General features: G+C 39.2%; 107 protein-coding genes, 1 tRNA gene and 1 riboswitch (2 of these 109 cut by a window edge). Of the genes, 64 read left to right on the forward strand and 44 right to left on the reverse strand.

Annotated elements, in window-relative coordinates:
- On the forward strand, positions 1-299 hold the 3' end of the coding sequence (parE, locus tag ASF86_RS11095) for a DNA topoisomerase IV subunit B (protein ID WP_056482091.1). It extends 1585 nt beyond the left edge of the window; 299 of the gene's 1884 nt are visible here — the last part of the coding sequence; its start codon lies off the left edge, out of view; the stop codon is at positions 297-299.
- Positions 300-412: 113 nt separating this feature from the next.
- On the opposite strand, the gene ASF86_RS11100 is transcribed toward parE, so the two are convergent.
- Both ASF86_RS11100 and alc read right to left on the reverse strand, forming a co-directional pair.
- Positions 413-916, reverse strand: a complete 504-nt coding sequence (locus tag ASF86_RS11100; RefSeq protein WP_017391061.1) for an ureidoglycolate lyase — start codon at positions 914-916, stop codon at positions 413-415.
- Entirely contained in the window at positions 913-1923 is a 1011-nt protein-coding gene (alc, locus tag ASF86_RS11105) for an allantoicase (protein ID WP_056482094.1), read from the reverse strand. Before alc ends, ASF86_RS11100 begins: the two co-directional genes overlap by 4 nt.
- 199 nt (positions 1924-2122) lie before the next feature.
- Between alc and hpxO the strand changes: the two genes are divergently transcribed.
- Positions 2123-3280 carry an FAD-dependent urate hydroxylase HpxO gene (hpxO, locus tag ASF86_RS11110; RefSeq protein WP_056482097.1) on the forward strand — a complete coding sequence of 386 codons (1158 nt, stop codon included), beginning with the start codon at positions 2123-2125 and terminating at the stop codon, positions 3278-3280.
- A 53-nt stretch (positions 3281-3333) separates the two neighbouring features.
- On the opposite strand, the gene ASF86_RS11115 is transcribed toward hpxO, so the two are convergent.
- The 5 genes from ASF86_RS11115 to puuE all read right to left on the reverse strand — a co-directional run bounded on the left by ASF86_RS11115 (position 3334) and on the right by puuE (position 7461).
- Positions 3334-4059 (reverse strand): outer membrane protein OmpK, encoded by a 726-nt coding sequence (locus ASF86_RS11115; RefSeq protein WP_056482100.1) that lies wholly within the window; start codon positions 4057-4059, stop codon positions 3334-3336.
- A 121-nt stretch (positions 4060-4180) separates the two neighbouring features.
- Positions 4181-5548, reverse strand: coding sequence for a nucleobase:cation symporter-2 family protein (locus tag ASF86_RS11120; RefSeq protein WP_056482103.1), 1368 nt, complete (start codon positions 5546-5548; stop codon positions 4181-4183).
- A 24-nt stretch (positions 5549-5572) separates the two neighbouring features.
- Entirely contained in the window at positions 5573-5896 is a 324-nt protein-coding gene (gene uraH / locus ASF86_RS11125; protein ID WP_005037985.1) for a hydroxyisourate hydrolase, read from the reverse strand.
- Positions 5893-6396 carry a 2-oxo-4-hydroxy-4-carboxy-5-ureidoimidazoline decarboxylase gene (gene uraD, locus ASF86_RS11130; RefSeq protein WP_056482106.1) on the reverse strand — a complete coding sequence of 168 codons (504 nt, stop codon included), beginning with the start codon at positions 6394-6396 and terminating at the stop codon, positions 5893-5895. The genes uraH and uraD overlap by 4 nt, the downstream gene beginning before the upstream one ends.
- A 99-nt stretch (positions 6397-6495) precedes the next feature.
- Positions 6496-7461, reverse strand: coding sequence for an allantoinase PuuE (gene puuE / locus ASF86_RS11135; RefSeq protein WP_056482109.1), 966 nt, complete (start codon positions 7459-7461; stop codon positions 6496-6498).
- Positions 7462-7713: 252 nt separating this feature from the next.
- On the opposite strand from puuE, the gene ASF86_RS11140 reads away from it, so the two are divergent.
- From ASF86_RS11140 to dsbD, 4 genes are all read left to right on the forward strand, one after another.
- Positions 7714-8064 carry an HPF/RaiA family ribosome-associated protein gene (locus tag ASF86_RS11140; protein ID WP_004640014.1) on the forward strand — a complete coding sequence of 117 codons (351 nt, stop codon included), beginning with the start codon at positions 7714-7716 and terminating at the stop codon, positions 8062-8064.
- Between the two features lie 153 nt (positions 8065-8217).
- Positions 8218-8763 carry an ankyrin repeat domain-containing protein gene (locus ASF86_RS11145; protein ID WP_056482112.1) on the forward strand — a complete coding sequence of 182 codons (546 nt, stop codon included), beginning with the start codon at positions 8218-8220 and terminating at the stop codon, positions 8761-8763.
- A 12-nt stretch (positions 8764-8775) separates the two neighbouring features.
- On the forward strand, positions 8776-9543 hold the full coding sequence (locus ASF86_RS11150) for a transporter (protein WP_056482115.1): 768 nt from the start codon (positions 8776-8778) through the stop codon (positions 9541-9543).
- Positions 9544-9561: 18 nt separating this feature from the next.
- Entirely contained in the window at positions 9562-11388 is a 1827-nt protein-coding gene (gene dsbD / locus ASF86_RS11155) for a protein-disulfide reductase DsbD (protein WP_056482118.1), read from the forward strand.
- Here the strand turns inward: dsbD and ASF86_RS11160 are convergent.
- Positions 11383-12576: a GGDEF domain-containing protein gene (locus tag ASF86_RS11160; protein ID WP_056482121.1), complete on the reverse strand. Its 1194-nt coding sequence runs from the start codon at positions 12574-12576 to the stop codon at positions 11383-11385. The two genes, dsbD and ASF86_RS11160, sit on opposite strands and share 6 nt — an antisense overlap.
- A 174-nt stretch (positions 12577-12750) precedes the next feature.
- Positions 12751-13662 carry an alpha/beta hydrolase gene (locus tag ASF86_RS11165; RefSeq protein WP_056482124.1) on the reverse strand — a complete coding sequence of 304 codons (912 nt, stop codon included), beginning with the start codon at positions 13660-13662 and terminating at the stop codon, positions 12751-12753.
- 151 nt (positions 13663-13813) lie between these two features.
- Here ASF86_RS11165 and ASF86_RS11170 point away from each other — a divergent pair, with 151 nt between their 5' ends.
- Positions 13814-14251, forward strand: a complete 438-nt coding sequence (locus tag ASF86_RS11170; RefSeq protein WP_003654111.1) for a DUF2147 domain-containing protein — start codon at positions 13814-13816, stop codon at positions 14249-14251.
- A gap of 38 nt (positions 14252-14289) precedes the next feature.
- Here the strand turns inward: ASF86_RS11170 and ASF86_RS11175 are convergent, their stop codons facing one another.
- Together ASF86_RS11175 and ASF86_RS11180 are read right to left on the reverse strand one after the other, a co-directional pair.
- A complete protein-coding gene (locus tag ASF86_RS11175; RefSeq protein WP_056482127.1) occupies positions 14290-14640 on the reverse strand; it encodes an arsenate reductase in 351 nt (116 codons plus the stop codon).
- A gap of 454 nt (positions 14641-15094) precedes the next feature.
- Positions 15095-15919, reverse strand: coding sequence for an exodeoxyribonuclease III (locus tag ASF86_RS11180; protein ID WP_056482130.1), 825 nt, complete (start codon positions 15917-15919; stop codon positions 15095-15097).
- Between the two features lie 38 nt (positions 15920-15957).
- Here ASF86_RS11180 and pyrE point away from each other — a divergent pair, with 38 nt between their 5' ends.
- Positions 15958-16608, forward strand: a complete 651-nt coding sequence (gene pyrE, locus ASF86_RS11185) for an orotate phosphoribosyltransferase (protein WP_056482133.1) — start codon at positions 15958-15960, stop codon at positions 16606-16608.
- Between the two features lie 232 nt (positions 16609-16840).
- Here pyrE and ASF86_RS11190 read toward each other — a convergent pair whose 3' ends face one another.
- The 5 genes from ASF86_RS11190 to ASF86_RS11210 form a co-directional block, all read right to left on the reverse strand.
- Positions 16841-17170: a hypothetical protein gene (locus ASF86_RS11190; RefSeq protein ID WP_056482136.1), complete on the reverse strand. Its 330-nt coding sequence runs from the start codon at positions 17168-17170 to the stop codon at positions 16841-16843.
- Positions 17157-17546, reverse strand: coding sequence for a hypothetical protein (locus ASF86_RS11195; protein ID WP_056482139.1), 390 nt, complete (start codon positions 17544-17546; stop codon positions 17157-17159). Before ASF86_RS11195 ends, ASF86_RS11190 begins: the two co-directional genes overlap by 14 nt.
- Positions 17547-17548: 2 nt before the next feature.
- Entirely contained in the window at positions 17549-18244 is a 696-nt protein-coding gene (locus tag ASF86_RS11200) for an HNH endonuclease (protein WP_201784117.1), read from the reverse strand.
- Positions 18245-18593: 349 nt separating this feature from the next.
- Complete coding sequence (locus ASF86_RS11205; RefSeq protein WP_056482142.1) at positions 18594-20783, reverse strand: TonB-dependent receptor; 2190 nt, start codon at positions 20781-20783, stop codon at positions 18594-18596.
- A 228-nt stretch (positions 20784-21011) separates the two neighbouring features.
- Positions 21012-21224 (reverse strand): DUF1737 domain-containing protein, encoded by a 213-nt coding sequence (locus ASF86_RS11210; protein ID WP_056482145.1) that lies wholly within the window; start codon positions 21222-21224, stop codon positions 21012-21014.
- An 814-nt stretch (positions 21225-22038) separates the two neighbouring features.
- Here ASF86_RS11210 and hemG point away from each other — a divergent pair.
- Positions 22039-22593, forward strand: a complete 555-nt coding sequence (gene hemG, locus ASF86_RS11215; protein WP_056482148.1) for a menaquinone-dependent protoporphyrinogen IX dehydrogenase — start codon at positions 22039-22041, stop codon at positions 22591-22593.
- A 22-nt stretch (positions 22594-22615) separates the two neighbouring features.
- On the opposite strand, the gene ASF86_RS11220 is transcribed toward hemG, so the two are convergent.
- Both ASF86_RS11220 and ASF86_RS11225 read right to left on the reverse strand, forming a co-directional pair.
- Positions 22616-23485, reverse strand: a complete 870-nt coding sequence (locus ASF86_RS11220) for a hypothetical protein (RefSeq protein ID WP_056482151.1) — start codon at positions 23483-23485, stop codon at positions 22616-22618.
- A gap of 1 nt (position 23486) precedes the next feature.
- Positions 23487-24302: a hypothetical protein gene (locus ASF86_RS11225; RefSeq protein ID WP_056482154.1), complete on the reverse strand. Its 816-nt coding sequence runs from the start codon at positions 24300-24302 to the stop codon at positions 23487-23489.
- Between the two features lie 1078 nt (positions 24303-25380).
- Here ASF86_RS11225 and gshB point away from each other — a divergent pair.
- The 8 genes from gshB to lpxC all read left to right on the forward strand — a co-directional run bounded on the left by gshB (position 25381) and on the right by lpxC (position 34616).
- Complete coding sequence (gene gshB / locus ASF86_RS11230; RefSeq protein ID WP_003654100.1) at positions 25381-26325, forward strand: glutathione synthase; 945 nt, start codon at positions 25381-25383, stop codon at positions 26323-26325.
- Positions 26326-26562: 237 nt separating this feature from the next.
- On the forward strand, positions 26563-27660 hold the full coding sequence (gene murG, locus ASF86_RS11235; RefSeq protein ID WP_056482157.1) for an undecaprenyldiphospho-muramoylpentapeptide beta-N-acetylglucosaminyltransferase: 1098 nt from the start codon (positions 26563-26565) through the stop codon (positions 27658-27660).
- Between the two features lie 11 nt (positions 27661-27671).
- Positions 27672-29120 carry a UDP-N-acetylmuramate--L-alanine ligase gene (murC, locus tag ASF86_RS11240; protein ID WP_003654096.1) on the forward strand — a complete coding sequence of 483 codons (1449 nt, stop codon included), beginning with the start codon at positions 27672-27674 and terminating at the stop codon, positions 29118-29120.
- Between the two features lie 36 nt (positions 29121-29156).
- A complete protein-coding gene (locus ASF86_RS11245) occupies positions 29157-30083 on the forward strand; it encodes a D-alanine--D-alanine ligase (protein WP_056482160.1) in 927 nt (308 codons plus the stop codon).
- Between the two features lie 2 nt (positions 30084-30085).
- On the forward strand, positions 30086-30940 hold the full coding sequence (locus ASF86_RS11250; protein WP_003654093.1) for a cell division protein FtsQ/DivIB: 855 nt from the start codon (positions 30086-30088) through the stop codon (positions 30938-30940).
- 60 nt (positions 30941-31000) lie between these two features.
- The gene (ftsA, locus tag ASF86_RS11255; protein WP_045433761.1) at positions 31001-32263 is read left to right on the forward strand and encodes a cell division protein FtsA; all 1263 of its coding nucleotides are present in this window, start codon (positions 31001-31003) and stop codon (positions 32261-32263) included.
- Positions 32264-32427: 164 nt separating this feature from the next.
- On the forward strand, positions 32428-33603 hold the full coding sequence (gene ftsZ / locus ASF86_RS11260) for a cell division protein FtsZ (protein ID WP_003654090.1): 1176 nt from the start codon (positions 32428-32430) through the stop codon (positions 33601-33603).
- Between the two features lie 110 nt (positions 33604-33713).
- The gene (gene lpxC / locus ASF86_RS11265) at positions 33714-34616 is read left to right on the forward strand and encodes a UDP-3-O-acyl-N-acetylglucosamine deacetylase (protein WP_005038014.1); all 903 of its coding nucleotides are present in this window, start codon (positions 33714-33716) and stop codon (positions 34614-34616) included.
- 97 nt (positions 34617-34713) lie between these two features.
- Here lpxC and ASF86_RS11270 read toward each other — a convergent pair whose 3' ends face one another.
- A complete protein-coding gene (locus ASF86_RS11270) occupies positions 34714-35154 on the reverse strand; it encodes a DciA family protein (RefSeq protein ID WP_056482163.1) in 441 nt (146 codons plus the stop codon).
- A gap of 107 nt (positions 35155-35261) precedes the next feature.
- Here ASF86_RS11270 and ASF86_RS11275 point away from each other — a divergent pair, with 107 nt between their 5' ends.
- The 5 genes from ASF86_RS11275 (at position 35262) to ASF86_RS11295 (ending at position 42137) form a co-directional block, all read left to right on the forward strand.
- Entirely contained in the window at positions 35262-35954 is a 693-nt protein-coding gene (locus tag ASF86_RS11275; protein WP_005038016.1) for a M23 family metallopeptidase, read from the forward strand.
- Positions 35955-36210: 256 nt separating this feature from the next.
- Positions 36211-38928, forward strand: a complete 2718-nt coding sequence (gene aceE / locus ASF86_RS11280; protein WP_056482166.1) for a pyruvate dehydrogenase (acetyl-transferring), homodimeric type — start codon at positions 36211-36213, stop codon at positions 38926-38928.
- Positions 38929-38930: 2 nt separating this feature from the next.
- Positions 38931-40904, forward strand: a complete 1974-nt coding sequence (locus ASF86_RS11285) for a 2-oxo acid dehydrogenase subunit E2 (protein ID WP_056482169.1) — start codon at positions 38931-38933, stop codon at positions 40902-40904.
- Between the two features lie 149 nt (positions 40905-41053).
- The gene (locus ASF86_RS11290) at positions 41054-41332 is read left to right on the forward strand and encodes a hypothetical protein (RefSeq protein WP_056482172.1); all 279 of its coding nucleotides are present in this window, start codon (positions 41054-41056) and stop codon (positions 41330-41332) included.
- A 28-nt stretch (positions 41333-41360) separates the two neighbouring features.
- A riboswitch (yybP-ykoY riboswitch) is annotated at positions 41361-41546 on the forward strand.
- Positions 41547-41561: 15 nt separating this feature from the next.
- Entirely contained in the window at positions 41562-42137 is a 576-nt protein-coding gene (locus tag ASF86_RS11295) for a TMEM165/GDT1 family protein (RefSeq protein WP_003654075.1), read from the forward strand.
- 59 nt (positions 42138-42196) lie between these two features.
- On the opposite strand, the gene ASF86_RS11300 is transcribed toward ASF86_RS11295, so the two are convergent.
- The gene (locus tag ASF86_RS11300; RefSeq protein ID WP_056482175.1) at positions 42197-44353 is read right to left on the reverse strand and encodes a TonB-dependent siderophore receptor; all 2157 of its coding nucleotides are present in this window, start codon (positions 44351-44353) and stop codon (positions 42197-42199) included.
- Positions 44354-44580: 227 nt separating this feature from the next.
- On the opposite strand from ASF86_RS11300, the gene ASF86_RS11305 reads away from it, so the two are divergent.
- The 5 genes from ASF86_RS11305 to recJ all read left to right on the forward strand — a co-directional run bounded on the left by ASF86_RS11305 (position 44581) and on the right by recJ (position 50903).
- Positions 44581-45378: an MBL fold metallo-hydrolase gene (locus tag ASF86_RS11305; RefSeq protein ID WP_035358290.1), complete on the forward strand. Its 798-nt coding sequence runs from the start codon at positions 44581-44583 to the stop codon at positions 45376-45378.
- Between the two features lie 203 nt (positions 45379-45581).
- The gene (gene guaB / locus ASF86_RS11310) at positions 45582-47048 is read left to right on the forward strand and encodes an IMP dehydrogenase (protein ID WP_003654069.1); all 1467 of its coding nucleotides are present in this window, start codon (positions 45582-45584) and stop codon (positions 47046-47048) included.
- Positions 47049-47197: 149 nt separating this feature from the next.
- Positions 47198-48535, forward strand: coding sequence for a phosphoglucosamine mutase (glmM, locus tag ASF86_RS11315; RefSeq protein WP_003654068.1), 1338 nt, complete (start codon positions 47198-47200; stop codon positions 48533-48535).
- A 10-nt stretch (positions 48536-48545) separates the two neighbouring features.
- Positions 48546-49202, forward strand: a complete 657-nt coding sequence (gene pdxH / locus ASF86_RS11320) for a pyridoxamine 5'-phosphate oxidase (protein ID WP_056482178.1) — start codon at positions 48546-48548, stop codon at positions 49200-49202.
- Positions 49203-50903 carry a single-stranded-DNA-specific exonuclease RecJ gene (gene recJ, locus ASF86_RS11325; protein ID WP_045433732.1) on the forward strand — a complete coding sequence of 567 codons (1701 nt, stop codon included), beginning with the start codon at positions 49203-49205 and terminating at the stop codon, positions 50901-50903.
- 48 nt (positions 50904-50951) lie between these two features.
- Here the strand turns inward: recJ and ASF86_RS11330 are convergent, their stop codons facing one another.
- Positions 50952-51719: a putative porin gene (locus ASF86_RS11330; RefSeq protein WP_005038035.1), complete on the reverse strand. Its 768-nt coding sequence runs from the start codon at positions 51717-51719 to the stop codon at positions 50952-50954.
- A gap of 392 nt (positions 51720-52111) precedes the next feature.
- On the opposite strand from ASF86_RS11330, the gene prfB reads away from it, so the two are divergent.
- The 5 genes from prfB to ASF86_RS11355 all read left to right on the forward strand — a co-directional run bounded on the left by prfB (position 52112) and on the right by ASF86_RS11355 (position 56978).
- Positions 52112-53207, forward strand: a protein-coding gene (prfB, locus tag ASF86_RS11335) for a peptide chain release factor 2 (protein WP_155860173.1) whose coding sequence is annotated in 2 segments (ribosomal slippage) — positions 52112-52183 and positions 52185-53207 — 1095 coding nt in all. Because the reading frame shifts where the segments join, the coding sequence is not laid out codon by codon here.
- A 221-nt stretch (positions 53208-53428) separates the two neighbouring features.
- Positions 53429-53731, forward strand: a complete 303-nt coding sequence (locus ASF86_RS11340) for an ArsR/SmtB family transcription factor (protein WP_002121891.1) — start codon at positions 53429-53431, stop codon at positions 53729-53731.
- A gap of 30 nt (positions 53732-53761) precedes the next feature.
- The gene (locus tag ASF86_RS11345; RefSeq protein ID WP_005038037.1) at positions 53762-54820 is read left to right on the forward strand and encodes an alkene reductase; all 1059 of its coding nucleotides are present in this window, start codon (positions 53762-53764) and stop codon (positions 54818-54820) included.
- A gap of 158 nt (positions 54821-54978) precedes the next feature.
- Entirely contained in the window at positions 54979-56271 is a 1293-nt protein-coding gene (locus ASF86_RS11350) for a 3-deoxy-D-manno-octulosonic acid transferase (protein ID WP_056482184.1), read from the forward strand.
- A complete protein-coding gene (locus ASF86_RS11355) occupies positions 56268-56978 on the forward strand; it encodes a 16S rRNA (uracil(1498)-N(3))-methyltransferase (RefSeq protein ID WP_056482187.1) in 711 nt (236 codons plus the stop codon). Before ASF86_RS11350 ends, ASF86_RS11355 begins: the two co-directional genes overlap by 4 nt.
- Here the strand turns inward: ASF86_RS11355 and ASF86_RS11360 are convergent.
- Entirely contained in the window at positions 56975-57949 is a 975-nt protein-coding gene (locus tag ASF86_RS11360) for a mechanosensitive ion channel family protein (RefSeq protein ID WP_056482190.1), read from the reverse strand. The two genes, ASF86_RS11355 and ASF86_RS11360, sit on opposite strands and share 4 nt — an antisense overlap.
- Before the next feature lie 113 nt (positions 57950-58062).
- Entirely contained in the window at positions 58063-58638 is a 576-nt protein-coding gene (locus ASF86_RS11365) for a DUF805 domain-containing protein (RefSeq protein ID WP_017391034.1), read from the reverse strand.
- Positions 58639-58932: 294 nt separating this feature from the next.
- On the opposite strand from ASF86_RS11365, the gene acs reads away from it, so the two are divergent.
- On the forward strand, positions 58933-60882 hold the full coding sequence (acs, locus tag ASF86_RS11370) for an acetate--CoA ligase (protein ID WP_056482193.1): 1950 nt from the start codon (positions 58933-58935) through the stop codon (positions 60880-60882).
- A 43-nt stretch (positions 60883-60925) separates the two neighbouring features.
- Here the strand turns inward: acs and ASF86_RS11375 are convergent, their stop codons facing one another.
- A complete protein-coding gene (locus tag ASF86_RS11375; RefSeq protein ID WP_056482196.1) occupies positions 60926-61468 on the reverse strand; it encodes a cysteine hydrolase family protein in 543 nt (180 codons plus the stop codon).
- 105 nt (positions 61469-61573) lie between these two features.
- Here ASF86_RS11375 and ASF86_RS11380 point away from each other — a divergent pair, with 105 nt between their 5' ends.
- Entirely contained in the window at positions 61574-61987 is a 414-nt protein-coding gene (locus ASF86_RS11380; RefSeq protein WP_005038054.1) for an Lrp/AsnC family transcriptional regulator, read from the forward strand.
- Positions 61988-62080: 93 nt separating this feature from the next.
- Here the strand turns inward: ASF86_RS11380 and sfnG are convergent, their stop codons facing one another.
- The gene (gene sfnG / locus ASF86_RS11385) at positions 62081-63193 is read right to left on the reverse strand and encodes a dimethylsulfone monooxygenase SfnG (RefSeq protein WP_005038056.1); all 1113 of its coding nucleotides are present in this window, start codon (positions 63191-63193) and stop codon (positions 62081-62083) included.
- A gap of 45 nt (positions 63194-63238) precedes the next feature.
- Entirely contained in the window at positions 63239-63976 is a 738-nt protein-coding gene (gene msuE, locus ASF86_RS11390) for an FMN reductase (protein ID WP_056482198.1), read from the reverse strand.
- A 376-nt stretch (positions 63977-64352) separates the two neighbouring features.
- On the opposite strand from msuE, the gene ASF86_RS11395 reads away from it, so the two are divergent.
- Positions 64353-65003, forward strand: coding sequence for a response regulator (locus ASF86_RS11395; RefSeq protein ID WP_003654038.1), 651 nt, complete (start codon positions 64353-64355; stop codon positions 65001-65003).
- A gap of 45 nt (positions 65004-65048) precedes the next feature.
- On the opposite strand, the gene ASF86_RS11400 is transcribed toward ASF86_RS11395, so the two are convergent.
- Entirely contained in the window at positions 65049-65816 is a 768-nt protein-coding gene (locus tag ASF86_RS11400) for a hypothetical protein (protein ID WP_056482201.1), read from the reverse strand.
- A gap of 387 nt (positions 65817-66203) precedes the next feature.
- Positions 66204-69701: a PAS domain-containing hybrid sensor histidine kinase/response regulator gene (locus tag ASF86_RS11405; RefSeq protein ID WP_056482204.1), complete on the reverse strand. Its 3498-nt coding sequence runs from the start codon at positions 69699-69701 to the stop codon at positions 66204-66206.
- 182 nt (positions 69702-69883) lie between these two features.
- On the opposite strand from ASF86_RS11405, the gene ASF86_RS11410 reads away from it, so the two are divergent.
- The 4 genes from ASF86_RS11410 (at position 69884) to ASF86_RS11425 (ending at position 74932) form a co-directional block, all read left to right on the forward strand.
- Positions 69884-70216 (forward strand): DUF485 domain-containing protein, encoded by a 333-nt coding sequence (locus ASF86_RS11410; protein ID WP_003654032.1) that lies wholly within the window; start codon positions 69884-69886, stop codon positions 70214-70216.
- A 1-nt stretch (position 70217) separates the two neighbouring features.
- Complete coding sequence (locus tag ASF86_RS11415) at positions 70218-71933, forward strand: cation acetate symporter (RefSeq protein ID WP_056482207.1); 1716 nt, start codon at positions 70218-70220, stop codon at positions 71931-71933.
- 171 nt (positions 71934-72104) lie between these two features.
- On the forward strand, positions 72105-72797 hold the full coding sequence (locus tag ASF86_RS11420; RefSeq protein WP_003654029.1) for an ion channel: 693 nt from the start codon (positions 72105-72107) through the stop codon (positions 72795-72797).
- 167 nt (positions 72798-72964) lie between these two features.
- Positions 72965-74932, forward strand: a complete 1968-nt coding sequence (locus ASF86_RS11425) for a BCCT family transporter (RefSeq protein ID WP_005038064.1) — start codon at positions 72965-72967, stop codon at positions 74930-74932.
- Between the two features lie 60 nt (positions 74933-74992).
- Here the strand turns inward: ASF86_RS11425 and omp33-36 are convergent, their stop codons facing one another.
- Positions 74993-75901 carry a porin Omp33-36 gene (gene omp33-36 / locus ASF86_RS11430; protein ID WP_056482210.1) on the reverse strand — a complete coding sequence of 303 codons (909 nt, stop codon included), beginning with the start codon at positions 75899-75901 and terminating at the stop codon, positions 74993-74995.
- A 1009-nt stretch (positions 75902-76910) separates the two neighbouring features.
- Here omp33-36 and ASF86_RS11435 point away from each other — a divergent pair.
- Positions 76911-78620: a GGDEF domain-containing protein gene (locus tag ASF86_RS11435; RefSeq protein WP_056482213.1), complete on the forward strand. Its 1710-nt coding sequence runs from the start codon at positions 76911-76913 to the stop codon at positions 78618-78620.
- Positions 78621-78660: 40 nt separating this feature from the next.
- Here the strand turns inward: ASF86_RS11435 and uvrA are convergent, their stop codons facing one another.
- Positions 78661-81492, reverse strand: coding sequence for an excinuclease ABC subunit UvrA (uvrA, locus tag ASF86_RS11440; protein WP_056482216.1), 2832 nt, complete (start codon positions 81490-81492; stop codon positions 78661-78663).
- 295 nt (positions 81493-81787) lie between these two features.
- Between uvrA and ASF86_RS11445 the strand changes: the two genes are divergently transcribed.
- From ASF86_RS11445 to ASF86_RS11460, 4 genes are all read left to right on the forward strand, one after another.
- Positions 81788-82390 (forward strand): TetR/AcrR family transcriptional regulator, encoded by a 603-nt coding sequence (locus ASF86_RS11445; RefSeq protein ID WP_003654020.1) that lies wholly within the window; start codon positions 81788-81790, stop codon positions 82388-82390.
- Positions 82391-82393: 3 nt separating this feature from the next.
- The gene (locus tag ASF86_RS11450; RefSeq protein ID WP_056482219.1) at positions 82394-83371 is read left to right on the forward strand and encodes a zinc-binding dehydrogenase; all 978 of its coding nucleotides are present in this window, start codon (positions 82394-82396) and stop codon (positions 83369-83371) included.
- Positions 83372-83436: 65 nt separating this feature from the next.
- A complete protein-coding gene (locus ASF86_RS11455) occupies positions 83437-83790 on the forward strand; it encodes a DUF1304 domain-containing protein (RefSeq protein WP_004639914.1) in 354 nt (117 codons plus the stop codon).
- 52 nt (positions 83791-83842) lie between these two features.
- A complete protein-coding gene (locus ASF86_RS11460; protein WP_003654014.1) occupies positions 83843-84184 on the forward strand; it encodes a GlpM family protein in 342 nt (113 codons plus the stop codon).
- A 42-nt stretch (positions 84185-84226) separates the two neighbouring features.
- On the opposite strand, the gene ASF86_RS11465 is transcribed toward ASF86_RS11460, so the two are convergent.
- From ASF86_RS11465 to tenA, 3 genes are all read right to left on the reverse strand, one after another.
- A complete protein-coding gene (locus ASF86_RS11465) occupies positions 84227-85033 on the reverse strand; it encodes an SDR family NAD(P)-dependent oxidoreductase (RefSeq protein ID WP_056482222.1) in 807 nt (268 codons plus the stop codon).
- 102 nt (positions 85034-85135) lie between these two features.
- The gene (locus ASF86_RS11470; RefSeq protein WP_056482224.1) at positions 85136-85507 is read right to left on the reverse strand and encodes a MerR family transcriptional regulator; all 372 of its coding nucleotides are present in this window, start codon (positions 85505-85507) and stop codon (positions 85136-85138) included.
- 66 nt (positions 85508-85573) lie between these two features.
- The gene (gene tenA / locus ASF86_RS11475; RefSeq protein WP_004639906.1) at positions 85574-86248 is read right to left on the reverse strand and encodes a thiaminase II; all 675 of its coding nucleotides are present in this window, start codon (positions 86246-86248) and stop codon (positions 85574-85576) included.
- Positions 86249-86512: 264 nt separating this feature from the next.
- On the opposite strand from tenA, the gene ASF86_RS11480 reads away from it, so the two are divergent.
- The 3 genes from ASF86_RS11480 (at position 86513) to ssb (ending at position 89752) form a co-directional block, all read left to right on the forward strand.
- Positions 86513-87595 carry a DUF475 domain-containing protein gene (locus ASF86_RS11480; protein WP_003654009.1) on the forward strand — a complete coding sequence of 361 codons (1083 nt, stop codon included), beginning with the start codon at positions 86513-86515 and terminating at the stop codon, positions 87593-87595.
- 147 nt (positions 87596-87742) lie between these two features.
- The gene (locus ASF86_RS11485; protein ID WP_003654007.1) at positions 87743-89107 is read left to right on the forward strand and encodes an MFS transporter; all 1365 of its coding nucleotides are present in this window, start codon (positions 87743-87745) and stop codon (positions 89105-89107) included.
- 51 nt (positions 89108-89158) lie between these two features.
- Positions 89159-89752: a single-stranded DNA-binding protein gene (gene ssb, locus ASF86_RS11490; RefSeq protein WP_004639902.1), complete on the forward strand. Its 594-nt coding sequence runs from the start codon at positions 89159-89161 to the stop codon at positions 89750-89752.
- A gap of 40 nt (positions 89753-89792) precedes the next feature.
- Here ssb and ASF86_RS11495 read toward each other — a convergent pair whose 3' ends face one another.
- Together ASF86_RS11495 and ASF86_RS11500 are read right to left on the reverse strand one after the other, a co-directional pair.
- Positions 89793-90116: an AzlD domain-containing protein gene (locus ASF86_RS11495; protein ID WP_056482227.1), complete on the reverse strand. Its 324-nt coding sequence runs from the start codon at positions 90114-90116 to the stop codon at positions 89793-89795.
- The gene (locus ASF86_RS11500) at positions 90113-90808 is read right to left on the reverse strand and encodes an AzlC family ABC transporter permease (RefSeq protein WP_056482230.1); all 696 of its coding nucleotides are present in this window, start codon (positions 90806-90808) and stop codon (positions 90113-90115) included. The genes ASF86_RS11495 and ASF86_RS11500 overlap by 4 nt, the downstream gene beginning before the upstream one ends.
- 68 nt (positions 90809-90876) lie before the next feature.
- On the opposite strand from ASF86_RS11500, the gene ASF86_RS11505 reads away from it, so the two are divergent.
- Both ASF86_RS11505 and ASF86_RS11510 read left to right on the forward strand, forming a co-directional pair.
- Positions 90877-91425, forward strand: coding sequence for a helix-turn-helix domain-containing protein (locus tag ASF86_RS11505; RefSeq protein WP_005044199.1), 549 nt, complete (start codon positions 90877-90879; stop codon positions 91423-91425).
- Positions 91426-91751: 326 nt separating this feature from the next.
- Positions 91752-93194 carry an amino acid permease gene (locus ASF86_RS11510; protein ID WP_056482233.1) on the forward strand — a complete coding sequence of 481 codons (1443 nt, stop codon included), beginning with the start codon at positions 91752-91754 and terminating at the stop codon, positions 93192-93194.
- Positions 93195-93260: 66 nt separating this feature from the next.
- Here the strand turns inward: ASF86_RS11510 and ASF86_RS11515 are convergent, their stop codons facing one another.
- Entirely contained in the window at positions 93261-94760 is a 1500-nt protein-coding gene (locus ASF86_RS11515) for a PLP-dependent aminotransferase family protein (protein ID WP_005038096.1), read from the reverse strand.
- 155 nt (positions 94761-94915) lie between these two features.
- Here ASF86_RS11515 and gabT point away from each other — a divergent pair, with 155 nt between their 5' ends.
- Positions 94916-96208: a 4-aminobutyrate--2-oxoglutarate transaminase gene (gene gabT, locus ASF86_RS11520; protein WP_056482236.1), complete on the forward strand. Its 1293-nt coding sequence runs from the start codon at positions 94916-94918 to the stop codon at positions 96206-96208.
- On the forward strand, positions 96205-97653 hold the full coding sequence (locus ASF86_RS11525; RefSeq protein ID WP_004639889.1) for an NAD-dependent succinate-semialdehyde dehydrogenase: 1449 nt from the start codon (positions 96205-96207) through the stop codon (positions 97651-97653). The genes gabT and ASF86_RS11525 overlap by 4 nt, the downstream gene beginning before the upstream one ends.
- Positions 97654-97756: 103 nt before the next feature.
- Here the strand turns inward: ASF86_RS11525 and ASF86_RS11530 are convergent, their stop codons facing one another.
- Both ASF86_RS11530 and ycaC read right to left on the reverse strand, forming a co-directional pair.
- Positions 97757-98731: a LysR substrate-binding domain-containing protein gene (locus tag ASF86_RS11530; protein ID WP_056482239.1), complete on the reverse strand. Its 975-nt coding sequence runs from the start codon at positions 98729-98731 to the stop codon at positions 97757-97759.
- Positions 98732-98750: 19 nt separating this feature from the next.
- Complete coding sequence (ycaC, locus tag ASF86_RS11535; RefSeq protein WP_003653981.1) at positions 98751-99377, reverse strand: isochorismate family cysteine hydrolase YcaC; 627 nt, start codon at positions 99375-99377, stop codon at positions 98751-98753.
- A 277-nt stretch (positions 99378-99654) separates the two neighbouring features.
- Here ycaC and ASF86_RS11540 point away from each other — a divergent pair, with 277 nt between their 5' ends.
- The 4 genes from ASF86_RS11540 to ASF86_RS11555 all read left to right on the forward strand — a co-directional run bounded on the left by ASF86_RS11540 (position 99655) and on the right by ASF86_RS11555 (position 103518).
- Complete coding sequence (locus ASF86_RS11540) at positions 99655-100527, forward strand: pirin family protein (RefSeq protein ID WP_005038109.1); 873 nt, start codon at positions 99655-99657, stop codon at positions 100525-100527.
- Positions 100528-100956: 429 nt separating this feature from the next.
- Positions 100957-102255: an FAD-dependent oxidoreductase gene (locus ASF86_RS11545; protein WP_044425777.1), complete on the forward strand. Its 1299-nt coding sequence runs from the start codon at positions 100957-100959 to the stop codon at positions 102253-102255.
- Between the two features lie 4 nt (positions 102256-102259).
- On the forward strand, positions 102260-103087 hold the full coding sequence (locus tag ASF86_RS11550) for an SAM-dependent methyltransferase (RefSeq protein WP_056482242.1): 828 nt from the start codon (positions 102260-102262) through the stop codon (positions 103085-103087).
- Between the two features lie 8 nt (positions 103088-103095).
- Positions 103096-103518 (forward strand): GFA family protein, encoded by a 423-nt coding sequence (locus tag ASF86_RS11555; RefSeq protein WP_056482245.1) that lies wholly within the window; start codon positions 103096-103098, stop codon positions 103516-103518.
- Positions 103519-104063: 545 nt separating this feature from the next.
- Here ASF86_RS11555 and ASF86_RS11560 read toward each other — a convergent pair.
- The 4 genes from ASF86_RS11560 to sxtP all read right to left on the reverse strand — a co-directional run bounded on the left by ASF86_RS11560 (position 104064) and on the right by sxtP (position 106698).
- Entirely contained in the window at positions 104064-104441 is a 378-nt protein-coding gene (locus ASF86_RS11560) for a hypothetical protein (RefSeq protein WP_003653970.1), read from the reverse strand.
- 476 nt (positions 104442-104917) lie between these two features.
- A tRNA-Thr gene (locus ASF86_RS11565) sits at positions 104918-104993 on the reverse strand.
- A 110-nt stretch (positions 104994-105103) separates the two neighbouring features.
- Complete coding sequence (locus tag ASF86_RS11570) at positions 105104-105430, reverse strand: gamma-glutamylcyclotransferase (protein WP_056482247.1); 327 nt, start codon at positions 105428-105430, stop codon at positions 105104-105106.
- A 23-nt stretch (positions 105431-105453) separates the two neighbouring features.
- The gene (gene sxtP, locus ASF86_RS11575; protein WP_056482250.1) at positions 105454-106698 is read right to left on the reverse strand and encodes a multidrug efflux MFS transporter SxtP; all 1245 of its coding nucleotides are present in this window, start codon (positions 106696-106698) and stop codon (positions 105454-105456) included.
- A gap of 140 nt (positions 106699-106838) precedes the next feature.
- Here sxtP and sxtR point away from each other — a divergent pair, with 140 nt between their 5' ends.
- Positions 106839-107750, forward strand: coding sequence for a multidrug efflux pump transcriptional activator SxtR (sxtR, locus tag ASF86_RS11580; RefSeq protein WP_056482253.1), 912 nt, complete (start codon positions 106839-106841; stop codon positions 107748-107750).
- 11 nt (positions 107751-107761) lie between these two features.
- On the opposite strand, the gene ASF86_RS11585 is transcribed toward sxtR, so the two are convergent.
- Positions 107762-108646 carry a DMT family transporter gene (locus tag ASF86_RS11585; RefSeq protein WP_056482256.1) on the reverse strand — a complete coding sequence of 295 codons (885 nt, stop codon included), beginning with the start codon at positions 108644-108646 and terminating at the stop codon, positions 107762-107764.
- Between the two features lie 374 nt (positions 108647-109020).
- Here ASF86_RS11585 and ASF86_RS11590 point away from each other — a divergent pair, with 374 nt between their 5' ends.
- The 8 genes from ASF86_RS11590 (at position 109021) to ASF86_RS11625 (ending at position 115146) form a co-directional block, all read left to right on the forward strand.
- Positions 109021-109701: a hypothetical protein gene (locus ASF86_RS11590; RefSeq protein ID WP_005038137.1), complete on the forward strand. Its 681-nt coding sequence runs from the start codon at positions 109021-109023 to the stop codon at positions 109699-109701.
- Positions 109702-109716: 15 nt separating this feature from the next.
- Entirely contained in the window at positions 109717-110607 is an 891-nt protein-coding gene (locus ASF86_RS11595) for an FAD-binding oxidoreductase (protein WP_003653954.1), read from the forward strand.
- 14 nt (positions 110608-110621) lie between these two features.
- A complete protein-coding gene (locus ASF86_RS11600) occupies positions 110622-111833 on the forward strand; it encodes an ATP-grasp domain-containing protein (protein ID WP_056482259.1) in 1212 nt (403 codons plus the stop codon).
- The gene (locus ASF86_RS11605; protein ID WP_056482262.1) at positions 111830-113026 is read left to right on the forward strand and encodes an ATP-grasp domain-containing protein; all 1197 of its coding nucleotides are present in this window, start codon (positions 111830-111832) and stop codon (positions 113024-113026) included. Before ASF86_RS11600 ends, ASF86_RS11605 begins: the two co-directional genes overlap by 4 nt.
- Before the next feature lie 181 nt (positions 113027-113207).
- A complete protein-coding gene (locus ASF86_RS11610) occupies positions 113208-113951 on the forward strand; it encodes a hypothetical protein (protein ID WP_056482265.1) in 744 nt (247 codons plus the stop codon).
- 46 nt (positions 113952-113997) lie between these two features.
- Complete coding sequence (locus tag ASF86_RS11615) at positions 113998-114195, forward strand: hypothetical protein (RefSeq protein WP_056482268.1); 198 nt, start codon at positions 113998-114000, stop codon at positions 114193-114195.
- A gap of 41 nt (positions 114196-114236) precedes the next feature.
- On the forward strand, positions 114237-114656 hold the full coding sequence (locus ASF86_RS11620) for a hypothetical protein (protein ID WP_056482271.1): 420 nt from the start codon (positions 114237-114239) through the stop codon (positions 114654-114656).
- A 97-nt stretch (positions 114657-114753) separates the two neighbouring features.
- Positions 114754-115146: a hypothetical protein gene (locus ASF86_RS11625; RefSeq protein ID WP_056482275.1), complete on the forward strand. Its 393-nt coding sequence runs from the start codon at positions 114754-114756 to the stop codon at positions 115144-115146.
- A 45-nt stretch (positions 115147-115191) separates the two neighbouring features.
- Here the strand turns inward: ASF86_RS11625 and ASF86_RS11630 are convergent, their stop codons facing one another.
- Positions 115192-115343: the 3' portion of an aldo/keto reductase gene (locus tag ASF86_RS11630; protein WP_056482278.1), read on the reverse strand. 850 nt of this gene lie beyond the right edge of the window; only the last 152 of its 1002 coding nucleotides appear in the window; its start codon lies off the right edge, out of view — the gene reads right to left on this strand; the stop codon is at positions 115192-115194.

The raw sequence follows: 115343 nt of genomic DNA on the forward strand, positions 1-115343 counted from the left end.
TCGACATTGGTAAAGATGTCTTCTACGCCTTAGATGATGATGAACTCGAAGTCATCTTGAAAAATGTGAAAGGCAATCGTAATCCGCAAATTACCCGATTCAAAGGATTGGGTGAGATGAACGCGATTCAGCTACGTGAAACGACTATGGATCCAAATACTCGTCGTTTAGTGCAGCTCGACCTTGATGATGCTCATTTTACGGCAGGTTTACTCGATAAATTACTTGCCAAAAAACGTTCAGCGGACCGCAAGCAGTGGCTTGAGCAGAAAGGTAACTTAGCCGATATCACCGTTTAAAAGAGAATTAAAAAATCCCCGCTTAATAGGCGGGGTTTTTATGTAAACCTAGATTATTGGAAATCACCACAACGATTGCTGCCATTAAACTAAAATAGACAGATCTGTCTATTTTAGACAGTAATTTTTATAGCGTGGGGAAATTGAAAAACATCACAATTCGCTCCGCTTCCAATTCGATCCACTACTGCAAAATCACTCGGTGCTTCAAAGGTAAGCAAAGGATGATGCCATGTACCTGCCCGATAATTGATGCTTTGCTTTCCATTTGAAACAAATGCACATAATTTTGAAATATCGGGAGTATTCTCATCCAAAGCAGGTGCCACAATAATTAAGAACTTTTGCTGTTGTAAGGGAATAAATGCCTGAGAGCCTTTCGGATGACGCTCTAGCATCGAAATTTCCAGAGGTAAAACGCTGGTCTTAATATTACGGAAAATACTGATTCCTGCTTTTGCTTCACCTTCAATTTCTGTTTCAACGAGCGCGTGGTAGCGCTCGGTGTGTGCATCATTAATATGAAAAAAGTCATGCCCGTCACAACAAATGACTTCTCCGAATGGCTGAAAGCTCTCAATGGTTAAGGGCTGAATTTGGACATTATTCATGATCATGACTGGGCAATTTTCCCCCATAAACGTACACGGCTAATGCCGCCATCTGGAATCATGTTGATACGAATATGCGAGATTTTTTCATGCTGTAAAATCTCATTCACATATTCATGAATATGGTCCATTTGCATAGGTTGAGCTTCAAGCAAGTAAGACCAAAACATACTCTGTGGAATCAGTTGTGCATCGGTTGCATTTTCAAGATAAACCGCCTGAATGGATACTTGGGCAGGGAAATTACCTTTAAAGTGAGCTGTATCAATTTCAAGCTTATCAATTTTCCCACCTTTACCCAGAGCAAGAATACACCAGTCATAACCCGGCGCTCGGCGGCGTTTGGTTTCCCATCCATCACCCATGTTGACGCCACGCCCGGGATTAATCAAATTGCGCGGATGTCCAAAATGGGCATCGCTATAGGCAACTACGCGGCCACCATTTTCGAGGGCTAATAAATCGAGTGTTTGCTCGCTATCAGTCACCTGAATATGAACATCACCATAGACACGTAAACGAGCAATACCACCATCTGGGAAAATATTGAGGCGTATATGAGTGAAAAGTGCATCATTATTGACCATAAAAATATGATGCTGACTTGGGCCGAGTTCAGTATTTTCTAAAACACTCTCCCATTTTGCTCCTGTAAGGTCACCATTTGGTGCATAACAAGCTTCTAATGATGTAGATGCAGGATAATTTCCTGTAAAAAAGCTGGTATCAATATCAAGTGCAGTGATTTTTCCACTTACACCTAACTTCACGATACACCAATCATAGCCTGCGTGACGTTTACGGCGCGTTTCCCATCCGTCCATCCATTTGCCGTTGTCATCGAATTTATCTTCAACAAAAACAGGTGCTTCAAATTGCAGCATACGCTTTGCTTCTGCAAAGAAATCATCTGAACACTCAATGACTTGTGCACCAATTCGGGCATCTGCCAAATCGGTTTTCGTATTCAAAATTTCAGGAAGTTCAAAAGCTGGAGCGTGCAGTGTTGCCATAATGGAGTATCCGTATTTCTTGTTAAAAACATGATTTTTCATTTAAAACTGCCCTAACACTGAGCATGTTAAGACGAGTTTTATACTTAAATATATAAGCATGGTGCATGCCAGTTTTGTGGAAAAGCTAAATAAATTTTGAACGATGGCATGTTTTTAGCATAAGCACCCTATAGGTGAATATCTATAGGAGAGTGTTATGAATGTGGTGATTATTGGTGCGGGAATGGGAGGTCTAACCACTGGCATTGCATTAAAGAAATTTGGTCATCAAGTTCGTATTTATGAGCAAACAGAGAAGATTCTTCCTGTGGGTGCTGCCATTTCGCTGTGGTCGAATGGTGTGAAATGTCTAAACTATCTGGGATTAACCGAGAAAATCGCCCAACTTGGCGGACAAATGGACGACTTGGCCTACGTGGATGGTTTAACTGGAGACGTGATGACACAATTCAGTTTATCGCCATTAATTGAAGAAGTAGGGCAAAGACCTTATCCAGTTGCACGTGCAGATTTACAAAACATGCTGATGGATGAGTTTGGCCGAGATCAAATTTATTTAGGCAAAAAAATGGTCAGCCTCGAAGACAACGCTGATTATGTTGAGGTTCATTTTGCTGATGGTAGCTCAACGCAGGCCGATTTAGTGATTGGGGCAGATGGCACTCACTCTCTTACACGGGCCTATGTGTTGGGCCAGCAAGTACAGCGCCGTTATGCGGGTTATGTGAACTGGAATGGTCTGGTTGAAATATCTGAAGATTTAGCTCCAGCACAGCAATGGACAACTTATGTGGGCGAAGGTAAGCGTGCTTCTCTGATGCCGGTTGCAGATGGGAAATTCTATTTCTTTTTAGATGTGCCTTTACCAGCAGGTTTAGAAAATAATCGAGATGAATATAAAAAACTTTTAAGACAATATTTTGCTGATTGGTGTTTACCAGTACAGCAGCTCATTGAACGTTTAGACCCGCAAAAGACCAATCGGGTAGAAATACATGATATTGAGCCGTTCACTCAGTTCTATAAAGGTCGCGTGGTGATTTTAGGTGATGCTGCGCACAGCACCACACCTGATATTGGGCAAGGTGGCTGCCAAGCCATGGAAGATGCGATTTATTTAGCGCGTTCTTTGCAAATTAATACTTTAGGTGTCGAAGACGCTTTACGTCGTTATCAAAACAAACGTAATGAACGTGCCAATGAATTGGTACTTCGTGCGCGTAAACGTTGTGATGTGACCCATATGAAAGATGAAAGCGTTACTCACGCTTGGTATGCAGAATTACGCCGTGAACAAGGTGGGCATATTATGCAGGGGATTATTAGCAATATTGTGGGTAATCCACTCGATTAAAACAAAAACAGCAAGGACTTCTCCTTGCTGTTTCAAGCTTCTAAATCATAATTTTAGAAGTGGTATTTAACCAGTGCACTAACGTTATTTTCGTCGGCACCTTTAATACCAAATTTATTATTCCACACTGAATGCTCGATACCTAGGTATAGACGTGTATCAGGAGAAATGTGTTTACCCACATTCCATTTCCACTGAGTTGTCCAGTTCAACTCGCTGGCATGGTCGCCTTCAGCAGTTGACCAGTCAAGGAAACCATCTACCAAGAAATCTTCAGATGCGAGTTTAAATGGAATACCATAAACGAACGTCATTTGATAATCGTCGTCAGTGTTCTCATTATTTGCACGGTAGAAGTTTAAATTCGCATATTGGAAATATGGGATATTTAAGTCGACAGCAAAACCATAAAGGAAGTTATCGAAGTTTTGGCCGCTTTGAGTATTACTTTCCCAAGTGGTACTGATCAACACATCTTTTACTGGGCCGTATGCAAGTTTTTTACCTGATATTTCACCTAAGCTTAAACGTGGTGATAATTCAAAATATGTACTTTTATGATCGTCTTCGCCACGCATGTGGTCCATGAAGAAAAACACATCAGCATATTTAACTTTCGCTGCATACTCCAAAGTAATAGTCGTTTCTTTGTCATCTACAACTTCATAGTTTTCACCATAAAGTCCAGTCACGCTAAAATCTTGCCAGATTGGTTTTGCCTGAACCATGGCAGTTGCAGATAACAAGGCACAAGTCGCCGCAAGTTGCTTTAATTGCATTTAAATGATCTCCCCCCAAATAAAGCACGCTAAGGATACAGTGTCTTAAGCAAAAATGAAGCCAAATTTGATCAACGGTTAAAAAAAGGCCCACCGAAGTGGGGCGCTAAAAACTAAATCTTTAATGTGTATTTCTGGTATTTATTGTTTGGCTTAAATGAGGGGTACGCGAGCTGCGAAATGTAGGAAAATGATTAAATAATAAATTCAATAAGATAGCAAAGATACAGGTTGAACTAATGCCCGAATGGAACAAAGTTTGTACCCAAATTGGGAAATGAGCATAAAATTCATGGTTAATAATTGGAATCATACCTGCCGATAAAGCGGTCGCGACAATAATTAAATTTTTCTGATCGTTATAATCTATTTTTGCCAAAGTGCGAATTCCACTTGCTGCAACCGATCCAAATAAGACCAAACCTGCACCACCAAGTACGGGCATTGGAATCGCTGCAATCAAACGACCCATAATAGGGAGTAGACCCAAAATAATCAGAATGACACCGCCTGCTGCTACTACGAAGCGGCTTTTTATGCCTGTAATCGCAACGAGTCCAACATTTTGGGCAAAAGCACTTTGCATAAACGAACCAAAGATAGGCGCAAAAGCACTTGAAAACATATCCGCACGTACACCATTGGCGATACGTTTAGCATCTACTTCAGTTCCTACAATGTCTCCGACAGCAATAATATCGGCTGTGGTTTCCGTCATAATGACTAAAGTCACAATCAACATCGACAAGATTGCGTTTAACTCGAAAGTAGGTAAGCCAAATGCAAATAAGTGTGGAAATTGCAGCCATGCGCCTGGGCTCACCTGACTAAAATCACCAAAACCCATGAAGTAGGCGAGGGCAGTACCAGCAACAATAGCCAATAAAATCGATAAGCGACGAATACTGGCTTGCGGCAACATATTTAAAACAATCACAATGCCTAAGGTCAGTAAGGCCAAAGAGATATTTTCTACGCTACCCCAGTCGGGTGCTTTATTGTTACCACCCATCATCCAGCGAACTGCGACGGGTAACAGAGATAAACCAATAATTGTGATGACGCATCCCGTTACAACAGGCGGGAAAAAACGAATAATTTTAGAAAAATAAGGCGCAAGGCATAGACCAATCAGAGATGCGGCAATGACCGCACCGTATACAGCAGGTAAGCCACCGCCCGTGGTGATAATTGCGACCATGGTTGCAACACCTGCAAAAGACACGCCCTGAACTAAAGGTAATTTTGCACCTAGATATTTGGTTCCGATTGTTTGTATGAGTGTTGCCAATCCACCGACAAATAGAGCAGCAGCGATTAACATTCCGACTTGTGCTGAGCTTAATCCAGCCGCTGTTCCAATAATAAGGGGCGGTGCAACAATGCCACCATACATGGTAAGCACGTGCTGTAACCCGTAAGCAAAACTTTTGGATATTCCTAAATATTCATGCTCTGGAGAAATCGCATTCTTTTGCCGATGATTCATATTTTTCTCCTCGTTATATTTGAGTTAACTACCGCGATAAGTGGAGTAAGCAAACGGGCTAATCAGTAAGGGAATGTGGTAATGCTGATTAATGTCTTCTATAAAAAATTGAATGCAAACACGCGGGAAAAAAGTTTTGACTTTTAGTGATGAAAAATAAGAGGCGATTTCGAACTCAAGCTGATAAGCACCCTCTGCAAACTCTTTTATTCCAAAATCACTCACACGCCCATCTTGGTTCGTGGTTGCGGTCGCAATCAGCTCATGGGTTTCTGCATGAAACAACTTCACTTCTACGTGTGCAGCTGGTTTGCCTAAATTCGTATCTAAAATATGAGTGCTGATCATGCTTGTATTTCCTGAGATAGACGTAATAGAGCAATCGCAGCGAGTTGCTCATGTACAATTATTTTTTCTATAGCCAAGTCATGTTGTAAACGTTCATATAGCTTTTTTAAAATCTCATCGCTACTGAGTCCTGCTGCTTTAATTAAAAAAATAAAGCCAAACTTTTGTTCATAATCGAGATTGCCTTGTAGCAGAGCTTGCTGCGTTTTCTCATCTAGAGAAATGCCGGCTTGTTCTTGATTCGAAAAATGTTGCTCTTTTGCATTGAGTTGCTTTTTTGCCTGCCGTTCACCAATTTTTGGGTGAGTTGCTAATGCTGCTTGAATCTCTTGCCATGACCACATGTGACTTAAATTTTCTGCATATTCCAAAAGAGATGCTTTTGTTGAATAGGGGCGTTCTGAGATGATTTTTTCGGCCCATGTTGGAATGTGGACACAGTTTTTTAACAAAGTCTTGAGTTGTTCGGGTGGGGCTTGATTAAACTCGGCTAAAAACACTGTTATTCCTAAACTCATTGTCGTGATATAGAGTTTTAGCAATAACAGTGCCAATAGCTGTTAATCAACAGTTTAAGAATTTAAAAATTTAAAAATCAATTATTCAGTTATGTGATTTTTATACCAATGTTCAGCAATATCCTGTCGACGACATACCCAGACACGATCGTGCATTTGAATGTAGTCGAGAAATTTTTGTAAGGCTTTAAAACGACCCGGATGCCCTAAAATACGGCAATGCATTCCAATCGACATCATTTTTGGTGCAGTTTCACCTTCTGCGTACAGCACATCAAAACTATCTTTTAAATATTGAAAAAACTGTTCTGAATTATTAAATCCACCTGGTGAACAGAACTTCATATCGTTACATTCTAAAGTATAAGGAATAATTAAATGGGGTCGGGATGCACCCACAGCATCGGTAAGTGTGGTCCAAAAAGGTAGGTCATCACCATAATAATCAGAGTCATATTGTATTTGTGGGAACTCTGCAAGTAACTGACGAGTATTGGGGCTGTCACGTCCGGTGTACCAACCTATCACTTTATTTTCAAACAAGTTTTCTAAAACAGATAGGGCCTGTTCCATGTGCTGTTTTTCTACTTCAACATCGGTATCTTGATAGTGAAGCCAGCGGTAGCCATGAGACACTACATCATAATCAGCTTGCTTAATGGCTTCTACAATATAAGGGTTGCGGGCAAGCGCCATTGCAACTCCAAAAATGGTCATTGGAAGCTTGCGCTTTTGGAATTCACTATGAATGCGCCAAAATCCAGCACGTGAACCATATTCGTACATAGAGTCCATCGACATGTGTTTAGCTGGGTAGCTTGCAGCGCCAATAATCTCTGATAAAAACTGTTCCGAACCCTCATCGCCGTGTTCAATATGTTTTTCGCCACCTTCTTCATAATTAAGCACAAATTGCACAGCAACCTTGGCATTATTAGGCCATTTAACCTGTGGAGGCTGTCCGTGATAACCGATTAAATCACGTGAATAAGGAGACTTTTGAATTTGCTCAATGAGCTCGGCGCCAGATAGATAAGATTCGGTCACGATTGCTCTCCTTTTGTTCAATTTTTCATAAATATTTAAAAAATCAGCTTGCATATTTTTATAGATGGACTGATATTGAAGATATGAAGATCTTCAAAATAAATTAAAAGCAGTACGTTTAAGTCAGGAGATAACAAACCATTACACCATCAAAATGTACAATTGAAGTCAGTTCATGCATGCTTAAAACATGCCAACATAAAAAAGTTTTGCATAGAAAAGATCCACAGTAAGAAAGAGAGGATGGTATTTATGAATATAGAAATCCGCACAGATAAAAACATCCATAATAGCGAACGTTTAATTACTTATGTACGTGCAGAACTTACTCAAGAATTCCAACGTCATAGCGAACGTATTACGCATTTCTCGGTTCATTTTAGTGATGAAAATGGGGACAAAAGTGGTGACAAAGATATCCACTGTATGATTGAAGCACGTCCTTCAGGTTTGAAACCAGTTGCAGTGCACCATAAAGCAGGAAATATTGATGCTTCAATTCATGGTGCAATTGAAAAATTAAAACGTAGCCTCGAACATACTTTTGAGAAAAAAGAACACCCGAGAGGTGGGCAACCAGAATTCATTGATGATGAAGTTTAATTGAAAACGGTAAAAAGCCCTTCGGGGCTTTTTTTATATCTGATGAAAATAAAACTATTCACAACATTAGGTTTGCAATGCAATGCAATCAACCTCTAAAATCTGGAGAAGAGATTAGGCATAATAGCCCTAATATATTTTTGAGAGATGGTCATGTTAACCACCCAGCAGCAAGCTTTAATTAAAGCCATAGAAGAATTAGAACTCGCGCAAGTGCAAAAATTACTTGCTGAAGGACTTGATCCGAACTTTATTGATCCGGAACAGGGGCCACCTGTATCAATTATCTGTGACGGAATTTTTAAATGGTGGGAAAATGTATCGGAAGCTTATGAAGCAGGTACACCATTATCAAAAGAAGAAAAGCAACAAGCGTTACAGGTTTACCTTGAGATTCTCGAAGCTTTGATTCAGGCTAAAGCCAATGTACATCTCTGGGATGCAGAAGAGTTTTACGGTCCGTTATGGGATGCTGCAAGCTCGGCATGTGCTCCAGCTGTTCAACGTTTACTCGATGAAAAAGTTGATCCAAACTCACGTGATGAAGAAGGACTCACTATTTTATCTTCAATCAGTCAGTTGTTCTTTGATTGTGAATTTGATGAAATAGATTGGTCAGAATCGCTTGAAGAAGAGCGTGAAACATTAGAATTATTGCGCCGTCATGGGGCTAAAATGACAAAAGAATTAACTGCTTGATTGGATATTAAAATGAAAATAGTACAAATTTTAACTTTTGCTCTCACCACTGTTGCTGCAGGAAGTACTTTTGCCGCAGAGTTCTCGTTTGACCGCCCAGGGGCAGGAATGGGGACGGGTATTACCCCTGTAGGGAATTTGGCTTGGGAGCAAGGTTTACCTAGCGCAACTTATACAGAGTCGACTGTTGATGGTGTTAAAGAAAAGACTGTAACTGTAAATGAGGATATGTTGTTCCGTACAGGTTTGGGTCGTGACTTAGAATTACAGTTAGGATGGCAGGGTCCAGCATGGACTCAAACCAAACGTGCGGGTAAAAAAACTGACAATTCAGGTTTTGGTGACGTAAGCATCGGTTTAAAAAAAGCGATTGATTTAAAAGATGACAGATTGTCTATGGCAGTGTTGGCTGAGGCGATCATTGCAACCGGAAATGATGAATTTACGGCACATGACGACATTTATAGCCTTACCTCTGCGGTAGCTTACCAATATAGTGATTTAGTAGGTACTTCAATTACCATGCGCTATGAAGTGCAAAATAGTGATTGGGCAGTGACAGCAGTACCAACCATTGACTATAAAATCGCAGGTAAACTCTCAGGTTATTCAGAGTTCATTTACCGTAAAGCTGAAAGCCAAGACTATGAATATGGTCTAGGTACAGGTCTAGTTTATGCGGTAAATAATCGTACCCAGCTTGATGCAAGCATAGGCGTCGATTTAAATGGTCAAGACAAGAGCTACAACGGTGGCTTAGGCGTGTCATTCTTGTTCTAATCGAAGCAATTTAAATTTATGTTAATGAAAAAGCTTATTCATCAGGGAATTCTTTATTTTCTAGCTGTTGCTGTATGTGTGTTTAGCCAGTTGGTTTCTGCACAAGATAAGCTACTGTCACCCGAACAAGCTTTTTCATTTTCGGTTGAATCTTCTGAACCGCATACTGCAAGTTTATCTTGGCAGATTCAGCCAAATTACTATCTATATCAGCATAAATTTACCGTACAACAAGGTACTCAACCTTTAGCTTTAAAGTTACCTAAAGCTGTTGCTCAATATGATGAAAATTATGGACAAAGTCAGGTTTACTACAATCAAGTTAATTTTCAAATTAAGACAAAGCCCTCAGAACACTACAGTGTGACTTGGCAGGGCTGCGCCAAAGACCGTATTTGTTACCCGCCGCAAACCATTGAGTTTCAAACCGATGCAGATGGCTTAGTTGGTGTGCAGAACCAAGCAGGAACAGCGCCAAAACGATTACTAGATTTAGCAAATATGCAACCAGATGCCTCGTCAGATTCAGAATCTTTAAAAAAAGAGCAGAGTACACAAACGGCTGTTGATACAACTACACCACAAATTGCACAAGATCAGATTTGGTCAGCTAAACTGATCGAACACTCTCTTTGGTATGGGATTTTATTATTTTTAGGTTTAGGCATGCTGCTCGCATTTACGCCATGCTCTTTACCAATGCTTCCTATTTTAACTTCGTTGATTATTCGAGAGCATAAAGGCTTAAAAGCTTGGGTGATTGCACTTACCTTTGTGTGTAGTATGGCATTGGTTTATGCAGGTTTAGGTTTAATTGCTTCTTCAGCAGGCTTAAATTTCCAACGCTGGCTACAACAGCCTGCTACTTTAATTGCTTTTAGTTTGCTGTTTATTGTATTTGCGCTGAATCTATTTGGCTTGTTTGAGCTTCGTTTGCCGCAAACATGGTTAAACCGACTTGATCGCATTCAGTCCATGCAACAAGGTGGAACTTTAGTAGGTGCTGGCGTCATGGGGGTAGTTTCTGCGCTCTTGGTGGGTCCTTGTATGACTGCACCTCTGGCTGGAACTTTATTATTTATTTCTCAAACACAAAATCAATGGCAAGGGGCTTTGCTTTTATTCTGCCTAGGTTTTGGAATGGGAATTCCCTTATTGCTCGCGAGCATATTAGGTGCAAAATTTTTACCTAAAGCTGGCGACTGGATGCATCAGATTAAAGTGATTTTTGCTTTCCTGATGTTGGGTTTAAGCCTTTACTTTATTCGTCCTTTATTGCCTGATTGGGGTATGCAAGTACTTAGTCTAGTATTAGGACTCGCTTTTATAGCTTATGCTGTTTATCAGTTTTTCTGGAAAAAAGGGCAGCTACAATGGCTCTATGCGATTTTATTGCTAATCGTTACACCCTTTGTAGCCTATAACCAGTATCAACATATTCATAATCGAAATTTGCAAAGTTCCGAGCATATGGCCGAGTGGCATATTGCAACTACAGCAGCAGATTTTCAGAAAATTTTAGCGGCTGCTCCAGCTGATCGGGCTATTGTAGTTGATGTTTATGCAGACTGGTGTGTTGCCTGCCAACCGATTGAACACCGTATTTTAAAAGCACCCGAGGTTCAATCTGCTCTTGCGCCATATTATTTAATTAAGCTTGATTTGAGCCATTATGATCAGTCACATGAGGCTCTACTAAAACAATGGAACATTTTAGGACCACCTACCTATTTATTCTTAAGCCCAGAGCAAAAAGAAATTCGTGCATTGCGTTTAACGGGTGCCTTTAGCCAGCAAGAACTTTTACAGCAACTCGCAAGTTTGGCAAAACTAAAAGAATCATAGCGTATTAACAGCCTCAGTCTGATGAAATGTACGTACCTGATTACGTCCTGAGGCTTTTACGGCATAAAGCGCTTGGTCTGCCTGCCGAATAACAAGATAAGGGTCTTGTGCAAATGCTGAACAACTTATTCCAAAACTCGCGCTAAGATGAATGGGATTATTTTGAGTGCTAAAAACTAGCAGTTCTTCTAAAGCATGGCGGCAGCGCTCAGCAATTTTTTCTGCTTGAATAATATCGGTATGGGGGAGCAATAAAATAAACTCCTCGCCACCAAATCGACCAATAATATCTTCACTACGCACGTTGTTTGATAGGCATTGGGCAATTTCAATTAAAACCTGATCGCCTTGATGATGCCCGTAAATATCATTAATTTTTTTAAAGTGATCAATATCCAGAAGTACAACCGCATAATCAAATTGCTGTTGGTGTAGTGACTCTAAATGCGTATTTAAACTACGTCTATTTAATACGTTGGTTAATGGGTCGAGTTGGCTTAGGCGTTGAATATAAGTTTCGCGCTGACGCCATTGGGTGAGTAATATTTCAAATAAAATAAAACAAGCCAATAAAATGGGCATAATAAAAAATGCCATGCTTCCTAACCAAAAGGGGTTAGTTTGAGCACGTTGCATAGCAATAAGATTAAATAACGGCGCATAAGGCAAAGTACCTTTCATACTCAAATAAGTACATACGGTTAAAATAACGGTCGCAGGCACGAGGGCGCTATAAACAATTTTTCTATCAAATAACACCAAACCCACACCAATGGTGCCGACATAACCCACCATGGTTGCAGGGCTAATACTGCCAATTAAATATCCATCGTGACATAGCATGAGTGCAAAGAATTGCACGCTAATAAACGGAATAATTTTTTGTGCCCACTCATGATTTTTGTAGCGATAGCAGGGAATAATCAATGAAGCTAATAAGAATAAGGTAAATAGATTTAACCAGATTTGCGATTCAACTAAAGGTAAATGTGCCCATTGCCAGACACTTGGTGTAATTAAAATATAGCCTTTCCATAAAATCCAACTGAAATTCATTGCACAGGCAAGTGTGAGCATGAGGGCGCTTTTTTGTAATGGCGTCCAGTTAATGATGTGATTATTGTGGATGAAATCGATTATCACCTGTTTTGTTCTATGTATTGGATGAGTGATTAAACGACTTTTCATAATAAGTAAGGGCTCCTAAATATAGATGCCTCTTTGTTGGACCATCCTAAAATTGAATTATCTAAATAATTTATTTTTTAAACATAACATGATTTTCAATTTATACATGATGACTTTTTATAAAGAAAATAATGTGAAAAGTTTTATTCACTGTTCACATCATTCATAGATAAATTAAGTTTTATCGAGTTCATGGGCAAATTCAGCAATATCTGCCAATGCTTGTTTTGCCTCATCAAACCATGCATTAAACATCTGGAAGTTATGCCACATACCTGTATAAAGTTTGAATTGAACTTTAACACCTGCATCTTCGGCTTTTTCTCTAAAACGCTTGGCATCGTCTAATAATATTTCTTTAGAACCTACTTGAACCAAAGTCGGCGGTAGGCCATGCAAGTCATCGAAAATAGGCGAAACACTTGGGTCATCGGCTGCAATCTGATTGCCAATATAATGCTGGATCCCTGTTTGCAGGGCTTCAAGCGAAAGCAGGGCATCATGTTTCTGGTTAAATCTTAATGATTCGCTTGTCAGCGTTAAATCTAAAAAAGGCGACAATAAAATCAGGCCACTCGGCATGAGCTCAGGTTGTTCTTTTAAGCGTAAACAAAGTGCTAATGCTAAATTGGCTCCGCACGAATCACCCGATAAAATAATATCTTTTGGCTGAACACCTTGTACGACTAAAGATTGATAGATGTCATATAGAGCTTCGGTTGCCTCAGGGTAAGGATGTTCTGGTGCAAGCGGATAATCCACATGAATAACTTGCATTTGGGTGCGAGCAGCCAAATCTGTCATAAAAGCATGGTGTGTTTTGATACTGCCAAGAAAAAAAGCACCGCCGTGAATATGAAAAATCAGTTGAGTAGCATGATCTTGCGGTTTGATTTCTTCACCTTTAATGCCTGCCAGCCGAATTGGGCGAACAGAGACATTTTTTTGTCGTGGAAAAGCACGACACATTTGGTCTAAAACAGGACGTAAGGCAGTAGGCGGTAAATTTAGCTGACTTGGCTTGCGAATTGTTGTTTTAAGAAAAGTTTCTGTAAAGTAATATTTCCAAACATTTGATATATTCATAGAGCATCCATTTTTATGCTAGTTTCTTGTTTTCTTGTAAATTTTATTTTGCAAGATTACAAGGTTACACGAAACAGTCACATTCAAAAATTGCAATATCTTTGCGACTTCTGAATACTAAAATCTTGAAAGACCCAAGGATATTACAAAAATGAAAAAGATTGCTTTAGCTTTAGGACTCATTGGTATGGCTGCATTTGCCAATGCGGCTGATACACTCAATGGAACGGTATGGAAAACAATTGATGATCAGACCAATAAGCCAAAAGCCGTAGTTAAATTTACGGAACAGAAGGATGGAACCTTAACTGCAACCATTCAAAACATTTTGACACCGGGCGAAGAAAACGCTTGTACAAAATGTGAAGGTCCGTACAAAAACAAACCACTTAAAGGTGTCACCATTGTACATAATTTAAAAAATGTAGGTGGCAACAGTTATGAAAACGGTACGATTTTAGATCCTAAATCTGGCAAAACTTACAAATTGAAAGGTGAGTTAACAGATGGTGGTAAGAAGCTTAAATTGCGTGGCTATATCGGTGTTTCTGCACTTGGTCGTAACCAAACATGGATTCGCGCTAACTAAAAGTTTTAATAAAAAAACGAGCCAAATGGCTCGTTTTTTTATGCTTGGATATTTTGATAGGTTGTTTCATCAAAACCGACGATAAAACCTTGGGAGGTTTGTAAAACTGGTCTTTTAATTAAACTTGGTTGAGCAACAAGTGCTTCAATAAGGTTGTCTTCACTGCTTAACGCACGCGTTTGTTCTTCTTCTGATAGCTTGCGCCAAGTGGTTCCTTTTTTGTTTAGAACCGTGTCTTGCCCAATTTCTTTTAACCAAATTTTTAGAGTATCTGCATCGATCCCTTGTTTTTTATAATCATGAAAATCATAGTTAAGCCCTTTAGCTTGTAAGGCATCAAATGCTTTTTTCATTGAATTACAGTTTTTGATTCCATAAATTTTTAACATTTTATCGGACCATGTCAAAAAGAGAGAGCACACAGCCTAACCCAAAAAGCATTTGAGCACTACTTTATACAGATACTTTTAAAACAAATGAAAATTAATGATTAATCGAAAGAGAAATGTCATGTTATTGTCATAAGACAAAGCGATAATGAGCTTAATAAGAAAAAGTTAAAACTAAAAGAACTTAGCGCAAAAAATAAGAGATTGAAAAGAGAAAACCCGCATTTAATCATCCTGATCATGCGGGTCTCATTTCAACGTCCAATGTCACATCCTTGCAAATAAACTTATCATAAGTTTATTTTATCTTCCTACGGCGTCCTATCCTTTTGCGTCATCCTGACTGCTTCCCTGTGCCGTGGGGCTATAATGCCGTTAAAGCTGTGTAAGAAAAATACTCAAAAACGACATATGCTGTAAGCGAAAACGACAAGGTAAGTGAACAACTGTTCACTTATTCTTGAATTTTATAGTCGATAATAACGGGTGCATGGTCACTAAACCATTGATCTTTAAAGACCCATGCATTGGTTGTGCGTGCTTTCCAGTCTGGTGAGCAGGCTTGATAGTCAATACGCCATCCTACATTTTTTGCACGAGCTTGACCGCGATTTGACCACCATGAATAAAGTTCTGCTTCTGTGCGAACTACACGGAAGGTATCAACATAACCAAGCTCATCGTAAATATGGTCAAGCCAAGCACGTTCATGCGGTAAACAGCCAGATGATTTTTGATTACCTGACCAGTTTTTAATATCAATGCGTTTATGAACAATGTTGTAGTCACCACAAATGATGACTGACTTATTTTCATCACGCCATTGCTTCAATATTTTCGCGTATTCACTTAAAAATAAATCTTTACGTGCTTGCGCTTCTTCACCACTTGAGCCCGAAGGTAAGTATAATGACGCAATATGTACCGGATGTGACAAACCTAAATCGAATTCAGCAGAAATAAAGCGACCTTGACTGTCAGCCAACTCAAACCCTAAACCATCTTTAACAGAGACAAAGGGTAAGCGGCTATATATGGCAGTTCCTGCGTAACCTGCACGCTCTGCTGGAAAGAGATGGGTATGCCATCCTTCGGGTCTAAATTTTTCAGTCCATTGTTCATGGGTAATGCGGCTTTCCTGCATGCATACGACATCGGCATCTGATTGTTCTAACCATTCAAGTAAGCCTTTCGTCACCGAAGAACGCAAGCCATTTACGTTAATGGAAACGACTCGAAGAATTTTTACATCACTTGGATACTGATCCTTTGGTATCATGCGAAAATTTAACCTCAATTGTGAATTTGGAGCACCTCATGACAACGCCTGTGTCATTTAACCCGCAAGCATTTATCGAACTCGCATTATCACGCGGTGTGCTTAAATTTGGTGAGTTTACTTTAAAATCTGGACGCGTGAGTCCTTATTTTTTTAATGCAGGCCTACTCAACGATGGTGAAGCTTTATCTCTTTTAGCACAAGGCTATGCCGATAAATTAACACAATGCCAAAATGTTGATGTTATTTTTGGACCAGCTTACAAAGGCATTCCGTTTGTAGCAGCGACTGCTGTTGCCTTGTCGCAAGTACATAACAAAAGTGTGCCATGGGGCTTTAACCGTAAAGAAGCGAAAGATCATGGTGAAGGCGGTGTTTTAGTTGGTGCTGCGGTTGAAGGTAAAAAAGTCTGGATTATTGATGACGTGATTACCGCAGGTACAGCGATTCGTGAAGTTGTAACGATTTTGAAAAACGCTGGCGCAACTATTGCGGGTGTTTTAGTTGCGCTAGATCGTCAAGAACGTGGTCAAGGTGAACTTTCTGCAATTCAAGAAGTTCAAAAAGAATTAGAAATTCCTGTTCACGCACTCATTACCATGAAAGATTTAATGGATTATTTAGAAGGCAAAGGCGAGAAAGAAGCGCTAGCAAATATGCAAGCGTATCGTGAAAAATACGGTATTTAAGGATTAGGTATAAAAAAAGGAAGCTTCTGCTTCCTTTTTTTATAATTTAATTAAATTATTGAGTTGATCTAATGGTATTGGTTAAATGATAGTCGTGGGGCGTGAAAAATCATAAAAAACCGTTCCAGAGTGCGGAAACCTAGAGTGATTTAGGTTAAGATATTGATACAAATAGGAATATTTTAAGTATTTAGCATAAGCTGCATTTTGTTAATTGTAGAGAAACTTAACTTTATAGAGCCCTAATATTCTTTATTATTTTATCCAATAAGTTGCTTAAATCACGTTCCATACGACTAGCAAATAATTCACATAAAAAAAGTGCATTACTTTTTTCAATAAATTGAATAGAACATTCTTCTTTAGTAGACAAAATAGAAATATGGGAATTCTTAATTTCTTTTAATATCATTCTTTTGCAATCTATAGCAGCTTTACATGAAGCTTTCGAAATTGACTGATGAATGATTAAAAAATCTATATCATTAAATGTTTCAGCTCCTTTAAAAAAGGAGCCAAATCCATATATCTTTAATATTTCTGTATGCTCATGATCTTTCATCTGGAGGTATATAATTCCAAAAATTAGTAAGGTTAATAGCACCAAAGAACTCTGATATATTAAATATACCTACCCTATGTTCTTTACAATGTTGTTTTACTTCAGGGGTATACTTACACCAATTAGAATTAATAATAATTGCATCAAGAGTTTCGAAAAACTCTATAGCTTCTTCATATTCAGCTACACCGAAAGAGTAACATTCACATATAAAAACTCTTAAAGTTCGATTTTCTTGCACGATATTAAATAAACCATTAGGAGCATCAATTACTTCTACAGTTACTACTTGATCATGGTTTCTGATTTTGCTTAAAAAACTATTATAATTTTTGTAATAGCTCATCCAAGGAAAATCTTCATTTGCTGCTGGCATAGTTATCCTAAAATTAACTGTTGAAAAGTTTCTGGGAAAGGTAATACAGATTCGTAAGTATCATCACTAAGAACCCAACTTTCATAACTTTCTACATGAGTCATGAAATTACTGATAATTAGTTGATGCTCATTAGCAAAAAGGCTTCTATTAACTTTGAGCAATTGAAATATAGCCCTGTTATTAGGAACAATTTTCTCTAACCGAATTTGTAACCATAAATTGTATAAACTAATGCTATGTGGATGACGCTTAGCTCTTTCAGAGATAGGACCATAATTACTCCAATAAGTATGGTTATCTGTCAAATAAGTACTAATCTTTTGCTTTAAATCCTCTAAACTGCTTATTGGATCTACTTTCAATTTATCTTTAATATGTTGTACATGGTTCTCTTTCATTTCCATGAGAACATCAACTGTGTAAATAATTAAATTTTCAGGTTTATCTATAATGGTATGATGTGTTGGGCACAATAAAATTAAATTATTATGACTATGTCTTTCTAAATCTGTTTGACTTGAATCATATCGACAAGAGTCTGGTTTATCCCCTTTAATATGCGCCATTTCACCTAATGTATATCCAGAACCTTGTTGAGGAATAGCTGTAATTTCAATATCACAGTCCGGAAATGCACAACGATTTCCAGATGTACCCCATAATATTTTTAAACTTTTCTCAGTAATCTTAGCCATAAGATTTTCTCAAAATTAACCGCATAATTGTAAATCAAAATCAAAATCAAAATCAAAATCAAAATCAAAATAAGAATATGATTTAAAATTAAAAGATAGCATTAAGTTAGTAAAATATAGTTTTTTAAAAAATCCTTTAATTTACTATTTTTTGTGATCTATTCGAAATCTTTTATATCACACTTCTTATACTCCAAGCTCATACCTAACTTGTTTTGTTGATCTTATTCAGTCATCACCAAAGGCGAAAAAGAAGCGCTAGCAAATATGCAAGCTTATCGCGAAAAATACGGTATCTAAAGAGAAAAAGGCATACCTCAATAAGAGTATGCCTTTTATATATTTCTATTTAAAACTGATAATTCAAACGCAATAACACATTACGTGGTGTGCCTGGCATGCTGTCTGAGCGCCAGTATTCTTTATTGGTTAGGTTATTTACTGCAAGTGTGACATTCCAAGGGTCTGCACTATAGCCAATTGCTGCATCGACACGATTGAAGCCTTCCATTTTTACCTGATTATTAATATTTGGATAATAAGACCCGACATAGGTCACGCCCACCTCGGTATACCACTGTTCAGTTGGTAAATAACGAACAAATAAATTACCAGTGTTCTTAGATGTATTTGCTAAATAGTTACCTTCTTGTTCAGGCTTTTGTTTGTCTTCTTTTACTTTTGCATCTGTGTAGCCATAACCACCTCGAACAAAGACATTATCAAGTACGCGGCCAATAAAGCTAAATTCGAGACCACGAGATTGATGTTGACCAGCAGTTGCCCATACCTCTGGTTGTTCATTAGGCTTTGGTTTATAGCGAATATTATTCTTACGAATATCAAAGACAGAAAATTGAGTATTTAAACGACTATCTAACCATTCGCTTTTTACCCCAACTTCATATTGCTCGTTATATTGAGGCTCTTTATCCATTTTTGTGACATCGGTGATTCCAGTAACTTGGTTAACACCCATTTGTCCACCAAACGGTGCAAAGCTCTTAGAGTAAGATGTATAAAAGCTATGTTCAGGAAGCGGTTGCCATACCAAGCCAACATTCGGGCTAAAGCTGCCATTTTTTACATTACGGTGTTCATTAGTTAATGTGTTGGTGGTTGAAAAGTCGAAGTAATCGTAGCGGACACCCATCATCAGTTTAAGTTGGTCATTTAGACCAATTAAATCCTGAATAAATACGCCATAAGTTGTGCCTTCATTATAGTTGTGCTGTCTAATTTCTAATGGGCCATTGCCACGACTATATTCACGTTCGCCCGTGAATGGATTAACGTAACCATAAATGGCTGACCCATTTTGAGTTTTATTGGCTAGACGTGGCTCTCGCTGTTCATAAGTCCAGTCTGTACCCATCATGATTTGATGTTCAAGCGAACCTGTTTTGAACTTGCCCTTAATATCAAATGTATTGGTGGTGGTCTTATTGCTGGTTTGTTGCCAGTAGTAAATTTGGTCGATGTAACCTTTTTTAGTACAAGACTCATTCTTTGAGTTTTTTCCATCTAACCCACAATAAGTTCCAAAGTAAAAATGGTCAAAGTTCTGTTCTGCTTGTCTGTAACTCGCTGCCCAGTGAAAGTTCCAATCAGGCGCATATTGGTAATTTACGTCAGTACGCACAACTTGCAAAATATCATCAACATAATCGCCGTCTTGCGCAAATCCTGTTTTGATAGAGGTTCCCGTAGGCAGAATGTCATGTGATGGTCCGCGGTCGGGTACACGGCCTAATTTGTCATACGTATATTGTGTGGTCCAAGTAAGCGTTCCATCGTCATTTTTATAAGTAAAACTTGGTGAAAACATCTCAATTTTATTTTCAATACCAGAGCGGAAGCTCCCTGACTCACCATATTCTCCCGTAAGGCGTACTGCTAAATTGTCATTAATGACTTGGTTGATGTCGGCAGTGGTTCCATAGTTATCGTATGAACCTGCGTACGCACCAACTGAACTTTTAGAATCGAAATTGGCGAATTTACTCACCATATTCACAACCCCGCCACCAGCACTACGGCCATATAAAACAGAAGCGGGGCCTTTTAAAATTTCAATACGCTCAATATTGGCAGTACTACGGCGTACTTGCCCACTTTCACGTATGCCATCACGGTAAATATCTCCTGTATCAGCACCAAAACCACGAATGGTAATGCCATCACCACGCATATCGTAATTGGTAGATACCCCTGGGGTACCTTGCAGCATAACGCTTAAATCATTTGAGCCATAGACTTTATATTTCTGAACATCAATGGTATCAACGGTTTGAGGGATATCTTTTTTATCTAAGCCATTACGTGTGACATTGGCTTTGTCATAGTCGATATAGCTTTTAATTGGGTCTAACTCACTCATAGCCTCAATTTTTATGGTGGGCATGGTCGCTGCAGCTTTCGAGGATGAGTTACTAGAGTCTTCAGCGTATACAGCTTGGATATTCAAGATCATTAAACTGAGTAAGCTGAGCGGGAAAAGACGCTTAATTTGGGGAGATGATATAGAAATTCTTAACATAAAGATAAAATCAGTTAACAAAAATAAAAGTACAAATGATAATTATAATCATTTCTTTGTTTAGAATAAAAGAACTATTGTCTTTAAAATTTATGAGATTGCTTTTTTAAGTCTTTATTTTTGAAAGGATGTAGCGATTGCTCAAGCTAACAAGGGGGAGTATTGGTTAGCTTGAGTTATTAATTTAGATTAAGAAGATGTTTTTAGAGATGAAAGGAAATATTTGAGTTAAGTATTATTTTTGAGAATATCTAAAATATCCATTTCTGGATCATAATTCTCGTCAATCGTTTTGCAAATTGCTTGTCCAACAATCACATGCGTGCCATTAAAGGTCATGCTGGGTGCTTCATATAATTCCCAGCCGTGATTCAGTGCTTTAGTTACTCGTGCACAAAAAGCAGAGTCATCAGGGCCAGTTAAATAGCGATAAAGTTTCATCTTTAGCCTTTAAAAATAATATTTTATGGTCATAGTTTAACTGAATTTACCTTAGTCTAATCGCGAATAAGGAATTGAATTAAAAAATATAAGCGCTGGAGTCATCAGTAGAGTTACCACACCAAATTGACATCTTTTAAGAATGAAAATAGTTCAACTGAGTGTTTCACAAATTAGCTTTATTGCTATTTTATAAAAGTGTTTCGAATTTAATAATTTCAAAACATTTTTCTCACAGTTAAAATAATAACAAATTCGTTTATTTAAAAGTTTACCTTGAAATCAATAGCCCATATTGTATTTCTTGATAAAAGCTCATTGAGATGGTTTTATGGCTTTAAATTATACATTTCCTATATTAGAGCGATTGAGAAATGAGTCAAATTTTTATAAACAAAGTATTAGTGGATAGTTGTTGTATCAGTCAAGGTTTAAAAAGAAAACTGAAAGAGCATGGATTTTGTTGAGTTTTTTGATCAGATGAATATCACTTGAAACAACCTAATAAAATAGAGACTTTATGTGAATATCAATTAGTACATAAAAATAATCCAATGATTTGAATTATGGATCCTTGGGTGAAAAAGTATTTGGGTTAATTGTGAATAGTAATTTATTTTTATTCGATCCAAATTTATTTTTGATCTTACAAAAATAAATCGCTAATAAAAAGTCGTATATATGATATAGATATTTGTAGCTTTTCATATGTCTAAAAATAGTTTTAGTTGTAAATGTTATTGGATTAATTTTAAAATATTATATAGAATTAATCAATTTTAATTTATTAATATATTGAAGGATTGTATTGTAAATGAAAAATATTCTTATATTGTTTTCCACTACAGATGGTCAAACATTAAAAATAAGCAACTATATAAAAGATATATTGCTTAGTTATGGTTTTAAAATTTCTGTTTTTTCTATAGATGATTACTCTAAAATAGATATTAAATATGATTTCATTCTTATAGGTGCTAGTATTCGTTATGGAAACTATAGTCAATCTCTTTATAAATTTATTGAAAATAACTTGCAAGAGTTAGAATCAATAAATAATGGTTTCTTTTCAGTCAGTGCAACAGCTAGAAAAAAAGGTAGAGATATACCAGAATTAGATAATTATTTTAAAAAATTTAAAGAAAAGACAAATTGGAAACCTGATATTGTTGGTGTTTTTTCAGGAGCTATTAATTATCCTAAATATAATATTATTGATAGATACATGATAAAATTTATAATGTATCTAACCAATGGACCTACAAATTTATCTAAGACATTTGAGTTTACAGATTGGAATAAAGTTTCCTTATTTGCTATCAAAATAGTTGATATTTTTAAATATCAAAATAATTTTGGCAGTCAGTAAATTCATTTGACTAATAAAGATATTATTTTAGAGCTTCGAACGCTGCATTAGAAAGTATGGTATCAGAACTTAGCTTTGCATTTTCCCAAATTTCATTACGTAAAGTCGGGTTAAATTTAGTTAGTTCCTTCATTATTTCAATACGTGTTCTTCTACAACTATGGGAATCTTTTAATTTCCAAAAACTGTCTAAGCATTTAGAACCGAGTAAATCAGCTATAAGATGTACAGTTTGGGCTCTTTTGAATGTGTCGTTTTCCAAAGGTCTTATGATTTTCTTATTGGTTAAATCAAAAGCATATTGGTCATTAAATCGCTGTTGACCTCGTTTTCGCACAATCAAATTTAGGCTAATAGAAAAATCATCTGGAGAGCGTTGCTGATGTATTTCTTTACCTGCACGGAAGAGATAGGTTTGGCCTGGTTTTAATTGATTGAAAGAGATCTTTTTCATTTCAATACTTTCTCCAGTTTTACCTATAACTGAATCATAATCATATTCATAAGTTTCTGTATAGTAACCTGAGCCATAATGACCAACTGTTAAGAAACTGAAATCATGATCATGTGCTATAGAATAAATTAGTAGACCTCGATCAACATCTACATTTACAAATTTTCTTTCTTTATCTGAAATCCAGCAAACTGCCCTTATTACAAAATCTTCATCTTTATAAAGAACATAACCACTAGCTTGATAAGGATTATTTTCTTGAAAAGGTTTATTTGAGTACCTTAATTCTTCACATACAGCTTTAGGTAATAAGTCTTTATCGTTACTTAATTTTATCAACATTGGAGCAGCAGAGTTAATGGAATTTAGATCATCTAAGTCTATATTTTTTTTAATATAATCAATAAATTCATCTAAAGAGATTTTATCTTTATTCATTTTATTTATTCCTATTTTGGATTAAAAATAAACTTTGATTAATAGCATTAATAACATGAGGATGTTGTTCTTCTGCTAAAACTCTTGAAAGGAATATTTCTGCTTGATCAGGGTTTACTTTACAGAAAGTTCTTGTAGCTTCCCATCTAATAAAGTAATCATTATGATTAAAAGCTAAATGTTCTGCTACATCTGAACAATCTTTATAATTCATATGTCCCATAGTAAACAACATAAGTTCTAAACGTGATGATGCAAGACTATTTGATACTATATGGCTAAATTTTCCAGTATTTATAGAATAAACTTCTCTTATTGATTCATTAGTCACATTTGTATTATCAGTTAAATATAAAAGATAAGTTGAGACTGTAGAATTATTTTCTACGACCACCAGTTCATGATCTATTAAAGTGGATTGTCCACTAGATATGATTTCTTCTGAAATTTCGATTATTTCTTTTTTATCATTTTTTTTTGAAAATCTTTGTATTTTAGCACTACCGATCAATACGCCAATAGCTTGTTTGCTGCCGTTAGAGGATATGAAATTCCTCGGTGGAATATTTGCAGGTAAAATTTCTAATTCTAAATGAATTGATTGTGTTTGAAGTAATGTTGTGCGAGATGATATTGCCGGGTTAAATGAAGGAACAAAATCGTGTTTTCTTTCTAATAATTCTAATAAATACTCACCTATGGTTTGATAAACTTTGGGTGATAAATATATATTGAATGTATCTAGATTAATAGAATTTTTACTAAAAACAGATTCTATGTCATTAAAAACTTCATTAAAATTAAACTGTTTATTCATTTTAAGCTTATTTGATAATATTAATTTTTAAATTGGAAAGAATTTATAATAAGTAATTAGGGGTAATAGAATTAAAAACTCTAATTACCCCTAATTCTTTATCTAACTAAAAATTAGATAAACCACCATATCAGTGCTAACTGACCATTTCCATCACACACATTTTGTTCTAGGTTTACTAAACAATCATCAATACGCATTTTTAAATCCTCTGTAATATAGGGTTGAGACCACAATATATATTAAAGAATTTGAAATAGTAAACATTAAAATTAATTTTTTTATATTTTTTATTAAAATAATAAGATTAATTTAAGGGGGAGTTGTTTTATTTAATTTATTCTAAACACCTTTTAAATTAATTTTAATAATGCCATGAGATAGTGATTTTTATATAAATAATAAGTTTAATTAATAAAAGTATTTTTTTATTAGTTATTTTATATAAAATGAAAAGCCACTATGTATTTTTAAATTTAGCTTAATAGATAATGCATTTTTAAATTATCCGAATCGTGGATAAGAAGTTGACTTGAAAATATAGTGGTTAGAGTCATCAGTAGAGTTGTCATACCAAACTATCACTTTTTAAGAGTGGGAATGGTTCAACTGAGTGTTTCAGACATTACCTTTATTACTATTTGGTATGAGTATTCTCAATTTAATAATTTCAAAGTATTTTTCTTATAGTTAAAACAATATAAAGTCATTTGTTTAAAAGCTTACCTTGTTATCAAGGCGTGATTTATTTGATCAATATGTATCAATTGGCACTATCCATTTTATATATGGTTATGAGTTATATATTGTGATGAATTAGTTCGCTGAAATTGCTAGTTCTGTTTTATCTAATGTGTATATGCTGATATTAAAATAGTTGAGCAGTTAGTCAAACAAAGCTTGGGCGGCTAGTTGTTACATCAGCTGGGATTTAAATTTAAAAACAAAACTGAAAGAACAGGATTCGGATTAGTCTAAGCTAAAGGAATAACAGATAACGATTTACTGAAATTAAGAAAAACGAGTGAAAAATCTCAGCTATACTCATGCTAATTTAAATTTTATGAAGAGCTTGAGCATGCGTGTACTTGTCGTCATGGATCCGATTGAAACCGTAAATCTTAAAAAGGATTCAACCATGGCAATGTTGTGGGCGGCGAGCCGTCGTGGACATGAATTGGGTTATGCATTACAACAAGATTTATATATCGATCAAGGTAAGGCTTACGGTCTAATCTCGCCATTAAAAGTATTTGAAGATTACAATCATTATTACGAGTTGGGTGAAAAGAAAAAAGAATCTATCGCGGCTTACGATGTGGTATTGATGCGTAAAGATCCACCGTTTGATATGAATTTTGTCTATACAACTTACGTGCTTGAGCAAGCTGAACGCGAAGGTTCATGGATTATCAATAAGCCTCAGTCATTGCGTGATTGCAATGAAAAGCTATTTGCAACGCAATTCCCAGAGCTGCAAGTACCTACACTTGTAACATCGCAACAAAGTTTAATTCGTGAATTTCTTAAAGAACATGGCGATGTCATTGTGAAACCACTTGATGGTATGGGCGGTACAGGAATTTTCCGCTTATATCAAGATGGTGTAAACATTGGTTCAACGTTGGAAATGCTGACAGAATTAGGTACTCGTCCAATTATGGCTCAACGTTATATTCCTGAGATTGTAGAAGGGGATAAGCGTATTTTGATGGTAAATGGCGAGCCTATTCCTTATTGCCTAGCTCGTATTCCACAAAATGGTGAAGTGCGCGGTAACTTAGCGGCAGGTGGCTTAGGTCAAGCGCGTCCGCTTACTGAAAATGATAAGCTGATCGCAGCTAAAATTGGTCCTTTCTTGCGCGAAAAAGGTTTGATTTTTGTTGGTTTAGATGTAATTGGCAATTATGTCACTGAAATTAATGTCACCAGCCCAACATGTATTCGTGAAATTGATGCTCAATTTGGTACATCAATTGCCGATGATCTATTTGATGTATTAGAAGCTGGTCGTACGGCTTAATTATTTATTTCAGGTGATTTTCAGCAGTATTTATGGGAAATCACCTGAAAATATATGAATTAATAAAATCACAATATGAAATACGCTAGTGCTTTGTAGGCATATTTTCAAAAAAGCACATCTTTCTGTTATAAACGAGTGAAATTAGCTTTTCGTTAATGAAGCTTTAGGATTAAAATAAACGGCTACAAAAATAGATGACAATTTCCATTGTTTTTTGAGTTGAAGAATTAGACCGTGACCGATTCACAGCAAAGCAAACCCAAACATGTCATGATGATGGCTGCCGGTACAGGTGGACATGTTTTTCCAGCCCTCGCCGTAGCCAAACAACTTCAACAACAAGGTTGTCAGGTTTCATGGTTAGCCACGCCAACAGGTATGGAAAATCGGTTATTAAAAGATCAAAATATTCCGATTTATCAAATTGATATTCAAGGTGTTCGTGGGAACGGTGTGATCCGTAAACTTGCTGCGCCTTTTAAAATTTTAAAAGCGACTTTAAGCGCAATGCGCTATATGAAACAGCTTAAAGTTGATGCTGTGGCTGGATTTGGTGGTTATGTTGCGGGGCCTGGTGGTTTAGCAGCACGATTGTTAGGTATTCCGGTACTTATTCACGAGCAAAATGCAGTTGCTGGTTTTACCAATGCACAGTTAGCGCGCGTTGCTAAAGTCGTGTGCGAAGCATTTCCAAATACTTTTCCTGTTAGTGATAAAGTTGTCACAACTGGAAATCCGGTGCGTCGTGAAATCACCGATATTTTAAGCTCTAAGTGGCGTTACGATGCACGTGAGCAAGCGGGACAACCTTTAAATATTTTAATTGTCGGCGGTTCTTTAGGTGCAAAAGCGCTTAATGAACATTTACCGCCAGCGCTAAAAAAAATACAAGTTCCACTCAATATTTTTCATCAAAGTGGTCAACAGCAAGTTGAAGCAACTCAAGCACTTTATGCAGATGCACCAGCCAACTTAAAGGTGCAAGTTTTGCCGTTTATTGAAGATATGGCAAAGGCTTATAGTGAAGCTGATTTAATTATTTGCCGAGCTGGAGCATTAACGGTGACGGAAGTTGCAACAGCAGGCGTTGCAGCAGTTTTTGTACCACTTCCTATAGCCGTTGATGACCATCAAACTGCAAATGCCAAATTTCTGGCTGATATCGGTGCTGCAAAAATTTGCCAGCAATCGACTATGACACCAGATGTTTTAAATGAATTGTTCACTTCGCTGATGAACCGCCAATTACTTACAGAAATGGCAGTGAAAGCGCGTCAACATGCCCAACCAAATGCGACTCAGCATGTGGTTGATCTTATCCAAAAAATGTAATCGGATTTACTATGTCTCCATCAACAGCTGCGAACCAAGCAAAAAAACTGATTAAAGTGCCTGAAATGCGCCGTATCAAACACATTCATTTTGTGGGGATCGGTGGTGCTGGGATGTGTGGCATTGCAGAGGTATTGGGTAACCAAGGTTATAAAATTTCTGGTTCAGACATTAAAGCATCTAAAACTACAGAACAATTAGAGCAAAATGGCATCAAGGTTTATATTGGCCATCAAGCGGAAAATATTAAAAATGCCAATGTGCTTGTAGTTTCTACAGCGATTGATCCAGAAAATCCAGAAATTAAAGCAGCGATTGAGCAACGTACTCCAATTGTACGCCGTGCAGAGATGCTAGGTGAGCTTATGCGTTACCGTCATGGTATTGCTGTAGCTGGTACGCATGGTAAAACCACTACTACAAGTCTTTTAACCACCATGTTGGCTGAAGAAAACCTTGATCCAACCTATGTCATTGGTGGTTTACTTAACAGTACAGGCGTAAATGCTGCACTGGGCGAAAGTCGTTTCATCGTGGCTGAAGCTGATGAGTCAGATGCGTCTTTCCTTTATTTGCAACCTATGGCAGCCATTGTAACGAACATTGATGCTGACCATATGGATACCTATGAAGGTAGCTTTGATAAATTAAAAGATACGTTTGTACAGTTCCTTCATAACTTACCATTTTATGGTTTGGCTGTAGTTTGTGGTGATGACGCCAACATTCGTGAAATCATGCCGCGTGTAGGCCGTCCAGTTATTACTTATGGTTTTAATGAAGATAACGACATTCGCGCAATTGATGTTGAACAAGATGGCATGCGTTCACACTTCACGGTGTTGCGTAAAGGTCGTGAGCCGCTACGTTTAACCATCAACCAACCGGGTATGCATAACATCTTAAATGCTCTAGCTGCTATTGGTGTTGCGACTGACGAAGGTGTTTCTGATGATGCAATTAGCCGTGCTTTAGCAGGATTTAGTGGTGTTGGTCGTCGCTTCCAAGTACAAGGCGAATTCGAACTTGCTGATGGCAACGTTAAGCTAGTTGATGACTATGGGCACCATCCGAAAGAAGTAGAAGCGACTATTAAAGCTGCTCGCCAGAGCCATCCGGATCGTCGTTTGGTTATGTTATTCCAGCCACACCGTTATTCTCGTACCCGCGATTGTTTTGATGACTTTATTGAAGTGCTTTCTCAAGTCGATCAATTATTATTACTGGAAGTTTATCCTGCCGGTGAAAAGCCTATTGTAGGTGCTGACAGCCGTACTTTGGCGCGTAGTATTCGTTTACGTGGACAAGTGGAACCGATTTTGGTCGATCCGGTTGAAGGTAATTTGCAAAACATCATGCAAAATGTGTTACAACCAAATGACTTGTTATTAACGCAGGGTGCGGGTAACGTTGGAGCAATTTCAGTAGAACTTGCACAACACCATTTGTATGTGAAATAAACAAAAATATTGAATTATCGGGTTAAGGATTTAAACGTGTCAAATGCTACAAAATTCGGCAAAGTTGCCGTGCTATTTGGTGGGAAATCGGCTGAGCGTGCTGTGTCTTTAGATAGTGGTCAGGCAGTTCTGGATGCTTTATTGCGTTCAGGTGTTCAGGCTGAAGCATTTGATCCGCAAGACCGCAGTGTGACTGAACTTGTAAATTATGATCGTGCATTTATTGTATTGCATGGTCGTGGCGGTGAAGATGGCCAGATTCAAGGTGTACTTGAATGGTTAAATCTGCCTTATACAGGAACTGGCGTGCAAGGTTCTGCGATTGGCATGGATAAAGTCAAAACCAAGCAAATCTGGCAAGGTAGCGATTTACCTACAGCGCCATATCGCATTATTACTAAAGAGACAGATTTAGATGCGGTTATTGCTGAGCTAGGCTTGCCTGTCATTATCAAACCTGTACATGAAGGCTCAAGCGTGGGCATGAGTAAGGTTGAGAAAGCAGAAGACTTTGCTGCTGCAATTGAAAAAGCGACTCGGCACGATGCTGTTGTGATGGCAGAAAAATGGATCACAGGTCGTGAATTCACAATCTCGTTCTTAAATGGACAGCCTTTGCCGGTTATTCGTTTACAACCACCAGCAGACGTTGCTTTTTATGACTATGAAGCAAAATATGAACGTAATGATGTTGAGTACGGTATTCCTTGTGGTCTAAGTGAGACAGAAGAGAAGAACCTGCAAGCATTGTGCTTACGTGCTTTTCAAGCAGTTGGTGCTGAAGGCTGGGGCCGTATTGATGCAATGCAGGATGAGCAGGGGAATTTCTGGCTTTTAGAAGTAAACACTGTGCCAGGTATGACCAGCCATTCTTTAGTTCCAAAAGCTGCTCAAGCTGTTGGCTATAGTTTTGATGAATTGTGTGTTGCCATTCTTGAGCAAACATTGGAAGGTACGGCTTAAATATGGCACAACTTCCGGCTTCCATGCGCCGTAAACGTGCGGCCATCACCTCTATTCATGATAAACCGCCTACACGTAAGCAGAAGCTTGCGAATGCTGGTGGATGGGTGCTGTTGGTTATTGCTTTTGTAGTGCTGGCAGTCGGAATTTATGGACTATATAAAGTTATTACAGATGCAAAAGTTGCAAAGCTAGAGGTTGTAGGGTCGACGTCTTCAGTTGAAACACAACAAGTGATGCAGCATGTTGCTCCAATTATAAAAGCGAATTATTTCACATCTGATTTAGAACAGATTCGTGATAAAACATTAGAAATTTCGTGGGTAGACCGAGTTGTGGTATCTCGTGCCTGGCCCAATGGTATTCGTGTTCGTGTCATGCCTCGACATGCCATCGCCCGTTGGGGGACAGGTCGCTTGTTAAGCGATGGAGGCGATGTATTCAGTGAGGCAGAGCCGACAATTCATCCTGAGCTTCCGTTACTACATGGTCCGGTAAGCCAGTCGAAAATGATGATGCGACGCTATAATGAAATCAATCAATTATTCCATCCCGCCAATTTGCGCCTAAAAGAGTTATATCTGACGGAGCGAATGACTTGGTTTATGCAGTTTGATACAGGTTTACGAATTATTGTTGACCAAGATCAAACAATGAATAAGTTGCAACGTTTAAGTCATCTGGCACAATCTGACTTAAAACCGGTGTGGTCGAAAATCTCAGCCATTGATTTGCGATATCGTAATGGATTATCTATTCAATGGAAGAACGCAACACCACCTAAAATTGTGAATGGTCAGTTTGTTGTAACGATTGATGACACAAGCATTGCAGGTGGAACAAAAGCAAAGCCATAATACGTGGCTTTAAAATAGGCAATTTGCCTGGTATTAAACAACAAAGAAATGGTATGAGTGATGAATGAAGCTGTTCCCTCAGTTGTTGCGATTGACATTGGGACGCATAAAGTTTCAGTTTTGATTGGAAAAATTCATGCGCCGGATAACATTCAAGTTATCGGTATGGCAACTGCTCGCAATCGTGGCATGAATAAAGGAAAAATCGTAAGCCTCGATAAAGTCATCGCTGCGATTAAAAATGCTGTTGCTGAAGCGGAAAATATGGCCGAATGTCGCATTCATAGCGCATGGGTATCGATTCCGAGTACCGAGTTGCAAAGTTTTTATGCCTCTGGCCGCACACCAGTTGCTAATCCAGCACATGTTATTACAACAAATGAAGTCGTGCGCGCGTTAGAATTGGCAAAAGCAAGTCATGTGACTTCTGATTACTATTTAGCAAGTGCAGTGCCGTTAGGCTTTGAATTGGGTGATTCTGCTGAATGGGTGCAGAATCCAATTAACATGACTGCCCATAGTATGACAGGGCATTATCAGTTAATGATGATGCCTATAGCGACTATGCAAAACCTTGATCGCGCCATGAAAGGTGCAAATATCGGGGTTGAAAAAATGGTGGTATCTTGCTTGGCAACCGCCGAGGCAAGTTTGCTTAAAGATGAAAAAGAATATGGTGTTTGTCTGGTCGATGTTGGCGCAGGCATTACCAATCTTGCGGTTTATCTGGATGGGCGTTTGGCTCTGGCACGTACATTGCAGCGCGGTGGTGAACACGTTACACGTGATATTGCTGCTGTATTGCAAACCACGACAGAAGAAGCTGAACGCATTAAAATTCTGTATGGTTGTGTCGATTTAAGTGCTGTTAAGCCAGATCACATGATTCAGGTAGAAGGAATTGATGGCCCTCAAACCATTAGTCGAATTGAGTTGTCAGAAATTATTATTGCCCGTTATGAAGAGATCTTTAGCCAGATTCGCGATGAACTCGAACACAGCGGCGCAATTCATGGTTTATACCATGGTGTAGTGCTGACAGGCGATGCTTGTCAAATCGAAGGTATGGTGAGTTTAGCTCGCCGTATGTTGGGGGTATCTGCACATTTGGGCAATCCACCGTTACAGGTTTATGCTGATGATCAGCATCAAGCCGCGTTACGTCGTTCGATGTATGCAACAGCAGCTGGTTTGCTCATGTTTAGCCAAAGTGAGTTGCAAGAAGCTGTTGAAGAGCCTGAAGAGGCAAATGACCGTTCGGTATGGGAACGAATGGTAAATGGCTGGAATGCGTTTAATAGCAAGCTAAAAGCCATTTTTTAGGATGTATGGATTTATTGGTAGAATTGTTAGGAAGTTGTAAGAGAAAACCACTGTACTTGACAAGGTTTGTATTGCACAGCATTCTTAAAATTAGTTGTTTTTGAAAATCAAGGCAGTATACGGGCTGAAGTGACTGCCATAATGTATTAGGAACCCTAAAGGTCATGGCCTCATTTGAATTTATAGAAGATGAACTAAACGATGGCAACGGTCAAGCCCGTTTCACTGTATTTGGTGTAGGTGGTGGTGGCGGTAATGCCGTTCAACATATGGTGCAGTCTGATATTCAAGGTGTTAAATTCGTTTGTGCCAATACAGACAAACAAGCACTGGACTGTATGAATGCACCTTTCAAAATTCAGTTAGGCGAGCAAAGTACACGTGGTCTAGGTGCTGGTGCTAACCCTGAAGTAGGGCAAGTTGCAGCAGAAGAAAGCCGTGAAATTATTCGTCACCATCTTGAAGGTACGGATATGGTATTCGTTACCGCTGGTATGGGTGGTGGTACGGGTACAGGCGCGGCACCTGTCGTGGCTGAAGTTGCCAAAGAAATGGGTATTTTGACTGTTGGTGTTGTGACAACCCCATTTAACTTTGAAGGCCGTCGCCGTTTAAAGTCTGCTGAACGTGGTATTGAAGCGCTTGAAGCACATGTTGATTCATTGATTATTATCCCTAACCAGCGCTTACTCAGCGTATATGGCGATATTTCAATGAAAGATGCTTATAAAAAAGCTGATGATGTATTGTTAAACGCTGTACGTAGTATCTTTGACCTTGTTGTAAACCGTGGTCATATTAACCTTGACTTCGCCGATTTGAAAACTGCAATGAGTACACGTGGTTATGCCATGATGGGTGCTGGTTTAGGCCGTGGTGAAGATCGTGCACGTCAAGCTGCTGAACAGGCGATCCGTAGTCCATTGCTTGATAACGTAAATATTATTAATGCTAAAGGTGTGTTGATTAACATTACTGGTGGCGATGATATTACTTTACGCGAAACTGAAATCATTACTGATGTCGTGAACCAGATTGTTGACCTTGATGAAGGTGAAATCTTCTACGGTACTGTATTTGATCCAGATGCGCGTGATGAATTACGTGTAACAGTGATTGCAACTGGTTTAACACGAAATGCAGCAGATGCAGAGCCGAGAAAACGCAATACGGTAAGTCATGCATCGACTCAATCAGCTCAATCTGTTGATGAAGATGATGTTCCTGCTATTAATAAGCGTCAAAATGCAGACAATGAAGTGAGTAGTACTGCAAGTTCTTCTCCGCGTTCTTCTCCGATGAGCATTCAAGATTACTTGAAAAATCAGCAACGTAAGTAAAATATTATTAGATTTTAAAAAAGGCAGTGTTTAATCACTGCCTTTTTTTGTTTTTGATCAATCACTAAATATGCTAACGTATAGCGGTTTTAAAAAAGAAGTTACAAAGCATGGTGAAACAACGTACTCTCAATCGTGTGGTAAAAGCGAGTGGAATAGGTCTTCATAGCGGTCAAAAAGTGATGATCAATTTCATTCCACATACCGTGGATGGAGGTATTGTATTTCGTCGTATCGATTTAGATCCACCTGTGGAAATCCATGCGAATGCTTTGCTGATTCAAGAAGCTTTCATGTGCTCCAATTTAGTAATTGGAGATATAAAAGTTGGAACGATTGAGCATGTGATGAGCGCAATTGCAGGTTTGGGAATTGATAACCTTATTGTTGAGGTATCTGCGTCCGAAGTTCCGATTATGGATGGAAGTGCTGGCCCATTTATTTACCTGTTAATGCAAGGTGGATTGCGTGAGCTGGATGCGCCGAAAAAATTTATAAGAATATTAAAACCAGTTGAAGCATTAATAGATGATAAAAAAGCAATTTTTAGCCCGCATAATGGCTTTCAGTTAAATTTTACGATTGATTTTGACCATCCGGCATTTGCTAAAGAATATCAATCTGCGACTATCGACTTTTCTACTGAAACTTTTGTATATGAAGTCAGTGAAGCTCGTACTTTTGGTTTTATGAAAGATCTGGATTATCTCAAAGCAAATAACTTAGCTTTAGGTGCAAGTTTAGATAATGCGATTGGTGTAGATGACACGGGCGTTGTTAACGAAGAAGGCTTACGTTTCGCCGATGAATTTGTGAGACATAAGATTTTAGATGCAGTAGGTGATTTGTATTTGCTTGGTCATCAAATTATTGCCAAGTTCGATGGCTATAAATCGGGACATGCTTTAAATAATCAGTTGTTACGCAATGTTCAAAGTGATCCGAGTAATTATGAAATTGTAACATTTGATGACGAGAATGAATGTCCAATTCCATATGTGAGTGTGACATAAGTCATTGTCTTTATTTGGTCATGTTATAATGTAACATTTTAAAGTGTGAATTTTGTCACATAAATATGGCTGAACTTTTCTTTAAATATATAGCTCGTCATTTTTTATTGCTTGCCAAACGTAGTAAAGCTTGGCTAAGCTTAGGGTCGCTCACAAAGTCGGCTGCACTACGTAACATTTCTTGTGTTTCCGGGGGGATGGGTTTAGATGGCTCAGATGAGGGTGGATTTGGAATGTTTTTATTTCTCAAGCGAACCTGAATTCTTTGTAGGTCTTTTAACCCTTCAAGTTGAGATAATTTAGATACATATTGGTTCTGTAAATAACTGAGTTGACTAATCATCGCCTGATTTTCACCAGTAATGATCAAAGAACCATTTTGATAACACACGACCTGCCATTGTTCCGGTTGGGGCAATAAGGGTTGGATAATTTTCGTAAGTCTTTGCCATTGCGCGACTTGCGTTGTTAGAAACGTAAGGTTTCCTGTTTTTATGTGTTTTCCGGATTGTTGAAAAACGTTATTGGGTTTAGACATGGGTCATTCTCGGATAGATTCTTGTCTTCATCTTAAGCGTTCATTTCAATCGATATCAAGGAAGAGATCATAAGGAACTTAAGTAAGAACAGTTTCAAGAGGTTTTTATGCACACGCGTCGTATTTTATTAGCGTTTTCACTTGCCGCTTCGGCAGCATCAGTTGCTTTTGCAGATTATCAAACAATTAACCAATCTACTGATTCAGATCGATTGGAACAACTATCAAAAACATTATCTCAAGGTTCATATACTCATCCTGATGATTTAGATCTTCCAGCGAGTGCGAAAGTTTCAGTGACCTTACGCCAAAAAACGGTTGAGCTCAACAATGAGTCACTCGCTAAAAAATATGGCAATACGACAGCTAAGAACTCTTTCAATACCTCTTCTTCAAATGCTTATTCATGGTTAGTTTCTCACCCTCTTCCTGATACAGTGCGTGTTTCTTCCAACTTTGGTGGCCGTACGATGGGTGGTCGTGCCGAACATCATGGCGGATTGGATATGGCTGCTCCAAGTGGTACGCCAATTTATGCTACAGGCCCGGGTATTGTAACCAAATCTGGTTGGGGCACTGGCTATGGTCAATATGTTGAAATTAACCATGGTAATGGCTATTTAACACGCTATGCGCATGCTTCGCGTTTAATGGTACGTGTAGGTGAACAAGTCTCGGCAGGTGAACATATTGCCAATGTAGGTTGTACTGGTCGCTGTACTGGTCCACATTTGCACTATGAAGTAGTAAAAGATGGTCAACGTAAGAACCCAACAACTTACTTAGCGATGCTTCCTTAAAAGCATAGTGAAAAAGGTTAAGGTTAAGGTTATTGAATTTATGAATCTGAAATTAACTTAAACCTTTTTTAACGTAAAGATTGTATAAAAAAACGCCATTATTGGCGTTTTTTTGTTATTTTGTTTAATGCTCGGTCAATGACTATTCATTCAGAAAATAATAGGCCCCCCTCACATTCACCCGTGGCAATAACTAGAGAGGGGTAAAACGTGGTAAAAATACAAAGTAGATTAAAGAACAAGGAACAGGTGAATTATGGCGTTTTACGGTGACTCCGATGCACAAGAAACCCAAGAGTGGCAAGATGCATTCGATTCAGTTTTACAACATATGGGAACTGAGCGCGCGGCATTCTTATTGGAAAAACTTTACCAACAAGCAATTGCCAAGCATGTTCCCATTCAACGTCTCAATACACCTTACTTAAATACAATTTCTGTTGAAGAACAACCTGCGATGCCAGGCGACCAAGATATGGAACGCCGTATTCGTGCATTGATTCGTTGGAATGCCTTAGCAATGGTACTTCGTGCGAATAAAACAGGTGATGATTTAGGTGGACACTTGGCGAGCTTCGCATCAAGTGCAACATTATATGACGTAGGTTTTAACCATTTCTTCCGCGCAAACAGTAATAACTTTGGCGGAGATATGATTTATTACCAAGGACACTGTGCTCCTGGTATTTATGCACGTTCATTCCTCGAAGGACGTTTAACTGAAGAACAGTTAAGTAATTTCCGCCGTGAAGTTGGCGGTAATGGTTTACCAAGCTATCCACATCCATATTTAATGCCGGACTATTGGCAATTCCCAACTGTATCAATGGGTCTTGGTCCAATCATGTCGATTTATCAAGCGCACATTCAAAAATATTTGATGAACCGTGGCTTGATCAAAGAAGAAGATCGTAAAGTCTGGGCATATCTTGGCGATGGTGAAATGGATGAGCCAGAAAGTACTGGTGCAATTTCACTTGCTGGTCGTGAAAAGCTTGATAACCTCATTTGGGTGGTTAACTGTAACTTACAGCGTCTAGATGGTCCTGTACGTGGTAACGGTAAAATCATTCAAGAATTAGAATCTTTATTCCGTGGTGCAGGCTGGCGTGTCATTAAAGTAGTATGGGGTCGTCATTGGGATCCGCTACTGGCAAAAGACAGCACTGGCGCTTTAAAAGCGGTAATGGGCGAAACAGTTGATGGTGAGTATCAGCGCTATCAAGTGAAAGGTGGTGCATATACACGTGAGAAATTCTTTGGCAAGTACCCAGAAGCTGCGGAACTTGTAAAAGATTTAAGCGATGAAGACATCGATAATCTTAACCGTGGTGGTCATGACCCGTACAAAGTTTTTGCTGCCTATGCAGAAGCAATGAAAGCTAAAGGTCAACCAACAGTTATTCTTGCGAAAACTGTTAAAGGTTACGGTTTGTCTGAAGAAATTGAAGCGGTGAACAAAACTCACCAAATCAAAAAAATGCAGATCGACTCTTTGAAATATGTACGTGACCGTTTCAACCTGCCATTTACAGATGATAAGTTAGAAGAGCTTCCATTTTATCGCCCAAGTGAAAACTCTCCAGAAATGAAGTATATGAAGGCGCGTCGTGAAGCTTTAGGTGGCTATTTACCTGCACGTCGTAAAGAGAGTGAAATTTTAGCGATTCCTGAATTATCTGTATTTGATGCAGTATTAAAAGGTTCTGCAGGCAAAGAACAATCAACTACCATGGTGATGGTGCGTTTAATTGCTTCTTTACTTAAAGAAAAAGCAATTAAAGACCGCGTAGTGCCAATCGTTCCAGATGAAGCGCGTACTTTTGGTCTAGAAGGTATGTTCCGTCAGCTTGGTATTTATGCTGCTCACGGTCAAAAATATACCCCAGAAGACCAAGAACAGTTAATGCATTACCGTGAAGCAAGTGACGGTCACATGCTTCAAGAAGGGATTAACGAAGCTGGTGCGATGAGCGCATGGGCTGCGTTGGCAACAAGTTATTCAACTAATAACTTGCCAATGATTCCAATGTACATGTACTACTCAATGTTTGGTTTCCAACGTATTGGCGACATCGCATGGGCTGCTGGTGATGCCCAAGCTCAAGGCTTCTTATTAGGTGCTACTGCTGGTCGTACAACATTGAACGGTGAAGGTTTACAGCACCAAGATGGTCATTCACATATCTTGGCGAACACGATTCCAAACTGTGTATCTTACGATCCATGTTTTGGTTATGAGTTGGCTGTAATCGTACATGATGGTTTACAACGTATGTATGTGAACCAAGAGCGTGTGTTCTATTACCTAACTGTAATGAACGAAAACTACCAGCATCCTGCAATGCCTGAAGGCGCTGAGGAAGGCATTAAACGTGGTATGTACTTGTTCGAAAAAGATGAAAAAGCAACTGTTCAATTACTTGGTTCAGGTGTAATTCTTCGTGAAGTGATCAAAGCTGCGAAAATCTTACGTGATGAATACCAAATCCATTCAAACGTTTGGAGTGTAACAAGCTTCAATGAATTGTCTCGTGATGGTATGGCATGTGAAGAATACAACCGCTTACACCCACTTACTGAAGAAGTGAAAGAGTCTTGGGTATCTAAACAATTACGCGGTACAGAAGGTATTGTTGTTTCAGCAACAGACCATATGCGTGCGTATAGCGAACAAATCCGTGCCTATCTTCCAGATGGCCGCCCATTTGTTGCGTTGGGTACAGATGGTTATGGTCGCTCAGATACACGTGCTAACTTGCGTAGTTTCTTTGGTGTTGATGCTGCACATATCGTTGTTGCTACTTTGAAAAAATTAGCTGACGAAGGTGAAGTAGATGCACGTTTAGTTAAAGATGCAATTTCTAACTTTGAGTTAGATACTGATCGTCCAGTGGCATGGGCTCCACAAGCACATCCAGAAGTTCAAGCAGTTGCTGAATACCATGAAGCGCAAACAGGTGAGGGGAACTAAGCATGCAAATTAAGACCCCTGATATTGGCGTAGATAAAGCAGTTGTTGCTGAAATTTTGGTAAAAGTTGGCGATAGCATTGCTGAAAATGACAGCCTTGTTTTGCTTGAGTCAGATAAAGCCTCTGTTGAAGTGCCTAGCACTTCAGCAGGTGTAGTGAAAAGCATCTTGATCAAAGAAGGCGATAGCGTAACTGAAGGTACGGTATTGTTTGAACTTGAAGCTGAGGGTGCTGCACCTGTAGCTCAAGCAGAAGAAGCTGCAAAACCTGCACCAGCAGCTGAAAAAGAAGCACCTGCTCCAGCTCCACAAGTTGCTGCACAACCAGCAGCTGCAACCACTAGCCAAGTGGTTGAAGTTCAAGTTCCTGACATTGGTGTTGAAAAAGCACTAGTTGGTGAAATTTTAGTAAAAGTTGGTGAGCAAATCGATGTTGAGCAAAGCATCGTTGTTGTTGAATCTGACAAAGCAACTGTAGAAGTGCCAAGCAGTGTTGCTGGTACTGTAGAAAGCATTCAAGTTAAAGAAGGCGATACAGTTAAAGAAGGTGTTGTGCTCATTAAAGTGAAAACAACATCTGCATCAAGTGCGCCAGTTGAAGCTCCTGCTTCTACAGCAGCTCCAGCGGCAGCGCCTGCACCAGTTCAACAAGAAACTGTAGCTGCGGCTGCTACTCAATCTGGTCCAGTTGATATTAACGTTCCTGATTTGGGCGTAGACAAAGCAGTGGTTGCTGAAATCTTGGTACAAGTTGGCGATAAAGTTGATGTAGACCAAAGCCTTGTTGTTGTTGAGTCAGATAAAGCAACTGTAGAAGTTCCAAGTACTGTTGCTGGCATTGTGAAAGCGATTCACTTGCAAGCAGGCCAACAGGTTTCACAAGGTATATTACTTGCAACAATTGAAGCTGAAGGCCAAGCACCTGCTGCGGCACCAACGGCAAAAGCAGAAGTAGCTCCAGCTCCACAGGCAGCAGCACCTAAAGCGGCAGCTCCTACTCCGACTCAGGCTGTATCTGCTCCAGTTTCTGGTAGTGATAAGTTAACGAAAGAGCAAGAAGCTGAAAACGCTAAAGTTTATGCTGGCCCTGCTGTTCGTAAGCTTGCTCGTGAACTTGGTGTGGTTTTATCACAAGTTAAAACTTCTGGTGAACATGGTCGTGTGATTAAAGAAGATATCTTTGCTTATGTGAAGACTCGTTTAACTGCACCACAAGCGGCTCCAGTAGCTGCGGCTGCACCAGCAGTTTCAGGTTTGCCAAAGCTTCCTGACTTCACTGCGTTTGGTGGAGTGGAAGAAAAAGTACTGACGCGTTTGCAGCAAGTATCAATTCCGCAATTGTCATTGAACAACTTTATTCCGCAAGTCACCCAGTTTGATTTGGCTGACATTACTGAGTTAGAAGATTGGCGTAATGAACTGAAAGGCAACTTCAAAAAAGAAGGTATCAGCCTGACGATTATGGCATTCATTATCAAAGCGGTTGCGTATTTGTTGAAAGAAGAGCGTGAGTTCGCAGGTCATCTATCTGATGACGGTAAATCAGTGCTCTTGCGCAATGAAATCCATATGGGAATTGCGGTAGCAACGCCTGATGGTTTAACTGTACCAGTACTTCGTAACCCAGACCAAAAATCAATTAAGCAAATTGCAGTTGAATTGGGTGTGTTAGGTCAAAAAGCACGTGATAAGAAATTAACACCGAAAGACTTGCAAGGTGCGAATTTCACCATTTCAAGTTTAGGCGCAATTGGTGGTACAGCATTTACACCACTTGTAAACTGGCCGCAAGTTGCGATTTTGGGTATTTCACCTGCAACGATGCAACCGGTTTGGAATGGTAAAGACTTTGATCCACGCTTAATGTTGCCGTTGTCGTTGTCTTATGACCACCGTGTAATTAATGGTGCAGACGCTGCTCGCTTTACCAATAAACTTACGAAACTTCTTAAAGATATTCGTACTTTATTAATCTAATATTTTGAAATGAATCATTAAAACCTCGCTTCGGCGGGGTTTTTATTTTGGTATTTAATATAATTGGTTTTAGGTTAATCTAAAGATTAGATATGAATTATCGAGAGAGAGGAGAAATTTCTCGTTATTAGGTAAAGGAGAAATAATAAATGGTGGGTTTTTTAAAAATCATGTCGCCGATTCTGTTGGTTGTATTTTTACTGATGGGGCTGTGGGTTAGTGTTTTGCACTTTCCTTGGGAGTGGATGACTTACGTTGCAATGGGGTTGGAAGTATTTGTAGCAATGCTTATTTTGCCGTTTGAATTTCAGTCACAGCACATAGCAGGCATTAATAATTTGGGGTTTATTAACTTAAGTATTTGTTTAGCCTTACTATTGGGCTTAGGTCGGCTGTTGGTGTGGGCATGGATAAAATTTTTTGTTTGAAAAATAGAACTGCTCGAATATAATAAGCACATACTTCATTGGGGAGTAGCCGCTATTCATTTCTGAATGAATAGGTGATGATCAACATAATTGTTCAACAGAACATGGTCATCATAGCTTAAACGTCTCATCGTTTCCGAGTTGGCAAGACCTTTGATTTACCACTCTGCAGATATTTGGCTAGCAGGAGGGGTAGGTCATGGGCATTTATGCTAGCCAGAGAAACGACATGCAAGAATTTCTGATTTCTACCTCAATTGTTGCCCTAGCTGAAATGGGCGATAAAACTCAATTACTCGCCCTTTTATTGTCTGCACGTTTCCGTAAGCCAATCCCTATTCTCATTGCGATTCTGTTAGCAACTTTAATTAACCATGGTATCTCTGCTGTGCTTGGACAGTGGATTACGACGGTCTTGAGCCCTGAAATCTTAGTTTGGGTTCTTGCGGGCGGTTTTATTGGTATGGCGTTCTGGATGCTTATTCCAGATAAGTTAGATGATGAAACAGATAGCATTAATAGATGGCAAAAATTTGGTGTTTTTGGCGCAACCTTTATCTTGTTTTTCTTGGCTGAAATTGGCGATAAAACGCAGATTGCAACAGTGGCCTTAGCTGCTCGTTACGACAGTATTTTCTGGGTTATGCTGGGTACAACGTTAGGTATGATGATTGCCAATGCACCAGCTGTATTTATTGGTAATAAATTAGCTGAACGTTTATCTATCTCGCTCATTCATAAAATTGGTGCGGCTATTTTCTTAATTGTAGGCGTCTCTACTTTGGTACAGCATTATTTCTTCTAAAACATTTAAAGCTGCCATAAAAAACGCACTCAATTCGAGTGCGTTTTTTGTCGATCGTTTTAGTAGTTAAATTTCACTGTAAAGTTAATTTGGCGTGGGTTGCCGAGCGTCACTAAATTCTCATTCAGCGCACCTGCATAGTAATCTTTATCAAATAGATTGCGGATAGCAAGTTGAGCGCCCCAATGCCCAGCGTCATAGCCAGCTTCAGTGTCAAAGACTGTATAGCCTGGAACATGAACATCTAAGCCATCGACAGTTTTATACGTTTCACCGCGGAACCCGCCGCCTACATACCAACCAAGTTTTGATGCAGGATCAAATTTATAGCGTGCTGACAAGCTATATGCATGCTCAGGAATATTGTCGAGTGCTTTTCCTACATTACTCGTGTTTGCATCTTTACTAATTTCCGCATCAATTGTGTAAGTATATGCAGCCGTTAATTTTAAGCCTTCTAAAATTTCTGCGCTGAGTTCAGTTTCAATACCACGTGTTAACTGTTCGCCACGTTGTACTTTCTCACTCGTATTGATTGAATCATTGACTACAACATTTTGACGTTTTAAATCATACCAAGCGATAGCGCCTTGAATTCGTTGATCAGGACTTTGTAATTTCATCCCCACTTCAACCTGTTTTCCCTCTTCAGGTTTGAACGGATTGTTATTTACATCTGTACCACTGTTAGGAGTAAATGAAGTGGCATAGCTGACATAAGGAGCAACAATGTCATTAAGGGTATACATAAGAGAAGCACTACCTGTGAATGCTTCATCTGATTGTTTACTCGTATTGCTATTAACCAAACTTCTAGTTTGAGTTTGCGCCCAGTCTTGGCGCCCAGACAAGCTTAAAAGCCATTGATCATTGAGTTGAATACGGTCACGAATATATAAGCCTGCGTATTTTAAGCGGTTAATATCGTGATTGCTGACAGGATTGGAACAAGTAACAGTTTGCCCATATACAGGAGCATATATGTTTAAATCACCTACATTACAACGGTTATTGGTGTAATCACTTTTTTCTTGGAAGGCATCTACACCTATATTGAAATCATGTTGCATACCATATAAATCAAACTGTTTATTTAAACGGTTATCGATGGCAAAACTTAAGTTATCAATAATTTGGTGACGGCTGTTATTTTTACGGCTTATGGTGGTGTAGTTTTTATCTGCCCAAAAGTTACTACCTGTTCGAGCAAAAACAGCTGTACCATCCATTTCAGTTTTTTGTACGGCGAAATTCTGGTTAAAGTTCCAGCCATTGTCAAAGGCATGTTTAAACGTATAGCCAGTACGGTAAACATCTGCCTCATATTTACCGAAATTAGGGTCGCCAATATACAAGCTTCGGTCTATAGCGCCGTTAGGGTTATCTTTTAAAGTACCAATGACAGGTAGACCTTGCTGACGAATATATTCGCGATGTTGATAGCTAGCGATGACAGAAAGGTCGGTGTTATCCCCTAAGTCAAAGTTGTAAGAAGGGGAAATATAGTAATTTTTAAAATATACATAATCTGTCGGGTCATCTTGGTCAGAGATACGACCATTTAAACGGAAAGCACCTTTTTCACTATTATTAGGACTATAGTTTAAATCGAATGTGCCTTCTTTAAGGCTGTAACTGCCATAAGTCATGCTAGCACGTGCAAAACTTTCTGCTTGAGGGCGTTTAGTGACTAAATTCACCATACCGCCTGGGGCAACTAAACCAAAATTAATAGATGCGGGACCTTTTAAAACTTGTACTTGATCCATACCTGATATTTCAGCTGCTACAGATGGAGTTGGTGAGCTTTGACCGACTCTTAAGCCATCTACATAAACCGAATCAGAAGATGTCTGCCCGCGAATAACGAAATCATCCCAACCACGACGACCTAGTTTTCCAGCTTCTACTCCTGCAACACCTTCAAGTGCATCTGCTAAGGTTCTTGCTTGTTTCTGATCGAGCTGTTCACGTGTTACCACCGAAACCGATTGAGCAGTTTTAAACAAGGGCGCATCTGATTTTAAGGCAGAGGTTGCTTTCGTTGCGACATACGGGGAGGTGGTTTCTTTTTGCGCCTGAATAGAAATTGTGGGTAGCACACTGGTCGAACTTTTTTGTTCTGCTGTTTCATCAGCATGACTTGCTGTCATCAAACTAAAAATAGCAACTGCTAACAATGTTTTGGAGCTTGAAAAATAAGGTGCTTGGTTCATGGGAGGCCTAGACAGCGCAAAAGACAAAAACTGATAATGAGAATTATTTTAATTTATTGTGAGTTAATTTTAAATAACATTATGATTCATTTATAAAATAAGAAAAGCAAAAGCTATTTTAAAATATTATGAGAAAAATAAAGCAATTCATTGCAAGAATTATCGAATCCCTTTATTTTAGTATGGATATAAAAATATCTAATATTTAAAGTTTTTTGGGGAATTGTATGGGGTTTGAAAAAACAACATCGCAGATATTATTTGATAATGGCGTACATAAATGTATTAGTTTTACCAGTTTGGTCAAAGGGGAAGGCATACAAGCCAATCAATTTTTAATTATTGATCATGAACGAGCTGCGGTGATCGACCCAGGTGGCGATTTGACCTATGTTCCGTTGACTATGGAACTTAATAAATATACGCGATTGAAAAATCTGGATTATGTGATGGCTTCTCATCAAGATCCAGACATTATTACTTCAATGCCGCGCTGGTTAGTCTATACCGATGCCAAAGTGGTCGCTTCTAAATTATGGGCACGATTTTTACCGCACCTAAATTCTGCATTCATGAGTGAACGTATGAAAGGGAATTGGGAAGATCGCCTTATTGAACTACCAGATCGTGGTCAAGTGATTCAATTGGGGGAATCAAAGCTTGTGGTGGTTCCAGCCCATTTTCTACATTCGGTGGGTAATTTTCAGTTCTATGATCCAGTCGCTAAAATTTTATTTTCTGGTGATATGGGTGCCTCGATTGTTGAGGATGCTAGTCAACCTTTGAAAGATTTCGATACGCATGTTATGAAAATGAAAGCTTTTCACCAACGCTATATGTGTTCAAATAAGGTCATCCGTTTATGGGTCAACATGGTCCGTCAGATGGATATTGAAATGATTGTTCCACAGCATGGCAGCCCATTTATTGGTAAAGAAATGATTAATCAATTTTTAGATTGGATTGAAATTTTACCTTGTGGTGTCGATTTAATGTCAGAGCAAATTTTTAGTTGCCCTGCATAAATCTAAATATTATTTCTAATAATTAACCCAGATGAAGTTCTGGGTTATAAAAAGATAAGAGCTAGAAAATAGAGCTAAAAGTATAATTAAGTGGGAATTATTTAGAGTAGGCCGATATCTATTGCTGAAAAAGGCAAAGATAATATGAAAATTGCATTGAAATTTGTTTATAATAGCTCACGGAATTTACCAGTGAGATTGTTATGCTGACCATCGTTCAAGAAGCGCTAACCTTCGATGATGTCTTATTACTTCCTGCCTACTCTACTGTTCTCCCAAAAGATGTCTCTCTAAAGACACGTTTAACTCGCGGCATTCATTTAAATATCCCATTAGTTTCTGCTGCAATGGATACAGTGACTGAGTCACGTATGGCGATTGCGATGTCACAAAATGGCGGTATCGGGATTTTGCACAAAAACATGGATATTGCTGCTCAAGCTGCAGAAGTACGCCGTGTAAAGAAATTCGAAGCGGGTATGGTGAAAGACCCTATCACTGTAACGCCTGAAACTACAGTACGTGAACTGATTGCAATTACCACTGCTAATAACATTAGCGGTGTACCTGTTGTTAAAGACGGCAAGGTTGTTGGTATTGTGACAGGCCGTGATACACGTTTTGAAACCAATTTAGAACAACCAGTTAGCAACATCATGACAGGCCAAGATCGTTTGGTGACTGTACGTGAAGGTGAGTCTAAAGAAAATATTCAAGCATTATTGCAAAAACACCGTATTGAAAAAGTCTTGGTCGTTGGCGAGAGCAACGAACTTAAAGGCTTAATTACAGTGACTGACTTCCGTAAAGCTGAGAGTTATCCAAACAGTTGTAAAGATGATCTTGGTCGTTTACGTGTTGGTGCTGCGGTTGGTACAGGTGCTGATACACCAAGTCGTGTAGAAGCATTGGTTGAAGCTGGTGTTGACGTAATTGTTGTTGATACAGCACATGGTCATTCAGCTGGTGTAATTGAACGTGTACGTTGGGTGAAACAAAACTTCCCTCAAGTACAAGTAATTGGCGGAAACATCGCAACTGGTGACGCTGCATTAGCATTATTAGATGCAGGTGCAGATGCAGTAAAAGTGGGTATTGGTCCTGGTTCTATCTGTACGACACGTATTGTGGCAGGTATTGGTATGCCACAAATTTCTGCGATTGACAGCGTTGCTAACGCACTAAAAGATCAAATTCCTTTAATTGCAGATGGCGGTATCCGCTTCTCTGGCGATATGGCAAAAGCGATCGGTGCGGGCGCAAGTACAATCATGGTTGGTTCACTTTTAGCTGGTACTGAAGAAGCGCCTGGCGAAGTTGAGTTTTTCCAAGGTCGTTACTACAAAGCATATCGTGGTATGGGTTCATTAGGTGCAATGGCGGGAGCAACCGGTTCTGCTGACCGTTATTTCCAAGACTCAAAAGCGGGTGCTGAGAAGTTAGTACCAGAAGGCATTGAAGGCCGTGTTCCATATAAAGGCCCAATGGGTAACATCGTTCATCAAATGATGGGTGGTTTACGTTCATCGATGGGTTATACAGGTTCATCTGTGATTGAAGATCTTCGCCAAAATGCGAAATTTGTGAAAATTACTTCAGCAGGTATGTCTGAGTCACATGTTCATGATGTAACGATTACTAAAGAAGCTCCAAACTATCGTGTTGGTTAGATTTTGGTAACCAAAACAATGAAGAAAGCCGTCATTACACTGACGGCTTTTTGTTTTTGGTGTAAAGTAAATCTAACGAAAAGAAATATGGCGGAATTGCCATATATGAAGTGTGCCACCGCTGAAGTGGCGTAAGAATGAGATAAGCTATGAGTTATTTTGGAACGGATGGTATTCGTGGAAAATTTGGGCAAATGCCTATTACTCCAGAGTTTGCTTTAAAACTCGGTTTTGCTGCAGGGAAGGTATTAAAACGAACGAGTCCAAAAAATAAACCGCTCGTTGTATTAGGAAAAGACACACGTTTATCTGGTTATATTTTAGAATCTGCTTTGCAGGCGGGCTTAAACGCTGCTGGCGTATATGTTCATCTACTTGGTCCATTACCAACACCAGCAATTGCACACCTTACTCGTGCTTTGCATGCACATGCAGGTATTGTTATTTCTGCATCACATAATCCATATTATGATAATGGGATTAAATTCTTCTCAAGTGAAGGCAAAAAATTACCTGATTCATTACAAGAAGAAATTAACCTTGAATTAGAAAAAGACTTATTCATTGAGGACACTGCAAACTTAGGTAAAAGTGTTCGTGTAAATGATGCAAACGGTCGTTATATCGAATTTTGTAAATCTACTTTCCCTTACCACTTTGATTTAAATAATTTAAAGATTGTGTTGGACTGTGCTCATGGTGCTGCATATAGCGTTGGCCCTTCAGTTTTTCGTGAGCTAGGTGCAAAAGTCATTGCTTTATATAATGAACCAGATGGCTTAAATATTAATGAAAGCTGTGGTTCAACACATCCTGAACACTTGCAAAAAGCAGTGGTTGAGCACCAAGCAGATTTAGGTATTGCCTTTGATGGTGATGCTGACCGTGTTGTGATGGTTGATAAGTTTGGTAACTTAATTGATGGCGACCATATCCTATATATCTTGGCGACTCAGGCGCAAAATAAGCCAGCTGGTATTGTTGGTACTGTCATGAGTAATATGGCACTAGAAGTTGCACTTGAAAAAGCAAATGTTAATTTTGTTCGTGCAAAAGTCGGTGACCGCTATGTATTGCAGGCTTTAGAAGAAAATGGTTGGGTGACAGGTGGCGAACCTTCTGGTCATATTCTAACTCTAGACAAGAGTACGACTGGTGATGCCATTATCGCTGCACTTCAAGTTTTAACTGTGATGGTCGAGCAAAATAAGGCTCTTCATGAATTGGTTCAAGACTTTAAACTATTCCCACAAGTTCTTTTAAATGTACGTTTAGAACAAATGCTTGATCCATATTCTATTCCGGCATTGGTTACTGAATTTGATAAAGCAGAAGCACAGCTTAAAGGCCGTGGACGTATCTTAATTCGTAAGTCGGGAACAGAGCCTGTGATTCGTGTCATGGTTGAAGGTGACGATGAGCAGGAAGTAAATGCTTTAGCTCAGCATTTAGCAGATTCAGTTCGCTCACAAGCACAAGTCGCATAAGGTACATGACATGAGTGATGTCATTAAAGATTTAAGTGAATTACGCTTGAGCTATGAGCAAGGTGAGTTGTATGAGGGGCAGGTTGAATCAAACCCTCATCAGCAGTTTCTTGGTTGGTTTAATCATGCTCTAGCTGCCAATTTGCATGAACCCTATGCCATGTCGTTAGCAACAGCGGGTGCTAATGGCAGACCACATGTTCGAACAGTTTTGTTGCGTGGTGCTACAGAAGCTGGGTATGATTTTTATACTAACTATGACAGTCAGAAAGGTATAGATTTGGCAGAAAACCCATATGCTGAATTATTATTTTACTGGCCGAGTCTAGAGCGTCAGGTGAGAGTTGGTGGTCATGTAGTAAAAATTTCTGAACAGGAATCTACAGACTATTACCTTAAACGGCCACGTGATAGCCAGATTGCAGCGCATATCAGTACTCCACAAAGTGGTAAAATTGAAAGCAGAGAGCTATTACAGCAGCGCTTTCACGACTTACAACAGCAAGTCGAAAGTCGTGAAGTGCTTAATAAGCCAGAGTTCTGGGGAGGCTATCGTCTGCAACCAGATTATTATGAATTCTGGCAAGGGCGACCAAATCGTTTACATGACCGCTTGAGTTATGAAAAAATCGACGGTCAATGGATGCTGCACCGGCTGATGCCTTAAATGACAAAAATACAAATCAAACAAAGACCTTTATTGACACGCCCTGAACAGTTTCAGGGCGTGCCGCCGTTTATTGCCGAGATTTTGGCAAGACGTGGAGTCCAATCTGAACAGGAATTAGAGCTCAAGCTTAAGAATTTGCTTGCTCCAGAGCTTAAAGGTCTAGAAACCGCTGTAGCATTAATGGATCAAGCCATTGATGAACAAAAAAAGATTGTTATTGTCGGGGACTATGATGCCGATGGAGCAACCAGCACCGCGTTAATGGTATTGGTGCTGCGTGATATGGGGGCACAAGTCGATTATTTGGTTCCCGATCGGTTTAAGTACGGTTATGGGCTTACGCCTGCAATTGCAGAGCTTGCTCATCAAACTTATCAACCAGATCTATTAATTACTGTTGATAATGGTATTTCCAGCCATGCAGGTGTGGAAACTGCTCAGGCCTTGGATATGCAGGTCATTATTACCGACCACCATTTAACAACTAAAGAAACACCTCCAGCACAAGCAGTTGTTAACCCAAATCAGTTAGGTTGTGATTTCCCAAGTAAAGCGCTTGCAGGTGTTGGCGTTGCATTTTATGTGCTGGCGAATTTGGCAAGTTTACGTAACAAGCAAGGCAAAAGCACGAGTAAAGTCACTCAATATCTAGATTTAGTGGCTTTAGGAACTTATGCAGATGTTGCTGTATTAGATTATAACAACCGTATATTGGTGGATGCAGGTGTAAAGCGAATCCAACAACACCAATGCCGAGTTGGAATTTTAGCGCTATTGGATATCGCTGGTAGAGAGGCGAGTTCATTACGTGCACAAGATCTAGGATTTGTTATAGGACCCCGGATTAATGCTGCTGGACGTATGGAAAGCATGCGTATTGGGATTGAATGTTTACTTGCAGAGAATATGGAAACTGCCTATCCAATTGCTCAGCAATTAAATCAACTCAATATAGAGCGGCGCCAGATAGAAGGGGAGATGAAGCAACAAGCTTTGTCTGCTTTAGATAGTTTGCAACTCTCAAAAGAAGATATTCCACAAGCCCTTGTACTCTTTGAAGAGAGTTGGCATCAAGGTGTGATTGGGATTGTAGCAGGGCGTTTAAAAGAACAGTTCCATCGCCCAACTATTGTTTTTGCACCAGATGAAGATGGTATCCATATTAAAGGCTCTGCGCGTTCAATTGATGGCGTGCATATTCGAGATACAATTGAACAAGTTGCTGAACAACATCCAGAATTAGTGAGCCATTTTGGTGGACATGCGGCAGCGGCTGGCTTAACGATTCGAAAAGAAAACTTTGATGCTTTTAAAACTGTTTTTACTGGCTGTGTTGCAGCCATGGAAGAATCTCTATTCCAAGCAACACTATGGACGGATGGAGAGTTACCAGCTTCTGCTTTGCAGCTAGACACATTAGACTGGATAGAGCAGCTTGGACCATGGGGGCAAAAATTCCCTTTTCCTCAGTTTGAAGGGAACTTTAAGGTCGTCGATTATCGCTGGCTTAAAGAAACACATCTAAAACTTAGATTAGCCCTTGATCAATATACTTTTGATGCGATTGCATTTAATGCAGCTGGTCGTTTTGAATTTAATCCTATGCGAGATGAAGTTCATTTAGTATATGAAATGGATCGTAATGCATTTAATGGCAATGTAAATTTACAATTGCGTATTGTGCATTTAAACCAATAAAAAAATCCGCTCATTAGAGCGGATTTTTTTATGTGCTTTTAAGCGATATTAGAAGCGGTATCCTGCACGAACACCATAAGTGTTGTCGTTGTCACCGAAACCAATACGACCTTCAAGACTTACTTGTTGATTTAAGAATTTTTTAGCGTTAATACCAAATTCATCTTTATCAGTTAAGTCGTTATTGTAGTAATCTACACCAAGACTTAAAGTTTTATCGATGTAGTAGTCACCACGAACTTTATATTCGTCAAGGTCACCAAACGCACCAAACGCTTCAAGGTTTACGTCATGTTGACCTACTTGAGTTACGTATTTAGCACGAACTGTTGGATCAGCGCCGTCTTTACCGTCTTTTTCGTCGTAACCTTTAACACCTAGAGCAAGTAATAAACCAGGAGCTGGTAAATAACCTACTTCAGCAGCATAAGTCGTAACTTTACTATCAATATTGGTGTTATCGATTTCACGCTCATTACGGCCTACATCACCGCTAAGGTAGAAATCTGAGTTAGGAACGTAGTATTCAACACCTACGCCATACTGAGTGTCTTTAGTACCGCTGTTATCGCCATAGTTGATAAGAGCGTTAACATTACTTGCACGGCTTAAGAAAGCTGCTTCAGCAAGTGGAGCGTTACGAGTTTGAACAGGATTAAAGTAATAAGTCCCGTCAACACCGAATTTGCTTACACTGCTGCCGTCATCTGGATCAAGATAATTGTAAGAACCACCAACTTCAGCTTGGTAAGCGTTTGCTGCGCCACTTACTGCCAGTGCAGATAAAAGAGCTGATGCAATTGCTAGTTTTTTCATGGAATCTCTCCCCTCTAAAAAGCGATTTTATAAATGTTTTGTTACAACTTTTAGTCTAGACCAAAATGCTTATGCGTCAATCTTGCTCAAGTAACCGTATTGTAACCATGTTCATTTTGTGTAAATGAGTTTTAATTAATATATTGATTATTAAATAAAAATTAAGAATGTTTTATTTTATTAAAATTGAGGATATTTTGTGTAGATCATAAAAAATGCTGTAAAAGTACCCAATTTTGTATGTGGATATTACAGATTAAACTTAAAATGGAGTGAAGAAAATTTAGAAATTAAATGAGTGAAATATGATGAGAAATACAAAGCAGGTTCGAAGATAACCGCAGCTATGCTAAAATAATCGACTGTTTATCTGCTTTTATGGGAACACTCGCGTGGAAATTAATCCTTATCTAAACCAATTGAAAGACTTAACTGATCGTAGCCAAACACTACGGGGGTATCTTTGACTACGATCTGAAAAAAGAACGTTTAGAAGAAGTTTTACGTGAGTTAGAAGACCCTGCGATTTGGAATGACCAAAGCCGTGCTCAGGCAATGGCGAAAGAAAAGGGCGAGCTTGAGAACGTTATTAACGTATTAGACGGTTTGGCAACACAGCTTGAAGATGCAAAAGCAATGCTAGATTTGGCCGTAGAAGCCGACGATGAAAGTCTACTTGAAGATGTTCAGTCTGAGCTTAGTGCTGCCGAAGATGAACTGGCTAAACTTGAATTCCGTCGTATGTTTAGCAATCCGATGGACCCGAATCCTTGCTATGTCGAGATTCAATCGGGTTCGGGCGGTACTGAAGCACAAGACTGGGCATCTATGCTATTACGTATGTATATGCGCTGGATTGAACGTCATGGCTTCAAAGCAGAACTTATGGAAGTATCTGATGGCGATGTAGCAGGCATTAAGTCTGCAACGATTCGTGTTGAAGGTGAATATGCCTATGGCTGGTTACGTACCGAATCAGGTGTACACCGTTTAGTTCGTAAATCACCATTTGACAGTGGTAACCGCCGTCATACCTCATTCTCTGCGGTGTTTATTTCACCAGAAGTTGATGACAATATTGAAATTGATATTAATCCTTCTGATGTTCGTACAGATACTTACCGTGCATCTGGTGCTGGTGGTCAGCATATTAACAAAACCGATTCGGCAGTTCGTTTGACTCACACTCCAACAGGTATTGTGGTGGCGTGTCAGAACCAACGTTCACAACATGCTAACCGTGACCATGCATGGAAACAGTTACGTGCGAAACTGTATGAGTTGGAAATGCAAAAACGTAATGAAGCGGCTCAAGCCTTAGAAGACTCGAAGTCTGATATTGGTTGGGGAAGCCAGATTCGTTCATATGTATTAGATGATTCGCGTATTAAAGACTTACGTACGGGCGTTGAAAACTCTAATACGGGTGCTGTTCTTGATGGTGACCTTGATCGCTTTATTGAGGCGAGCTTAAAACAAGGTTTATAAGAGTCTGCTGAACTTTTAGTTTAAATACAGTTCATCTATGAATATGTAGAACTCTTGGATTTTTAGCGATTAAAACGGCAAAGCAGTTCAGCCTTCGAATGTTAATCGAAAAAATGCGATATGAATATCGGAAAAAATAGATATGAATATCGCAAAAATGCGATATTATGGTTTCGAAATGCTGAATAAAGCTTTGTTCGTTTAAAAGACGTGTTGAGCCTATGGATATTGATGCAATTAGCAAAGCCCTTTCCAATCCGCTACGTCGGCAAATTTTACAATGGTTGAAAGAACCTGCGCATTATTTACCGGTGGAAGAATGTGGTGGTAGTTTTGAGAAGGGTGTTTGTGCAGGTCATATTGAACGATTGGGTAAAGTAGCACAGTCTACAATGTCTAATCATTTGTCTGTTTTACAACAGGCGGGCCTAATTCAGGTCCAAAAATATGGTCAATGGTCTTATTTTTCACGTAACGAAGCTTTGATTCAGCAATATATCGAACATTTAAAACAAACACTTTAATTACTATTTAAAGTGTAAGTCGAGGCGACTATGGCTGAACTCAATACTCCTTTAACGGTTGGTGATTTTGAAATTAAAAATCGATTGGTAATGGCTCCATTAACGCGTGCGCGTAGTGGTGAAAGCCGAGTACCGAATGATTTAATGGTTGAATATTATCAACAGCGTGCAAATGCCGGTCTTATTTTGACTGAAGCAACAGTAATTGGTTCAAAAACTGTGGGTTATGCAGAAACTCCAGGATTATGGTCACAAGAGCAGGCACAGGCTTGGAATAAAATTATTGAGGCAGTTCATGCTCAAGGTTCAAAAATTGTAGCCCAATTATGGCATGTGGGCCGTATTTCGCATCCTGAGCTTTTAGATGGTGATACTCCTGTTGCACCAAGTGCGATTCAACCTGCGGGTGAAGTGAGTTTATTACGTCCTAAACGTCCATATGTAACGCCACGCGCGCTTTCAATTGAAGAAATTAAGGAGGTTGTAGCTCAATATAAACATTCAGCAGAATTGGCTAAAGCAGCTGGTTTTGATGGTGTTGAGTTACACGCGGCAAATGGTTATTTAATTGACCAGTTCCTTCAAAGTAACACCAACCAACGTAATGATGAGTATGGTGGTCCAGTTGAAAACCGCGCACGTTTATTATTAGAAGTGATTGATGCGTTTATTGAAGTGTGGGGCGCTGGCCGAGTTGGTGTTCATATTGCACCGCGTGGTGATTCGCACGATATGGGTGATGAAAATCCGTTAGCGACATTTGGTTATGTCGTTGAGCAATTGAATCAACGTAATGTTGCTTTCATTTTCTCTCGTGAATATGAAGCTGCCGACAGCATTAGTCCAAAACTTCGTGAAAAATTTAATGGTGTATGGATTGCTAATGAAAATCTAACACCAGAGTCGGCAAAACGTATTTTGCGTGATGGTGAAGCTGACGCAGTATCTTTTGGTAAAGCATATATTGCCAACCCAGATCTTTTACAGCGTTTAGAGCAAGACTTGCCTTTAAATGAACTTCAACCAACGACTTTATACGCTAAAGGCGCTGAAGGTTATACAGACTATCCAACGCTAGAAGCTTCGTAAATTTTTTGAAATGACTGTTTGCTGACCTAGTTCATTTATGAGCTCAGTAAATCGCTTTTCTTGTAATGGTAGAGTTTAGGTATCGAAACTCTGCCATTTTTTCTATCTATGTTATATTTTCCCCAGTTTTTAAATTTTGACTATTTGAGGCAAACCGCTTGGCGACCCCTTTTTGGTACAACACCGCACTTCATTTATTAAAACCCTTTTACCGCTGGCGGATAAAAAAACGTGCAGAAAGCCAGGAATTATATAATCAGGAATGTCTTGAAAGATTTGGGCCGTTTGAATCTCCGAAGAATGTGAGAGCAATTTGGTTCCATGCTGTCTCGGTTGGAGAAACTAACGCCGCGCAGCCTTTAATCGAGCATTATCTTAAACTCGGACAACCTGTTTTAGTGACCAATACGACTAAAACGGGGCAGGCACGTGCCAAATCGTTATTTTTAAAAGCCCCTTATTTAGACTTGTTTCAAGCAGTTTATTTGCCTGTTGATCAGAAGCATCTTTTAAAACAATTTTTTGAGTTGTATCAGCCAAAACTTTTAGCATTGGTTGAAACAGAGCTTTGGCCAAATTTAATCGATCAAGCCAAACAGCAGCATGTTCCATGTTTATTGTTAAATGCGCGGTTATCAGAAAAATCAGCGAAAGGTTATAGCCGAGTTTCAGGTCTAACGGCAGGAATGCTGAAACAAATTGACTGGGTGTTGGCACAAGATAATGCGACTCGACAACGTTATGTAGAACTTGGCTTAGATCAACAAAAAAGTCAGGTGGTTGGAAATATTAAATTTGATATTCACGCCCCTGAAGCATTTTTAAATCAGGCCGCAAAGCTACACCAGCTATGGTATTTGGGGCAACGGAAAGTCCTGACAATTGCCAGTACACATGCACCAGAAGAACAACAAATTTTGCAGGCACTTCAGCCTTATTTAAAGTCAGATCCAGATTTAGTTTGTATTGTTGTACCTCGACATCCTGAACGTTTCGATGAAGTATTTGAAATTTGCCAAAACTTAGATTTAATTACTCATCGTAGAAGTTTGAACCAAAGTATTCATACCAGTACACAGGTTTATCTAGCCGATAGCATGGGTGAACTTTGGTTATGGTATGCCTTAAGTCAGGTGTGTTTTGTGGGCGGTTCTTTAAATGAGCCAGGCGGTGGACATAATATTTTAGAGCCTATGGTTTTAAATGTTCCAACAGTAATTGGACCACGTTATTTTAACTTCCAAACGATTGTTGATGAATTCATTGATGAAAATGGTGTACTGATTGCCCAAGACGCCGAGCAAGTTGTAGCAATCTGGATGGCATGTTTAGCCGAGCCGGAAGCAGCAAAGCAAGTAGTTGAGCAGGCGCATAAGGTCTTACAACGTAATCAAGGCTCATTGCAAAAACATATTGGCGTAATTAACCGGTATTTGGCCGATAAACCATGAATATCGTTTTACTAGAGTCTGAAGATATTCAGTCAGACACATGGTCAATTCACTCAAAGCGCCAATTACAGCATTTACGTGAACATCTTGATATTACAGTCGGCCAAAATCTGAAAGTTGGTATCCGTAACGGCGCACGTTATATCACGGAAATTGTTTCGATTAACGAGCAAGAAGTCTGTCTTCGGCCTATCAATGAAGAAGCTGTACCTGCAAAAATGCCGGTTCATTTAATTGTGGCATTACCCAGACCTAAAGTTTTACGCCGTTTAATCATGGACAGTGTGACTTTAGGTGTTGAAAAAATTAGTCTGATTCATAGTTATCGGGTCGATAAAAGTTACTGGCAGACTCCCTTTTTACAGCAAATCGACAACTACGTTACTTTGGGACTTGAGCAAGCAGGGGACACGATTGTTCCTGAAATTCAAATGTATAAACGCTTTAAGCCTTTTGTTGAAGATGTCTTACCTACATTTATTTCAGAAGAGTGCCCTGCCTATGTGGCCCATCCATATGCAGAGCAAAGTATGCCAATTAATATTGATCACGCCTGTAGCGTTGTGGTCGGACCCGAAGGTGGTTTTATCCCTTATGAGGTTGATTTGCTCACAAAAAACGGCTGCCAAGCAGTGAGCTTAGGCAACCGTATTTTAAGAACTGAAACGTCTATTTCTTATATTTTAGGGCGTTTATTCGCAGCTTAAGCATTTGGCTTAACGGTTTCTTCAGCTGGTTGATCACCACGATACATTTTTACTTCTTGTACCGGATATGGAATTGAGATGTTGTTTTCATCAAACGCATCTACAACCCTTTCCTGAATTTCACTAATCGAAGCAGAGGTGGTTGTTTCCGTTGTGTCTACCCACCAACGAACTGTTAGATTGACAGAGAAATCTGCAAGAGCCGTTACGTTGACCGAAAATGCAGGTTGGCTAAGCACATTACGGCTGTTGTCGAGTAATTTAAGAATGACAGCTTTTGCCTTTTGGACATCATCCTCATAACCGATTCCGACTACAAATTCACAGCGGCGACGTTGATATGCAGTATTTACAGTTACTGCACTGGTGTAAACAGTCGCGTTAGGAATAACAATACGACGGCCATCAGGCGAACGTAAAAAGGTCGCACGGATTTGAATATCTTCTACGGTTCCTTCCATATTGTTGACAATAATGTCATCGCCAATACGGAAAGGTTCGCTTAATAAAATTAAGATGCCTGATAGTAAGTTCTGAAAGATATCTTTAAATGCGAAACCAATTGCGACAGAACCGATTCCTAGTGCACTCATTAATTGCCCTGGCGTAAACCCTGGAATCGAGATAACTAAAGCAATTAAGAAACCAAAGAATAAAATCGCTGTACTGCCTACACGGTTCAACACAAGCACAAGGTTTTGACGCGTGTAAGAGCGGTTTTCTAAGGTTTTGCGAACAAAGAATTTAAATAATTTGGTCAGTAGCCAAAAAATAATAAAAACGATAATCGCAATACAAATATAAGGCACACGTTCCCAGAAGCTATCCACAATTTTATCGATTGTGGTATAGGCATCATGATACTTTTCAGTATGGGCTAAAACCGTTTGAGTGGTTTTAGTACCCGCCTCTTGCAAAAGTTCGCCTGTATTTTTTGCGACATCTGTTAAGGATGTTTGTTCATCAGCCACGACAAGTCTCAATTAAAAAAAATTATGAAAGCAATTTTCAGCTTTCATCATAGTAGGAGATAAAATGTGCGCCTACTATAATGAGTTCATCTGAATAATAAAGTGTTTTTTAATTAAAAGTATTCCGTTCCTTTTTGTAAGATTTGTGTCGGTGTCTCTAGGGTATCGGTCCCTGAGAAATAATAAAAAATTCCTGCTGTTGAAATGAGGCTAATTAAAATAGCCACTAAAATAAGCCAAGCCATGAGTTTTTCTATAAACGTTGAAGGCCGAACAGGACCATATTGATTGGTGCCTGCTGTACCTGAGGCAAGCAGTAAATAAATCATAAAAAAGAACTGAACAACCGGAATAAGCAACAGCAAACCCATCCAGCCACTCTTATTTAAATCGTGCAGACGTCGAACAACGAGAACAATATTGAGATAGATCAGAAATAGCCAAAAAGCCCAGATGACTAAAGCGCTAATGCCTGAAAGAGAGCTATAAAATTCAAAATTAAATAGATCGCTGGATAGCTGAAAACTTCCAAGAAACGAGGCCAAAATAAAGTAGCCTACTATGGTAAGCAAATAGATTAGTCCATATCCACCTAAATAACTCATACGATTAAAGCGCCCATGAATTGAAAAAGGACTATCTTTAAAAGGGAGCTGTGGTGGGCGCGAGGAGGTTGTTTGGGCAAACATATTATTTTATTCCTGTGTTGCGTATGAGAGACAAAATAATCTTTGTTGATGATCAAAACCATCAAATCTTGAAAAAATTATAAAAGTAAAAGCTATAGACAAATGTTTTAAATCAACTTAATTTTATAAAAATGTTCACAATTTCGTATGCTTGAGTAAGTGATTAATATGTGACCAAAGTCGCATTGTTTGGACTTTGAAAGAGTCATCATACTGCAAAGGCATGCAAATAAGATCCAGTAAAATAATAGCCACAGTCTCGAGATGGGATGCACAAGATCAAGGAAGTTGCGTATGAATGAGATCTATCCAGTACCAGAGGAATTTAAAAAAACAGCTCGTACTGTTGAAGCAGACTACTTTAAACGTTATCAACACTCTATCGAGAACCCAGATGAATTCTGGGCAGAGCAAGCTAAAATTGTCGATTGGATAAAGCCATTTACCCAAGTTAAAAATACGAGTTTTGACAAAGACAATTTCAAAATTGAATGGTTTGCTGATGGTGAGTTGAATGTGTCGGCAAACTGCCTAGACAGGCATCTTAAAGAACATCCTCATAAACCTGCAATTATTTGGGAAGGCGACCATCCTTCTCGCCATAAAATTGTTTCTTATAAAGAATTACACGATGAAGTCTGCCGCTTTGCCAACGTTTTAAAGAAATATGGCATTGGTAAAGGTGACCGCGTTGTGCTCTATATGCCAATGGTCACTGAAGCTGCAATTGCCATGTTAGCGTGTGCTCGTATTGGTGCGGTTCACTGTGTGGTATTTGGTGGTTTCTCACCAGACTCTTTAGCAAGTCGTATTGAAGATAGCCAAGCTAAACTTGTCATTACGGCAGACTCAAGTCTACGTGCCGGTAAGTTGTTACCACTCAAAGAAAATGTCGATTTGGCTTTAGCGTTGCCGGGTACAGAGTGTGTTGAAAATGTAGTTGTGGTTTACCGTAATGCCAACCCGATTGAAATGAAGCCGGGTCGTGATTTGTGGTATCACCTTATTATTATGGAGGTTGATGCAAACTGTCTTCCAGAGCCTATGAAGGCAGAAGACCCATTATTTATTCTCTATACATCTGGTTCTACAGGTAAACCTAAAGGGGTCTTGCATACCACAGGTGGTTATTTAGTCTATGTAACAAGTACTTTTAAAGAAGTATTTGATTTAAAACAAGATGATGTGTACTGGTGTACAGCCGATGTAGGATGGATTACAGGCCATAGTTATCTGATCTATGGACCACTCGCAAATGGCACCACAACCTTAATGTTTGAAGGTGTGCCTCAATATCCAACGTGGGCACGTCTTGGTCATGTAGTCGATAAGCACAAAGTCTCTATTTTATATACGGCTCCAACCGCGATTCGCGCCATGATGCGTGAGGGCGATTCATATGTTCGTGAGAGTAACCGTAGTAGCTTACGTTTACTCGGTTCGGTTGGTGAACCTATTAACCCTGAGGCTTGGAACTGGTACTACAATGTAGTTGGTGAAGGCCGTTGCCCAATTGTTGATACATGGTGGCAAACCGAAACTGGCGGTATTTTGATTGCACCATTGCCGGGAGCAACAGCTTTAAAACCGGGTTCTGCAACACGTCCGTTATTTGGTATTCAACCTGCCATTGTAGATGGTGAAGGTAACGAGCTAGAAGGTGTAGCAGAAGGCAATCTAGTCATTAAAGATTCATGGCCAGGCCAGATGCGTACCATTTGGGGTGATCCGGATCGCTTTATTGAGGCTTATTTCTCGACCTTTAAAAATAACTACTTTACAGGTGATGGTGCTCGCCGTGATGAAGATGGCTATTACTGGATTACGGGCCGAGTAGATGATGTCTTAAACGTTTCAGGTCACCGTCTGGGTACGGCTGAAATTGAAAGTGCTTTGGTGTCGCATGAATCAGTAGCTGAAGCTGCGGTGGTGGGAATGCCACATGACATTAAAGGGCAGGGTATTTGTACTTTTGTGACCTTACAAGCGGGTGTTCCAGAGTCGGAAGAGCTGCGTAAAGAGTTAATTAACTGGGTACGTAAAGTACTTGGACCAGTGGCTTCGCCAGATGCACTACACTGGGCACCAGCATTACCTAAAACACGTTCTGGTAAAATCATGCGCCGTATTTTAAGAAAAATCGCGGCAAATGAGTTAGATAGTTTAGGTGATACCTCAACCTTAGCTGAACCTGCTGTGGTAGATCAGTTAATCGCAACGGTCTATCCTGATAAGCAAAACTAATTTTTAAAAAAGCCCCAAATGGGGCTTTTTTATTGAACCTTATTTAAGATTTCGCTAGAAAATCGGCAGTATTCTGTACATTCGCAAACGTACTAAGCGCAGTTAAAAAAGCAGTTTGCACGTCTTCAGCTTTTACAGTTTTTCCGTCATGGCTTAAAGCACGTGTTGCGGTGGCATCTGCAATTAAGATTGGTTGATAACCTAACTCCTTAGCGGCACGTGTCCCTGAGTCAATACACATATGCGTCATCATGCCTGTAATCACGAGTTGCTCAATTTGATGTGCTTTTAAAAGTTCATCTAAATTGGTTTCTAAAAAACTGTTTGGATAATGCTTTGTTACGATTAGTGACTCATCGTGTGCGCTAAGTTCAGAGTGAAGTAAAACACCGTCGGTATTTTCTTGAAAGAAGCTGGCCTGTGGTGGGTTAATATGTTGCACATAAATGATTGGCAAGTTTTTCTCGCTAAAATATTGTTCGAGTTGTTTTATTTTATCGAGCGCTTGCTCTGTTCCAACCAATTCCATTTTGCCATTTTTAAAATAATCATTTTGTACATCGATAATTAATAGTGCTTGTTTCATGAGATCACTCTTGTTGATATGAGATAAAACAAGATTATTCTCTGCCAGTAAAATCAGCTATAGTCAGATGAAAGCATTATCGCCAGTTTTCTTTCGCCATGAAAAATGAATATTGAATTAGACCCGATTGATCTAAAAATTATTGCATTACTTAAACAGGATTCTCGACTAACCAATAAAGAAATTGGGCAGCGTGTCCATCGGACAGGACAGGCGGTGGGCGCTCGAATTGCTCAGTTAATGGATGCAGGGGTTATCAAAAATTACACCATTGCCGTTCAATACAGCCATAAACAATTTATTCATTTACATTTAAATGAACAACGCGCATTTGAAGAAATTGAAAATTTGGTTAAGCAATATGAACAAATCGATGAATGCTTTAAAGTTATGGGCAATGCTTGCTATATGATTGTCAGCCATTTCGAGCCCTCCGCATTAAATGAATTTATTGAGAAACTTTCAAAATGGTGTCGCTATTCGGTTGAAACAGTGATTCGAGAAGTTGAAAAATCTTAAAAAATAAAGGCTCCAAGCCGAGTCTTGGAGCCAATAAGTCTTTATTTTTAATTTATTGTTTTTATTGTCTTGCGCTGCTTTAACTGAAGTTTTTTAGGCTGATTTGGCTTGAATTTCTATCTCCTTTTCTTGTTGAAGTTCTAATTGGCGTACGAGCGGTAGAACTTTTTCCCCAAAATATTCTACCTCTTCAATGAAATGTAAGAATCCAGAAAGAATCAAATCAACACCAACCTCTTTAAGCGCCACAATACGCTCTGCAATTTGTTGGGGTGTACCAATTAAATTGGTTTTAAAACCATCGTTATATTGCACTAGATCTTCAAAACTTGATTTCGCCCAGTTACCTTGTTGCTCTGGTGAGGCTGCACCTGCTTCACGTGTTGCATCGCCAAATGCATTCACGGCTTCCGTATTGGCTTTATCAATAATTTCTTGAAGTACCGCTTTTGCTTCTTCTTCGGTATCTCTGGCAATAATGAAGGCATTCACCCCAATTTTGACATGATGGTTATTGGCTTTTGCTTTAGTACGAATGTCTTCGACTTGTTTTTGAATCTCTTCTACCGTATTACCATTGGTGAAATACCAGTCAGATACACGAGAAGCCATGTCACGTGCAGCACGGGAGCTACCACCCTGAAACACTTCAATATAAGGTTTTTGTAAAGGCTTCGGTTTAAGTGTGTAGTTTTGGAATTGGTAGTATTTACCATCGAAACTATAGTTATCAGTAGTCCAGATTCCTTTTAGAGTGCGAATGAATTCTTCAGAGCGGACGTAGCGCTGGTCATGCTCTGGCCATTCTTCACCAATCGCATCAAACTCTCCTCTAAACCAGCCGCTGACCACATTAATGGCAATACGGCCTTCGGTTAGATAGTCGATTGTTGCAAGTTGCTTAGCTGCGAGTGCCGGTTTCCAAGGGCCGGGCAGAATAGCAGCAATGACCTTAAGTTTTTCAGTTTTTGCTAATAATGCATGACTGAAACTGACTGATTCATGCTGATTTTCTGCCCCATAGCCCGCCGTAAAACGAATTTGAGTGAGCGCATATTCAAAACCATTTTTTTCGGCAGCCTGTGCAAGTCGAACATTGTAGTCGTAACTCCAGTCTGTACGCTGCTCGATGTTACTTACTACAAGGCCACCGCTTACATTTGGTACCCAATAAGCAAATTTAATCGGTTGTTGTAACTGCGTCATGGTGCGCTCTCCCAAATTCGTTATTTTTATTTAGACATATTGCGGTTAGGCAACATGCGTTAATGATTTGCCAGACTTATGATGTAAGCGAGATTCCGCTGCATCAAGATCTGGAACGGCTGCTGAAGGTAAGACTTCTTCTTGCTCAATCTGTTTATTAATCCCAAGCTCTTGGTTCGCTTGCTGAGATTTAGATTTGATCACTTCAGCACGCTTACCTTTGGCTGGTGCCCATTCTAAAATTGGTAATGCGCGAGCTACTGCTAGCGTAATACGATCTGCTAATTGCTCGCTTTTAACCGTGTATTCAGGAGTAAAGTCGCGATCTGTCGCATATACGCCAATTGGTAAAGTTTGTGCTTGGAAGAAACTAAACAATGGACGAAGCTGATGCTCTAGTACAAGCGCATGTCGATCACTACCGCCAGATGCAGCTAAAAGTACAGGCACATCAACCAAAGCTGTTTGTTCAACAAAATCGAAGAAATGTTTGAACAGACCTGTGAAAGAAGCACGGTAAACAGGTGTACCTACAATTAAAGCATCTGCTGCTTCAACCGCTGCAAGATCGTCTTGAACACGTTGTGGAAGTTGGTTGCGATAAAATGCGCCGCCTAATAAAGGCCCAATTTCGCTTAATTTAATAAAGTGAACTTTAATATCGATTGCGTCAGATAATTCATCAAGAATGGCTTGAACCAGACTTTCCGTTTTAGATGGGGTATTTAAGCCACCAGAAACAGCAACAATATTCAAAGGTTTTGGTGATGTGATACCAGTCATAATTTGGTTCCTAAGCCTAAAAAAGGTGATTGGACCTATTAATCAACAACGACGGTAAACTGTAAAATAACGAAATTGGTCAACCTTATCTGTTTTAAATATAAAAGATAAATAGTGGATTTTTATACTTTGTTTTTTTATTAAGTGGTTGTTTTTATTTTATATAATTATTGGTGATATATTTTTTATAATAAAAAGGAAGCTTATATAAAAAACAGATTAATTTTGATTAAAAGTTAAAAAACATCTGAAAATTTTTGCTAAGTTCTGCATTTATCAACATTTTGCATAAAAATGGATAAGATGAACGTATCTTTCATCTAAATAGTAGGGTTACAATAGGCCACAATTATGCTCAAGATTACTTTAATCGCTTATGAATATTTTAATCGTTGATGATCATCCTTTGTTTCGTCATGCTTTAATTCAAGCAGTACGTTATAGCCTGCCACAGGCACAAATTCATGAAACAGCTTCGGTTGATGAGTTTTATGAGCGTTTGGAAAATGGGGCAGAACCTGATCTGGTATTGCTTGATTTAAATTTACCGGGTGCTTCAGGCTTTTCTGCTTTAGTTTATGTGCGAGCACAGTATCCAGCTATTCCAATTATTGTGGTTTCTGCACATGAAGAAACTTCAATCATTCAGCGTGCGATTGCACATGGCGCGATGGGTTATATCCCTAAATCTGCGCATCCAAGTCATATTGGTGAAGCGATTCGTCAGGTCTTAGAAGGTGATATCTGGTTACCACCTAACTTGCCATCTAATCTTAATCTTGACCCGCGAGCGGCAGATGAAACTGCATTGGCAGAACGTATTCAGTCATTAACACCACAGCAGTTCCGTGTTTTGATGATGGTTGCAGAAGGCTTATTAAATAAACAGATTGCCTACGAGCTCGATGTTTCAGAAGCAACGATTAAAGCCCATGTGACAGCCATCTTTAGAAAATTGGGTGTGCAAAACCGGACACAGGCGGTACTGGCAATTAGTGCATTAAATATTGAAGATAGAAAAATCTAAAAATTAAAAAAAGACCTCAATTGAGGTCTTTTTTATATGTGTGAATTAAGCAAGGCAATCTTGTTTTGGGGTTAGGCTGTCGCAGTACAATGGGTTGAGTGCGCATTGCAAATCATCAATTTGTTCTTGCGTCACATAACGTTTCATTTTTAAATATTCAGCTACGCGGTCATCACGCAAGCTTAAGAACGCCGCATCATAAACACCCAAATCAACAAACAGGGCAGCGGTTTCTAGGCTGTTGAATCGATCTAGAAAAATATCATTGCCATACATTAAGAAGATATGTTCGAGTTTTGCTTTTGCATCAACATGTAGTCGTTCAGCAAGTTGATCTGGATGAGTCTTAATAAACAGTAAGTCAGAGAGTTCATCAAACTGAGTCATGTCTAACTGATTTTCTCCGAGTTTGACGTGACCAAGCCAAGCTTTGAAAACGAGTACAGCCCCTCCGCGAAGTAGCATGCTCCAGATTTGATGACGGGTATCGTGATCTAGATTTTCACTTTCCGTAGTGAGGACTTGTAAGAAGTTTTCTTCTTGTTGACCTAATTTATCAAATAGACCCAAACCTTGTGGATGGTAAGCAGCTGGGGCAAATACATCAAAATTCAAATCATGAAAAATATTGAGCGCGAGCGGAACAGCACATTGATAAATGGTATTTAATGCTTTGATATGTGCTTCATTGAGTTTGCTGTTGGGAAAAATACTTTGCCAATCTAATTCAGGAAGTAAAGCATTGGCACTATATTGACGATAAAACTGTTGAGATGAGAGTTGCCCTTGTGGGGATGTATCAAAAGTATTCATGGCAATTGTCCTTTGCATTAATAAGTTGGTATGGATGTTTTATAAATTGGAAATGGGTTCTGAAATCTTGAAGCATATAAAATGCACATCGATTATTTATGGAACATGAAGAATGCAAGTGGAATACGACTAAAGTTTTATATGAGAGTTTTTTGTTTATTTTCTTATAAAAAATATAAGCTTATTAAATTGTAACTAGGTGTACACGTGTTCACTTACAAAAAAGGTGGGCTTTGCCATAGGAAAAGGGGCATTGGAAAGTTTGGTCAATTATTTCTTGAGTAAAAGTAGACTTTTTGAGCAGTTCTGCCTATTGGCTTAAATTAAGCCAATAATTTTTGCCAAGGATCTCTCCCAAACCTATAAAAAGTCTGGAAGAGAAAATATTTAATCTGCTGTGCTGGCAATTTTAAGCCCAGATAACCAAGCTCTTAATGAAGCAGGTTTAAGTGGTTTCTTGAGTAAAACAATATTCAGCTCTTTAAGCTGCTGAGGTAACTCGGGGTGAGAGTCAGCGGTAATTAAAGCAACTGGAATATCCTGCTGTCGATTTTGCATAATAAAATCGACGCCGAGTTGGTTGTTATTCAGGTGTTGGTCGATGAGCCAGACCTGAATATTTTCCTTTTGAATAATCTCAAGCGCTTGTTCGGGTTCAGTGGCTTTAAAGACCTGATAGCCCCATTTACCTAATAAACTACTCATACCTTCTAAAATAGTTTCATCGTTGTCCAGACATAAAATACGGTAGGCTTTGGTTTTTAAAGGTACTGTCTGCACGGTTGGGGTAATGACTTTTGGTGCTTCTACGACTGGAACTTCAATCATAAAGCATGAGCCTTTATCGAGCTGAGAGTAAACATGAACAGGATAATTCAGCAAACCTGTCATACGCTGCACAATAGCCAGCCCTAAGCCTAGACCTTGTTCTCCCCAAGGTGATAGATGTCCACAGCGTTCGAATTCTTGAAACAGTTTAATTCGCTGTTCTTCCGCAATTCCTGGTCCTGTATCCCACACGCCAATACGAATATGACCCGACTGTTGCGCCGAGCGTAGAACACCCACAACCACTCGGCCTTTTGCTGTATAGCGTAAAGCATTGCTGACAAAGTTCTGAATAATACGTCGAATCCATTGCGGATCTGTGTCAATCCAGAAAGATACATCATGAACTTTCAGTGAAATATTTCGCTGAGCAGCAATCGATTTAAACTGTAGTTCAAGATCACTGAGTAAATCATGTAAAGGATAAGGCTGTCTTTTTGGCTGAATGCTGCCGCCTTCTAAGCGGGCAATATCGAGTAGGGCAGAGAGCATGCTTTCTGCACCATATAGAGCACGATCAAGTTGCTGCAAAGTCTGACGGTCTTCTTCTGTTGCAATGCTTTGTTCAAGAACGGTGCTAAACAGGCGAGCGGCATGCATTGGCTGTAATAAGTCATGGCTTGCCGCAGCGATAAAGCGGCTTTTCGACATATTTGCCATATCGGCTTGTTCACGTGCAAGTTGTTGTTCGGTTAAGGCATCGGCAAGCTGCTGGGTTCTGTTTTTTACGCGAGCTTCGAGTATTGCTTCATTCGCACGGAAGGCGGTAATGTCGGCAAACGTGGTAACAAAGCCCCCACCAGAAATTGGGTTACCCCGCATTTGAATAACCCGACCATCTTTACGGATACGCTCAAATTCATGAGCACTTCCAACTTTCATCCAGTGCAAACGTTTGCGTACATGCTCTTCGACTGAACCAGGACCACATTCACCGCGTTCAGCGTTATAACGAATTAAGTCGGCAATTGGACAGCCGACGTACACCAAGTCTTTAGGGTAACCAAACAGTTTTAAATATTGATTATTCCATGCCACCAGACACATATTTTTATCAACCACACTTACCCCTTGGGTCATGTGGTCAATCATGGTCATGAGTAGGTTTTGGTTAAAACGTTGCCATTGTGAGGCTTGGTCCAGAATATTAGCAACTTGGCCTAAAGCCAGACCATTATTAATCATTGCTGTAGTGAGCAAAGTACGTGCAGAGGCTGCCCCAATAATGCCGGCTAGATATTGCTCGGTAAACCGCCACCACATACCATTCGCAATGCTATTTTCATTAAGTATTAAATGATTTTGTTCACAGAAATTTTCAAAGGCTTGTGTTGTTGGTTGCTCACCAGTAATTCTTTTGGCAAGTGCAAAGAGATCACCTACTTTTAAACGTGCTGCATCATGCGGTAAATAGGTTAAATCGGTAGAGGTGTGCGGTGATGGCAATGGTTTTGTTTCATAATAGAAGAAACTTTCAGCCTGAATTTGCTCTGCTACACTTGGGCGGTAGAGTTTAGAAATCCAGATATATAAAAGAATATTTAAACCAAGCGACCAAATTACACCATGTGTGAGTGGTGCAAATGATTCAAAGCCAAATAATGATTCAGGGCGTAGCGCATTGATTCCAAAAGGGCCAAAAAGCAAAATACTCTGAGCCGCTTCCTGATAGGCTTCGGGCAAACTACGTAAGATCGTTGGAAATAGTAAAGTATAACTCCACATTAAAAATCCAATGATGAGTCCCGCATATACGCCCTGACGACTTCCACCACGCCAGTACAAACCACCAATAAGAGCAGGGGCGAATTGAGCGACAGCACTAAAAGCCAATAAACCAAATACTGAAAGCTGGTTAATATCATTAAAGAAATGGAAGAATAAAAAACCAAGTAGCATCACTGCAACAATACTAATGCGGCGACTAAATTTAAGAACTTTAGGAAGATGCTTATCATGGCGCGAGAGCACTTTAAAACGCCAGAGCGCAGGCATAATTAAGTCATTACTTAGCATGATAGACAGGGCAACTGACGAAACCAGTAACATACCTGTTGATGCAGAGAACCCACCTAAAAAAGCCAGTAAAGCCAGCCCTTCTTGGTTATAGCTAAGGGGTAATGACAACACGGCAACATCAGGTACAGTCAAGAACTTTGGTGCTGCATGCAACGCCCAGCTTGCGATCGGAATAATGGCTAAAATCGTTAAAATGAGATAAATCGCAAACCATTTACGCGCACCACGGATATGCTTTTCGTCACGCAGCTCGACTACTGCCACATGAAACTGACGTGGCAGGCAGATAATTGCTAAACCTGCCAATAAGGTCTGAATCCAGAATGTTTCAGGTACTCCAAACAACTGAACTTCCTGAAAGGTTTGGTTCACATCGGCTGTAACTTGGACTAGGTTCGCTGGTGTTTCAAAAATAAAAAATAAAGCGACGCAAATGAGTGCGAATAATTTTACAAAAGATTCAAATGCGACGGCGAGCATGAGACCGCCATGTTGCTCGGTATTGGCAATTTGCCTTGTACCAAAAATCATGGCCAAAATAGCCAGTACACTGGTTAAAAGCAAAACACTATTGGTGGTTGTATGAATATGAGCATTCTGTTCCATAATGACAGACGTACTTAAAGCAATCGCACGCAACTGCAAGGCCAGATAGGGGATAATTGCGATTACGGCCAAAATGGTAACCAGTGATGCCAATACCCCACTTTTCCCGTAACGTGCAGCAATAAAGTCGGCAATTGATGAAATAGCATGGTGTTGGCGTACTCGACCTAAACGTCGCCAAATGTCATATCCGAACCAGACAAATAAAAGCGGACCTAAGTAAATCGGTAAGAAAATCACGCCTTCGCGAACAGCGGCTCCAGTTGCGCCGTAAAATGTCCATGATGAGCAGTAAACACCTAAGGTTAAGCTGAATAAGAACATGCGGCCACGTGTACTCAGACGGCTGGCATGCTTTTCACCAAAAAAAGCACAAATAAATAAGAGTGCTATATAAAGGGTGAGTACCCCAATAATCAGCCAGCTGTTCATATGACTCACATGATTAAAACCTTGTGCCTATCATACCCCAAGCAGAAACAAAGCTATAAATTGATTAAATTTTAACGACCAAAGTCTAAGTTACGAATTACACGGAATTTTGCTAACTTAAATCCTGAGAAACTACTATTAAAAAAGTGGCCAAGGCTGGGCACTGGGCAAGGAGTTTGGTTATGGATCAGAACCAAGTAGAACAGATTCTACGCAATCCAAAGTTTCAAAAGATGGTCAAGAAAAAAAGTGCATTAAGTTGGACGCTCACAGTCATCATGTTAGTGCTTTATGTGGGCTTTATGCTACTTGTGGGCTACAACAAAGAATTTTTGATGAGTTCATTTAGTGGTGGTGTTACGACATGGGGAATCCCGCTAGGTTTAGGAATTATTGTTTTATCTTTCCTACTGTGTGGTGTGTATTCCTTCATTGCAAATCACACCCTTGATCAGTTGAGTGAAGAAGCGTTGAAGGAAGTTGAAGCCATCACGCACGATAAAGGACTACACTAATATGAAATGGAATTCATTAAAGGCGAAAGTCTTGCTGACAGCAACATCGCTATATTCAACGGTAGCTATGGCAGGTCCTGACTTAGGTGAAGCTGAACAACAAGCAACCAATTGGCATGCCATCATCATGTTCTTAATTTTTGTTGGTTTCACTTTGTTCATTACTAAGTGGGCTGCAAAACAAACCCAATCAACACAAGATTTCTATACAGCAGGTGGCGGTATCAGCGGTTTCCAGAATGGTCTGGCAATTGCGGGTGACTATATGTCTGCTGCATCTTTCCTTGGTATTTCTGCACTTGTGTTTAGTTCGGGCTTTGATGGCTTACTTTACTCACTTGGGTTCATGGTAGGTTGGCCAATCGTTTTATTCTTAATTGCAGAACGTTTGCGTAACCTTGGTAAATATAACCTTTCAGATGTGGTTTCATTTCGTCTTGAAGAAAAACCAGTACGTACTTTAGCTGCGGTCAGTTCACTTGTTGTTGTGGCATTCTATTTGATTGCTCAAATGGTAGGTGCGGGTCAGCTCATCAAATTACTATTTGGTTTGAACTACAACATTGCTGTAGTCATCGTTGGTCTATTAATGATGGCCTATGTAATCTTTGGTGGTATGTTGGCAACGACATGGGTACAAATTATCAAAGCGGTAATGTTACTCAGTGGCGCAACCTTCATGGCATTCATGGTCATGAAAGGAGTTGGCTTTAGTTTCAGCAACATGTTTACCCAATCAATTGAAGTATTCAGTAAAGTGCATGATGTAAGCTTGACCGATGCTGCAAAAATTATGGGGCCAGGTAAACTTGCAGCAAACCCGATTGATGCCTTGTCTCTTGGTTTGGCACTCATGTTTGGTACAGCTGGTTTACCGCATATTCTTATGCGTTTCTTTACAGTAAAAGATGCAAAAGAAGCGCGTAAATCGGTTGTGGTTGCGACAGGTTTTATTGGTTACTTCTACCTTCTAACTTTCATTATTGGTTTCGGTGCGATTCTTTTCGTATCAAACAATCCGCAATTCCTTGACGTTGCAAAAATGGCAGTAACAGGCAAACTTGAGCTTGTTGGTGGTAACAATATGGCAGCCGTGCATTTAAGTGACGCTTTAGGCGGTGACTTATTCATGGGCTTCATTTCAGCAGTAGCGTTTGCAACGATTCTTGCTGTTGTTGCTGGTTTAACACTTTCAGGCGCATCTGCAATCTCTCACGATTTATACGCTAACGTATTCAAAAAAGGTCAAACTACCCCAGCTTCAGAGCTTCGCATGTCAAAAATTGCGACACTTGGTTTAGCTATTTTTGCCATGATTTTAGGTATTTTGTTTGAAAAGCAAAATGTGGCGTTCATGGTAGGCTTGGCATTCTCTGTAGCTTGCTGTGCAAACTTCCCAATACTTGTTCTTTCAATGTTCTGGAAAGGTTTAACGACTCGTGGCGCAGTTATTGGTGGTGTGGTTGGTCTTGTAACAGCGGTAGTATTGATTGTGCTATCTAAAGCAGTTTGGGTAGATACTTTAAAAATCTCTGATACACCAATCAATCCATTCAATGGTCCTGCATTATTCGCAATGCCGTTGTCTTTCCTTTGCTGTTGGTTGTTCTCGGTTACCGATAACTCTGCACGTGCTAAAAAAGAGCGTGCTGCTTTCGATGCTCAATATGTTCGTTCAATGACAGGTATTGGAGCATCTGGTGCATCGGATCACTAAGTGCAATATTGCTATCTAATTCTTAAAAAAAGCCCTACGGGGCTTTTTTTATACTTATTTAATTTTCAATTTAGGGTTTAGATATTAATAAAGAACAACTTGTTTGCCTTGTTTTGTGTACAGTATGATTTGCTAGACCTCAAAAAGCATAATGAAACAAGGAAAATAATAATGCGATCTATCATCGAGTTCTGGGCGAGCTTTCGATTGCTACCTTCTGCATGGTTGCTGCTTGTGCAATTTATCTTACTCATTTTGGCTATGCTGACTTTTCATGATGTATTTTACCGCACCCTTACATGGGCTTTAGGGGTGCTGGCGCTACTCATTATTGCCAAGGTTATTCGTCAAACTCCAATGTTTACTTTTCTCGGGTTAACATTTGTGAGTGGGGCGATTATATCCTCGGTATTTATTTTATTGGGTTATGGCAATTTATACGTTCAGGTTTTCGCACATGGCTGTGAAGCGCTAGCCTACTTTTCAGCAGCTTATGGCTTATTTCGTTATATGTTTGCCGATCAGTATTTAACAAGAGATGAGTTGTTTGCGGCAGCAGCAGTTTTTACGCTTATTGCTTGGGGTTTTGCATTTTTATATAACATTTGTCAGCTTATTCTTCCGTCTAGCTTTCAAAATCCAAATAACGTTCACCATTTACAGACGTGGTTAGATCTATTATTTCTCAGCTTTAGCTTGCAATCGGCTACAGGTTTATCTGACTTAATGCCTCTGAGCCCACCAGCGCGCGTTTTAGCCATGCTGCAAATGTTCTGTGGAGTCATGTATTTGGCTTTAATCGTCACTCGATTAATTGCTTTACAATATATTACCCACCTCCCTAAAAAAAATTCAGATAAATAATGGAGGAGGTGTTTTAATTTATTTACACCTTTGTAACTGCAATATTCTTTAAGTTTATTTAGAGTGTTATCGGCTTTCTCTATTGAAAGCCTTAGCTTTGTTCATTCTATGAATATCTTATTGGCATTTAAGCCTGTCACTCGTCATTAAAATAACATGGAGGATTTATGCCTTCCAAACAGTCCAGTTGGTTCGCAAACGTTAATCCTAACGTATTTTTTGGTACGGTCATTATTATTGCTTTGTTTTTAGCAGTAGTGGTGATTGCTCCGAGTTCTTTTGAGCTTCTAACGCAACAATTAAAACAATGGATCACTGATTCATTTAGCTGGTTTTATGTTTTATCTGTTGCTTTCTTTCTCATCTTATTGATTTATATCGCCTGTTCATCGATTGGACGTATTAAATTAGGGCCTGATCATAGCCAGCCTGATTATAATAATGGGTCCTGGTTCGCCATGCTGTTTACAGCAGGGATGGGGATTGGTTTGATGTTCTTCGGTGTTGCCGAACCCGTCATGCATTACGTTACCCCGCCAAGCGGTGAGGCACAAACGATTGATGCAGCACAGCAAGCACTAAGGGTAACCTTTTTCCACTGGGGGTTACATGCGTGGGCGATTTACGCTGTAGTCGGACTGGCTTTAGCTTATTTTGCCTATAGACATAATTTACCTTTAAAGACCCGTTCCGCACTTTACCCTCTGATTGGAAAAAAGATTTATGGCCCACTGGGCGATAGCATTGATATTTTTGCAACGATTGGAACTGTATTTGGTGTCGCGACATCTCTTGGCTTTGGGGTAACGCAGATCAATTCTGGTTTGCATTATTTATTTGGTGTAGAGCAAAGTACTCATGTTCAAGTTCTACTCATTATTTTTGTGAGTATTCTGGCCTCTTTATCTGTATTTTTAGGTCTAGATAAAGGTGTAAAACGTTTATCAGAAATAAACTTAGTTTTAGCTGTAATTCTCTTAGTATTTATTTTTATTGCTGGCCCAAGCATTTATTTACTCCAAACCACTATTCAAAATACTGGGCAATACCTCTCTAACCTTTTTACCATGACGTTCAATTTATATGCCTATCAGCCAAATGGATGGATAGGGGGCTGGACGATCTTGTATTGGGCTTGGTGGATTTCGTGGTCGCCATTTGTTGGAATGTTCATTGCCCGTGTGTCACGTGGCCGTACCATTCGAGAGTTTATTGTTGGGGTTCTGCTTATCCCAACTGGTTTTACCATAATCTGGATGGGCTTTTTAGGAAATGCTGCGTTATTTAGCATTATCCATGAGCATCAAACCACCTTAATTCAGGCGGTTCAACAAGATTCATCAGTCGCATTATTTGAATTTCTAAATCATTTACCTTTCTCTGGGGTAATGAATGTCTTGGCAACCGTTTTAGTGGTTTTATTTTTTGTGACCTCGGCCGATTCAGGTGCATTAGTCACCGACTATTTAACTGCAAAAACAGAAAACTCACCGACTTGGCAACGTCTGTTCTGGACAGTGCTTATGGCTGTACTCGCCATTATTTTATTATTGGTAGGTGGATTGGCTGCACTTCAGTCCTCAATCATTATGAGTGCATTACCATTTACTGTCGTCATGCTGTTAATGAGCTGGGGACTAATAAAGGCCTTGCATCTTGATGTCACTAAAATGACTGCTATTCAGGAAGCAAGAATCACACCGCGTGCTATTCATAATCCACGAAGCTGGCAACAGCGTCTAGGATTAATCATGCACTATCCTCATAGTGAAGACGAAGTAAAGCAATATATTGAAAATCAGGTAAGCCGTGCTTTTGAAAATATTAAGCATGAGTTGAAACGCCGTCATTTAGAAGTCTCAATTAGCCAACTTGAAGATGGTATGCAGCTTAGGGTAGACCATCACAATGAAATTAATTTTATTTATAAAGTTGTTTCACGTGAAACATTGCCACCAAGTTTTCTCATGGGGCGTATAGAAGCAGAAGATGGGCAATATTTTCAGGCTGAAGTGTTTTTAAGAGAAGGTGGCCAGAACTATGATGTAATGGATTGGACGCAAGAAGATTTAATCCAAGACATTATTGATCAATACGAACGTCATCTGTATTTCTTAAATATTGTACGAAGCTAATATCTAGGTATAAAAAAAGGACTCAATAGAGTCCTTTTTTAATTCGATTTCTAAATTAAATTAGAAACGGAATTTAGTATTTAAGCCGATAGTTTGTGTATCGTAGCTAGTAGACGCATTTTTAACGTCAGCTTTCATGTACGATGCACCAACTGCTAAAGCTGGAGTAATGAAGTAGTTTACGTTACCACCCCAAGCTTGACGGAATTCACCAAGGTCATTACCTTTGATGTTAGCTACGCCATCGTTACCCACGAAAGATGCGCCAACACTTAACTTAGGAGTTAAGTAAAGGTCAGTTTTTAAACCGTATTGGTTTTCTTCACCGAAAGCACCAGCAGCTTCAAAACCAATTGCCATGTTAGTTCCATCGATTGGACCTACATATTTAGCACGTGCAGTAATAGCATCTTGGTCATTTTGGATCGCAGCAGTTTGGTTTACAGCAGAGTAGATACCGTTGCTGATGATGCCAAAGTTGTCTAAAGCGAATTGGTTAGCAACACTTGTATAACCAACAGTCATCAAGAAGTTAGGTAACAACATAGCACCAACTTCTAATGCATAACGGTCACCGTTGTCATCATGAGAGTTTTGGTTCTTACCATCAACATCAGTGTGGTTGTAAGTTGCGCTAGCATAAACAGGAAGGTAAGGAGTAGGAACGTAAGCCTCACCTTTAACACCGTATGTACCAACGTGGTAGTTTAAACCATTGTTTTGGTCATACTGTTGGTAGCTATAACCTAAAGATACGCTAGAAGCTTGGTTCAAGAAAGCTGCTTCAGCTAATGGACCTTTAGCGGTATCAACATTTTTTAAATAGAATGTACCAGCAACGTCACCAGTGAAGTTTTTATCGTTTGCAGTTGTGTCAACATATTCAGATTGACCTTGAACTTCAAATTGATAAGCATGAGCACCGGTCATGGCTAATAATACAGCAGTGGCTAAACCAAGTTTTTTCATAATCATTTCCAGCAATAACAAGAGATAAAGCTGGGGTCATTGTATTGTAACAATTTATGAAGTCAATAATGAAAAAAAAGGAATGTTAAAGATATTTGACACTTATGTTAAAATTGGTGAAAAACTAATCAAATGAAAAGTAAATTGTCAACCTGATAAAAAAATGAACATTTACAAGAGGCTAATAATTATATTTCATAGGGAATTTAGAAGTAAATGTTTAAAAGTTATTACAATTATGATTGGAAAAATAGATTAACGTGATCGGTTTTAACGTTAATAAAAGTATAATATTGTTTACAATGCGAATAAAAAATCATCGTTTTCTTATCGAATTTGTAATATTTTGAGGAATAGTTAACAATATTTGGATTAGTTTAACTAAAAAATTTAACTATTTTTAATTATTATATAAGTGAATAAAATAAAAGAAATCTCTATTTTAAGTTGAAAAATCGATTAAATTTTGAATTCTGATTAATTTAATCGACTTTACAAAAGTAGAGATAAGTCACATAATTCAATTGCAAAGTTCACTACCTAACGTTTTTAGGATTTAAAGTGCTTTCCCAGATACGATGTGTGTAGCACATCAGATTTTACGAGCTCAGCTTTCCCCAAGGTTGAGCTTTTTTTTATCTATAAGAAAATCTTAAAATTATAAGAAAAGTTATATGAAATTTATTGGAAAATAATAGATCAAAAAGAACCCAGCTTAAAGCTGGGCAGTGGATGCTGGGAGAAGTGCATCCAAGAGGATAACTAAATATGTTTTACTATCATTGCTAAAAATTTTTAATCTGTAAAATAGAGTTTTTTTATAAAAATCATTCAATTTTTCGATCCCGTTTATTATTTAAGCTTACTAAAATGTAGGAAACGTATAATTAATAAAAGAGAAATGAAGGGTTTATTGATGAAATTCTAGTTATTAAAATGCTAGGATGGATTTAAGCCTAATTTATATCGTAGTAAAAATGGCAGGACATTTACGGAGTACCAGCTAGAAATGTCAGGGTTACGTTCAGAGCATATTAGTAATCGACTGTTCTTTTTTATGCTGGTTATTATTTTGTCCTTATTATTCATGGCGATCCCCCTCATTGTGGGAAGCTATCAGGATTATATAAAAACTAGACAAGCCTTAGCCGAAATAAAAAGCTTAAGAGCTGTAGCCGATATTGCCTATAAAGTTTCTAAGGAGCGTGCTCCAGCCAACAAAATGATGTCGAGCAGTCCTCATGATTTATTAAAGAATCAGCAAGAATTAAAAAAATTTCGTTTAATTGTTGATGCGCAAATTGATACAAGTATCCTTATCTTACAACAAGCAGGTTATGTTTCATTAGCAAATGAGCTGCAAACCAACTTCAAAGAAAATCTTAGACAAGCTCGGCATGTGGTCGACTATTATGGTGAAATTCCATATGGAGCGCGAAATTCCGTCCAAATGGATAATGCCATTTTAGGGATGTTTGGAGCATGGGATAATTGTAGGGAAATACTGCAAAAACTGATGTTGCAGCTAAAAAGTAAAGATAGCCGTATTTCTAATTACTTTACGCTGATTATAGTTCTGACCGATATGCGAGATCAGGCTGGACGTATGGCATCTAATATTATCGCTCCTGTAAGCTTTAATGAAGAAATTCCAAGTAATAATCGGGCACGCTCTTTACAGACCCAGCATCAAGCAAGATATTTATGGATATTGGTTGATACCTTGCAGCCTGAACAGGCTAAAACACCTGAATATCGTCGATTATATTCACAAGTAAAATTAGAATTTATAGATAAGGGTATTCCAGTTGTTGAAAGGCTTTTAGAAGAAAGCCAAAAGGGAGAACCATATTTTTTAAGTGCTACTCAATTAACAGAAGCTATAGTGGGTAAATTTACCACTGTAGTTGATTTACAAACTTACATTCTTAATGAAAGTGTAGTGATCGCGGCTAAAGAAAATGTAATAGCCAGAAATGATTTTCTTTTAACTTTGTTTATTTCTTCTATTTCTTTAGTCACAGCCTTACTTACCCTTATTTATGCGCAAAGAAGAGTATTTGCACCTTTAATTAAAGCAAGAACTTTAATTTTAGACTTATCGCATAGTTCTGATCATTGGACAGATGAGATGAATGTAACTACAAAAGGTGAATTTTTTTCCCTATTTGAGGCGATTGATCGATTACAACGTATGTTGCAACAACGCGATGCTTTTGAATTTCAATTAAAGAATATAGCCAATACAGACCCATTAACTGGTGTGTCCAACCGTCTCGCTTTATCTGAATATTTAAAAATTGTTGAAAGTTACCCTCAAAAGTTTATGCAGACTTGTTTAATGATTATAGATATTGATCGTTTTAAACAGGTAAATGACCAATATGGGCATATTGTAGGTGATCATGTCATTGTTAATATTGCTGAGCAATTAAAGCAAAATATACGAAGTTCAGATTTAATTGTTCGTTATGGCGGAGATGAATTTTTAATATTGTTAGAGCAGGTGCAATTTGTAGATGCTCGCCTTTTGGCAGAAAAAATTCGTATTGCGATTTCTTTACAAGAAATTGATTTGTCAGGTTCAGATGAAAAATTGCATGTGTCTGTCAGTATTGGTTTTGCGATAGGAGCGGCGAGTTGGATAGAACTCTTAGAGAAAGCTGACCGTTCGCTATTAAGAGCTAAGGCCCGAGGTCGGAATGCAGTTGAGGGATAAAAAAAGCCGGAAATGATTTCCGGCTTTTTTATTCAATAAATTACTTCAACATCGGCTTTAAGAAACGCCCAGTATGAGAAATTTCAACATCAGCCACTTGTTCAGGTGTGCCTTCGGCAATGATCATCCCACCGCCTGAACCACCTTCAGGGCCTAAGTCGACAACCCAGTCCGCTGTTTTAATCACATCAAGGTTATGTTCAATCACCACAATGGTATTACCCTTGTTGCGTAGCTCGTACAAAATGTCGAGTAGCTTGGCAATATCATGGAAATGTAAGCCTGTCGTCGGCTCATCCAAGATATATAAGGTTTTACCCGTATCACGTTTTGCTAACTCGCGAGCCAATTTAACGCGTTGCGCTTCACCGCCTGAAAGTGTCGTTGCAGCTTGACCTAAACGAATATATCCCAGACCTACTTGCATTAAAGTATCTAAACGACGATGAATCACAGGAATTGCATTAAAGAACTCAGCCGCATCTTCAACGGTCATTTCTAATACGTCTGAAATGTTCTTGCCTTTATAACCAACTTCTAAAGTTTCACGGTTATAACGCTTGCCATGACAAGCATCACAAGGCACATACATATCAGGTAAGAAATGCATCGCGACCTTGATCATGCCGTCGCCTTCACAGGCTTCACAACGTCCACCTTTCACGTTAAACGAGAAACGACCTGCGCTATAACCACGCGCTTTGGCTTCAGGCGTTTGCGCAAATAACTCACGGATTGGCGTAAATAGACCCGTATACGTGGCTGGATTTGAACGTGGTGTACGACCAATCGGGCTTTGGTCAATATCAACCACTTTATCTAAATGCTGTAAGCCATCAATCGAATCAAACTTTTCAGCCGTTAACGTGGTTGCACCATTGAGCTGTGTTGCTGCCAATGGAAGCAGAGTACGGTTAATCAGTGTTGACTTTCCTGAACCTGAAACGCCCGTCACACACGTCATAATACCGAGTGGAATGGTGAGATCGACATTCTGTAGGTTATGACCACTTGCACCAGAGAGTTTGATGAATTCATCTGGGCGTGGTGATTGGGTACGTTGCGCAGGTATCGCAATTTTTAGGCTACCTGAAAGATATTGACCTGTAAGAGAGTCTTTATTGCTTGCAATCTCGTCATAGCTACCTTCCCCGATAATGACACCGCCATGAATCCCTGCACCAGGTCCGATATCAATAATATGATCCGCAGCACGAATTGCATCTTCATCGTGTTCAACCACTAATACGGTGTTACCCAAATCACGTAAGCGAATTAAGGTTTGTAGCAGGCGATCATTATCACGTTGATGCAGACCGATCGATGGTTCATCGAGTACATACATCACACCCATCAAACCTGCACCAATTTGCGAAGCGAGACGAATACGCTGAGCTTCACCGCCTGACAAGGTTTCTGCCGAACGAGCGAGACTGAGATAATTTAAGCCGACACTGACGAGGAAGTGTAAACGCTCGCGAATCTCTTTAAAGATTTTATCGGCGATTTCACCTTTAGCGCCTTCAAGATTGAGATCTTGATAATAGTTTTCTGCATCCCCAATCGACATCTTGGTGATTTGTGCAATGGTCTTATCTTTGACCCGAACGTTGCGTGAAATTTCATTTAGACGCGAACCGTCGCAGGCATCGCAAGCGGCATTAGATAAATATTGAGCTAAATCGTCTCGTACATAGTTACTTTCAGTTTCACGGTAACGACGTTCAAGGTGCGGCAAAATTCCTTCAAAAGGTTGTACGCGCGTGTGTTTGCGGCCACGTTCATCGATATAACTTAAATCGACTTTTTCTTTGCCCGTACCTTGTAAAAATTTCTTTTGAGTATCTTTATCTAACTGGTTCCAAGGCGTATCAAGTTGGAAACCAAAATGGTCGGCAACTTTTTGCAGCATCGAATAATAATATGGACGTTGACGATCCCAACCGCGGATAGCACCTTCACTAATCGCAAGCTCAGGATTTGGAATGAGCTTTTCAGAGCTAAAATGACTGCGTGTACCTAAACCATCACAAACAGGGCAGGCACCAAACGGGTTGTTAAATGAAAATAAACGAGGCTCAAGTTCGGCCACAGCACGATCACATTTAGGACATGAGTGTTTTGCAGAAAAAACGCGATCAGGATGTTCGCCATTCATCCATGACAAAACCGCAATATCACCGCCCAAACGTAATGCAGTTTCAAATGATTCGGCAATACGGTTACCTAAATCTTCGCGTACTTTAAAACGGTCAACAACAACTTCGATAGTGTGCTTTTTCTTTTTATCGAGTTCAGGTGGCGTATCAATATCAATGATTTCACCATCAACACGCGCACGAACAAAACCTTGACCTTGTAGCTGTTCGAACAAGTTGCTGTATTCACCTTTACGTTCACGCACCACTGGGGCAAGCAACATCAGTGCTGTGCCTTCTTCAAGTGTTTTTACTGCATCGACCATTTCAGAAACAGTTTGCGCAACCATCGGCAAGTCGTGTTCAGGGCAGTAAGGTGTACCGACACGCGCATAAAGCAGGCGCAAATAGTCATAAATTTCGGTAATGGTACCCACGGTTGAACGTGGGTTATGACTGGTAGATTTTTGCTCAATCGCAATCGCTGGAGATAAACCTTCAATCGAGTCTACTTCAGGCTTTTCCATTTGCGATAAAAACTGACGGGCATAGGCTGAAAGTGATTCGACGTAGCGGCGTTGTCCTTCGGCGTAAAGGGTATCGAAGGCAAGAGAAGATTTTCCTGAACCTGATAACCCCGTAATTACCACAAATTTATCGCGTGGAATATCGAGAGACACATTTTTTAAATTATGGGTACGTGCGCCTCGAATACGGATATGACTTTGGCTCATAAAACATCTCAATTATGTATTAATGAAAATTTAGGTGTTGATTGATCAGTCTAGTGCAGTGTGACTGGTTATAAACAACAGACCCTATATATGATAACGATTTAAAATTGTTCAAGTGGTACAAAATGATTTAAAGCGACAAATTGTGACGGTTAAACGACAATCGACAAAATTTGTTTAATTAAGCAGGTTGTATTTTTAACATTCCTCTCTTTTGATTTCTACTCTTAGCAAATTTTAATGAGCAACATAATTTTACTAGACGACTGGTCTAATAGTGGAGTATTGTGTATGCATGAAACGATTAAATAAAAGTGAAACCACGCGACAACACATTTTAGATACCAGTTTTGAGCTGGTATTACACAAAGGATTTGTCGGCGTTGGTTTACAAGAAATCTTAAAGGCTTGTGACGTACCTAAAGGTTCGTTCTATCACTACTTTGCTTCGAAAGAGGCGTTTGGCTGTGCGTTGTTAGAGCAATACATGGCTGACTATAAAGTTCGTATGGAACAACTTTGGCAGCACAGTGAACAAAGTGCCCACGCCCGTTTAATGGCGTTATGGCAGGCATGGATTGATGATCCAGTAAATGGTAGCTGGGCTGAAAACTGCCTGATTGTGAAGTTGGCGGCAGAGGTTTCTGACTTGTCAGAAGATATGCGCCAAATTCTCAATGACGGTGTGCACAAATTAACGCAACGTTTGGCTTTGCTACTCAAAGAAGGCCAACAAGAAGGATCAATTCCAAAACACATTGACCCTTTAAAAACTGCCCAAGTCATGTATCAGTTATGGTTAGGTGCCGCTTTACTCACAAAATTGTCGCAAGACAAAGCGCATCTACATCTAGCTTTAGAAACTACCCAACAACTCTTAAAACCGATAGAGGAATAAAGCATGCGAAGTATTATCCATGGTAATTTTGGCGAACCTGTAGACGTTTTAGAGCAGGCGGATATGCCAAAGCCAGAACCAAAAGCTGGTGAAGTTCGTATTAAAACCATCATGTCTCCAATCCATAATCATGATGTATGGACGGTACGTGGAAGTTATGGCTACAAGCCTACTTTACCCGCTATTGGTGGTAGTGAAGCTGTTGGTATTGTAGATGCGCTAGGTGAAGGCGTTACTCATGTACAGGTAGGACAACGTATTGCAGTTGCAGCTGTGCATGGTAGTTGGGCTGAATACTTTATTGCACCAGCTCAAGGGCTTATTCCACTCAATAATGAAATTGATGACGAAACAGCGGCGCAGCTGATTGGTATGCCAATTAGTGCCCTCATGCTGTTGGACTTTGTAAATGTTCAACCTGGTCAATGGTTAATTCAAAACACAGCGAATGGTGCAGTAGGTAAAACTGTTGCCATGATTGCACAGGCACGTGGTTTACCTGTAATTAATTTAGTTCGTCGTACTGATGCAATTGCAGAGATGCAAGCATTAGGCATTCAACATGTTGTAGCAACCGATCAGCCGAACTGGAAAGAGCAAGTTAAACAGCTTCACGGTGATCAACCTTTAATTGCTGGTGTGGACTCGATTGGCGGAAGTGCAAGTGGTGAAATGCTGAACTTGCTTAGTGAAAATAGCTTATTGGTTTCGTTTGGCAGTATGACTGGTGAAACCATGCAAATTTCATCTGGTGATCTCATCTTTAAACAAGCAACTGTAAAAGGTTTCTGGGCGAGTGTGGTCAACAAAGAAATGCCAGCAGAACGTAAAAAAGAGCTTATTGTTGAGTTATTAACGTTAGCGACTCAGAAAAAATTAATCCTTCCTGTAGAAGGTGTTTTTAGTTTCGATGAGATTAAAACAGCTGCCCAAAGAGCAACACAAGGTGCTCGTCAAGGCAAAGTATTGTTAAAGCCGTAAAACATTAAAAGATCAGTCGAGAGACTGATCTTTTTTCATATCTTTAAAATAAAAAGGAAAATTGTATGATCGGACAAGTTTTAGTGGGTTTAATTGCAATATTACATGTCTATATTTTAGTGTTAGAGATGTTTTTGTGGGACAAACCCTATGGCATGAAAGCCTTTGGAAATAATGCAGAAAAAGCAAAACTCACCAAAGTCATGGCACAAAATCAAGGTCTTTATAATGGCTTTTTGGCTGCGGGTTTATTCTGGGCTTTATTTGCAGATGCACCATTTGCGACATCCATTGCTAATTTCTTTTTAGGCTGTGTACTCATTGCGGGTATTTATGGCGGACTGACAGCCAGTAAAAAGATTATTTATATTCAGGCAGTTCCAGCACTGATTGCTTTGGTCGCTGTTAATTTTCTCTGAAAAGCGCACAATACAGCGTTTTGATATGGAAATGACCAGATAGGATAAGCGCATGTGGGCGTTATTTTTAAAATGTATGTTGGGGGCTGGGGTTGTCCTTATTATTTCGGTTTTATCGAAAAGTAAGGCATTTTATATTGCAGGTTTAGTCCCGCTTTTTCCTACATTCGCTTTGATTGCTCATGTGATTGTCTATCAGCAAAAAGGAGCTGAGGCTTTACAGAAAACAGCTCTGTTTGGCCTATGGTCACTTATTCCATATGCCATTTATTTAGTGGCGGTCTATGTACTTGCAACGCGTCTGTCGATGTGGTCGTGTCTAGGTTTGGCAACACTGTGTTGGGTGGTTGCCGCGGCAGGTTTAATTTATGGCTGGCAACTATTTCAGCATTAAAAGATTAAGAGATAGCCCTTAATCTTTTAAATTGAACTAGCTTTATGACGGATCGATAACGCGGGTTTTGAGCATACCTTCAACTAAATTAATCATCTTTTGGCGAGAAAGAATTCGAGGCAATTGAGACGTCAAATAGTTGCTACATCCCACCACAACCGTTGCTTTATTCTTATCTAATGCTTTAACCGTTGCAGATACAACATCGTCGACTGTAGAGCTTTTCATACCGCTGGTATCGGCATTTGCCACCTGAGTAAAATTGGTTTCCGTATTGCCCGGACAAACTGCCAGAAATTTAACGCCTGAAGATGAATATTCTCCTGCAAGTGCCTCAGTAAATTGTAATACGTAAGATTTACTTGCCCCATAAACAGCAATGTATGGGAGAGGTTGGAATGCTCCTGTAGATGAAATATTAATCATGATGCCTTTTTTGTTAGCAAGCATGTGAGGCAGGAATAAATAACATAAAGATGTTACGCTGCTGATATTCAGCGTGATCATTTCTTGATAGGTAGATACAGATTGATCTAGGAATTTAGTCCATTTTCCAAATCCTGCATTGTTAATTAAAATTTCTACCGATAATTTTCTAGCCTGCACTTCATCAAATAATATTTGAGCTGAATTGGATTGAGCTAAATCTAAAACGATAACCTCAACATTTACGTTATATTTTTTTCTAAGTTCATCAGCTAAATCATTCAGCTTTTGTTCGGAGCGTGCAGTCAAAATTAAATGAATGCCTAAAGATGCAAGTTTTTGAGCATAGGCTTTGCCTATTCCTGAAGATGCTCCTGTAATTAATGCTGTTGAATTTTTAAATGTAGAAAGATGAGCGCTCATTTTATTTATCCGTAATAAACGAAGTCATTACGATAAACCTTTACCCTAAGGTCAGAGTCAAGCACTAATTTTGAAAGCTATTTTAAATTTTAATGGGCTGTTTTAAGCCGAAATCTTATTGGTAATATAAGTATGAATAATCTCATTCTCCAGTTGCTTTAAATCTTCTTGTAAACGCGTTAACGCTGCTTTTTGCTCAATAATTTGTTGATTCTTTTTCTGAATGAGCTGTTGTGCAACTTCTACAGGAAATCGATTATTTTTATATTTTAAAGCAGACAAGTCATACAGTTCTGAAAGGCTAAATCCGACAGCTTGCGCGAGGCGAATCATCTTAACTGATTGAACATCAATCGCTTCATAAATACGATAATTTCCCTTTCTTTTTGCCACAGGTAGCAAGCCTAATTTCTCATAATGCCGAATGGCTTTAGGAGTGGCTCCAGTTAAAGATGCTAATTCGCCGATATACATATCTGTCTCGCATTTTAGTGAAAATCGATCAGAGTATTGAACCATCTGACCGATTCTTTTGAAGTTTTAAATATGATCTAAACCTAACCATTGTCTTTTGTGGTAGGCGCTATCCCAAAATAACCACTCAAGTTTTGCACCCATGGTATACGCGGCATGCATTTTCTCTAACGTATCAGCATCACAACGTGCTGCAACTTTATCAACTGTCGCAATAACATTACGAACGGCTGTATGGAACTCTTCGCCTGCATAGGTATCAATCCATGCTTGGTAAGGATTATTAGGAATTGATTTATCTACAATGTCTTTACCGACTTCAGCATAGATCCAGAAGCAAGGTAACAGTGCCGCCAGCACAACAGGATAGCTTTCAGACCAAGCAGTTGCAGTTAAAAATGAAGTGTAATGGTGGCCGGCCAACGTTAATGGCGTATTTTTAAATTCTTCTTTGGTTACGCCAAAATTTTTCATGAAGTCATCATGCAAACTGCGTTCAACCACAATCGCAATTTTTGCTGCATCTGAAAACTGCATGATATCGTCAGCTTCAAAAGCCTTTGCTGCTGCAACGGCTAAAACGCGGCCGTAGGCAACAAGATATTGCGCATCTTGAATCACATAATGACAAAACGCTTCTTTATCTAAAGTTCCACTGGCAAGTTCCTGATTAAAAGGCAGGTCTAGAATTTTTTGATATAAATTTAAATTACGTTGCCAGAGTTCTTGAGAAAAAAGCATAAAACCATTCCATTTAAAATAAGACGTGCAAAACAGGATTCTAAATCAATTTTAAAATACAAAAATAATAATGGCACTTATATATTAGGAAAATATTTAATACGATTAATGAGTTAATTGAAATTTATAAATTTCTTTATTTAACATAGGGATAAAGTAAGCGTAATAACGGCACAAAACGACATCATTTTATGGTGAATTATCGATATAATAGCCGCGTTTTTAAAGAAAGATTAAGTTTAATTCTTGGCATAGGTCTGATCCATGAAGCATTTCCGATTTTCGATATTTTTTACGGTGGTGTGTTTAGCACTATCCGCGTATTGGGGTTTTACCCATGGACCTGAAGCGGGCGTGTCTACCATGCTTAAAGCTTTAACGATTACAGCCATTTTAGCTGTAATGGAGGTTTCTTTATCTTTTGACAATGCTGTTGTCAATGCATCGGTTCTGCGTAATTGGGATCCTTTCTGGAAAATGCTGTTTTTGACGGTGGGTATTTTAATCGCCGTTTTTGGTATGCGTTTAATTTTCCCAGTGGCGATTGTTGCCGTGACTGCGGATATGGGAATGATTGAGGTGGCTAAATTAGCACTCAACGATCCAAAAACTTACTCTGAACGTTTAATGGCCCACCACGCCGAGATTTCAGCTTTTGGTGGAACATTCCTATTATTAGTTTTCTTAAACTTCTTCTTTGATGAGGAAAAAGAAACTCATTGGTTCAGATGGCTTGAAGCTAAACTTTCTAGCTTAGCTAGCGTACCTGCAATGTCTGTTTTTATTGCCCTAATCGCGATGTTAATTATGGCAGCCAATGTTGATGAGTCGCAGCGCCTTGTTGTGACTATGGCAGGTATTTGGGGCATTGTAGTTTATATCGGTGTAGAAGTATTAAGCCATATGTTAGGCGGTGAACCTGAAATTGATGAAGATGGCAACGCCATTATGAAAGATGGATCAGGTGCTGCTTCTGGTGTAGTTAAAGCGGGTATCGGTGGTTTCTTATACCTAGAAGTGTTAGATGCCTCTTTTAGTTTTGACGGTGTGATTGGTGCATTTGCGATTACCAGCGATGTTGTCGTGATTATGCTTGGTCTTGCAATTGGTGCTATTTTTGTCCGTTCAATGACAGTTTATCTTGTTGAAAAAGGCACGCTAGATGCTTATGTGTTCTTAGAACATGGTGCACATTATGCAATTGGTGCTTTAGCATTCATTATGATTGCAAGTGGTACAGGCGTACATGTACCAGAAGTGGTAACAGGTTTAATTGGTGTAGCATTTATTGTTTGGGCTGTATTTGCTTCAATTCAATATAGTAAACGCCATCCACATTCGTCTTAAGCTAATTTTCAGTAAAGATGTTTAAAATAAAGAGGCTAAATGCCTCTTTATTTTTTTAAGCTGAAATCGTTAATTTAAATAAGGTGTCCCGTATTTTTAGAAACGAATCGGCTTATAATTTGCCTAGTTTGATAAACGTGTATTGATATGATGAATGCTTTGGAACGTCGCTCAACTTTTGCCTTAAGTAGTATTTTTGCGCTACGCATGTTGGGTTTGTTCATGATTATTCCTGTCTTTTCTGTAGTCGGGCAGTCATATCAATATGCGACTCCAGCACTCATTGGTTTGGCTGTGGGCGTCTATGGTTTAAGTCAGGCGATTTTACAGATTCCATTTAGCTTACTTGCTGACCGTTTTAGCCGCAAACCTCTCGTGGTGCTTGGCTTGTTACTCTTTGCTATTGGCGGTGCGATTGCCGGTTTATCTGACACGATTTATGGCGTGATTATTGGCCGTGCCATAGCAGGTGCAGGTGCTGTCTCAGCAGTCGTGATGGCGCTTTTGGCAGATGTTACGCGTGAAGAGCAGCGCACTAAAGCCATGGCTGCCATGGGCATGAGTATTGGTTTGTCTTTTGTGGTGGCTTTTAGTTTAGGGCCTTGGCTCACAAGCATTGTGGGTATTTCAGGCCTATTCTTTGTCACGACAATTATGGGCTTAATCGCGATTTTGATGCTCTTGCTTGTACCTAAAGTGACTCGTCATCATCGTAATTATCAGCAAGGCTACATGGCACAGCTTAAGCAAGTCATCCAAATGGGTGATTTAAACCGTTTGCATGTCTCGGTTTTTGCACTGCACTTACTGCTTACCGCCATGTTTATTTATGTGCCTTCACAGCTCATCGAGTTTGCGCATATTCCTTTAGCCAGTCATGGTCTGGTGTATCTGCCGCTGTTAGTAATTAGTTTGTTTTTTGCATTTCCAAGCATTATCGTGGCTGAAAAATATCGCAAAATGCGAGGAATTTTCTTAACGGCAATTACAGGGATTATTGCAGGTTTGCTGTTACTCATATTTGGTTATCAATCAAAATATGTATTACTCGCAGGCCTAGGTATTTTCTTTATTGCGTTTAATGTGATGGAAGCATTATTGCCATCGTGGTTATCAAAATGTGCTCCAATCCAGTCAAAAGCAACTGCTATGGGTGTAAATGCCAGTAGTCAGTTTTTAGGTGCTTTTTTTGGTGGCACACTAGGTGGTCAATTATTGATGTTACATAATACTGCGATTGGATGGAGTGTCTTAACAGGGATTGCTATAATATGGTTGCTAATTAGTTTTGGTTTAGCTCAGCCGCGGTATTTGTCATCGATTGTGTTGCCATTGCCGCAAGTGCAACAGGTGAATGAGTGGACCACACAGCTATTGGCAATTCGTGGTATAGAAGAAGTTGTGGTAATGCCTGACCAGCAAGTTGCTTATATTAAAGTCGATAAACAGTCACTTGATGAGGCTGCGCGACGTGATTTAACGCAGTTGTTCGGTAAAGAGGTAGCCATTTAAGCATAACTCTTATAAAGTAAAACATAGAAATGTATAGGATGAAGACAGCTAATGCGTGGTGTAAATAAGGTTATTTTGGTTGGTACTTTGGGTCGTGATCCTGAAACAAAAACCTTTCCAAATGGGGGTTCGCTGACTCAATTTTCAATCGCGACAAGTGAAGCTTGGACCGATAAAACTTCAGGTGAGCGTAAAGAACAAACAGAATGGCACCGTATTGTTTTGCATAACCGTTTAGGGGAAATTGCTCAGCAATTCTTACGTAAAGGTTCTAAGGTTTATATTGAAGGTTCATTACGCACGCGTCAGTGGACTGATCAAAATGGTCAAGAGCGCTATACAACAGAAATTCGTGGCGAACAGATGCAAATGTTAGATGGTCGTCAACAAGGTGAACAAGGGTTCGCTGGCGGTAATGATTTTAACCAACCACGTTTTAACGCACCTCAACAAGGTGGTAATGGTTATCAAAATAATAATAACCAAGGTGGTGGTTATAACCAAAATAGTGGTGGCGGCTATGGCAGCAACCCAGCTGGTTTTGGTAATGGTGGCAACAGCCCGCAAGGTGGTGGTTTTGCTCCAAAAGCTCCACAGCAACCAGCTTCTGCACCAGCAGATTTAGACGACGATTTACCGTTCTAAGCAAAATTTTAAAAAAGGCGAGTTTATCTCGCCTTTTTTATTACTCGATTCCAAGCAAACGTAAAAGTGCAGTACCAGCGGCTGCCAAGCAAATTACCAATAACAGCGGTACTTTTTTCCAAACTAATAAAAGCGCAAATCCAACACCCAATATACGTGCGAAACCTGCGAAATGTTGTCCTTCAAAAAATGTAGTCGTCACCGCAATCGCACAGAGCAAAACAGTTGCGCCGTTTGACAGTAGAACTTGGTATTTTTCAGAAAAAGTAAATTTGGCACCTAAGTGAAAACCAGCAAAACGGATGCTGTAAGTACCGAGTGCAAGCAAGCCTATGCCCAAAATAATCAGTAATTGTTGATTCATTTTTTTCTACCAAATATTAAGCCAAAAAGTGAAAGCAGAATTGGAAGGCCTGAGGCCAAAAAAGGTGTGGTAATCAGTGCCAAAGTTGATCCAGCAAATGCAGCTTTTCGAGTAGATTTATTCTTTAAAGCATTAAAAGTAAGTGCAATTAAAATGGCAGGGAAAATGGCATCTAGACCAAATGTTTTTGGGTCTGGAATAGCGGTTCCAATAAAATAACCCGCAGTGACACCGAGTGGCCAACTCAGCATAATGCTGATACCACATAACCAGTAAGCAGCTTTTTTCGTTTCGAAATCGGGCTGTGCCATGCCAAACAAAACGCTTTCATCGTTCATGATATGGGCCCCGAAATATCGAGAGAATTTACCTCTGATTAATTCATTGACCGCAATACCAAAAGGTAAGTGCCTTAAATTGACGAGTAGTCCTGCAATCGCAGCAGCAATTGGGCTACCACCAACAGCCAAGAATCCAATAAAAATAAATTCAGCAGTTCCTGCGAGCACAAATATTGATAGGCAAAGCGGGATCCAGAGCGCTAAGCCATAGCTTGCGGCGAGTGAACCTAAAGACATACCGACGACACTGGTTGCTAGACAGACAAAGAAAATCGAGCGGGTGGTGTCTTTACTAAGTTTCTTAATGAGAGCGTATGTGGACATAGCATGATATAACGAACGATTTTCCATTATAATGAATAAGTCTGATTGTTTTGTCAAAACGAACGATCGTTTTTTTTATAGAACGGATGTGGTGAATGTCTCAGCCAATTGAAATTATTGCCAAAGGTTTAAATCGTGAACGTCAAAGAGCAGGGCTTTCTTTGGCAGAGGTTGCTCGTCGTGCAGGCGTTGCAAAATCTACACTTTCACAATTAGAGGCAGGTCAAGGTAACCCAAGCATTGAAACCTTATGGGCACTTTGTGTTGCACTAAATATTCCTTTTGCGCGTTTGATGGAAGAGCCAAGCAATCAGGTGCAAGTGATTCGTTGTGGAGATGGCCCAACGGTGAGCTCTGAAATTGCTAATTACAAGGCTATTTTGTTGGCAACTTGCCCACCTCATGCGCGCCGAGATGTTTATTTACTGATTGTTGAACCGGGTGAAGACCGTCTTTCAGAGCCACACCCCGTTGGTTCTGTGGAGCATATTATTGTGGTGGAAGGAAAGGCTCTAGTTGGTCTAATTGATGAGGCAGTTGAACTCAGTGTGGGGGACTATATTTGTTACCCTGCCGATCAAAAACATATATTTAGAGCTTTAGAAAAAGGTACGAAAGCTTTATTAATTTCTGAACAAAACTAAAGAATTCCAGTCTTATTAAAGTAAAACTTAATTATTTTCATAATAAAAACTAAAAACCATTTCCCTACATGCAATCTAAAAAGAGCCAATTTTGCGTATAAATTTTGCAATTGGCTCTCTCTTTTATTCCAAAAATGGCTCTCGTTTCTTCAGGGCCGAAACGACAAATTAAAGCCATTGGAAGTATGCATACGGAAGCGCCGGATAAGCTCAGTGAATTTTCTGTTTTAGGAATTGGGCAAAACGGCTAAATTTTTAGGGGATATAGTTGGCTTCGGAGGATTTCCGAGATTGGCCGATATCCTCCATATATTAAGGAAAATGATATGGCAGCTCATCAAAGTGGTTCTGAAGCCAATCACTCCCAAAGTTTAAAACATGGACTTAAATCACGCCACCTAACGATGATCTCAATTGCAGGGGTTATTGGTGGTTCTCTATTCGTGGGCTCAGGTAGCATTATTTACAATACTGGCCCTGTTGTTTTTCTAACCTACGCTTTAGGTGGTCTACTCGTTTGGTTCATCATGCGGATGTTAGGCGAGATGGCTGTTTTAAACCCAGATAGTGGCTCTTTTTCAACATATGCTGACCGTGCGATTGGTCGTTGGGCAGGTTTCTCAATTGGCTGGTTGTATTGGTGTACTCTGGCAATGCTCATGGGATGGGAAGCTTATGTGGCAGGTAAAATTCTAAACAATTGGTTCCCATTTATACCAATCTGGGCCTATATGGTCGTGGTCATTGTCGCATTGGTCGCAGTCAATTTACAAAACGTGAAAAACTATGGCGAGTTTGAGTTCTGGTTTGCGCTCATTAAAGTCATTGCGATTGTTATCTTCTTGGTAATCGGTAGTTTGGCCATCATGCATTTATGGCCTTGGGGTAATCCGGCTGCTTCTGGTATTAGTAACTTAACCTCTCAAGGCTTTATGCCAAATGGAGGATCAACCGTCATTACCGCCTTACTTGGGGTCATGTTTGCCTATATTGGTGCTGAAATTGTGACTGTAGCGGCGGCAGAATCGGCAAATCCCTCTAAAGAAATTCGTAAAGCTTCTAACTCAGTGGTTTGGCGAATTATTTTGTTCTATGTGGGATCAATGTTTGTGGCGGTATGTTTAATTCCTCACAACAATGAACTTTTAAAAGATTCGACTTGGGGAACTTATAGCGTCACATTGTCTGCACTTGGTATTCCGGGTGCGCGGCATATCGTAAACTTTGTGGTTCTAACGTCGGTGTGTAGCTGTTTTAACTCAGCACTTTACACGTGTTCACGTATGTTGTTCTCATTAGCTAAACGTGGTGATGCACCGAAAAGTTTTGGTTCTGTGAACAGTAAAAGCAGCCCGTGGGTTGGTGTGATTGTTTCATGCTTTTTCTCTGTGATTGCCGTGATTTTAACTGCAACCAAGAGTATGGATGTTTATGACTTTTTCATGCTAACGACGGGTGCAGCAACACTGTATGTGTACCTGACCATTGCTTACTCTCAACTTCGCATGCGTAAAAAATTAGAAGCTGAAGGGGTGAAAATTGACTTTAAAATGTGGATGTTCCCTTATCTGACTTATGTGGTGATCTTTGCAATTATTGGGGCAATTCTCACCATGCTCATTGAAGGCACATATTTCAAAGAAGTGATTTACACCACAGCATTGTTCGGCATTATTGTGTTCTTTGGAATATTGTCGGAAAAACTGGGTTGGGGTAAAGACCGTAGAACGACCCATTTAACTCATACTCAAGAAGAAAAGTTAGTTTAATATTTTAGAAACTAAAAGAGCCTCTTTATGAGGCTCTTTTTTATTCAGTATGATGAGATTAAAGAATTAATTCAGGGTTGATACACCTGCTTCACGTAAGCATTGGAGTAGCACACCAAAAGCCATCACCATGTCTTTTTCATTGACGCAGGCAAAGCCCATGAGCAAACCACGTTGCGCGTGGGCATGTGATTGCATGTAATACTGTGAAAGTGGGCGAACTTTGACACCACGTTCAAGTGCAGTGGCTGCAATCGCGACATCATCGCAAGAGTTTGGTAGTTTTAAAACCAGATGTAACCCTGCTGCTTCATCGTATTCGTGGATAAATTCAGGCCCTAGGTAGCGTTTAATCAGGCTCACCAAGTAATCACGCCGTTTGCCATAGAGCAGACGCATACGCCGAATATGAGCTTCATAATGGCCTTCACGAATAAACTCAGCTAAAGCTTTTTGTTCGAGCAAATGCCCACCACGATAGAGTTCAGCTGCCACAATCCGTAAGGGTGAAAAGAGCGGCTTAGGCACTACCAAATAGCCAATTCTTAAAGATGGATAAATGGTTTTGCTGAACGTGCCCATGTACAGCACTGGCGCATCATTTTCTAAACCTTGTAAAGATGGATACGGCTGGCCTGAGAAACGGAATTCACTGTCGTAATCATCTTCTACAATCCAGCTATTGTGCTGGCGGGCAATCTCAATCAATTTGCGTCGGCGATCGAGGCTTAAATGTGAACCGAGTGGATATTGATGTGAGGGAGTGACAAAAATGAGTTTGGGCGGTTTAACCGGATTTTCTTCGGGGATAATGCCTTCGGCATCAACTGGCATTGGTTGAATATCAACGCCATTAATACGTAAAGTATTACGCATTCCCCAATAGCCTGGATCTTCAATCCAGATCCGGTCACCAATATCACTGAGCGCACGTGAGACTAAATCAATTGCTTGGTGAATACCTTCGGTAATAATAATCTGGTCAGCATCACACTGGACTGAACGGGCAACCCGTAAGTAGTCTGCCAATGCACTTCGAAGTTCAATACATCCGCCCGCGTTGCTATAAATAAGGCGGTTAATGTCTGGCTCACGGCTTAATTTTGCTTGAATACGACTAAAAATATGATGTGGAAACTCGGTAACATCCGGAGCTCCAGGCACAAATGCACCCCATTGATGTGGAGAGGCTGCTGCATAGCCTAATAAATTTGAACCGCGTTGCGATAGAGCATAAGAGTTTTGAACCTTATGAATATTAGTGTTCTTTTTTTCATTTTTTGTATTTAAAAAGCTTTCGGGTAGTTTCTCTGCAACCCATGTGCCGTGTCCCGTACGTGCTTCTAAGTAACCTTCAGCCTGTAGTTGTTCGTAGGCAGTAAGAACTGTATTTCTCGAAACATGAATTTCACTGGCTAAGTCGCGTGACGCGGGTAGGCGAGTCTTGGGCTGAACCACTCCATCAATAATGGCAGCGCGTAGACAACGAAAAAGTCGCTGATGGAGTTTACCCTCGATGTCCTGTTGGAGCCGTTGTAACAAATGATCTCCAAGTAAACTACGCAATTGGCTCTCTCCTACAGTTAAAAAATGGCTCTCGTCAGTTGCCGCCAGACGAGCGAAATTACATGCATAGGCAGTTGTTGTAAAGCACCCTGAAAATTAAGCACAGGATGTAAAAACCAAAGCTGCAACTGATGATGAAAATATGAGGGAATCAAATGGATAATCAACATTCTGCACTTAACGCACGTAAACAGCAAGCAACTCCACGTGGCGTAGGCGTGATGTGTCAGTGGTACGCTGAAAAAGCTGAAAATGCCACGCTTTGGGACAAGGAAGGCAACCAATTTATCGACTTTGCTGGTGGTATTGCGGTTTTAAATACAGGCCATCGCCACCCTAAAGTGATTGCAGCGGTAACTGAACAATTAACTAAATTTACTCATACTGCCTATCAAGTTACACCTTATGAGAGCTATGTCGCTTTAGCTGAGCGTATTAATGAACGTGCGCCAATTGCAGGACCTGCCAAGTCTGCTTTTTTCACAACAGGTGCAGAAGCAGTTGAAAATGCGGTGAAGATTGCCCGTTGTTACACTGGTCGTCACGGCATTATCACTTTTGGTAACGGTTTCCACGGTCGTTCATTCATGACCATGGCAATGACAGGTAAAACTGCGCCTTACAAACGTGATTTCGGTGTTATGCCAGCGGGTGTGTTCCACGCACGTTACCCTGTGCCTGCAAAAGGTATTTCAGTAGACGCGGCGATTGAAAGCGTTGAAGATATTTTCAGTGAAGATATTGCACCACATGATGTTGCAGCGATTGTGCTTGAGCCAGTACAAGGTGAAGGTGGCTTCCATGTTGTACCAGCCGAGTTCTTAAAACGTTTACGCGCAATTTGCGATAAGCACGGTATTTTACTTGTAGCTGACGAAGTTCAGTCTGGTTTTGCACGTACTGGTAAATTGTTTGCAATGAACCATTACGAGACTAAAGCTGACTTGATCACGATGGCGAAAAGTTTAGGTGGTGGTTTCCCAATTTCGGGTGTAGTTGGTCGTGCAGAAGTGATGGATGCACCAAACCCAGGTGGATTAGGCGGTACTTATGCAGGTAGCCCGATTGCGGTTGCTGCTGCGCATGCAGTGATTGATGCGATTGAAGAAGAAAAATTATGCGACCGTGCAAATGAGCTAGGCGCTGAGTTGGTTGTTTCGCTTAAAGACATTCAGCAAGCAACAGGCAATGTAGTGACTGATATTCGTGCATTAGGTTCAATGGTTGCAGTAGAACTAGAAACTGCTGAGCAAGCAAAAGTTGTACAAAACTATGCAATGGAAAACGGGTTGTTACTTCTTACTTGTGGTAAATACGGTAATGTAATTCGTTTCTTATATCCATTAACCATTCCTGCTGAGCAATTCCGTCAAGGCCTTGATATCCTGAAACAAGGTTTTGCGACACTCAAAGCAGGTAGTGCAAAAGCAATGGAGCAATCTGCATGATTCAAAACAATTTGCAGTATTTATTAAAACATCCTGATATTTCATTAGAAGCACCTGCATCAAATGATTATATCGAGGTAAATGATGCTGCTACGGGTGAAACTTTGGCATGGGTGAAAACCTATGACCGCGCAGGGGTTGAAGCCGCAATTAACCGTTCAGCAAAAGCGCAAGCTGCTTGGAAAAAGCAAACTGCCTTGGTTCGCGCTGATGTGTTATTGGCATGGTACAACCTCATGCTTGAGCACAAAGAAAATCTGGCACAGATTTTAACTGCTGAGCAAGGTAAACCATTGGCAGAAGCTCGTGGTGAAATTGGTTATGCAGCATCATTCATCCGCTGGTTTGCTGAGCAAGCTCGCCGTGTTGATGGTGAGGTTTTAACACCAACTTTGCCAAACCAACGCTTGCTCGTGATTAAACAAGCGATTGGTGTCACTGCTGCAATTACGCCGTGGAACTTCCCGGCTGCCATGATTACGCGTAAAGCAGGTCCAGCTATTGCTGCGGGTTGTTCAATGTTGGTTAAACCGGCAGAGCAAACGCCGTTAACAGCTTATGCACTTGAAGTTTTGGCATTACAAGCAGGCTTACCAGCTGATGTTTTAATTAACATTAGCGGTGATGCGGCTGAAGTGGGCAAAACTTTATGTGAAAGCGATATCGTTCGTAAGCTGAGCTTTACTGGTTCAACACAAGTTGGTCGTATTTTGATGCAACAATGTGCGCCAACCATTAAAAAGCTTTCGCTTGAACTCGGTGGTAACGCGCCAGTTGTGGTATTTGACGATGCCAATCTTGAACAAGCAGTTCAGGGCATTATGGCAAGTAAATATCGCAACAGTGGTCAGACTTGTGTTTGCGCTAACCGTATTTATGTTCAAGACGGTATTTACGATGCTTTGGCAGAGCGTCTGGTTGAAGCTGTTTCTAAGCTTAAAGTCGGTGATGGACGCCAAGAAGGTTCAACTCAAGGGCCTTTAATTGATGAAGATGCGATTGCAAAAGTTCAGTCTCATATTGCAGATGCAACCGAGAAAGGCGCAACAATTCGTATTGGTGGTCAACGCTCGGCACTTGGTGGCACATTCTTTGAACCAACAGTTTTAACTGGCGTAACGCAAGACATGAAAGTGTCGAAAGAAGAAACATTTGGTCCACTTGCACCGCTATTCCGCTTTAAAACAGAAGATGAAGCAGTAGCAATGGCGAACGATACCGAGTTTGGTTTAGCTGCTTATTTGTTTACACAAAGCACAGCTCGTCAATGGCGAGTGGGTGAAGCACTTGAGTACGGTATGGTCGGTATTAACACGGGTGCGATTTCAAATGAAGTCGCTCCGTTTGGTGGCGTAAAACAGTCAGGTCTAGGTCGTGAAGGTTCAAAATTCGGCATTGAAGAATATGTTGAAATGAAATACCTCTGCGTAGACTTATCTGAGTAAGGAATAAAACAAGTTCGTTTTGTTCTGAACGAAAACATGCAGCCATGCTGTATGTGATGTTTCACAAAAACCGGTCATGCCCATTCATGACCGGTTTTTTTATTTAAGTCGACAGATATCCTTCATGGCTTTCGGGTAAACGTCGCAATTCATCAATCAGTGTTTCAATGAGTTTTTCGACCACAAGACGTTGGCCTTTTCTGGACACATAAACCAGTTGTAGCATGCCAATATTCGATTTCCAGTCAGGAAGAATATGAATAAGTTTGCCTTTACGAATTTCAGATTCAACGGTTAAAAAGGGAAGGTCTGCAATTCCTAGGCCGTCCATAACGGCATAGTAGACACCTGCCAAGTCATTACTTTTTATTCGTGGTTGATAAGGCACATCAACCGATTCGCCATTACGAATATTGCATAAATGCCAGATATAATTTTGCTTTTGGGTTCCCAAGCTAATACTTGGAAAGTCCTGTAATTCTGAATAATGTTCAATCGTGCGACCTTGTAGCAATTCAGGCGAAGCCACTAGACAGTGGTCGGTTTTAATCACATCACGAACAATAAGATTTGAGTCTTCATTGGGTTCGAAATTGGTCCGAATCGCGAGGTCGATATCATCATGTAAAATATCTACTCGACGGCTTGTAAGCTCGAGTGATATTTCAACTTTAGGGTAGGTTTTTAAAAACTGATTTAAAATTTTTCTAATTTGAAAATGCATCATCAAAGGTGGGCAACTCACTTTTACCAACCCTTGGGGTTCACTTTTTTGCTTTAACAAAACGTTTTCTGCACACTCAACTTGAGCAATAACTTTGCAGCATTCTTCATAAAACTCTTGGCCCAAATCGGTCACTTTAAAATGGCGGGTTGTTCTTTGAATCAGGCTGACATTAAATTTATTTTCAAGATCAATAATACGTCGGCTGAGCTTTGACTTGCTAATGTTTTCGGCTTCACTGGCCGCACTAAAGCCGCCGTGCTTTACGACCAAATAGAAATAATAAAAATCATCAAAAGAGCTTATCAATTTCAGATCAATCCATTTAAATGCAAGATTAGAATGCTTAAGCATTCTAATCTTGGTTATGTCATTATTTTTGCGATGTATTAAAGCTATAGCTGGTCATCAGGTTACGATAATCAGGAATATGATTTGAGAATAATGCACCTAAACCTTCTACATCATTACGCCAGTCACGGTGTAATTCACATGCCATACCAAACCAAGTCATAAGCTGAGCACCTGCTTTTGACATACGGTCCCAAGCAGCATCACGGGTTAATTCATTGAAAGTACCAGAAGCATCGGTAATCACAAATACTTCAAAGCCTTCTGCTAATGCAGCTAAAGCAGGGAATGCCACACAAACCTCAGTCACAACACCTGCAATAATCAGTTGTTTTTTACCTGTCGCTTTTACAGCTTTTACGAAGTCTTCATTGTCCCATGCATTGATTTGGCCAGGACGTGGAATAAAAGGCGCATCTGGAAAAAGTTCTTTTAATTCTGGAACTAAAGGACCATTTGGACCGTTTTCAAAACTTGTGGTAAGAATAGTAGGTAAATTGAAATATTTCGCAGCATCTGCAAGTGCTAATACATTGTTTTTAAATTTATCTGGATCGATATCTCGAACTAAAGAAAGTAAACCTGCTTGGTGGTCAACTAAAAGAACTGCAGCATTATCCTTGTCTAAACGCACGTAATCTTGAGCCATTTTTTATTTCCTCATGTTATCAAAATGAATGATGAAAAATTATTGAGTAGGTCATCATTGCCTAAAATTATGCTAGTTGAGTTTTATGTTGTGATTAAGTCTAAAAAATAGGATTAAGAATTTTAAAAATAGGACGATAACCAGAACATATTCTGAAAAGGCACGATTGTCTCATAGATGAAATAATGTGTTGCTAATCCTGATCTATAAACTGCAATTATTGAGGCGTAAAATCAATCCCAGTTCAAGAAAATCCTACATATATAGGAGAGATCAGATGAAGAAATTTCTTGGTGCATATCAAAATAACCAGATGCATTGGGTGGGTGATGGTTTCCCTGTATATAACCTGTTCTCTTATGACCGTTTAGGCCAAACCCTAAGCCCATTTTTGTTACTCGATTATGCAGCGCCTTATACCTTCTCACCAACGACCGAGCAGCAAGGTGTAGGTTCGCATCCTCACCGTGGCTTTGAAACGGTAACGATTGCCTACCAAGGCGAAGTGACGCATAAAGACTCAAGCGGCGGTGGCGGAACCATTAAAACTGGTGATGTGCAATGGATGACTGCTGGTGCAGGCGTGTTACACGAAGAGTTCCATTCTCCTGAATTTGCAGAGCATGGTGGTCTTTTTGAGATGGTGCAATTGTGGGTAAATTTACCTGCCAATTCAAAAATGACCCCTGGAAAATACCAGGCGATTGAAGCCAAAGATATTCCAGACATTGCACTAGACGAGCATGGTAGTCACTTGCGTGTGATTGCAGGTGAATATGCAGATGCAGAAGGTGCTGCAACTACATTTAGTCCACTAAATGTATGGGATGGCAAACTGGTTAAAGGCCAAAAACATACCCTTTATGTGCCTGAAGGTCATACGACGCTTGTTGTGGTGTTAGATGGGGCAGTTGTGGTTAATGACTCAAACCGTCTTGAAGGTAAAACCGTTGCGATTTTATCTCGTGAGGGCGTTGAGTTCACCCTAAATGCAGAAGAAGACACTAAATTTTTGGTGTTAACAGGTCAACCGCTTAATGAACCAATTGAAGGTTATGGTCCATTTGTCATGAATACCAAAGCTGAGATTATGGAAGCGATTAATGATTTTAATCGTGGAAAATTCGGTTCACTCATGCAAGAAGGATAAATCCTCTCGATTAACCGTTAAAGCAAAGTAATAAAAAGCCCGCTATCAAGTGTGAATAGCGGGCTTTTTCGCTGTAAAGGTTCTGTTTTTATGATGGTTGGCATTGTTGTTTCGGCATTGTTTTGTGTGATTGGGTTCTCATTATTGTGATCTCATGATATCCCAAAAAAAGATAGTTGTAAAACAAATGATATAAATATAGTTAAATTATCTTATTTATTTAAAAGATTTTTTTTAAATTTTCAAAGAATATAAGGTTTTATGTGCTTATTTGGTTTTGTAAGAAAATATAAAAAAAGAGATGAGTAAGAAACTAAATATTTTGTATATAAATTCATGTAAAAAATAAAAATCTGGTAGTTTTTAATACGGTGTTTTTTTAGGGTATGAGTGATAATCAAAAAAATTCTCGAAAAATGGGACATCATTTTGAATATCGCAATTATTGGCAGTGGAATGGCAGGTCTTGCGGCAGCAAGAATTCTGAAAGATGCAGGGCATACGATCACGATATTTGAAGCACTTCCTGGCCGGGGAATGGATAGCCATAGTATTGAGTTCGACGGTGGAATTATTGATGCGCCATTGCGTGTTATGAATCCACATTTGTGGAAAAATACACTCAGCCTTGCTGCTCATTTAGGTATTAAAACCTTTCCGGTTCGTACTTATATGTCATGTAGCTGGTTATTTGAAGACCGTACTGAAACATGGTTAACCACATCTCGTAGCCGTATTGGTAATTTCCCAATTATCAATAACCGTAAAGGTATCCAGCAATATGGCTGGCGTCTTGTGAAAGGGATGTTGCAATTAAAAACGGCAATCCACCAGTTTTTCAAATCTAAAAATCAAGATATTACGCTCGCTGAATTTATTAATCAGAACGATATAGAAGAAGTATTCTGGCATGGTGTGGTAATGCCAGTGCTATATACCATTTGTACTTGTAACCCAAAAACAATTGGCGACTGGCCTGCAAAAAATCTACTTGAGTTTTTACGTCACTTAACTGATGGCGACATGCTGTTACGTATGAAAGGTGGTACACCTGCATTTGTAGATAGCTTAATTAAAGATATCGACATCCATAGCGGATCAGCGATTAAGAAAGTTGAATTACAAGGCGAAAAAGTACTGGTTGAAAACAGCCAAGGTGAACAGAATTTATTTGATCGGGTGATTGTTGCAACTCCGACATCTAAGATCGATGAGTTTTTAAACCCTGAACAATTTGCTGAAGATATGAAGCTGCTGAAGCAATTCCGTTTTGAGCAAGGCGATCTTGTGATTCATACAGATGCTACAGTAATGCCACCGCGCCGTAAAGACTGGTCGGTGCTGAGCTATATGATGGATCGTAAGTTTACGCGTCAGCAATTCACAGTTTGGATGAATGCAGTTGAGCCAACACTGGTTGGTAAAAATCCTGTATTCCAGACTTGGCGTCCAGTCACTGATATTGACCCTAAAAAAGTTATTTCAAAAGTGACCTTAACGCGTGCAGTAGTTGACTCGCAAACAATTGCTTTAAATAAAGAATTGCAACAACGTCATTTAGACTTAAACCGTAAAGTATTCTACTGTGGTTCATGGTCATGTGATGGCTTGCCAATTTTAGAGTCAGCCGTTACTTCTGCAATGCACATTGCTGAAATTTTAGGCGCACCTTTACCATTTGTAGGTTTAAAACCTCAGGTTGAAGTTGCTCCTGAGCTCGGTTACTAAAATTGTGAAAACAAAAGTTCGAGCAGCTCTTTCTCGATTGATTCCCCATAAATATGCAATTGATGCATCAAGCTTGGGGGATGATGGAGAGCTAGCTTGGACAAATTTGGGCTTTTGGAAAAATACCCAAAACTACCGTGAAGCTTGTTGCCAATTGGCTGACCATTTGGCACAAGCAGTTCATTTAAATTCAAAAGATCATCTATTAGATTTAGGCTGTGGGCAGGGTGCAAGTTTAATGCACTGGTTACAACACTATCAGCCCAAAAGCCTTAGTGCAGTTGAACTACAATCTAAATGTGTTAATAAAATTCAAAGGCTTATCCCTGAAGTAAGTCAGATTTTTTGTGGCTCATTTTTAAATTTAAAACAATTTGAATTCAAACAATCTTTCGATGTGGTGTTGTGTATCGACGCGGCTTATCACAGCAATTTAAATTCATTTCTAGATTCAGTCACTCCAGTTTTAAATTCAAAAGGCCGATTAGGTTTTCATTACTTAATGAAAGCTGATTCATGTCAAAACATGACAGTCTTACAAGAACAAAAGTATCGCTATTTGCTTAAAGCAGCAGACGTGGTTTGGGACAATGTGCCAAACGAGAAAATGCTAAGAAATGCCTTAGAACAACAAGGTTTTGTAGATATTCAAATTGAAGATTTATCAGAACCTGTATTACTCGGTTTTTCGCAATATATTCAAAATCAACAAGACCAAAACCAAAGCCGCGGGTTGGCAAATTTTAAAATTCAAATGACTGCAAAGTTATGCCAACAACTCTACCAAGCTGGATATGTACGTTATATTCAAATCACAGCAATAAAAAAATAGGATGAGCTATGTCAGCCAAATATCAGGGATCGTGTTTGTGTGGAGCTGTGAGTTATCAAAGCGAAGCAGAGCCACGTTATAGCTTTAATTGCCATTGTCGAGATTGCCAGAAGGCGACAGGTTCGGCATATGCGCCAATTGCTTTTTTTCATCAATCTGAATTGAAAGTAAGTGGCGAGCTTAAATATTTTGAGACATTAGGTTCTTCTGGTCGTTCCATTAAAAGAGCGTTTTGCCCGACTTGTGGTTCTCAGCTTTTTGGCTTGCCTGAAATAGCTCCTGAAATGATTTCAATACGTGCAGGAACTTTAGATGACCCAAGTCTCTATCAGCCTAGAGCAGAAGTGTTTGTGAGCCAAGCCTATAATTGGGATACGTTGAACCCAAACCTTAAACACTTTGAAAAAATGATGGAGAAGAGCAAGAAATAAAACTTAATTAAAGAAGCCAAATATTCCTAAAACAATGATTAAAGTAAGGCTACCAATAGCTAGAAATAATATAGTTTTTCTAAATTTTTGCTGTGGCATTTTACTCACAACAATAATTAGGCATGCCAGTATGATCACTAAGGGCTGAAAAATATTTGATGGCAAAGTAAACATTTAAGTTCCTTCTTGTTTTTAAATTTATTTTAGAAATAAAGTGAAAGATTCATTATAGCGTTTTCTTATTTAATTGATGAACTGGGATTCTTTATAAATTCATATTTTTGTTTTTTATTTTCAGATATAGGCAAATCAAGTTTTAAATTTAAAAGAACCATGTACGCTTTTTCGTACATTCATTCGGGAAATTTGCGTCTTTCTATGACTTCATAAATTACCTATGATGCACTTAACGGGAACAGGAAGTTCCAAAACGTAAAACAACAACAATAAGTTTAAGCATCAGGACGTGAGGTATTACAGGAAGTGTACCTAGTAACGAAATACGAAAAAAGCCCAACAGGATGTTGGGCTTTTTTCATTTTGTATTAACGAATTTCTTTTCCACCTAAGGCTGCACAATCAACAGGTGTATTCCATTTCACAGCAGTTCCTGTGAGTACTGGACGAACAATACGCCACGGCCAGAAACCAAATCTTTGGCTTTGATGATAATTAATCACCACATCTGCACCATATTTACGGGCAACAATGGCTAATTTAGGTTTTATTTCTTCAAAACCACCATATGTTCCTTTCGCGGCTTTAATACGTTTAATAGATTTATAGTGTTCTGCTGAAGGAGTACCCTCAATTAAGCAAATTGGTGGGTTTGCAACGTTTTGAATTTGAGATGTGGTGTCTTGGGCATATGTTGTTAAAGGCAACGTTAGAAATAAAGCAGGTAAAATAAAACGGAGTTTCATATTTTTCCTTGTTGGTATCTTAATGAATTAAAGTTTATAAAATAGGTCTTATTAACATGACCTTATTTTGGTGCGCATTATAATCTTATCTTTTTAATATTTCTTATTTTAATCCTATATTTTTTAATAAATTAGCAGCATCATATTTCGTTTTTAAAAGAATAAATTGGTTTTAGAAAGTTATTTTGAAGTTTAGATTTATAATAAATGTTTATCGAATTTAAAAAACAAAGTTTTTGACAAGGGCTTTTTCTCGAAAAGAGATTCTTTAAAATATTATTAATATGTTTTACCTAAAATTATAGCAGCGGCAAAAGAGATGGTTACTGAATTGGAGGAATACGAAAAATAATTTGAAGGGTGTAGATCAATAGATCTGCACTCATTTTTTTGGTAATACCTATAAATTTTTGAGTATTATAAAATCTACAGACAACAAAAAACCCCATAAATCAAATATTCATGAGGTTTAATGATGGTGCCGGCACACGGATTCGAACTGTGGACCTACTGATTACAAGTCAGTTGCTCTACCAACTGAGCTATGCCGGCGATGTGGAATGAATTTTACAGTTTCTTAAAAAAAATACAAGCCAAAAAATGAGCATTTGAATTTTTTCGTTCTATTTTTAAGTGCTTATGCAGTTTAGCTTGAAAATGACTTAGGTTTTCAATACATAAATAAAAGAATCAACACGTTCGCCACTATTTAAAGTGACCTGAACAGGTACTCTTTCATATTCTTCGCCTTCAAAATCATCAAGTAATTTCCAGTTCGAATCTAAATGCTCCGAGCTAAAAACAAAACCTTGAACTTGAGTGGTACTTTCATCGAGCACAATTCCCGGATAGCCTAAATCTGCACCCCAACCTTCGTTATGTAAGGTTCCATTTACCCAGCCTTCTGCCCATTGTCCGCCAATATTTTCAAGGATATGAGCGTTAGGTCGCCCTGGGCCTAAAGTGCCATAAACAAATAAACTCGACATGTGAGGTTCCTTTAAATTAAAAATTAATGAGCTTTCGTGTGTGAGGTAGAAACCGCTAAAAATATTCCAAGTAATGAAAGTACAACGGTTAAACCGACTATGGCACTCCATCCGCCGTGTAACCAGAACCAGCCACCTGCCGAGCCAACAATGCTCGAACCCATATAGTAAAACAGTAAATACAGCGAACTGGCGTGGGCTTTGGCTTGTTTGCTTTCAGCACCGACTGAGCTACTTGTGAGTGAGTGTGTAATAAAGAAACCCGTTGTAATAAATGCAATACCGATAATAATGCCGAAAAGAGAGGTGAGCAGCGTCATGAGGCTACCCACAATCATTAAGGCAAAGCCACTCATCATCATGGTTTTTTTGCCGAAGCGGTCGGCTAGGCCACCTGCTAATGAGGAAGACACCATACCGAAGCTATACGACAAGAAAATAAGGCTAATTTGCGTTTGACTCAGTGAATAAGGCGCACCGCTTAAACGGAAAGTAGCGTAGTTAAATAAGGTCACAAATACACTGGTCAGCAAGAATCCAATGGTAAACAGGCGTAGCAATTTGAAATTACTTAAATGGGTACGCCACATTTGTATGTGAAAATCTAAATTCAAACCTTTTTTCTGTACGAAATTACGCGAAGCGGGAAGTAAGTTCAAAAAAGCAATCGAGCAAATAAAACAGATTGCCCCAAGTAAGCCTAAAGCAGTGCGCCAAGAAAAATATTCAATCAAAACGCCCATGCCAACACGGCCCATCATTCCACCAAAGGCCGTACCTGCAATATATAAACCCATGGTTTTACCAAGGTGTTCAGGTGCGATTTCTTCAGCAATCCAAGCCATAGTTACAGCGGGTACTCCACCGAGTAACAGACCTTCTAGTGCTCGTGCTATGAGTAAGCTGTTCCAGTTAGGTGTAAACATCGCCACAATATTAAGAATAGCTGCACACAGCATTGAGCTGAAGATCACACCACGACGGCCAATCGCTTGTGAAAAAGCGCTCGATAGTACAATTGAAATCGCTAAAAAGGCGGTCGTTAAAGACAAGGCTAAAGAGCTACTCGCAGGGCTAATCTGGAAGCTCTGGCTAAATGCTGGCAGAAGCGGCTGTACGCAATAAATCAGAGAGAAACTAGCAAAGCCTACCAAGAATAAAGCGAAACCAGCATGCTTATAGGCTTTAGTACCTTTGTGAATCCACTCGCGGGAAAGAACAGAAGTTGCCTCAGTGTTTAAGGTACTGGGTGTAGATGAAGAGCTCATATCATGACCATGACAGAAAGAAATAGCAGTGCGTTGGGGGCATGCTGCATCGAGAGAATTCGATAAATTAAAATTAGCAATTTAGGTGGTATTTTTCTAATATATTTAACAATAGGTCATGATATGTTTTATATATAGCGATGGAACTAAGGCATATACGCTACTTTTTAGCAGTAGCAGAAGAAAAAAACTTTACCAGAGCGGCGCATCGCTTAAACATGAGCCAGCCACCTTTAAGCATGCAAATAAGAGACTTAGAAGAAGAACTCGGTGCAGATTTATTTATTCGTTCTCCGCATGGGGTGGAACTGACCGAAGCTGGGCTTGCGTTTTTAAATGCCATTCAGCCTGTACAGCAGCGTGTAGAAGATGCAGCGAACTTGGTCAAACAGGTGGCAAATGGTGAAGTTGGCCAATTGCGATTAGGTTTTACAGGTACTTCAATGTTGAATCCTCTAATTCCTAAATGCGTTCGCTATTTTCAGCAGCAATATCCTAAAGTGAATTTAAAGCTTGAAGAAGCTAACACCTTGCTGCTCATAGACTTACTGCTTGAAGATCGTTTAGATGTTGCGATTATTCGGCCTCCACGTCATATTCCAGAGAGCTTAATCGTTCAAGAGTTATTGGCTGAACCTTTAATTGCAGCCTTGCCTTCAGAGTCTTTTAAACTAGACGAGTCATCAAAAGAAATTGATTTAGCTTCCCTGCGAGAGCTTGATTTTATTGTCTCTCCACCTTCAATTAGTGCAGGGCTTTTTGATGCGATTAGACAAGCATGCCAAAGCTGTGGCTTTGAACCTAAAATTGGACAAAATGCTCCGCAAATTGTGTCAATTTTATCGTTAGTGTCTGCAAACTTAGGGGTGTCTTTGGTTCCAGAGTCGACCAAACAATTGCAAATACAGGGTGTGGCTTATCGGTCGTTGCAAGCGCCAGTACCTACGGTAGGTTTAGCGCTTGCATATAAAAAACATGCCCCTTCACAAATGGCGATTAATTTTGCCAGTGTGGTGCAAGTGGCTTGCCACCACGCAGAGCAATATAAATGAAATTAGCCAAATTATGCTTTAGGCGCTCTATTCATTAAAAAGATGCCTGAAATAATGAAAATCGCGCCATATAAAAAAGATAAAGTCGGTTGCTCATGAATGAAGACCCAAGCCATGAGTGCCGCAAAAATTGGCTCAGAAAGCTCAGTCACTTGTACTTTTGCCGCACTCATGTAAGACAAAGCTTTGGTGGTACAGAAAAAGCCAAGAATGGTAGGCAAGACTGCTAAGCCAACCAAACCTAAAATGATATCAGTATTAAAGTTTATGCTATGAAAGTTGATTAAAAAGGGAACAGCAAGATAAACACTACCAAAAAGTAATAAGTACTTAGTTAGAAATAAACCACCGTTTAATTTGAATTTTTTAATTAATACTGAAAATAAACCATATCCAATACCTGCAATAGAAGCATTGATAAGCATTAATAAACTATTTTCACCTTTCCATGAAATTACACTAATACCCGTTACAGCTAATAATGTTCCAATAATTGAATGAATATAAATACTTTCTTTTAAAACTAACCTGCCAAAAAATAAAGCTGAAATAGCGGCTGAAGCCATTAATACCACGACCACATTGGCCGCAGCACCGTGGTTGTAGGCAATGGTTTCGAAAAAGAATAGAGAGAAAATGCCTAAAAAGGCACATATCGCAATTTGAGCAAAAACACTGAGCTTGCTCGGAGTGCTACTAATGTATGCAATCTTCTGGCGGACAGGGACTTTAAATAAAAAAACACTTAAAAAGAAAAATGCAATAATGGTTTTTAAAAAGGCAATATCTTGTGGGTTTAAACCACTATGCATGAGTAATTTACTAATCACACCAATAGAGGCATTGAGTGCAGCTGCACAGAGCGCAAATAGGGTTCCGATAATTAAATTATTCACTTTTATAATACTTCCATATATTTAGCCACAAGGATTCTACATTATTTTTTGTAATAATATAGCCCTGTTAAATTCCTTCTTTTCCATGAAGTGTAAGTTATTTAAATTTTGTTGGTGGTGAATATTAATTGGAATTTATTTTTTTGTTTAAATAATATTGTTGCTTAATTGTTAATTAAATTTATTACTTTTATTTTTGATTAATAATACTTTTTTTAGTTAGAAATTCTAAAAAATAATATTTTGTTGACATTTTATAAAATATATTTAAACATAATATTTGCTTGTTTTAAGTTTAATTAATAATAATCTTAATTCTAGCTAAATAAGTATTTAATACTTGGATAATAATTTAAATATAACGGAGATAAAACGTGTTTTTTTCACAGGAAAGTCTGAAAAAATTAGAAAGTGCGGTTGATCAAGCTATGCATAGCGAGTTTAAAAAAGATGAAATTATGCATAAATTTCATAATGAAGACTGGTTCGATGAAAAATATTATAAACGACATATTTTAGAGTGCGTTATTCGCATTCATATGAATAATGAGTTAGATGCAAATGCTGTACGCGTTGCAGCAATCAATAATATCTCTGCTGCAAAACAGCTTTCATATTATTTATATGATGAATTTGGACATGATGAAATGTTTGGTCAAGACTTGACTAAATATGGATATTCTTCAGATCAGATTATTTCAAAAAATGCATTTCCTGAAACATGGAAACTGATGGGGTATTTAAACTTTTGTGTAGAGAAATTTGGTGCATTGCCAGCAGTCGTTTGGGACTGGTTCCTCGAATATTATGGCGACAAATTTAATAATTTTATTACGCAAAAAGCGGGTGTCCATATGGGGAATCAGGCTGTATCGGGTGCAGCTTCGCATGTTGCATTTGATGAAGCTGAAGACCATAGCGGCATGATGACAGATATGCTTTCTTCTGTAATTAAAACACAAGAAGACTTTGATCTTGCAATCAAGCATATCAATAGCTTTGTTCCGATGGTAGGAGAGTATTTTCAGGCTGTGCGTGCTGAAACCCTTTCATAGCAATGGAATTAGAATATGCCAATGGTGAATGTTCGCATTAAAGAGCATATTTTCATTGCTGATTCTGAGCAGCCTCTTATCAATGCAGTGCCTGATAGCACAGTGATGAAAGGCTGTTTAAAAGGTGTGTGCCGAGTTTGTCGATGTAAACTAAAAGGTGGAGTCGTATATGAATCGGGAAACCAAGTTGCCATAGATAAAGAGTTCTTGCCTTGTATTAGCTATGCTCAGAGCGATGTCGAAATCGCACCATTGGTTAATAATTTTAGTGTGGCTCAATTAATAACTCGAAATTTTCTTTCTGAGAATATTGTTGAGCTCACATTTAAAATTAAAAGGACCTTCTTTAGTTCTAAAGCAATTGTAAATATCAAACACCCATCAGAATCTTTAATTCGAAGTTACTCTGTGGTTTCACTGGGTGTGAAAAATTATGATTTTTTTGTTTTGCACATAAAATTAAGACCAAATGGAATATTTTCTAACTTATTTCAAAAGCTAGCGATTGGTGACCAATTAGAATACAACCTGAATAATCATATAGAACCTGAATACGAGAAGGCCATATCTACGCTTAATATTGTAAGTGGTGGAAGTGGCATGGGGGCTGCACTTACTCGGGGATTGGATCTCATCCGAAAAAATCCTATTTCTAAAGTGAATATCTATGCGATTAATCGGTCAGTTTTAAGTCATTATCATCAACATTGCGTCAATGTTTTTCGAGAGCAAGTTGAAGCTGAGGTCAATATTATAAATATCCCGTTTTGTACGTGGACGAATAATGGATTTGATTTTTCAAATTATTTGGACTCTCACGAGTTAACTGTGGGTGTCGGTTCTACCCCAATAATTAATAAAATTTTAAATCAGCCTCTGTGTGAGTTGGAAAGTTTTGGTCCCTAACGGAGACTGTAACAATGACTGTAGTAGTTATAGAACCTATTTCTTCAGGCATCACTTATTTAAATGCCGCTCAAGAATTAGGTATAGATTTATATGTTTTTTCTACTGACGAAGGAGAGTGCAGCATTGATGGAACAATGCGACAAAAAGCAAAAGAGATAATAAAAATAGATACCAGTGATTTTCATAGCCAACTCTCTAAAATTAATGAGTTAAAGACCGTAAGAGCGATATTACCGGGGGTTGAATATGCTGTACCTATGGCAGCACAGCTAGGCAATTCATTTACCAAAAACTCTCTTGAATATACAACAGCGCAAACGGTTCGAAATAAATTCAAATTTCGTGACAAGCTAACCAAGTCAGGTTTAAGCGATATTAAATATGCCTTAATTTCACAGGGTAAAGAGATCCGCTTGCCTCAAGGGTTTAAGTTTCCAGCTGTAGTGAAGCCGGTTGATATGGCGGGCAGTATGTCTGTTAAAAAAGTTGCAGATTTTGAGGAGCTTTTACAAACAGTTGAAGCGATCTGGAAATCTAAACCGAATGATATTGGCTTCTATGCAAGTGGTGATTTAATTGTTGAAGAATATATCGTAGGGAAGGAATACAGTGTTGAAGGAATTGTCCATACAGATGGAAAAATAACCTTCGCTTCACTGACAGAGAAGCTATTAGGTCCTGAACCTTACTTTGTCGAAATTGGGCATATTGTGGGTAATCAATATGACGGTCAATTTTCTGAACACGTTTTTGATTATGCCGCAAAAGTCATTCAAACCTTAGAATTAAACATCGGGCCTTTTCACTTAGAACTGCGAGTTACACCTCAAGGAAAAGCAGTGGCAATTGAGTTAGCAGCACGTTTACCGGGCGACAATATTGTTGAGTTAATTAAACTGGCGACTAATTTTGATCTCGCACAAGCTGTACTGAGCGAATACCTCGACCTGCCATATTCACCTTCAATAGAGAAAAATATGGTCTCTGCAATTGCCTTTATTCCTCAAGGAAACCACCGCCTGTTCAAAGGTTTTAGTGGTTTAGAGCAACTGTTAGACGCACCTGAATGTGTACACCATCACTTTTACTACGAAGCAGATGATGAACTCGCTTGTAACCATGATTGGACCTCACGATTAGGCTACATCATTCTCCGTTCTGAAAGTGAAGATAAGATCCGTAGTTTAGTCACACATATACATGAGCAGGTGAAAGTCATATGAAACATGTATTAATCATTAATAGATATGACGATGAATTGTCTGACTTTAATAAATATATAGATCATGATGCTGTCCATGTCTCTTATATTTCATTAACAGAAACGATGCGCTATATCACCTCTTCAAACTGTTACTACATAGCGAGTTTAGAACAATTAAATGAAGAGGATGTATTAAAAGAAGCCGTAAAAATCTATGAAAAAAAGCCAATAGATTACGTTATTGCCATCTCGGAATATGACCTCGATGCTGCCGCTCGCATTCGAACTGAATTGAATATTGTGGGCGCAACGGTTGAAGACAATTTGTTGTGCCGTAACAAGAAAAAAATGAAGGATGCTTTAGCTCATTCTACTGTCCGTTACCCTAAATATGCAGAAGTGTCTTCACACCAAGATATTGAAAAGTTTCTGCTAGAAAGTGGCTCAGCGATTATTTTAAAACCTCAGGTAGGTGCGGCTTCTGAAGGCGTAATTAAAATTAGTGAGTTGGCTGATATACCACGATTGTCTTCCTATGCAGGCTACGAAGTAGAGGAGTTTATTGAGGGAGATATCTATCACGTCGATGCGATTATTTCTGACAATAAAATGCCTTACTTTAAAGTCTCAAAATATATTAATACCTGTTTAGACTTCAGAAACGGTGCGCCATTAGGTTCAGTCACGATTGATAATTCTGAGTTTATTCAAAAAGTAGAAAGATTTACTTTAGACGTATGTAAATTCTTAAAATTAAAAGATCAGGCGATTCATCTTGAATTTATTGAGTCTAAAGGTGAGCTGGTCTTTTTAGAGGTTGGCGGGCGAGTCGGTGGCGGGGAAATTCCGTTCATTACATTACGTAATGAGTCAGTCGATTTATATGAAATGTGGATTAAGGCGGCAATGAATATTCCGCTAGAGCCAGTAAATACGAAAATCACTGGTTTTCTGATGATGCCGAATCCCTATAGTTCTGGTTTTTTATTTAATGGCATTAAAGAATTAGAGAATGAAACGATTACCTATCAGTTAATTCAAGAAAGTGGTGACCATAACAATTTTAGTTATGAAAATATTCCTGCAAAAATTCATTTCATGGGAGAGAGTCAAATACAGGTCGAAGATGCGATTAAAAATAGTATGAAAATTTTGCAAAGCGCAATTTGTCAAAATCATCATTCTAGTTTGAGTCTAACGGAGTCTTCTTAGTTGAGATTTGGCTAAACTCTAAAAATCAAAAGGCTTGGACTTAAACGTTCAGGCCTTTTTATATGGCGTGATGAAAGAACCTAAGCTAACCAGCATTGTAATGGACTTTTGTTGCAGAGAATTGTGATTTGTCGAACTAGCTCATATTATATAATTAGTTAATTATTAAAGAATTTTAAAAATGATTAAATCTGTTATTTCAGGTTGCGCGGTTCTCACACTTTCGGCTTTATCGGTTACTCATGCAGAATTTTCTTTTGCACAAGAGCTACAACAAAGCTGTAATAAAGTGAAGCAATACGCGAGCTTAGGTAAGAAAAATTACGACCAAAAACAATATAAAAAAGCCCTAGAAAATTTCCAGAATCAAGCCTCTTGGACTGCGTTTTGTAAAGCCAATGCAGATGAAACCACGGTTAAATTTACTGACCGAGATGTTGAAGTTGCTAACAATAACGTGGGTTTAGCCTATGCCAAACTGGGTCAGCCACTTTGGGCAAGATCGTGGTTTATGCTCGATGAAAAATCAAAATCTAGCCAATTTAACCTTAAGCAATTACCTGCACCTAAAGCGTCAAATGACTTGTCTGGTGAATATGTCCGTTACTCAGGTTTTGGCGAATGGGACCACATCACGGTAAGCCGTGAGAAGGGGCAATATGCAATCAGCTATGCTGGTTTATATATGGGACTTAGAAGCTTAATTTACGGCCCGAACATGGGTGAGTTTGGCACCACAATGCCGAGCAATAAAAAGCAAATCGTCTATAAAGATCAAGACTGCCGCATTCAGCTCGATTTTAAAACCAATGCGAAATTAGGAAATTATATTCAGGTCAAGCAAAATGAGGGTAACTCGGGTTGTGGCTTTGGACACAACGTGTATGCAGATGGAACTTATTTAAAAGTTGAGTCTGGAAAATAGTAAATTTCTTACTATTCTTTTCTAAGATTTAAAAAAGGAAACTTGAATGTTAAGTTCGGCAAATATTGGCCATGGCATTATGATGGGCTTTGTAATGCTCGCTAGTATTTTGATAATTATAATTGCAGTAATTGTTGGGCTATACGGTAAAAAACGTAAAAATAAGTCTGAGACAGAAAATATAACTTTTATCATTCTATTATGTATTGGTGTAGTTGGCCTGATTTATGGTTATGTTGGATAGTAGTAATTGAATGATGAGATATAGTAGATAAGAGAGAAAACATGGGTATTGAATACTTTATTTTTTCAATGGATGATTCTGCAACTAAAGAGGAAATATTAGATATTTTTAGTCCCTATTGGACTGAAATAGATGACAATTATTACTTTTTAGATTATGGCGTAGAGTTATATGAAGGCCAGATGGCAGGTGTACACTGTCATTTTTCCATAACTTTCGGTAAGGATAACTCGAGTGTAGAAGGCTTAACTATTTTTAGGCCATGCGGATCAGAAAAAATGGAGAGAGCAGTTTTTAAACTCATTAGTGATTTCCCCATGTTTGTTACCTATCCGAGTGATCCATTGGTTGTAGTAACCGCAAGTCAAGAATGTGTTGAATTACTAAGAGAAAAGTATCCTGATTTCCTAGCAAATGATGTAACAGTAGTCTCTTCTTATGAGGAATATATAAAAACTTGAGAATCCTACTTACTTGTTCTCTAAGACAGAGCTGGATTAAAACTAACTAATAACTTGATTAAAAAGAAGTTTATTGATTTTTAAAGGAAATTAAATAATGACAAATATGATTGCACGGTTGCTACTACTTTCGACGATTGTGATTTCATCTCAAATTTATGCAGAGCCAACGAGCGTATGTAAAGAGGTGAAATTTCAGCAAGCCGATCAGGCTTGGGGGGGACACTATTATTTAAATGGTGTGATGGAAGTCGGTTCGGAACTTTTACTTCAGCCAGACGGTAAGTTTAAATGGATGCTAGCTTATGGTGCTTTAGACCAATATGCCGAAGGGACATGGTGGAAAAATGGCAACTGTATTGGTTTAAAACCAGACTCTAAATTCAAAAAGAATTTAAGTATATTTCCAGAAAGCCTGACGATTTCTGAAAAATCGTTAGACGTAACTTGGAACGATGGACGCCAGCAGGGCAGTTATAGCAAAGACTAAATAAAAAAGTCCGACACTAAGTCGGACTTTTTTATAGCTCATATTTTAATGATTTACCGCAGCAAGTTGCTCAGCGTTATAGCGTGCGCCCATGTTTGGATATCTCGCAATAATTGCGTCGATTTCTGCCAAATCTGCTGTTGTTAAATCAAGGTCTACAGCACCAGCATTTTCCACAAGTCGCTCGATTTTACGCG

It is taken from the genome of Acinetobacter sp. Leaf130 (assembly GCF_001423205.1).
Taxonomy (GTDB): Bacteria; Pseudomonadota; Gammaproteobacteria; order Pseudomonadales; family Moraxellaceae; genus Acinetobacter; species Acinetobacter calcoaceticus.

Excerpts from the sequence above, each read along its gene's own strand:
- ASF86_RS11100 (WP_017391061.1), bottom strand. The coding sequence starts at position 916 with ATGATCATGAATAATGTCCAAATTCAGCCCTTAACCATTGAGAGCTTT.
- alc (WP_056482094.1), bottom strand. The coding sequence starts at position 1,923 with ATGGCAACACTGCACGCTCCAGCTTTTGAACTTCCTGAAATTTTGAAT.
- hpxO (WP_056482097.1), top strand. The coding sequence starts at position 2,123 with ATGAATGTGGTGATTATTGGTGCGGGAATGGGAGGTCTAACCACTGGC.
- ASF86_RS11115 (WP_056482100.1), bottom strand. The coding sequence starts at position 4,059 with ATGCAATTAAAGCAACTTGCGGCGACTTGTGCCTTGTTATCTGCAACT.
- ASF86_RS11120 (WP_056482103.1), bottom strand. The coding sequence starts at position 5,548 with ATGAATCATCGGCAAAAGAATGCGATTTCTCCAGAGCATGAATATTTA.
- uraH (WP_005037985.1), bottom strand. The coding sequence starts at position 5,896 with ATGATCAGCACTCATATTTTAGATACGAATTTAGGCAAACCAGCTGCA.
- ASF86_RS11140 (WP_004640014.1), top strand. The coding sequence starts at position 7,714 with ATGAATATAGAAATCCGCACAGATAAAAACATCCATAATAGCGAACGT.
- ASF86_RS11145 (WP_056482112.1), top strand. The coding sequence starts at position 8,218 with ATGTTAACCACCCAGCAGCAAGCTTTAATTAAAGCCATAGAAGAATTA.
- ASF86_RS11150 (WP_056482115.1), top strand. The coding sequence starts at position 8,776 with ATGAAAATAGTACAAATTTTAACTTTTGCTCTCACCACTGTTGCTGCA.
- dsbD (WP_056482118.1), top strand. The coding sequence starts at position 9,562 with ATGTTAATGAAAAAGCTTATTCATCAGGGAATTCTTTATTTTCTAGCT.
- ASF86_RS11160 (WP_056482121.1), bottom strand. The coding sequence starts at position 12,576 with ATGAAAAGTCGTTTAATCACTCATCCAATACATAGAACAAAACAGGTG.
- ASF86_RS11165 (WP_056482124.1), bottom strand. The coding sequence starts at position 13,662 with ATGAATATATCAAATGTTTGGAAATATTACTTTACAGAAACTTTTCTT.
- ASF86_RS11170 (WP_003654111.1), top strand. The coding sequence starts at position 13,814 with ATGAAAAAGATTGCTTTAGCTTTAGGACTCATTGGTATGGCTGCATTT.
- ASF86_RS11175 (WP_056482127.1), bottom strand. The coding sequence starts at position 14,640 with ATGTTAAAAATTTATGGAATCAAAAACTGTAATTCAATGAAAAAAGCA.
- ASF86_RS11180 (WP_056482130.1), bottom strand. The coding sequence starts at position 15,919 with ATGATACCAAAGGATCAGTATCCAAGTGATGTAAAAATTCTTCGAGTC.
- pyrE (WP_056482133.1), top strand. The coding sequence starts at position 15,958 with ATGACAACGCCTGTGTCATTTAACCCGCAAGCATTTATCGAACTCGCA.
- ASF86_RS11190 (WP_056482136.1), bottom strand. The coding sequence starts at position 17,170 with ATGAAAGATCATGAGCATACAGAAATATTAAAGATATATGGATTTGGC.
- ASF86_RS11195 (WP_056482139.1), bottom strand. The coding sequence starts at position 17,546 with ATGCCAGCAGCAAATGAAGATTTTCCTTGGATGAGCTATTACAAAAAT.
- ASF86_RS11200 (WP_201784117.1), bottom strand. The coding sequence starts at position 18,244 with ATGGCTAAGATTACTGAGAAAAGTTTAAAAATATTATGGGGTACATCT.
- ASF86_RS11205 (WP_056482142.1), bottom strand. The coding sequence starts at position 20,783 with ATGTTAAGAATTTCTATATCATCTCCCCAAATTAAGCGTCTTTTCCCG.
- ASF86_RS11210 (WP_056482145.1), bottom strand. The coding sequence starts at position 21,224 with ATGAAACTTTATCGCTATTTAACTGGCCCTGATGACTCTGCTTTTTGT.
- hemG (WP_056482148.1), top strand. The coding sequence starts at position 22,039 with ATGAAAAATATTCTTATATTGTTTTCCACTACAGATGGTCAAACATTA.
- ASF86_RS11220 (WP_056482151.1), bottom strand. The coding sequence starts at position 23,485 with ATGAATAAAGATAAAATCTCTTTAGATGAATTTATTGATTATATTAAA.
- ASF86_RS11225 (WP_056482154.1), bottom strand. The coding sequence starts at position 24,302 with ATGAATAAACAGTTTAATTTTAATGAAGTTTTTAATGACATAGAATCT.
- gshB (WP_003654100.1), top strand. The coding sequence starts at position 25,381 with ATGCGTGTACTTGTCGTCATGGATCCGATTGAAACCGTAAATCTTAAA.
- murC (WP_003654096.1), top strand. The coding sequence starts at position 27,672 with ATGTCTCCATCAACAGCTGCGAACCAAGCAAAAAAACTGATTAAAGTG.
- ASF86_RS11250 (WP_003654093.1), top strand. The coding sequence starts at position 30,086 with ATGGCACAACTTCCGGCTTCCATGCGCCGTAAACGTGCGGCCATCACC.
- ftsA (WP_045433761.1), top strand. The coding sequence starts at position 31,001 with ATGAATGAAGCTGTTCCCTCAGTTGTTGCGATTGACATTGGGACGCAT.
- ftsZ (WP_003654090.1), top strand. The coding sequence starts at position 32,428 with ATGGCCTCATTTGAATTTATAGAAGATGAACTAAACGATGGCAACGGT.
- lpxC (WP_005038014.1), top strand. The coding sequence starts at position 33,714 with ATGGTGAAACAACGTACTCTCAATCGTGTGGTAAAAGCGAGTGGAATA.
- ASF86_RS11270 (WP_056482163.1), bottom strand. The coding sequence starts at position 35,154 with ATGTCTAAACCCAATAACGTTTTTCAACAATCCGGAAAACACATAAAA.
- ASF86_RS11275 (WP_005038016.1), top strand. The coding sequence starts at position 35,262 with ATGCACACGCGTCGTATTTTATTAGCGTTTTCACTTGCCGCTTCGGCA.
- aceE (WP_056482166.1), top strand. The coding sequence starts at position 36,211 with ATGGCGTTTTACGGTGACTCCGATGCACAAGAAACCCAAGAGTGGCAA.
- ASF86_RS11285 (WP_056482169.1), top strand. The coding sequence starts at position 38,931 with ATGCAAATTAAGACCCCTGATATTGGCGTAGATAAAGCAGTTGTTGCT.
- ASF86_RS11290 (WP_056482172.1), top strand. The coding sequence starts at position 41,054 with ATGGTGGGTTTTTTAAAAATCATGTCGCCGATTCTGTTGGTTGTATTT.
- ASF86_RS11295 (WP_003654075.1), top strand. The coding sequence starts at position 41,562 with ATGCAAGAATTTCTGATTTCTACCTCAATTGTTGCCCTAGCTGAAATG.
- ASF86_RS11300 (WP_056482175.1), bottom strand. The coding sequence starts at position 44,353 with ATGAACCAAGCACCTTATTTTTCAAGCTCCAAAACATTGTTAGCAGTT.
- ASF86_RS11305 (WP_035358290.1), top strand. The coding sequence starts at position 44,581 with ATGGGGTTTGAAAAAACAACATCGCAGATATTATTTGATAATGGCGTA.
- guaB (WP_003654069.1), top strand. The coding sequence starts at position 45,582 with ATGCTGACCATCGTTCAAGAAGCGCTAACCTTCGATGATGTCTTATTA.
- glmM (WP_003654068.1), top strand. The coding sequence starts at position 47,198 with ATGAGTTATTTTGGAACGGATGGTATTCGTGGAAAATTTGGGCAAATG.
- pdxH (WP_056482178.1), top strand. The coding sequence starts at position 48,546 with ATGAGTGATGTCATTAAAGATTTAAGTGAATTACGCTTGAGCTATGAG.
- recJ (WP_045433732.1), top strand. The coding sequence starts at position 49,203 with ATGACAAAAATACAAATCAAACAAAGACCTTTATTGACACGCCCTGAA.
- ASF86_RS11330 (WP_005038035.1), bottom strand. The coding sequence starts at position 51,719 with ATGAAAAAACTAGCAATTGCATCAGCTCTTTTATCTGCACTGGCAGTA.
- ASF86_RS11340 (WP_002121891.1), top strand. The coding sequence starts at position 53,429 with ATGGATATTGATGCAATTAGCAAAGCCCTTTCCAATCCGCTACGTCGG.
- ASF86_RS11345 (WP_005038037.1), top strand. The coding sequence starts at position 53,762 with ATGGCTGAACTCAATACTCCTTTAACGGTTGGTGATTTTGAAATTAAA.
- ASF86_RS11355 (WP_056482187.1), top strand. The coding sequence starts at position 56,268 with ATGAATATCGTTTTACTAGAGTCTGAAGATATTCAGTCAGACACATGG.
- ASF86_RS11365 (WP_017391034.1), bottom strand. The coding sequence starts at position 58,638 with ATGTTTGCCCAAACAACCTCCTCGCGCCCACCACAGCTCCCTTTTAAA.
- acs (WP_056482193.1), top strand. The coding sequence starts at position 58,933 with ATGAATGAGATCTATCCAGTACCAGAGGAATTTAAAAAAACAGCTCGT.
- ASF86_RS11375 (WP_056482196.1), bottom strand. The coding sequence starts at position 61,468 with ATGAAACAAGCACTATTAATTATCGATGTACAAAATGATTATTTTAAA.
- ASF86_RS11380 (WP_005038054.1), top strand. The coding sequence starts at position 61,574 with ATGAATATTGAATTAGACCCGATTGATCTAAAAATTATTGCATTACTT.
- sfnG (WP_005038056.1), bottom strand. The coding sequence starts at position 63,193 with ATGACGCAGTTACAACAACCGATTAAATTTGCTTATTGGGTACCAAAT.
- msuE (WP_056482198.1), bottom strand. The coding sequence starts at position 63,976 with ATGACTGGTATCACATCACCAAAACCTTTGAATATTGTTGCTGTTTCT.
- ASF86_RS11395 (WP_003654038.1), top strand. The coding sequence starts at position 64,353 with ATGAATATTTTAATCGTTGATGATCATCCTTTGTTTCGTCATGCTTTA.
- ASF86_RS11400 (WP_056482201.1), bottom strand. The coding sequence starts at position 65,816 with ATGAATACTTTTGATACATCCCCACAAGGGCAACTCTCATCTCAACAG.
- ASF86_RS11405 (WP_056482204.1), bottom strand. The coding sequence starts at position 69,701 with ATGAACAGCTGGCTGATTATTGGGGTACTCACCCTTTATATAGCACTC.
- ASF86_RS11410 (WP_003654032.1), top strand. The coding sequence starts at position 69,884 with ATGGATCAGAACCAAGTAGAACAGATTCTACGCAATCCAAAGTTTCAA.
- ASF86_RS11415 (WP_056482207.1), top strand. The coding sequence starts at position 70,218 with ATGAAATGGAATTCATTAAAGGCGAAAGTCTTGCTGACAGCAACATCG.
- ASF86_RS11420 (WP_003654029.1), top strand. The coding sequence starts at position 72,105 with ATGCGATCTATCATCGAGTTCTGGGCGAGCTTTCGATTGCTACCTTCT.
- ASF86_RS11425 (WP_005038064.1), top strand. The coding sequence starts at position 72,965 with ATGCCTTCCAAACAGTCCAGTTGGTTCGCAAACGTTAATCCTAACGTA.
- omp33-36 (WP_056482210.1), bottom strand. The coding sequence starts at position 75,901 with ATGAAAAAACTTGGTTTAGCCACTGCTGTATTATTAGCCATGACCGGT.
- ASF86_RS11435 (WP_056482213.1), top strand. The coding sequence starts at position 76,911 with ATGTCAGGGTTACGTTCAGAGCATATTAGTAATCGACTGTTCTTTTTT.
- uvrA (WP_056482216.1), bottom strand. The coding sequence starts at position 81,492 with ATGAGCCAAAGTCATATCCGTATTCGAGGCGCACGTACCCATAATTTA.
- ASF86_RS11445 (WP_003654020.1), top strand. The coding sequence starts at position 81,788 with ATGAAACGATTAAATAAAAGTGAAACCACGCGACAACACATTTTAGAT.
- ASF86_RS11450 (WP_056482219.1), top strand. The coding sequence starts at position 82,394 with ATGCGAAGTATTATCCATGGTAATTTTGGCGAACCTGTAGACGTTTTA.
- ASF86_RS11455 (WP_004639914.1), top strand. The coding sequence starts at position 83,437 with ATGATCGGACAAGTTTTAGTGGGTTTAATTGCAATATTACATGTCTAT.
- ASF86_RS11460 (WP_003654014.1), top strand. The coding sequence starts at position 83,843 with ATGTGGGCGTTATTTTTAAAATGTATGTTGGGGGCTGGGGTTGTCCTT.
- ASF86_RS11465 (WP_056482222.1), bottom strand. The coding sequence starts at position 85,033 with ATGAGCGCTCATCTTTCTACATTTAAAAATTCAACAGCATTAATTACA.
- ASF86_RS11470 (WP_056482224.1), bottom strand. The coding sequence starts at position 85,507 with ATGTATATCGGCGAATTAGCATCTTTAACTGGAGCCACTCCTAAAGCC.
- tenA (WP_004639906.1), bottom strand. The coding sequence starts at position 86,248 with ATGCTTTTTTCTCAAGAACTCTGGCAACGTAATTTAAATTTATATCAA.
- ASF86_RS11480 (WP_003654009.1), top strand. The coding sequence starts at position 86,513 with ATGAAGCATTTCCGATTTTCGATATTTTTTACGGTGGTGTGTTTAGCA.
- ASF86_RS11485 (WP_003654007.1), top strand. The coding sequence starts at position 87,743 with ATGATGAATGCTTTGGAACGTCGCTCAACTTTTGCCTTAAGTAGTATT.
- ssb (WP_004639902.1), top strand. The coding sequence starts at position 89,159 with ATGCGTGGTGTAAATAAGGTTATTTTGGTTGGTACTTTGGGTCGTGAT.
- ASF86_RS11495 (WP_056482227.1), bottom strand. The coding sequence starts at position 90,116 with ATGAATCAACAATTACTGATTATTTTGGGCATAGGCTTGCTTGCACTC.
- ASF86_RS11500 (WP_056482230.1), bottom strand. The coding sequence starts at position 90,808 with ATGGAAAATCGTTCGTTATATCATGCTATGTCCACATACGCTCTCATT.
- ASF86_RS11505 (WP_005044199.1), top strand. The coding sequence starts at position 90,877 with ATGTCTCAGCCAATTGAAATTATTGCCAAAGGTTTAAATCGTGAACGT.
- ASF86_RS11510 (WP_056482233.1), top strand. The coding sequence starts at position 91,752 with ATGGCAGCTCATCAAAGTGGTTCTGAAGCCAATCACTCCCAAAGTTTA.
- gabT (WP_056482236.1), top strand. The coding sequence starts at position 94,916 with ATGGATAATCAACATTCTGCACTTAACGCACGTAAACAGCAAGCAACT.
- ASF86_RS11525 (WP_004639889.1), top strand. The coding sequence starts at position 96,205 with ATGATTCAAAACAATTTGCAGTATTTATTAAAACATCCTGATATTTCA.
- ASF86_RS11530 (WP_056482239.1), bottom strand. The coding sequence starts at position 98,731 with ATGCTTAAGCATTCTAATCTTGCATTTAAATGGATTGATCTGAAATTG.
- ycaC (WP_003653981.1), bottom strand. The coding sequence starts at position 99,377 with ATGGCTCAAGATTACGTGCGTTTAGACAAGGATAATGCTGCAGTTCTT.
- ASF86_RS11540 (WP_005038109.1), top strand. The coding sequence starts at position 99,655 with ATGAAGAAATTTCTTGGTGCATATCAAAATAACCAGATGCATTGGGTG.
- ASF86_RS11555 (WP_056482245.1), top strand. The coding sequence starts at position 103,096 with ATGTCAGCCAAATATCAGGGATCGTGTTTGTGTGGAGCTGTGAGTTAT.
- ASF86_RS11560 (WP_003653970.1), bottom strand. The coding sequence starts at position 104,441 with ATGAAACTCCGTTTTATTTTACCTGCTTTATTTCTAACGTTGCCTTTA.
- ASF86_RS11570 (WP_056482247.1), bottom strand. The coding sequence starts at position 105,430 with ATGTCGAGTTTATTTGTTTATGGCACTTTAGGCCCAGGGCGACCTAAC.
- sxtP (WP_056482250.1), bottom strand. The coding sequence starts at position 106,698 with ATGAGCTCTTCATCTACACCCAGTACCTTAAACACTGAGGCAACTTCT.
- sxtR (WP_056482253.1), top strand. The coding sequence starts at position 106,839 with ATGGAACTAAGGCATATACGCTACTTTTTAGCAGTAGCAGAAGAAAAA.
- ASF86_RS11595 (WP_003653954.1), top strand. The coding sequence starts at position 109,717 with ATGCCAATGGTGAATGTTCGCATTAAAGAGCATATTTTCATTGCTGAT.
- ASF86_RS11600 (WP_056482259.1), top strand. The coding sequence starts at position 110,622 with ATGACTGTAGTAGTTATAGAACCTATTTCTTCAGGCATCACTTATTTA.
- ASF86_RS11605 (WP_056482262.1), top strand. The coding sequence starts at position 111,830 with ATGAAACATGTATTAATCATTAATAGATATGACGATGAATTGTCTGAC.
- ASF86_RS11610 (WP_056482265.1), top strand. The coding sequence starts at position 113,208 with ATGATTAAATCTGTTATTTCAGGTTGCGCGGTTCTCACACTTTCGGCT.
- ASF86_RS11615 (WP_056482268.1), top strand. The coding sequence starts at position 113,998 with ATGTTAAGTTCGGCAAATATTGGCCATGGCATTATGATGGGCTTTGTA.
- ASF86_RS11620 (WP_056482271.1), top strand. The coding sequence starts at position 114,237 with ATGGGTATTGAATACTTTATTTTTTCAATGGATGATTCTGCAACTAAA.
- ASF86_RS11625 (WP_056482275.1), top strand. The coding sequence starts at position 114,754 with ATGACAAATATGATTGCACGGTTGCTACTACTTTCGACGATTGTGATT.